The following is a 115,343-nucleotide window of genomic DNA, read 5'->3' on the forward strand; positions in this document are numbered from 1 at the left end:
CCAGATAATCCCGGATCAGCACATAGTAATGTTCGATTTGTGCTATTTCTTGCTCTATCATACTGTGCTCCTGCATTGCTGAAACGAGGCGGGCATTTCAGCTTATTTTTTGATGATTGTTATCATTTGTCTCAGTTTAGCTGATTATGCCTTGTAACAGTGTAAAAAGCATTGGTACCCAGCTTGCGGTGATGACCGCACTGATTATCATCGCGGCAGAAGCAAAGGCACCTGCTGCCGGGTGATGTTCCATGGCTGCAGCGGTACCAATTGCATGGCAGGCCACGCCCAAAGCTATGCCTTTAGCCTGCGGTTTGGTTACGCCTGCAAGGGTGAACAACGACAAGCCGAAAACGCCTCCCAGCACACCAATCAGGATCACCATGATGGCGGCTATCCCGGGAAAACCACTGAGTGAATCAGTCACAATAAGCGTGATAGGTGTGGTGACTGACAGGGCCATTAAAGACGCTGTGAGTGTACCGGGGGCGCTAAATAACTGACAAAGGCAAAAGGCAATCAGTGTTGCACAGGTGATCCCGATAAAGCTACTGAGACTAATGAGCAACAGGTATGGACGAATGGTGTGGAGTTGTTGGTAAAGGGGCAGAGCAAGTGCAACCACCGCGACTTCAAGAAAGAAGCTGACAGGCTTAGTGGCATTACGATAGTCAATGTAATCGATATCGCCAGATAGCAGCGTAGTGCTGATAATCAAAATGCATAACAACACGGGATTAAACAGGGGAGAGTGCCAGCTTTGATTTACCCGTCGCATAAGGGCAAATAACACCAGAGTAAAAGTGCAACCCAAAAGTAGATTAATCATGGTATCTGCCCAGACTTGCCAGTTTACCTGTCAGTAAGAGGCCCAGTACGGGTACCAGGATCAGGACACTCACCAGCAGCCAGGCATTTTGGCTAAACACCTCCAGATAACTGATAAGGCCGACCCCTGCGGGTATAAAAAATAGTGCCATGTATTTTAATATTGGGCCGCAAGATGGAAGTAAGTATTTACTTTTAAGTATGCCTGATTGCAATAAACCAAATAACAGCAACATGCCCAACAGAGGAGCAGGTAAACTTAAAGCCAGTGCAGCTGTGAGCAGCCTGGCAGCCCAGAGGCACCCGATAAGAATGCTAAGGGATGCGATAAATCGCAGAGTAATCATCATAAGGGACACTCAAGAGATTAAATCTAATGTCATTCTCGGTGGCAATTGTATCGCTCACAATGCGACTTTCTTACCATTTTTTGCGCTGGTCAAATGGCCTGGGCTGCTCCGTATGACGACCGTTGTGCATGGCAATTCGTGTGTTTTTTGACAGTAGCAACTTAATCTGAAACCAGGTCTCCTGCCACAGCAGTTTTCGGCGCCGGGGATGATAGGCGGTGTTATATAAGTGTTTGATGGCGGCCAGAGCATCCGGAGAAATAGCCCTCACCTGGGTGAGACGTTGTTGGATGGCGAGCAATGGATCGTCGCTGACTTGTGTGATTAACCCCAACTCGCGGGCTTGTTCGGCATCAATGCGTTGTGGGTTAGAAGCCAGCCAAAGCGCCTGATCATGATTTAATATACCCGGCAGCAGTATGCTAGTACTCATATCCGGACACAGGCCCCAGCGTGATTCCATAATGGCAAATCGAGCATCTGGCGCTGCAATGCGGTAATCGGCGCCGAGTGCAATATGCAATCCGCCGCCCAGACAATTCCCACGCACCAGGGCAAACACGGGCACCGGCAGTGCACGCCACCCCAGTGCGACTCGTTGCACAAGATTGGCATTGCCTGGTAACCATTTAAACAATAGCGATAAAATGTTAGCTGGCTTGTTCATGACAGCGCCCACATCCAGGCCAGAACAAAAGTGCTGCCCCTGACCTTGGAGTACAACAGCACGCAATTGACGATTGCGTTTTAGTTTGCGGATGATGTTATCCAACTGTTTGAACATGTCATAAGACAAAGCATTCTGTTTTTCGGGTCTGTCGAGGGTAACCCAGGCGATACCATCAATTGTCTCTAACTGGACCATGTGTTTTTCCTTCTTTCGCACATCATTATTATTCTGACAGCTTGCAGGGCAAGCATAGAGTAATTACTTTAGCGGTGCCAGTGGTAATTAGTGTGCAGACTGGATAGCAAATTGGCTATTTTCATGTAACTGAGCGGTATTTTTGTTAAAACTAACTAAAAGCCGTAGCTTTGCAAATTTGCAATTTGCTACTATACCCCTCAATTTTGACAGGCGAGGTGATGTAATGTCTGCACGTTTAAGTTCCATCGAAGAAGTGAGCCAGCAAGCCTATGATATTTTCTTAGAGCTTGCCCCTGATAATCTTACAGTCGAGGACATTGAGCTATTCAATGCCCACAGTGAAGAGCTGGGATATATTGAAGACAGTGTTCCTGATGAGAGTTGGGCGTCGCTGGTGGCGTATGAACAGGAGACGGAAGCCGAACATTTTGTTCAGGTTGCCGTAGGTCTGGAAACGGAGCAAGGTGATGTGATGTTTGCCAAAATACTGATCAGCCGTGATTTAGATGCCCCGTTTTGCCACATAGTTTGGAAGCAGTAAGAGAAACCAGCTCAGTGAAGTACACCCTTTTTTTCCTATACTGCGCTGGATTCTTGTTCAGCGTGAACGCACTTGCTGTCGATCCATTCGAAGATTTTCATAAATATGGTGAGCTGTCAGATGAAGAGATCCACGCTCTGCACGAAGGTGAGTTTTTATATGGTGATGTAGAGTTTGGTGTGTTGCTCAATCGCGGTAATACCAGTAATACCGCGTTTAAACTTAAGAGCAATCTGTATCAGGATTTTAAGTACTGGCGCAACCAGTTTAAGGTCGATGGCATGTATCGCCGTGAAGTTGATCCGGACACCAACCTTGAAGATGAAACAGCTTCTCGTTACTTCCTGTCAGCGCAGGGCAATTATAAAATAGGGCAGAAGAATACTTCGCTATTTGTTTATGGGGATTACGAGGTCGACAAGTTTAACGGTCGAGAATATACCACAACATTTGCAGTTGGTTATGGTAATCGCATCTTTGAAGGACGAAAGAATACGGTCGACTTAGACATCGGACCGGGTCTGTCTATGTATCGACGCGAAGATGAGACGGAGCTAGAACCAGATCAAGAACGCGTTGAAAGAGGTCATTTGCTGCGAGCCGCATTGCAGTGGGAGCGAACTGTATCTAAGCGCACTCGTTTTAATCAGGATGTTAGCTATGAAAGATCACTGTCGGGTCTCGGGGCGCGTATTTTATCTGAAACAGCACTGATCAGTCAGGTAATGGGCGGTGTGTCCATGAAGGTGGCCTATACCTTTCGATATCACTCTCAGCCAGAAGAAGACAAAGAGAAAGTGGATAGCGAAGTTGGTGTCACACTTGTTTATAGTTTTAATTAAGGTGGTTTAGCTGATGTACAAAAAGACCCAATGGTCCTGGATAATTTGGATGTTTCTTACGTGGTTTGCCACTTTTGTCGCACTTGCGATATTTTTGTTGGGCCATAACACACTGCTGTATGGTTTCATCGGCATACTCGCCCTGATCGGCTATTTGTTTTATGGATTAACGCTTGAAGTCAACAAAGAACAGCGGACGGTCAGCTGGTGGTTTGGCCCGGGGATCCTGAAAAAGACAGTCAAAGTGAATGAGCTGCAATCATTTTCCGCGGTAACAAATTCATTCCGCCATGGGATTGGCGTAAAGATCACTCATGATGGCTGGGTGTACGCTGCACATGGTTTTAAAGCCATTGAGTTTGTACTGGCCGATGGGTCTAAATATCGCATTGGTACGAATGATCAGAGTGGTATACTTGCAGCCCTTGAGGAAGTTGAAAAAAGCGCCAAGTAGGCGCTTTTTTGTAGTCAAATTCCAATCGTCTAAATTAAGTGTTCCTTCAAATTGAACAAGTATTCTGGTCTTAATGCCGATTGGTACAAGTAAAATTGGTATTAGTGCTGGTGGCCGCAGTCGCCCTCGCTGTGAACATGCCCATGGGCCAGTTCTTCTGATGTCGCCTCACGCACTTCCAGAATTTCAACATCAAAGTTCAGTGTGATACCTGCAAGGGGATGGTTACCATCAACGATGACGTCTTCACCTTCAACACCAATTACAATGACAGTTTGCTCGCCTTCGTCTGTGGTAGCACGAAATTGCATACCTACTTCAACTTCCATATCCTCAAACATGCTTTTTGGTACCGCCTGCATCAGGTTATCGTGGCGTTCGCCGTAGCCATTTTGTGGTTCAACGGTAACGCTGAATTTGTCACCCGTTTGTTTGTTGATCAGGGCTTCTTCCAGACCCGAGATTAAGTAACCCGTGCCGATGATAAACTCGAGTGGTTCATCATCGAAGGTGTTGTCTATGCTATTGTCGTCGTTGTCCAGCACCGCATAATGCATTTTCACAACGGTATTTGGGGCAATTTTCATAATCTATCCGCTTAATTGTCTTCTAAAGAGTACGGAAGTGGCTGCAATGTCAGCTGGACTTCCGGGTGCGTTTTAGCACGCAAAACTGATGATTCAGTTAAATCATTGGCCATCACTGCCAGCGCATAATAGTCCTGGCTTGCACTGTCGTAGGCCTGATGAAGTACTTTGCCTGCACGACGCCAGTTATCTCCATCTAATTGTATTTCCAACTCAGATTCTTGTGGGTGAGCTGCAGCCTGGCCTTTTACAATATACAAAGCTCGCTTGTTTTTGCCCAAATAACGCATCCGGGCTACTGTCTCCTGCCCAGTATAGCAGCCTTTTTTGAAGCTGATTGCGCCCAGTGCCTGAAGGTTAACCATTTGCGGCACATATTCATCAATACTGCTCTCACTTAGTTGTGGCTCACCGGCCAAAATTGACGCGGCTTCAAATGGCGTTGGGTCTGTGTGCAGGGCAATACCCTGTGGCAGCGCATAGCCATGTTCAACAATCAGGATTAAACGCTGATTGTCTAGCTTTAGCGCCTTATTTTTGCCATCAAACGTACAAGCATTAGCCTGCTGCGCAAACGTCAGCCCCAACAGCTCACAGGTTTCTGTCATCTCATCGGTTAACACGCCAATGACTTGGTGGTGTGTAATATCAATATCGACCTTCGCGAATACGCCGTATTTTTTCAGCTCCCGGCAGGATGCTTCTGTCTCCGCTTTTGAACCCAACAGCAGATATTGGTCATCTAACTTACTTAGCCTGAGTGTCGCCCACAATTTGCCTTTAGGACTGCAGTGTCCGGCCCACAGGAAAGTATCATCCGTCAGCAGATTGAGATCCTGGGTGACCTGACCGTGCAGGTAACTCAACTTTTCGGAGCCGCTCACAGAGATCAATTGTAAAGAAAGAGGATATGCATTTGCTTGTGCCATCTTATTGATCCTTGTTGAAGAAATTACCTAATGTTACCGTAAATATCGCATTCGAGATAGGCGCGAAAGACACGATTATTGTTTATTCGAACAGTTAACGGGCACCTCAGGATACGTTATAATTGCTGTGACATAATAAAATTTAGGGGTATGTGGAAATTATGGCTGAGTTGTATTCAAAGGCCCGCACAAAATGGGCATGTCGCCGTGGCATGCTGGAGCTGGATATTTTGCTGGAGCCTTTTGTTGATGAGGCGTATGATCAGCTATCAGAGCAGGATAAGCTGGTGTTCCAAAGATTATTGGAAGTCGAAGATCCCGATTTGTTTGCCTGGTTTATGGGTCATGAAGCATGTCCGTATCCCGAGCTGGATGCTATGGTGAAATTCGTTCTTGACCGAGTCCGCGCTTAGCTTTTATTTCGAACACAATACACCTGACCACAAAGTCTTTGTGGTCTTCTTTTGCTGTCTGGCGCTGGCTTTGAGTGTGGTCGCGCCAGCACTGTGGTGGTGGCATATCGGGACTTGCTTGTTAGGATATGCCTGTGCCAGGCATCGTGCACATCAATACTTCATTTCAACAGGCCATCTGGGACTGTTGCCTGAGCATATGACAGTGATAGTGTCCGGAGGCCAGCAACAATGGCAGGGGCAGGTAAAAGCTGCACAGGTCTATTTTCATTGCGCGCTATTATTAACCGTTAAAACTGAGCAGCGAACCCGGCATATCGGCATTATGCGCCATGCAATGAAAGAAGAGCATTGGCGACACTTGTGCCGGCATGTATTTGAGATGGCCTGAGTCATTGGTGCAAGGCGATATCCTCAGGCATCAATATCAACGTTTGATTTTACTGGGAGTCAATATCGTTGGTTTGGTTGTGTCTGCGCTTTGCGGAAAATCCAGTGTGTAATGCAGCCCTCTGCTTTCCTTTCTGTTCAGTGCACTACGAATAATTAACTCTGCTACCTGCACCAGATTTCGAAGCTCTAGCAGGTTATTACTGACTCTGAAGTGGGAGTAGTACTCCTGGATTTCCTGTTGTAATAATTCCACTCTGCGAAGTGCACGTTCCAGTCGCTTGGTTGAGCGTACAATGCCGACATAATCCCACATAAACAGTCTAAGTTCGTGCCAGTTATGGGTGATCACCACTTCTTCGTCTGAATCACTGACCTGACTTTCATCCCAGTCTGGCTGTGCAGGTGGCAACGGTTGTGTATCCAGCTTAGCAAGGATGTCTTTCGCTGCAGCATGGGCAAATACAATGCACTCCAACAATGAATTACTCGCCATTCGATTGGCCCCATGTAATCCAGTGTAGGCCACTTCCCCGATAGCGTAGAGGTTGCTAATGTCCGTCAGACCGTTGAAGTCGGTCATGACGCCACCGCAGGTGTAATGTGCGGCAGGAACGACTGGGATAGGCTCTTTGGTGATATCCAGCCCTACACTGAGGCACTTGGCGTATATGGTCGGAAAGTGTTCAATGATAAAGTCTTTGTCTTTATGAGAGATATCCAGATAGACGCAGTTGGCCCCCAGACGCTTCATTTCATAGTCGATCGCTCGGGCAACAACGTCACGAGGGGCCAGCTCTTCCCTGTCATCGAAATCCGGCATAAAGCGTGTGCCATCCGGGCGCCTCAGTAATGCTCCTTCGCCACGCATAGCTTCGGTGATAAGGAAGTTCTGTAATTCAGGGTGATAAAGACTGGTTGGATGAAATTGATTGAATTCCATATTCGCAACCCGGCAACCCGCTCGCCAAGCCATCGCAATGCCATCGCCACTGGAAACGTCCGGGTTCGATGTATAGAGGTACACTTTACTGGCACCGCCCGTCGCAAGGGCGACAAACTTAGCGGTGACGGTTTCGACCTGGTTAGCGCGGCGATTGTAGACATAGAGCCCATGCGCGACTTTTTGCTCTTGTGCGCCATGCGTGATCAGGTCAATTGCATTGTATTGTTCCAGCAGGAGTATGTTGGGGTGCTCCTGAACACGTTCGATCAGTGTCGACTGCACGGCTTTACCCGTTGCATCAGCTGCATGAAGTATACGTCGATGGCTATGGCCTCCTTCGCGTGTCAGGTGGAAACGTTCCCGCCCTTTACTATCGAACTCCATGTCAAACGGAACGCCCTGTTCAATCAACCACTTCAGGCATTGCTTCGCATTTGAGGCGGTGTAATGAACGGCTTCTCTGTCACACAGGCCCGCGCCTGCAGCCAGGGTGTCATCAACGTGAGACTCTATACTGTCGTTTTTCTTGTCAAACACCGCAGCAATGCCGCCCTGAGCATACAAGGTGGAGCCTTCACGAAGGTCGCCTTTACTGAGTACCGTGACGCGGCAGGTGTTTGCCAAAGACAGAGCCAGGCTCAGCCCGGCTGCGCCGCTACCGACAATAATGACATCGGTTTGATGTTGAACTTGTTCTTTCATGTTAGTGGGTCTTAGCTAATTAAACCTTTTATTCTGCGTGTTCTGATAAGTCTGCTATGCTTAGCGCAGGGTTGCAGGTACTTGGAATATTCCACACTGAATACGTTTATGACGTGTCAATACGGGGTATTTTAAAAAAAATATCAAAAAAACAGAACTTTTTATTCAGCACTTAGTCAGAGTAGCTGTAAAAGATGGCAACAATGCGCGACAATGTGTGTGAAAAACAAGTAATAACAAAGAGGAGTACCGGCTCGAATGAGCGAGCAGGATTTAGATTTAGAAATAGTTCGGCGTGTTCAGCAAGGAGATAAAAATGCGTTCAATTTGTTGGTTGCCAAATATCAGAACAAAGTAGCCGCATTAATCTCGCGATATGTGTCTAATTCAGGTGATGTAGCTGACGTAGCGCAAGAAGCGTTTATTAAGGCATATCGAGCTTTACCCAATTTTCGGGGAGACAGCGCATTTTATACCTGGCTGTATCGGATTGCGGTTAACTGCTCAAAGAACTATTTAGTAGCCCAGGGGCGTAAGCCACCGGCAAATGATGTTGATGCTGAAGAGGCCGAATTTTACGACGGAGCTGACCAGCTCAGGTCCAACGCTTCTCCGGAGAGCTTATTGCTAAGCGATGAGATTAAGGCGGTGATTTTCAGAACCATCGAGTCTTTACCCGATGATCTTAAAACCGCGATCACATTGCGAGAGATCGAGGGCATGAGCTATGAAGAAATTGCTGTTGTGATGGATTGTCCGGTAGGAACAGTCAGATCTCGGATTTTCAGGGCACGAGAAGCCATTGACAATAATATTAACCCACTCATAGGTAATAAGTAGATGACGCAATCAAACTTTAATGTCAAAGACGGGCAAGTGACATCCAGTATACTTGATGCCGAACAGGCACTGGATAATGCCAGTCAGGCGCAGTTCGATGCAGAAAAGTTTGCCCGTTATGCTCTGATTGGCGACGCGATGCGTAGCCAGCAAAATCAGGCGCCTTGTATTGATATCACTGCCAGCCTGGCTGATGCACTTGCTGATGAGCCGACCTATGGCGAAAAGACCTCAGGACAGGAATTCCGGCAGGAGAATGCTGAGAATAAGGTAGTTGCGCTGTCCAGTTGGCGTAAACCTCTGGCTCAGGTGGCAATTGCCGCCAGTGTATCTCTGGTTGCTGTACTGGGCGTAAGTAATTATAGCCCTCAGGAACAAGCAAATAGTGATTTTCCTGTGTTACAATCAACGCCATTAACAGGTTCAGTTTCGCCAGTTAGCTTGTCGTCAGAGCCAGCTTTGGAAAGTGCAGAAAAAGGCCTGAGAGAACTGCAACAGCAACGTATTGGTGCGTTGGTACTTGAGCATCAGCGACAGTCCAGAATGGCGCATGCTCTGGCCCAACAAGCACAGGAAGAAAAAGAGGAACAAAAGAAGTAGATGAAGTGGCTTGCGTTACTACTTGGAGTGGGCTTGAGTGCCCAAGTTGTTGCCAGCGATATTATTAATGCAAAGCAGCTGCTAACGGATATGTCGTCTGCCATACAGGAGCGTAACTTTGACGCATCATTTGTGGTAGTGAAAGGCAAGGGTATGGAACCTTACCGCTGGCTCCATGGTAAAGTCGACAACAGCGAACTCGAAATACTGAGCCGCCAGAATGGCGCTGGCCTTGAGGTGGTGCGTGTTGATAACAAGGTCACCTACTTTGAACCTCAAACGCAACCCTATTCTATCGAGACAGATGCGATTGCCGGGCCGATTCCGGAAATTCTGTTCGGCGAAGTGGGTACGCTCGCCAGTAGCTATGATTTTGTCCTGGGTGGCAAAGAGCGTATTGCTGACAGGGCGGCACAGTTGGTGCGCCTGGTCTCTAAGGATGAGCACAAATACAACTATTGGTTGTGGATTGATATTCAATCTGCATTGCTGTTAAAAGCTGCCTACGTAACTCAACAGGGCGAAGTGCTTGAACAGCTTCAGCTGACACACATTAGCGTTACTGAGCAACCTGCTCAGCCGCTTGTCGAGCTTAGCAGTAAAGATTTTCCGATGCCGCTGGCTTCTCTGGCTCAAAATGACACCGCACAAAAACTGCAAAACAATTGGCGAATTGGCTGGTTGCCTGACGGCTTCAAGCTACTGAAGTCAGACCGGCATAAGCTTGATTTGAATAATGAACTGGCAGACTACTTTTTGTTTTCTGATGGCCTGGTAGAGTTTTCGGTATTTGTCCAAAGGCCTCTGTCTGGTCAAAGAGCCAGCGGTGCTCTAAGTTCGGGTGCTACGACAGTGTATGTACATAATTCAGGTGCATTTGATGTGTCGGTGGTTGGCAAGATCCCAACGATGACAGCAAAGGCCATCGCAGAGTCGGTAACCCGACCGTTATGATAGAACAAACACTCACCGTTTCCCGTGTTGAGCACGGCACAGTCTGGCTGGTTGCCGAGGAAAAACCAGCCTGTGCTGGCTGCAATGGCAAATGCGGCTCGCAAATTTTTAGTAAACTATTTGGCAGTAACAAAAAGGCGTTACCGATAGAGTGCAAAGAATCAGTTCAGGTAGGCCAGAAAATGACCCTGGCACTGGATGACAGCAAAGTGGTCGAGAACGCACTTTGGGTTTACCTGTTACCTCTGGTAATGGCGTTTATCGCCACGTTTACCTCACACCTTATATTGGGCGCGTCAGAGCCCTGGCAGATCCTGTCCGCAGTGATTGGTGGTTTGGTTGGCTTTAAATTTGCCAAACAACGCACGAAAGCACTGCGTCATGACATTAAAGTGATAAAAATTTATCCAATTAGCCTTCCCCTAACGCAAATAGATGGTGATTGCGCCAAATAAATTGTAAAATCGGCGTTTAATCTCTATTTGTGAAAAACAGAAGTTTAGAATCCAGTATATGAAGCACATCCGTAACTTTTCAATTATTGCCCACATCGACCACGGGAAATCGACCCTTTCGGACCGCTTAATCCAGGTATGCGGCGGCTTAACAGATCGCGAGATGCAGCAGCAGGTGCTGGATTCGATGGACCTTGAGCGAGAGCGTGGGATCACCATCAAAGCGCAGAGCGTGACACTGAACTATAAGGCTAATGATGGCGAAACGTATCAATTGAACTTTATCGATACGCCGGGACACGTAGACTTCAGCTACGAAGTATCTCGCTCACTGGCTGCCTGTGAAGGTGCCTTGTTGGTCGTTGACGCAGGCCAGGGGGTAGAAGCTCAGACGTTGGCAAACTGTTATACCGCCATCGAAATGGACCTGGAAGTTCTCCCGGTGTTGAACAAAATCGATTTGCCACAAGCGGATCCTCTGCGCGTTGCTGAAGAGATTGAAGAAATCGTCGGCATTGAAGCGCTTGAAGCGGTGCAATGTAGTGCTAAAACCGGTATCGGTATCGATGAGGTACTGGAAATGATCGTGCGTGACGTGCCGCCGCCTGAGGGTGAGCCAGAGCAACCACTGCAGGCGCTGATCATTGATTCCTGGTTTGATTCTTATCAGGGCGTTGTCTCATTGGTACGTATCAAGCATGGTGAGTTACGCCGTGGCGACAAGATTAAGATTATGTCGACTGATCAGACACACATTGCTGATAAAGTCGGTATTTTCACGCCAAAACAAACAGAAACCGGTGTACTGAAAACCGGTGAAGTAGGCTTCGTTATTGCGGGTATCAAGGATATTCATGGTGCCCCGGTGGGTGACACTATCACCCTGACCAAAGAGCCAGCGAAAGAGCGTCTGCCTGGCTTTAAGCGTGTTAAACCACAGGTTTATGCGGGTATGTTCCCAATCTCCTCTGACGATTATGAGAACTTCCGTGATGCACTGAACAAGCTGAGCCTCAATGATGCGTCCTTGTTCTTCGAGCCGGAGAACTCAACCGCACTGGGCTTTGGTTTCCGTTGTGGCTTCCTGGGCATGCTCCACATGGAGATTATTCAGGAACGTCTGGAACGTGAATATGATATGGATCTGATCACAACGGCCCCGACGGTTGTCTACGAAGTAGAAACCAAGGACGGCGTGATCCAAATTGATAATCCGTCAGATCTGCCACCGGTGAACGACATCATTGAGATCCGCGAGCCGATTGTAGAGGCGAATATTCTTGTGCCACAAGAATATCTGGGCAATGTCATTACTCTGTGTGTTGAAAAGCGCGGCGTACAGACCAAGATGAGCTACCACGGTAAGCAAGTTGCGGTGACGTATGAATTGCCAATGGCAGAAGTGGTAATGGACTTCTTTGATAAGCTTAAGTCGACCAGCCGGGGATTTGCTTCTCTGGACTACAACTTTAAGCGTTTCCAGACCTCCGACATGGTACGTGTGGACATTCTGATCAATGGCGATCGGGTTGATGCTCTGGCGATTATTGCACACCGTGAGAACTCGCAAGGGCGCGGACGTCAGTTGGCAGACGCATTGCGTGAGCTTATTCCACGCCAAATGTTTGATATTGCGATTCAGGCGGCGATAGGTAACCACGTGATTGCGCGTACAACCGTGAAACAGTTACGTAAAAACGTCATCGCGAAGTGTTATGGTGGTGACGTCAGTCGTAAGAAAAAACTACTGCAAAAGCAAAAAGAAGGTAAGAAACGTATGAAGCAGCTGGGTAACGTTGAAGTGCCACAAGATGCTTTCCTTGCGATTCTTAAAGTAGGTAAGTAACAGGAATTATTATGGCAGGTTATTTTTCAGTATTTTTGGTGTTGTTGACGCTTGGTTCAGGCCTGATCTGGCTAATCGATCACTTGCTGTATGCGCCTAAGCGCAAAGAGCGTATCGCTCTGGCACAAGGCGCATCTGAGCAGCCGCTTGATCAGGAAGTCATTGAGCAGATAGCACCCGTGCCTGCCATCACTGAAAGCGCAAAATCTATCTTTCCGATGATTGCTGCAATTACAGTGTTCCGTTCATTTATTTTTGAACCCTTCCAGATCCCGTCTGGTTCAATGATGCCAACCCTGCTGGACGGTGACTTTATATTAGTACAGAAATACGCGTACGGTATTAAAGACCCGGTTTGGCGCAGTCAGCTGGTAGAAGTGAATGATCCTCAGCGCGGTGATATCGCGGTCTTTAAGTTTCCGCTGGATGAGCGCATCGACTTCATCAAGCGCATTGTCGGCTTACCAGGAGACCGTATCGTTTACCGTGACCGCCAGCTTTATATCAAGCCGCACTGTGATGATGGCGAACAGCAACGTGATGGTCTGGCATGCGGGGAATTCAACAAAATTAATTTAGATATCGTGAATCGCGATGAGTTCAAACATGGCGCAATGCAAATGGTGCGTCTGACAGAGAGCCTGCCGGGTGTGACTCACGATGTACTTGTGACGCCTCAATTACCCGAATTGACCGAGCGCTATTATCAACAGCCAGGCACTCGACGTGACGAATGGGTTGTACCAGAGGGCAGCTACTTCGCCATGGGTGACAACCGTAACAACAGTCAGGACAGCCGTATGTGGGGCTTTGTACCAAAAGAAAACCTGGTTGGTAAAGCCGTATTTATTTGGATGAGTTTCGATTTTGAAAATGGCCCGAACAGCATTTTGCCTGGTTGGGTTCCAACAGGAGTTCGTTTTGAACGCCTAGGTAATATTCAGTAGCATGAAAAAAAACGTCACAGAATTATATAAAAAGATTGGTTACGAGTTTTCGGATCAAAGCCTGCTTGAGCAGGCAATGACTCATCGTAGCCACAAAGGGCAGCACAACGAACGTCTGGAGTTTTTAGGCGACTCGATACTAAGCTTTGTCATTGCCAATGCCTTGTATAAGCAGTTCCCTAAAGCGCGCGAAGGTGATCTTAGCCGCATGCGTTCTACGCTGGTACGAGGTCAGACTCTGGCAGAGTTCGGTGTTGAGTTTGGCTTAGGCGATTATCTCAGACTAGGTCCGGGTGAATTGAAAAGCGGCGGTTATCGTCGTGAGTCAACTCTGGCAGACGCGGTCGAAGCGATTATTGGCGCGGTGTTTTTAGATTCAGACATCGAGACCTGTAAGACGCTGGTATTAAAATGGTACGACATGCGTTTGGCTGCGATTTCTCCTGGTCACAACCAAAAAGACCCAAAAACCCTGTTGCAAGAGTACTTGCAGGCACGCAAGTTGCCCTTACCCGGTTATACTGTAATAGATACCAAGGGACAGGCACACAATCAGACCTTTACGGTTGAGTGTATTGTGGAAGGGATGGAAAGTATTATCTCAGTAGGCAGCTCTCGTCGTAAGGCCGAGCAAAAAGCCGCTGAAAAAGCACTAAAGATTTTAAAGAATGACTCCTAATACCCATTGTGGCATGGTCGCGATTGTCGGGCGACCAAACGTTGGTAAATCCACGTTACTGAATAAGCTGGTTGAACAAAAGGTCAGCATCACTTCACGTAAACCACAAACTACCCGGCACCGTATCATGGGTATCCACACTGAGGATAACTATCAGGCGGTCTACGTCGATACACCAGGACTCCACAGTGAGGAAAAGCGTGCCATTAACCGATTGATGAACCGTGCAGCGTCCAGCTCCATTGGTGACGTTGAATTGGTGATTTTCGTTGTTGAGGGCACTTTGTGGACCAAAGATGATGAAATGGTGCTGAACAAGGTTAAGGACAGTGGCCGTCCGGTTTTGGTTGTGATCAATAAAAGTGATCAGGTCAAAGACAAAAGTGAAGCACTGATGCCACACCTTCAATGGTTGTCCGAGCAGGGCCAGTTTGTCGGGATCATTCCAATTTCGGCGAAGCAAAACCGCAATGTCGATATGGTCAAAGCAGAAGTACATAAACATCTGCCAGCATGCGAGTTTTTCTTTCCTGATGATTATGTTACAGACCGCTCAATGCGCTTTTTGGCCGCTGAGATTGTCCGCGAGAAACTGATGCGTTTTATGGGCGACGAGTTGCCATATTCCGTGACCGTTGAAATTGAGCAATTTAAGTGGCTCGACAACGGGGTGTGGCAGATCAATGCATTGATCCTGGTTGAGCGTGAATCGCAAAAGCGTATGGTGATCGGTAATAAGGGTGAGAAGCTTAAGGTGATCGGTCGCGAAGCACGTCGTGATTTGGAAGAGATGCTGGACAACAAAGTATTTCTGGAATGCTGGGTAAAAGTGAAGTCTGGCTGGGCAGATGATGAGAGGGCGCTGCGTAGTCTTGGCTACGGGGAAGACTAATTGAACAACGACTTTCGACAAGCCTATTTGTTGCATCGCCGACCACATAGTGATTCTCAGGTGATGCTTAATATGCTTGTCGAGGGAGTGGGCCAGCTGATGATGCTGGCCCGTATAAAAGGGCGTCAGGCACTCAGGCACAACGCAAACCTTCAACCTTTCAGCCTGCTCTTAGTCCGTTATAGCGGTCGTCATGATCTAAAGTACCTCAACGATATTGAACTGCACACTCAGCCTTTAGCAATGAAAGGGCAAGTCTTGTATTGTGGCTTTTACCTTAACGAGCTAAGTACTCGGGTAATCCCGGTTAATGAGCCGCTTGAAGAGATATTTTCACTGTATCATCACCATCTGCAGCAGTTACACAAGCAGACTGAAAATGCACGCAGGAGCGCGTTTGAGCTCACGTTACGCAGTTTTGAGTTCCAATTGCTGGAGCAGTTGGGGTTTGGTGTTGAGTTTGACTGTGATGCCGATGGTGAGGCGATTGTCGAGGGGGCTTACTACCAATATACTCGGGAATTGGGGTTTGTCAGAACAGATGATCCGCATATTGGCTTTTCAGGCCGAGTGCTTCACCACATTGCCCAGCGCGATTTTACTGACGATCAGGTACGGCGTCAGGCGAAGGGTCTTAGCAGATATTTATTCAGGCCATTACTTGGCCATAAACCGCTGAAAAGCAGAGAGCTATTTCAATCAAGGTAATAACAATGAAAGAGATATTATTGGGCGTAAACGTCGATCATATTGCCACATTGCGCCAAGCGAGAGGCACCAGTTATCCGGATCCTGCACATGCTGCGGCTGTTGCTGAACATGCCGGGGCAGATGGTATTACCATCCACTTGCGTGAGGATCGTCGTCATATTCAGGACCGCGATGTGTATGTGATGGCAAAAACCGTTCAGACCCGTATGAACCTGGAAATTGCCGTGACAGACGAGATGCTGGATATAGCCTGTGAAGTAAAGCCTGCATACGTTTGCCTGGTCCCTGAAAAACGCGAAGAGCTGACCACAGAAGGTGGCCTTGACGTCGTTGCGAATAAAGAAAAGGTCACTCAAGCTGTGACTCGGCTGGCAAATGCAGGTATTAAAGTATCTCTGTTTATCGATGCAGATCCCCAGCAAATCGATGCTGCTAAAGACACTGGCGCACCGTATATCGAGATCCACACTGGTGCCTACGCTGATGCAGAGTCAGACGCTGCGATGCATGCTGAACTGGAGCGGATCCGCACTGGTGTTAAATACGCGCATGGTCTGGGTATTGTGGTCAACGCAGGGCATGGTCTGCATTATCATAACGTAAAACCCATTGCCGAGATCCCGGAAATTTATGAGCTCAACATTGGCCATGCGATTATTGCCAGAGCAGCCATTGACGGGCTGGAAAAAGCGGTAAGAGACATGAAACGCTTAATGCTGGATGCGCGCAGCTAAGGTTTAGGCGCGAAGAATGTAAAAAAGGGGCTCAATACAGCCCCTTTTTTTGTTATTGTGTAGCCAGATAGTCAATCACGACCTGGTGATGTTCTTTGGTTTTAAACTTGTTGAAAACGTGTTTGACGGTGCCATCCTGACCTATCAGGAAGCTGATACGGTGGATCCCGTCATATTCTTTACCCATGAACTTTTTTAATCCCCACACACCAAATGCGTCAGCAATAGCGTGATCTTCATCGGATAGCAGATCAAAGTTCAGCTCTTTTTTGGTTTCGAAGTTTTTTAGCTTTTTGACCGGATCAGGACTGATACCCACAGCCACAGTATTGTACTGTGCCAATTGTTCTTTGTGATCTCTGAGTTGTTCTGCCTGTACCGTGCAACCTGGTGTCAGTGCCTTTGGATAGAAATAGACCAGCACTTGCTTGGATTCCAGCAATGCACTGAGTGAAATGCTTTCACCGTTTTGGTTTTCCAGGGTAAATTGCGGGGCTTGAGCGCCTGCTTGTAGCGTATTCATAGGATGCTCCTTAACGAATGCGTCGAAAAATATAATCCAGATTTAGTGAGTTTGAGAGATGCTCAAATTGTATTTTAAACGCGTCGGCATCTACTTCAATGGGAATATTGACTTCGATTTCACAGCGCATATGTAATGCTTCATTCTCTTCATAAGTATCTGACTTCAATGAACAAATACTGATGTTTTGGTCTGCAAAAAAGCGTGTAACTTTACTCAGGGTACCGGGCGCATCGAGGCCATTGTATTCGAGGGTGTATCCGGCGCTGAATTCATTCTGTTGATGGCTGGCTGTACGTTTCATCATGGTAAGCAAGCCCAATTCCATCCCTTTTGTAGGTAGGGTGTGCTCGACCCGGCTAATGGCTGCCATATCGCCGGATAGTAACATAATGAAGGTAAATTCATTCCCAAGAATCGCAATGCGGCTATCAATAATGTTGCAATTACACTCACTGACCAGCTTAGTTAGTTCGCTGACGATCCCAGATCGGTCTTCTCCGATTGCGGTCAAAACCAATTGTTGGTTGGTAAATGTGGTCATTCAAGAGCACCCTATACGCTGAGAATAATGGTAATGCCTGACGGCAAGTTTTGGATGTATAGCCGTAAATACTAACATAAGTTAGTTGGTTGGGATACTGGCAGAGGGTCGCTTTGCTACTTTGTGGTGAGCTGATATCGGAGTCAGGTGGCTCACGGCTTGTGTTTACTGGGCGAGGCAAGTAACATAGGGCAAATTTTGCAAGTTGTTTAGGCTCGCCGGGTGAATATAAAAAGTTGCTCCGGCAGTGAACCAAATCGGCAATCCTCACTCATATAAAGACGATATTCGTTTACCGTAAATAAATATAACAGGGCTTGCTAAGGAGTTTTATTCGTGCAGTATTGGGTTCCAAAAGCACTAACTTTAGGTGTTTTACTTGGTTTAACGGGATGTAGTGTATTTCCAAATGATGCACATCACAGCAAAAACTACCGCGTTAATGAGGCCATTAGCGCGCCTTCTGGGCTTGAGCAGCCATACCAGGATCCGGAATATAAGATGGTGGTTGCTGTTTATGACAACGATCCGGATGGGAAAAATAAATTATATCGGCCACCTCAGCAGGTCCTGACACTGGCTCAGGGCAGTTGGGCCGAAAATAAAGATAAAGTCGCTCGCGTCTATTTTGATAAAAATGACGGAATTGAAGACCTGTCAGCATTTATCTGGCAGTCGCTCGATGGAGTGATGGCAAACCACAATACTCAGGTTGCGAGGGATGCGCGTCAGGAAGGCACAGTGGAAACTGGCTGGTATTCGTTGATCAAGAAGGACGAAGGCTGGTTTTGGGAAGACATTGTTGAAGTATCGCGTCAGCGCTTTGAATTTAAAGTTGAACAAAAAGAGCACCAGCGTACGGCTTCTCTGAGCGCTAAATTACTTGATTACCAAAGTGATCAGACGCCTCTAAATGACTTGCTCAGGCAGCAGCTAGAAGTGCGTGCATTGAACGAAGTGATTGCGGAGTTTGATTATCGCTACAGATTATTGGCGGTCGAATTGCGCAAACAGCAGGGCCTGCTGTCTCTGGAAAGCGGGTTTGACAGTGACGGCAACGCAGCAATGCTGACACTGGTTGAAAAGAGTGCCGTAATGGATCGCTTGTCTAATTTCCTTGAACGTGTGAACTTTACCGTGATTCGGTTAGACAGAGATAATGATCAGGTGAAAATTCGCTATGAAGCGCCCGAACAAAGTGTCTGGGACTCTATTTGGGGTGAAGAAGCAACAATATTACCGATTGCCGACGGTGATTATGTCGTGAAAGTGTCGACAACCGATGATGGTCAGACGGCGCTAACTTGGCTGGATGGTGAGGAACAAGTGCTGGATGCACAGACTATGGAGCTGTTGTTGCAATCTCTGTTAGAGGTGTTACGCAGTCGAGGTCTGCAAATATAATATTTTAAATAAATCAAAATATTAAAATAAAAACAATGAGTTGAAGTAACATGAAAAAGAGCCTTACGCTCTTTTTCTTTTTAGTGGGTAATCATATGATGTCAGAATCTACGGGCTCAGCGTCGCCAAACTGGCGCACGCTATTTGCGTTTATCGTGCCTTCCCTGATCGGGGTGTTTTTATTTATGACACCTGTTGCAATCGGGGAAGCAATGACTATTCCGATCGCTGTTATGGCAAAGTCACTGCAAGGCTGGATAGCACCCTTTGCACAGGCTATGATAGTGGCCATAGTGTGTATCACCGGGCTGATGAGTGCATTTGTGGCGCTGGTTAAGCCCAGACAGCTGCTAAAAAACCATTTATTCAGACATTTGTTTGCAGTGAGTCCAATCTGGTTGGTTACCCGCCTTGCTGGTATGGCGTTTATTCTCATGACCTACTTTAAAGTAGGACCAGAAGCTATTCACTCTGCACATACGGGATCATTGGTGCTTAATGACCTATTACCTGTGCTGTTTTCAGTTTTTGTCTTAGCCGGTCTGCTGCTACCATTGCTACTGAACTTTGGCCTGCTGGAACTAGTGGGTACTTTACTGACTAAAGTGATGCGTCCCTTGTTTGGTGTGCCCGGTCGCAGTGCCGTAAACTGCGTGGCATCCTGGCTAGGGGATGGTAGCGTGGGTATTCTGATGACGTCTCGTCAATACGAAGACAAGCATTATACGCAAAGAGAAGCGGCTATTATAGGCACGACTTTCTCGGCGGTCTCTATTACCTTCTGTCTGGTCGTGATTGGTCAGGTTAAATTAGAGCACTTGTTTGCACCATTTTACTTAACCGTGTGTGCCGCGGGGATTGCGGCTGCGATTATTGTCCCGCGTTTACCACCTCTGCGATGGAAAAAAGACTGTTACGTTGATGGCAGTGATGCGAACCCTGGTGCCGAACTGGTGCCTGAAGGTAAAACGTTATTTGGCCATGCGTTGGATGTTGCCCTTGCAAAAGCGGAAAAGGCGCCGGGAGTAAAAGGTACGTTGAAAGAAGGCGTGCACAATGCGCTGGACATGGTGTTTGCAGTGTTACCTGTGGTCATGGCCGTCGGTACGTTCGCGCTCATCATTGCAGAGCATACGCCAGTATTCCAGATCCTGGGTAAGCCATTTGTGCCTTATCTCGAATTACTTCAGGTGCCTGAGGCGGCCAAAGCGGCTGAAACGATAGTGGTTGGGTTTGCGGATATGTTTATTCCTTCAATTTTGGCTGCAGGAAACATAGAAAGTGACGTGACACGCTTTATTGTTGCTGCATTGAGTGTGACTCAATTGATTTATATGTCTGAGGTGGGCGCGCTGTTGCTGGGCAGTAAAATACCGGTCAACCTGTTTGAGCTATTCTGTATCTTTATTTTGCGCACTTTGGTCACACTGCCTGTGATTGCATTGATGGCGCATTGGTTGGTAGGCTAATCTCTGAGGTAGGGCAGGTAAGTGCCGGCCCTACTTTTCTTTCTCTTCTTCACTCTCGGTCTTTGAGTCTGGCTTAGTTTGTTTATCGAGTTTGCCTTTCACATCAAAGCGGGTCATATATTTTAGCAGCATAATATTGCTAATGATGAACCCAAGTACCATCACAATAATCAGTATTACGTGCCAGGTGGGTAAGGTATTTTCCATCTTGACTTGCTCCCTATCACAGGGCCTTCATTGGACGTTCACTTCTATTGTATATCTTAATCATTCCTGACCTCAAGCCCAGAGCTGAGTATCTTAATCGACGCAGAAGAGTGAGGTGAGAGCAGCAACATCTACTCAATCGATAACGATAGATCAACGTAAGTAGCCGACAGGCTTGAATAGAGGACATCAGGGGGGCTATGGTGATTCGGATTGGTGCGCAGTGAGCATATTGACTTTGTCTTATTGCGATTTTGTTTTCATATTAGGTAAAGTGGTGTGATTCTTGAGATCAGCAGCAGCTTTTTCATGATGCAATTGGTATCATTCCGCTAACAGCACTGCGACAATATTAATGGCATTAAGTGCGCGATATGACAAATAAGGTGGTTAATTCTTTAATGGAGCATGTTTTAATTTGGCCGGCTCAATATCCTTTGCTACTCAAAGGGCTGGTTGAAAATAATGGGGCTTTTATTCTGGATGCGCTTGAGGCCTGGCCAGAGTGTGAAACCGTGACGGATCAGCAAGGCGTACGTTCGTCGGTCTTACCACCGCTGATGTATATTCTATGGCTTAAACCCCTGGAGCCGTTCGAATCTTGTCGCTACCAGCATATTGATGATTATGATCAAGCGCATCAGACATACTGCGATGAGTTATTACTTCATATCGCAGACGCCGGCGTCAGTCAGGATGAATTGATTGCCAAGTTACTAGGCGTTTTTGCTCAGTACGCTGATATTAAGGCACAGCTCACCTACCAAATGGAAACCTCCCCAGCCTCACTTTTGTTGGGCAAATCTTATACCCGTGCTCTGAGTGTCTTATTGCAGCACGGTTTACGATTAACGGCTGAGGAAGCGTGTGACTTATGGAAAATTGCAGATGAAAACATGCAGTTAGACCTGAGCCGCATGCTTGAAGACGTGTTACAGGATACCGTTGCAACTTTACAATTGGCGGTTGAGCGATTGCAGGCGGATGACAGCTATGTGGGACTGCTGAAGCACTTGTGTAGTGGTGAAGAGGTCGAGCGATTGTTAGACCAGGCTTTGCTGGCCCATCTAATGTCTAAAAATGCCAAGCAATCTATCGCCTTAAAGTTGATTGAGCAGGGCGCAACAGGTCAAAGCAAAGATCCAACAGGGAAATCTGCCATGATGTGGCTGGTCGAGCAGGGGTTTGTCAGTGCCGCTCAGGCGCTAACTGACTATCATTGTCATCAGTCTCTGGATGACCTGGGCCGGAATTTGATGCATTATGCGGTCATGTCAAACTCTGTGGCGATGCTTGAATTGGTCGAGTCTATGGATGTGGATCCCAGGCTGGCAGATGCCACTGGCATGACCCCATATCGCCTGGCTAATCAGGCACAGGCAGTCGCTGCAAAGAAGTTTTTGGAACAACGCGGGATCATTGAGCTGTCATTTGCAGCAAAATATGAAAAAGTAGCACGTGTTTACAGCCTGTATGCACTGGTCGCAATTCTGATGCCCGTGCAGTTAAACTTCTTTTTTAATGAGACGCACAGTAACAAACTGTCTGCAACGATTATGATCTCGAGTCTGACTTTATTGTTTTTTGCATTGGCACGCTGGCAAAAACGCAGTCCACTCTATCCTCAGGACTCTTCCCCATGGAGTTTAGTCGGGGTCAACGTACTCGCCTGGTTGAGCATGTCGCTCCAGATATTGTTTAGTGTCGTGGTATTAATTGCGGTGATGGGAAGTTAAAAGCAGAGCCAAGGCTCTGCTTTTTCAGGAGAGTGAAGCTAAGAGTTACGCTCACTCCGAGAGCGGTGTACTGAAATCTGCAGGTTTATCAAAGTCTCCAGAGATATCGCTCAGGTTATCATTTTTGAAATAAACGATTAACTCACGGCGTTGCTCTGAGTCTCGACCCAGGTTGAACACATAAGAGTAATGCCAGATTTCACTGTTAAACGCGTCTTTAGCCACCGGAGTGCCCAATACATATAAAACTTGCTCTTTTGTCATAGCGATTCTGAGCTTATCGACATCGGACTGCTCCAGGAAGTTACCCTGAGGGATGTTTATCCGGTATACCCAGCTGGAGCAAGCGGATAGCATGGTCGTCGCAAGAATAATACTAAGCCAAACAAAAAGGCGCTTTTTTAACTGCATGTATGTGTATCCTTATTTTTGGTTGTATGAATGATACAGAATGGATAAAGAAGGTAAAGTAGAATTATTGGTAAGTTTCGACCATTCGCAGTTAAAATAGTTCCATTCGATCTAAAGAGTAGTCACGGGCATGAGTAACGCACGGTCACCTTGGCACCTGTATGTAATTGAAAATAAATTTGGTCATTGGTATACCGGGATCACCAACGATGTCACAAAGCGCTTTTCAGCGCATGTTGCCGGTAAAGGCGCTAAAAGCTTACGAGGAAAGGGCCCGCTTAAACTAGTTTATACATTGGCTGTTGAAGACAAGCGTACAGCTGCCAGACTGGAATGGCAATTTAAGCGGTTATCTAAAGCTCGCAAAAGGGCTCTGGTTCAGGGGGCTGCCGACACTGATAATGCGGAAATAAAAGCGTTAATATGTGCCGAGACCTGAGCTAATTTAGGTATGTCCACTTTATCGAATTGATCCTTGTGCGTGTGATGAAAGGGATCTGTGCCAACCCCAAAGTAAGCAAAGGGGATACCGACCTTATGAAAAGCGTAATGGTCACTGGCTCTCAACCAGTCAACTCTTGGGGTATCGAGGCGATGTGACATACGTGCTGTTGAGGTAAATACCAGAGCGCGGATCTCTTGATTAAATGCTTGCGTAATGGTTTGGGTATAAGCCTTTGCTTGTTTTGAGGTCAGAACATACAGACGGTTTTTTCTATTCACTGCGAGCATGTCCAGGTTAACATTTAAAGCAACACGCTCGGGGCTAAGGGTTGCAGCAAAGAAGTGTGCCCCATACAAGCCTTTTTCTTCGGCATCGGTTGCGACAAAAAGAATATCTCTGTGTCGTGTTTGTGTTATTAACTGGCGTGCTATATCCAGCATGACGACAACCCCTGACGCATTATCATTGGCACCTGGATAATAACGCGTCCCCTTACTACCCAAATGGTCGTAATGAGCACTGATAACGATTGCAGGCTCACAGGACGGGGTATTGCATGGTAAGGTTGCGACAACATTGTGCCCGTATCCCAGTTTTCCGAAGCCTTGGCGAAAGCGGAATGACTGGTAATAGACGTCTACGCCGGTTTCAGCAAAACGTGAATGTATGTAACGTGCACTTTTGTTAATATCAGCATAGCCAGATTCCCGACCAGCGTGCGATTTACTGGTAAGCGTCTTAAGATCGATTTCAAGCTCGCTGGCAGCCTGCGCAACTGAAGTAACACAACTCAACCAGAGTAGGCTAATTCTTAGCAGTTGCACTCAACCACTCCAGTTTGTTCCGGTAGCGCTTCTTGTCATGAGTAAAACTTGCGTGATTCAGAGCGCGATTCAGATATGTTCTGCTCAGCTCCAGCTCCCCCTGAATATAATAAACCTTAGCTAATCCAAAGTAGCCTTCATGCAGGGAGTTAGACAGTTTATTTGCTGTGCGATAGTGTTTCAGCGCTTTGTCGTAGTCTTCATTTGCAAACGCCTCATCGCCAAGTGCTATCTGATAGTAAGGGTTGTCTTTACGCAGGGAATGGAGTTGAGCTCTGATATCCTTTGCCTGTTGTTGTCTGTCTGTAATCTCGTACAACAGCGCAAGATTACCCATAGCTGTCTTATTTTCGTCATTGATCAGCAATGCCTGCTTATAAAGCGCTTCAGCCTGAGTCATGTGATCATTGATCCGAAATAGCACTGCTAAATTTCCCCATGCTGCGGAATAGAGGGGATCGATGTCGATGGCCGCCCTGAAATAGCTAAATGCTAAGTCCATCTCCTTGTTGATCATATGCATCGCGCCTTTGTTGCTGTAAAACATTGCGGTGATACGATCTTTGCTGATTTTTGAAGTCGAAAACTTTTGAGCACGGCTGTTGGGGTCAAAATCTATAATTACGCTTGCAGGTCGTGTATACACGACTTCGCGGTTGTCACTGTTCTTCCTGGCACCAGAGTTATCCTGTGTAACCACCAAATTAACGTGGCCAGTCAGCAGACTATAACCTCTGGTTTGTGCCCAGTACTCAGGGATATGAACACGCTGGAACTGACCTTTGAAGCCCAGGTGCTCTGACAAGCTGTAGGCGAGAATAGAAAGCGACAGACAGTTTGCGTTCAGGTCGTAAAATGTTTCTGTTGCGCTGAGGTTCGCCCCGCGCATGTAAGACAAACTTGAGTCGCCATTTTCTACTAAAAACTGAAGTAACTGTTCAGCAACCTTAATATTGGAGCCATTGTGGCGAGCCAGGTAGCGGTCCAAAGTCGCCCGAATGTTTGCATCCAATGCAAAAATAGCGTGTTGTGATTCAACCTCTCGCTGAGTGAAAGGAGCGTTGTCGAGTAGTAGCATTTCGACTTCAGGCTGAACCCGGGTTGATTGACACCCACCGAGCAGCAAAGCAGAGACGGTCAGAATAGGGCAAAGATAACGTCGTGCGAAGTGAGTGTAACAGGTCATAGGGGCCATTCCTAAATTCTACAGCTTTCTTTTAGTGTAGCTATTTTGACCGGTTAATGAAGCGAAAATTGTTACAATCCATTGCAAATAAACACAGGTGAGAGCGCCTCTACGGGTTAACATGGTCGCGCAGTGGAAGGTATCTAATTGGGGGGGGGCAGGGCGGCTACACGCGGTTAGCCACCCTGGTTAAGTTAGAAGCTGGCGACTAGTTTGTCGAGTGCTTTGGCTGAATTGGCTAATTGCTGAATAGCTTGTTCTGTATCGAGTTGTTCACCCATCACGCCGTCACTGATCACGCTGATCTGCTCGATGCTGCGTCCAACATCTGCAACAACATTACTTTGCTGCTCCGTTGCGGTGGCTATCAGGGTCGTCATATCATTGATCTGATCCGCTGTTTCTGTGATGGTGTTCATTAATTCGACCGATGTCTGCATGTTATCAACACTTTGCTGCGCTTGCTCAGAAGATTGAGCAATTTGTGTCACGATTGAATCTGATGCAGCAGTCAGCTCCTGAATGGTTGCCTGAATTTCATCAGTTGACTGAGAAGTTCTGCTGGCGAGCGCCCGCACTTCATCGGCTACAACAGCAAAACCCCGGCCATGTTCACCTGCACGTGCTGACTCGATAGCAGCATTGAGCGCCAGTAAGTTGGTTTGCTCCGATATACCCCGAATAACGTCTAAAATACTGGCAATTGACTGAGTTTTGCTGGCCAATGTCGCCACCTGATCTGCCATTTGCTGAATATCCAGAGCGAGCTGATGCAGGGTCGTCTGACTTTGCTGTACACAGCTGTGACTGTGTTTCGTATGCTCGCGGCTTTCGTCGGTAAGTTTTGCGGTATTGTTAGCACTTCCGGCTATTTCCTGCACGGTGGCAGCCATCTGATTTATAGCTGCGGCCACAGATAAAGTCTGGGATTTTTGTTCATCCAGTGATGATGAGTTTTTCTTCGCCTGAGCAAATACATGCTCACTGGCAACACGTATATCATGACTTTCTTTTGCGACATTACAAATTGCCGCTTCAATTTTTTCGATAAACTGATTAAAGCCCTGACCCAGCGCTTGCAATTCTGGCTGCTCTGCATTAGGAACGCGATAATTCAGTTTTGCGTCGCCGCTGCCCAGTTGGCGGAACACGTCGGCCATTTTGAGTAACGGTGCACTGAGGTTACGTGCCATAAGCATGCTGGCAATACATACCACTATCACCACGATCAGTGCCCAGAAGATAATTTGCCATTGTAACGAAGACACCTGAGCAAATACCTCAGCTTTGGGTACCTGTGCAATGACCAATAGCTCAGTACCCTCGATAGGGCTGGCTGCGACCAGGGAAGAGACGCCATCAGCGTCTAGATCAAGTACCACAAAGTCCCGGCTATTACGCAACTGCCCGGCAGCTTGTGTGCCGTAAAGATCTGCAAGTTTTGTTTTGGCAACCTTGCTGGCATCGGGGTGAAGCTGGACAACACCCTGAGATTTTTCAACGACGAATACAAATCCGCTCTGCTCAATTTTCATATTGGCCAACATGGTTTGCATCGCGTCGATACTTTTTGCCAGCCCGGCCAAGCCAATACCATTGGTTTGCTGATGATTGACGAACATTTTCACATCACCAGGTGCTTCCTGATAGATGCTGATGGAGTATTCTTCGCTACTTTGGGTAAACTGGAAAAACCAACCATCTTGTTGTTGATTGAGTACCCGCAAGAATCCGTTCTGATTCCAGTATTGTCGCGTCTCCCTGTTGGCCCAGGAAGCGGTGACCAGTGCGTATTGATTTTGTACGCGGGCCAACTCCCTGAGCAGCACCTGCTCATTTAGCTGGCCTTTGTTGACCGAATCAAGCAAAAACTGATTGCTTGAAAGTTGCTTTGCTGCACTCTTAAGCTGGCCAATTTGTTGGCTAATCGACTTGTTGATGCTCTCAACCTTGCTGGGTAGCTCAGATCCCAGCATGCGGGTTTCGATCATAGACTTGGCCTGATAGGTAGAAATAAAGCCGATCAGACAAGCGACAACAACCGCGATTAAACTGCCCAGCAGAGTAATTCGTTGTGTAATTGTTAAACCAGTGTTATGCATTAAACTTACTACTTTTTGATCCCGTGACTCATAATTTTAGCATGGTCAATAATTAACACCTATAGGTATAAAGTCACTGTCATAATACTGTCATACTTCAGGGGGCAAAAAAGCCCACTGCATAGCAGGTGGGCCTTGGTTTCTAACAAGCGAACTAAAATGGCAAATTTGCTTGGTTAACAACTTTTGAATTAATAAAAGATTGTTAATATTTAATGGGTTAGATTATTTTCTTCATGGCAGACATATAACCACGCAAAGTATTGCCAACTATTTCAACCGGGTGATTTCGGATGGCATCGTTTACGCTTATCAGTGCCTGATTGTCTACCTCATTTGAGCTTTGTGACAACCCTTTACCAATAACATCTGTACCGATTTTCTCCATAAACGGCTTGAGTAATGGCAAACAGGCGTGGTTGTACAGGTAGCAACCGTATTCCGCTGTATCTGAAATGGTGCGGTTCATTTCGAAAAGCTTTTTACGGGCAATAGTGTTGGCAATCAATGGCGTTTCATGCAAAGACTCATAGTATGCAGACTCTTCGATAATGCCAGCGGCAGTCATGGTTTCAAACGCCAGTTCTACACCAGCTTTGACCATAGCAACCATTAAAATGCCATTGTCAAAAAATTCCTGCTCTGCAATTTCTTGTTCACAATTGGCCTGTTTTTCAAACGCCGTTTCTGCAGTTTCAGCACGCCAGCTCAGCAGCTTGGCATCGTCTTCATGCCAGTCTGCCATCATCCCCTGAGAAAACTCACCACTGATAATGTCATCCATATGCTTGTTGTACAGCGGACGCATAATGGTTTTGAGCTCTTCGCTCAGTGTAAATGCTTTGATTTTGGCCGGGTTCGACAGGCGATCCATCATGTTGGTAATGCCACCATGCTTGAGTGCTTCGGTGATCACTTCCCAGCCGTACTGGATGAGTTTTGAGGCATAACCGGGCTCAATACCCTGCTCGACCATTTTGTCGTAGCACAGCAAAGAACCAGTTTGCAGCATGCCACACAAAATGGTCTGTTCGCCCATCAAATCAGACTTCACTTCAGCAATGAAGGATGAATGTAGTACTCCTGCGCGGTGTCCGCCTGTGCCTGCTGCATAGGCTTTTGCCTGAGCGAGACCATGTCCCTGAGGATCATTTTCAGGGTGAACAGCGATAAGCGTTGGCACACCAAAGCCCCGCTTATATTCTTCACGTACTTCGGTACCCGGGCACTTAGGTGCGACCATGATGACGGTGATATCATCACGGATCTGCATCCCTTCTTCGACAATATTGAAGCCGTGTGAATATGCTAGTGTGGCACCTTGCTTCATTAGCGGCATGACCGCTTCAACAACCGCTGAATGTTGCTTGTCGGGTGTCAGATTCAGTACCAGATCAGCCTGTGGGATCAGTGTTTCATAGGTACCGACCTCAAAGCCATTGTCACTGGCGTTGAGGAATGACTGACGCTTTTCATCTATAGCTGACTGACGTAGCGCATAGCTTACATTCAGACCTGAATCACGTAAGTTGAGGCCCTGATTGAGACCTTGAGCACCACACCCAACAATTACCAGCTTTTTACCAAGCAGAACGTTCACGCCGTCCTCAAACTCTTTAGGGTCCATAAAGTGGCATTGAGCCAGTTGGGCAAGTTGCTCGCGTAGTGGCAGTGAATTGAAATAGTTCGCCATGATTTGTCCTGTTTGATTCTTCTGGAATAAAGTATAGGGTCTAGCCTAGTAGTAAGTTTAAGTTGCGTAAAATGATATATTTAAACTATTGTATTTCACATAATGAAACACTCTGAGCGTAACCAACATGGACCATAAACAGTTAAAGTATTTCCTCGCACTGGCGGATACCTTACATTTTTCCCGGGCGAGCGAACGTTGCTACATTAGCCCACCTACGCTAAGCCGCCAGATTAAGCAATTAGAGGAGGAGGTTGGGGCGCCTTTGTTTATTCGTGACAATCGCAGTGTCGCACTGACCCCGCAAGGGCAGGCATTCATTCAATATGCACAAGCCACGTTAACAAGTTGGCGTCAGTTTAAGAGTGAATGTCTGGATGAGGACAAGCCACTGAGTGGGGAGCTGAGCCTGTTTTGCTCGGTAACCGCGTCGTACAGCTTTATTTATGATTTGTTTGCGCGTTATCGTCAGGATTTTCCCCAGGTTGAACTGAACTTACTGACTGGTGACCCGGCAAACTCCATTGCACAGGTGCAAGGAGAAATTGTTGATGTCGCGGTCGCAGTAAGGCCACGCGCTCTTCCCCAGGGGCTTGAATACCTGAGTATAGGTCGTTCCAGGTTGTTGTTTATAGCCCCAACGATGAAGTGCCCGCTGAGTGAATTGATCGAGCATCATCGGGGTGAATTGCCCTGGGAACAGGTGCCTTTCATTGTGCCAGAGCACGGTGTATTGAAAGAACGCTTGGATGTATTTTTCAAGAAAAAAGTACTGCAGCCAAAAATCTATGCGCATGTTTCTGGACATGAGGCTATGGTGGCGTTGACTAGTCTGGGTTTTGGCGTTGCCTATGTACCTGAGGTTGTACTTGAGCAAAGCCCGTTCAGAAATCAGGTTCAGACATTGGGCTTACAAAGTGAAGAAATTGAAATCGGCCTGGTGTGCAAAAAGAAACGCCTGCAGGACCCGGTCGTGAGTGCCTTGTTTCGTGTTGCTGAGCGTTTGTTTGCTGCGTAAAGCGTTTGTTCAGCTAACGTCACTAGACTAACCCTCACACATAGTTCGAACGAGGCTTTTTCGTGTCAACGGTATTAATCGCACAAGATGAAAAAGGACACAGCATCGCGCCTTTCGAGGCACTACAACAGCATGGCTACACCATGAGGTTCATCAACATTCATGACGCAACCAGACAGGGTTATGCTATTCAGCAGGTAGACAGTATTGTGATTGGCCAGGCTCTGGCAACCAGTGCGCAATACGACACGATTAACGTGCTCAAAACGTATTTCGACGCCCCCCTGATCGTGTCTCTTGATGAAGACAATGAGGATTTGCAAAGCCTCATGCTGGAGTTGGGCGCGGATGACGTAATCCCCTGTATGGCTAAACCCCGGCTCTGGCGCGCCCGTCTGGACGCGCTGGCTCGCAAGCATCCGGCCATCTCGGTGCCTTATGCAGACACACCGCATGAACTCCACTTTGGAGAACTTTACTTAAACTTTAATGAGCGGAGTGTGTCACTGGCGCAACAGCCGGTTAATTTAACCAGCCATGAATTCGAGTTATTGTGGTTGTTGGCTTCGCGAGCACCGGAAGTGGTCAGTCGAGAGGATATCTACAAAAAGGTTGTCGGACAGCACTATCAGGCGAATAGCCGGACAGTGGATGTGCGTGTGTCATGTCTGCGCAGAAAGTTAGGTGATACAGCCGTCGGTGCAGAAAAAATTAAGACTGTTTGGCGTAAAGGTTACCTTTTTGTAAAGGAAGCGTGGTCCACCCTAAATTAAAGTCATACTTTGGCGAAACTTCCATGTCGGATAGTTCCAATTATTCGAACTATCCATTCGTTCTCGATTGTACTTACGCCATAAATCGCCCCACAATTCTTTATCACACCACCAATAAAATGCTTTATTTATCAGTTTCTTAAGTTTTATCTTGTTTGCGCATCCAATACCCTTGTGCATTTTTAAGTAAAAAAGATCGCATGTTTCTTGATCTAAATCGTGCATTTAGCAACGTAAATAGAATTGATTGCTATTTAAAGCGGTGTATACTTAACGCGACTAAGAATAATTTTTAACATTGCTTTATTAAGGAATGCTCAATGATTTTTAAAAAATCTCTGCTTGCTACTTCTATACTCGTTGCTACTTTGGGTCTGACTGCCTGTGGTGGTTCAAGCTCCAATGACAACAATACTCAGACGCCTGATCCAACGACAAACGAAGCGCCTACAGCACTGACGTTAAAAAGCCAGAATTCAGACGCAACTGAAGTGACTGTAACTGAAAACATGGTGGCGATTGAGATTGGTACTTTGGTTGTTACAGACGGTGACGATGACAGCCATACTTTCACCGTGTCTGACGAGCGTTTTGAAGTTGCAAATGGCGTTTTGAAATTAAAAGCCGGTGAGCACCTGAACTATGAACTGGAGCAGGAAGTTAAATTAACTGTCATCGTAAAAGACAGTGCTGATAATGAGCAAAGCTTTGAGATCGTATTCAAAGTACTGGATGAGATGGACTATGACTTCATTAGTCGTTTCGAAGAAGGGCAATCCAGTGTTGCTTACTCAGGACAGATTGCGCGCCATGTGTTGATTAAAGAGTTGTTTAACTATATCGGTAGTGCTCAATTTGTTACCGATGCGAAAGATACGAACGCAACAAAAGAAACTTTGTTAACCGCAATAAACAAATTTTATGCTATTTCTGAAGATGAATACAGCAATGTTTGGGGAGCGCGTGACCTGACAATCGTCACTGATCCTGCTGCGCAAACTAAACTGACTGAGATATCTTCATCGCACAAAGACCTCACTGGTAAAATTGCTGGTAACGATGCAAAAGGCCAGTATAAAGACTGGACCGAAGATGGTAACTTCGCAGGCTGGACTGCAATTGCAGCCGACGGTGAAACACCTATTCCTGAGCTGTTCGTAAAGCAGCTGTTTGACCAGCTGGCTGAGCGTGCACTGGCTGAGGCTCCGTTAGACCCTAGCGGTAACGAGATCGACACTATCTACGTTGCTGAAAATGGCGTTGATCTTAACCAGTTAATTCAAAAGTTCCTATACGGTGCAGTGGCGTTTTCACAAGCGGCTGATGATTACCTGGATTACGACACAGATGGTAAAGGTTTGATGACCGACAACACTGTAGCAGTTGAAGGTAAAGCTTATACTAACCTTGAGCATCAGTGGGATGAAGGTTTCGGTTATTTTGGTGCAGCACGTAACTACATGAGCTACACGGATGACGAAATTGCAGGTAAAGATGGCCGAGATGCTTTCAAAGCAGGTTACAACGATGCAAATGCCGACGGTTCAATTGACTTCAATTCAGAGTACAACTTTGGCAATTCTACCAATGCAGCCAAACGTGACCGTGGCACTGTAAGCAATACAAACCCAACTGACCTGAGCAAAGAGGCTTTTGAGGCTTTCTACAATGGCCGTAAGCTGATTAACTCGACAGAAGGTGCGCTAAGCGAAACGCAAATGGAGACCCTGAAAGGTCACGCCAAAGACGCATTGCTGGCATGGGAAAAAGCCATTGCTGCGACGGTTGTTCACTACATCAATGACACCCAAAAAGATTTAGATTTGCTGGCAGCAGAATTGGCCGGTACAGCTGAGGAAGAGTACACTGCTTCTGACTTTGCGACACTGGCTAAGCACTGGTCAGAAATGAAAGGTTTTGCACTAAACTTCCAGTTTAATCGTTTCTCACCTTTCTATGCAGAAGGTAACGTGGGTAAGTTTGAACAGATGCACGCTCTGATGGGGACTCAGCCTGCGATTACCGCAGATGCCATCGCAGCTTATAAAGCAGACCTGCAAGCCGCTCGTGACATCCTTGAGGAAGTCTACGGCTTTGATGCAGAGAACGTTGCCAACTGGTAAGTTATTAACGATTCTTTGAACTGTCAAAAGGTTAGCAAGTTTTGCTAGCCTTTTGCGTATCTAGACTATTCATTTGAGGCACATAATGAGAATACACTCCAGACCTATTTTATTGGCAGTGGCCATTGGTTTGGCATTAAGCGGGTGTGGCGAAAGTACGTCCAGCTCTGCCGGTCCTGGCTATAAACAAGCGAATCCGAACGATAACCAAGATACCGGTAACGATAACCAGGATTCATCCAATGGCGGCCCTGAAACACCAGATTCAGGTCAGGATGGCAACCAGAGCACTTTCAGCCAGAAAAAGCTAATTGCAAATCTGACTGACAATGTGTTTACCCCGACTTTCCAGCAATTTGCCAACAAAGCGAGCACACAGCCTGACATAGTTAAAGCGTACTGTGATTTAGAAACTGCGTTTGATCCGACACTGGGTGACCAGGCAGCAAAAGCGGCGCGGGATGAAGCACTGCTTACGGCACAGAATAGCTGGAAAGAGACGATGGTGAGCTGGCAACATGCCGAGCTGATGATTGTGGGCCCTTTGCTGGCCGATGATAAGGCTCTTCGTAAAGACATTTATTCGTGGCCAGATACCAACTACTGTAATGTTGATCAGGATGTGGCTTACTTTGCGCAGGGCAATATTAATGGTGTGCCCTACGATATCAGCAAGCGCAGTGATAAACGTCGTGGTTTAGATGCAATGGAGTATTTACTCTTTAACAGTAATCTAGACCACAGTTGTTCAGCTGCAGCAGCAGGAGATATTTTGGCGCAGTGGAATACTCAGGATGAACAGCTACGTCGTTCGATGCGTTGTCAGTATGCCGTTGAAGTATCAAAAGATCTCAAAGAAACCGCAGAGCGTTTGATGTTTGAGTGGGTGGGTGATCAAGGTTATGCGGCTAAATTGAAAAATGCCGGTGAATCGGGCAGTGAGTTTGATACTGTTACTCAGGCTGTGAATCGTATTTCTGACGCACTGTTCTACATGACTGAAGAACTAAAGGATTACAAATTGGCCACTCCGCTGGGCCTGTTTGCCAACCAGTGTGGTACTGAGGTGTGTCCTGAGGCAGTTGAGTCACGTTATGCTAAGCACTCTATCGAAAACATTCAGGCTAATATTGCTGCATTTGAGCAGATCTTTCTTGGACAAGGCACGGACAGTGCAGATACAACGGGTTTTGATGACTTTCTGGACAATCAATCTGCCAGTCAAACCAAAGACGTTATGATCCAGGGTATCGCAAATGCGAAAGCCGCGACAGCAGCACTGAGTGATAACTTGCAGCAAGCGCTGAACGAAGACGCTGCGGGTGTGACAAATACACATGCAAAGGTTAAAGACGTCACTGATCAGCTTAAAAATGATTTCATCCAAAAGCTGGCTCTGGAACTTCCAAAAACATCGGCAGGTGACAATGACTAAAGGACCCATGATGAAAAGAACTGTGTTGGCCGTGGCTGTGGCGCTGGCTGCATCTCAGGCACTGGCAAATGATGACGCAAAAAATGACGACATGGAACACATTCAGATCCTGAGCCATTACGATAAGCTTCGCACTGAAGCAGGCTCTGCGACTTTGCTAAGTGAAGAGCAGTTAGCAGAATTTGAATACGATGACATTCACCGTATCTTGTCATCGGTGCCGGGTGTGAATATCCGTGAGGAAGATGGCTATGGCCTGCGCCCAAACATCGGCTTTCGCGGAGTAACACCTGAACGAAGCAAAAAAATCACTATCATGGAAGACGGAGTGTTGATTGGTCCGGCACCATATTCAGCCCCCGCAGCTTATTATTTTCCAGTCACAACCCGCATGACAGCCGTTGAAGTATTCAAAGGTCCGGCCGCTATTAAACATGGCCCTCAGTCGGTTGCGGGTGCACTGAACCTGGTGACCCGTGCAGTGCCTGAGTTTTCAGAAGGGGCCATTGATCTGGCAACGGGCAGTGATGGTTATACCAAAGCACACGCGTATTTTGGCTCAGTAGTCAATAATGTTGGCTTCTTACTCGAAGGCGTTAATCTGCAAGCGGACGGGTTTAAAGACCTGGATGGTGGGGCAGACACTGGATTTGAGAAAAATGATTTACTGGCCAAGTTTAACTATAAGATGCAGCAAGGTGAGTTGGAGCACACGTTTGGGCTGAAACTCAGTTACGCGGATGAGTTGTCGAACGAAACCTATCTGGGTCTGACTGATGCGGATTTTGACGCCACCCCTTATCGTCGTTACGCTGCGTCTCAGCCTGACAATATGGACACCAAACACAGTCAGGTGATGTTTTCACACCACCTTAAATATCAGGACGTTAGTCTGACTTCGCGTGTGTATCGTAACGACTATGAACGTGCCTGGCTTAAGCTAAATGGCCTGACGAACACTGACGCGACTTTGCCAGAGATACTGGCAAATCCGGAAGATGAAAAGTATCAGCGCCTGTATCAGGTGCTCAGTGGTACAGAAGATTCTATCCCGTTCAGTGGGCGGCCGAACTTTCTGACTATGGGTACCAATGACCGTGAGTATTTCTCTCAGGGCATTCAGGTTGATGGCTCTGCCAAGTTTAATCTCGCTGGCTATGAGAATACCTTGTCGTTTGGCGTGCGCTTTCATGAAGACGAGATTGAGCGTAAACACTTCACTGAAACCTACGGCATGAAAGATGGCAGTGCGTTTAATCTGGGGCTGGACAAAGTCTATACCGATCAAAACACCGAAAATACCAAGGCCTGGTCTGTTTATGTCGAGGACAAAGTGACGATTGATGCGCTGACGCTTGGCTTGGGTATTCGTGGTGAACTCATGGACATGGCTTACCAGAATACGGTGGATGCGGATGACTGGCAGAACAAAACGACACGCATCTGGCTGCCAGGTATGAGTGGTTTTTATCAGCTATCTGAAGACTCAGGCATTCTGTTCGGTGTACACCAAGGGTTTTCGCCTGCTTCGCCGCAGCAATCGGTTGATATTGAAATTGAGAAAAGTACGAACTATGAATTTGGTGGTCGCTTTAACGATGGCGTGACCCAGCTGGAAGTGGTTAGCTTTTTCAATGACTACAGCAACCTGAAAGAAAGTTGTGGTCAGTCTAACTGTGGGGCACTGGAAGTTGGCAAAGAGTTTAATGGTGGCGAGGCGCACGTATATGGACTGGAAGCTCAGTTTAGCCAGCGTTATCCGTTGAACCTGCAAATTGACATCCCTTATGGCTTTGTTTACACCTATACCAAAGGGGAATTTAAAAACGACAGGTACACTAACTTCGCACAATGGGGCCATGTAAAAAGCGGCGATGAACTCCCGTATTTACCTGAGCATCAGGCCAGCTTTAATATAGGTGTTTCTGCCCCTGACTGGCGTGTATCTTTGGCGGTGAAGTACGTTGGCTCTATGTCAGAAGCTGCGGGTCGCAGTTGGGACAGCAGCACAGATCCCAATGCACCCACTGGCAGCTATGATCTGGTACTAGAGGGCAAAGAAGTGTCTGCGATTACAACCATTGACTTGTCAGCTGTCTATGAATTGGGCAAATACGGTCAGGTGTATGCTAAGGTTGATAACCTGCTGGATGAGACTAAGATCGTGAGTCGCCGCCCTTATGGCGCGCGCCCGGGCAAGCCTCGTCAATTTACACTGGGTTATAAATATTCGTTCTGAACCGTGTAATCCAATCACAAGTGCGTAGCTAGCTGCGCATTTGTTGAAATTTAGTATACTTACAGGGCCGCTAATCAGTGGCCTTTTTTAAAGGAGTCTGTCCATTTTATGATCGAAACGCTCTGGCAAAGCCTGTTCTCTTTGCCCGGTTATTTACTGGATGCGAATAAACGAATCTATTGGCTGTATCTTCTCAGTGCCATCGCGATGGCGGGTCTGGTATACAGTAAACTACATGGCCCGCGTTCGCTCAAAGGGTTCCTAGGGTTTTTGTTCCCGCGTGACGTCTGGCTATCTGACAGTGCAAAACTGGATTACGGATTGTTTATTGCCAACAAATTAATCAAAGCACTCACCTTTGCTCCCATCGTATTGACTATGGTGCCTGTTGCCATTGCAATTTCTGATGGTCTCGAGTGGTTGTTTGGCGCACCGCTGCATCTAGCCTGGGATGATTCGGTGGTGATTTTTTTGTTCACACTGATGCTGTTTCTGGTGGATGACTTTACCCGGTATCTGTTACACCTTGCGCTACACAAGATTCCGTTCCTGTGGGAGTTCCACAAAGTACACCACTCAGCAAAAGTGCTGACTCCATTTACTATCTATCGCTCACATCCGGTAGAGAGCTACTTGTACGCTTGTCGTATGGCTTTAACGCAAGGTTTTGTCGTGGGGTTAGGGTATTTCTTGTTTGGTACGGCGTTGAGCATGTTCGATATTCTTGGGGCTAATGCCTTTGTTTTCTTATTTAATATTTTTGGCTCAAATTTACGTCATTCACATATCTGGTTTAGCTGGGGAGACAGGGTTGAAAACTGGTTTATCAGTCCGGCACAGCATCAAATTCATCACAGTGCTGATCCCGCCCATTTTGATACCAATCTGGGCTCTGCATTAGCAATATGGGACAGGCTGGGCCGCTCTTTGATCCGTGCGTCGCAAGTCGAGAAAATTGAAATCGGAGTGGGTCGTTATGATGCCGGACATGACAGTTTAGTTGCCATTTACCTTAAGCCACTCAGAGAAGCTGCGCGGTGTTTGTTACCTAAGCGGATAAGTGCTGTTTTAAGGAGAGAGAAATAGGCTGGCGACGGGCATTGCCAGCCTATGAGGGAGAGTAGGCTCCCATAAAACTGTATCTTAATGCACCTGACCTTGTGCGGTGCGATAGAAACCCAGTGCATTCAGCTGCTCAACGATTGCCGGGTCATCAAGTCTGTCAGGCGTATCCTGCTCACGTAAAAAATGCTCCTTAGGAACAGAATGCATATCCAACATCTTGTGGAAAAGGATGTCCCTAATTGTCAACGCTGTCATTCCTGAATCTTGAATAGCATCGAGCTGCGCTTGCAATTTTGCGAGCGGGCCTGCATTTTTATCATCCACCGCTGCAGGAAAGTAAGAAGCTGATTTATTTTTTAACATGCTTGCCCTCTCGAATATTAGAGTCCCCACTCAATGTTCCTGATTGAGGGGTATAAGTATCAGATTTAAATTGAGAAAATAGATTAGTGCAACTAACCTACTGAAGCCAGTTTACTTCGAATTGAGGGGCAATTACCAACGATGATGTAAAGCTTTGTAAATCGTATAGTTACAAAGATGCCATGATTGTGTGCCTGATATTTAGACGTCTAGATGTAAGTGTATGATGCGGAATTAGAAATAATTCTCAGTACCCCTATTGATACTGAGAATTATTTTGCAGGCTATGAAAATAATTTTTCTTTAACGTGTTCGGCAAAGCCGCTACCGGCTTCTAAATAGAAGTTATAGGTAGAGTGTACGCCCAAATCTTCCAGCTCTTTTTGTTGATCTGGATAGTTTGCGATGGCGGTGACCTGGCCTGAGAAGCCAGATGCTTTGAGTTGCTCCAGGGCATAGATATTTTGCATATGCTTAGGCATAGCCAGCATAACCATATCGACATTGGAGTGGTTTACCCGTTGCCAGAAGTCAGGGTCAGTCGCATCCGCGAGCAGTACCCGGCGCTCAAGGCTAATGTGCTTTTCCACCACCTCTGGTTTGATATCGACGCCCGCAACGGCACCTGGGTGAGAGGCATGAATGGTCTCATAGGCACCGGTACCAATTCTGCCCATACCGAATATCACGATCCGTGTGTCTGTCAGATTAACAGGCAGCTCTTCTTCAAGTCGTTTATCACTTTCAAACTTGACGAGCAACGGCTCAAGCTTAACGTATATTTCGTTGGCTTTTTTATTCAAGGGGGTAGCCAGTACAAAAGTGACTGACACAGCCAGTGCAACCACGGCAAGCCAGTCAGCGGTGATCATGCCGCTGCTGGCAGCAACCGCACAGACGATCAGGCCAAACTCACTGTAATTGGACAAGGTAAATGCACTAAGCAGTGATGTCCGTGCACGTAGTCTGAACATGTTGGTGTAGAGGTAGTAAATGAAGACTTTCACAGGCAGTACAATTGCAAGTAACACGGCAATAAGCACGGCTTCGAGAGAGATATTGGCGTTGAGGCCAATGTTAAGGAAAAAGCCAACTAATAAGATATCTTTGATGTTGAGCAGTGCTTTAGACAATTCACCCGCTTTTTTATGTGGCGCAAATATCATTCCGATGATCAGGGCGCCCAAATCACCTTTCAGACCCGCCAACTCGAATCCGTGGTAGCCAAGTACCAGGGCAAAGAAAAAACCGAACAATGGCAGAAGTTCGCCATGTTTAGAACGGTTAAGTATCCAGAACAGCAACGGTCGCAAGAGTGGTAAACCAACCAGCAAGGCAAGTGCCCATAAGTTAGGCGATTTGCCAGTGCTGATGGCGAGGAAGATCACAGCAAATATATCCTGCATAACCAGGATCCCGATGGAAATTTTACCATGCAGGCTGGCCATCTCTCCTCGTTCTTCCAGCACTTTAACCGCAAATACGGTGCTGGAAAAACTAAAAGCAAAACCAACCAGGCAGGCACTTTGCCAGGACAAATCGACAAATAACGGCAAGCCAAATGCGCCCAACATCAGTAATAAAGAGGCAAAGAAAGCAATGCTGGTGATCAGGTGCAAGCTGGCAGGTGCCCACACCTGGGGCTTAACCAGGTTGGATACTTTTAGTTTTAAACCAATACTGAATAACAGTAGAGTGACACCCAAATCAGCCAGTTGGGTGAGTAAGTCGGTACTGCTGTGCCCCAACAGGTTGAGCACAAAGCCCGCCAACAAAAAGCCAATTAATGGTGGGAGTTTAAGTTGATAGACGGAAAAGCCACAGGCAAAGGCAACGGCGAAGTACAGTAATTCCATAGTGATTCAGTCAAGTCGAAGGTGCTAGCAGTGTAACAAAACAAACTGATTTATAAATGAAAAATTAGCGCATTGAGTAACTAATAAAAGCCTCAAAGGGAGCGTTTGAGGATTTGATGTCAACTATTTATATGATAGCTATAAATTTTCGCTGACAAACCTGAAAAAATGTGGTTAAGATGCGGATAAGGGGACATCCTCGAGAGGAGATAAGATGTTTAAAAAGCTCTTGGCATCCGTAGGTATTGGTGCCGCAAAAGTAGATACAATTTTAGAAACAGAACATTTGCATCCAGGTCAAAAATTCCAGGCGCAGATAGTTGTGTTGGGTGGTGATGTAGAGCAAGAAGTGAGTGGCCTGGAACTGGCGTTGATGACAAAAGTGAAGGTTGAAGGTGACAGTGGCGAGTATTATGCCAATCAGGTAATCGAGAAATGGCGTGTTGGTAGTAAGTTCACAATTGCGCCGGGCGAGAAGAAGGTGCTCCCATTTGAGGCCCGTTTGCACTCTGAAACCCCGATTACCGAAATTAATGCACCATATAATCACAGCTATGTATGGCTGGAAACGGGGCTGGACATTGATTTGGCCATGGACCCAAGCGACAAAGATCTGCTACATGTCTATCCTAATGAGGCCGTCAAGAATTGTCTGATGGCGATGGATAAACTTGGTTTTAGAATGGTGAAGGCGGATGTTGAACGAGGCTACCTCAAGGCGTCTAACTTTCAGTCTGTTTCTGGGTGTTATCAGGAAATAGAATATCGTCCGGCTAACACCTCTTTGTTTGGTCTTCAGGAGGTCGAACTATCTTTTGTCCCTGAAGCACATCGAACGCATGTACTGATTGAGCTGGACAGGGCGTTTCGCGGCGATGGCTATGTTGATTTGACTATTGAGCATGACCAAGTGAACTTATCGCAGTTATGTGACCAACTGGAAAGGCTATTCGCCTAAACCATTATTACGCCTCGTCAGGGGCGTTCCTTTTCAAGTGATAAATCCATGCAAGTTAAAACCTTTTACGAACTTTCTCACGACGAGCTGTTTAGTATCTTTCAGACTCGTATTGCTGTGTTTGTTGTAGAGCAAGCCTGCGCTTATCAGGAAATTGACGAAACAGATAAAAAGTCAGACACCTTACATGTTTTTTTAATTGAGGAAGGTGAGTTACAGGCTTATGCCAGGTGCTACAAATCAGCGTCGGATTGCAGTGCAATTGGCCGTGTTCTGGTTTCACAAAACTGTCGTGGTAAGGGTATAGCGCAGGCTCTGATGGACCGGGCAACAGAAGTCTGTCGTACACATTACGGCTTGCAACCCATACATATCTCGGCGCAAACCTATTTGACTCAATTTTACCAGTCTTTAGGGTTTGAAATATGTAGTCAGGCTTATCTGGAGGACGGTATTGAACACATAGATATGGTACTTTCTTAAGATATGAAACGGCGCATAGATCTGAAGGTAGCCCTGCACTTGTATCTGTGCACCGTCAAAGTTGATTAAGTCTTTGGGAACTAAAGTTGCTTCAACGCCTCAATCGCGCCCTGATAATCAGGTTCACTGGCCAGATTACTAACAAGCTGCTTGTATACTACCTTATGATTTTTGTCCAGTACCAGCACAGCTCGACTCAACAGGCCCATATCCTTAATGTAGAGGCCATATTTGGCACCGAAATCGCGCCAGACAGAATCCGATAGTGTGTCAATCTGATCAATTTTCTCTGCTTTACAAAAGCGCTTTTGAGCGAAGGGCAGGTCCGCGCTGATAGTAAGCATCGCGACATCAGAGAACTCCTTGGCCACTTTTTCATTAAAGTACTTAGTCTGCAAAGAGCAGATCCCAGTATCCAGACTCGGCACAACGCTAATCAAAACGGGTTTACCCAAGTAATTGGCTAATGAAACTGGCACAAAGCTGCCATCAACAACTTTGAAATCTGGGGCTGAGTCGCCTACCTTGACGCCTTGGCCTAATAGAGTGACAGGCTTACCCTGTGCACTGACTTTTCCTGCATCAACCTGGTTTTCTTGCAGTTCGCTGGCATAGACTGGGTTGGTCAACGTCAACAGTGATGCTGTAAGCAAGGATATGATTCGCATAACGTATTCCCTTTTTAATTTTTCGCAATTCCCGTCAGTGTATTATACTGGAATTATATAACCAACCTTTGCAGTAAATTGGATTGTAAATCGGTTAAGCTTTGATTACCATGTAAGTCCTAAAATGCTGCTATGTCATAACTATAAATAGAAAATTTTCGGCTTCTTACAACTATTTAGCTGGAAATGCGAAGAGAGCTTTTATGTCAACACCTGTCCTGATATGCGATGATTCTAAATTGGCACGCCGGCAACTGGCGCGATCATTGCCAGACGACTGGGATATTAAAGTGGAATTTGCAGAGCATGGCCTGGATTGCATTGAGAAAATAAAAGCGCTCTCACCCGAGATTCTCTTTTTAGATTTAAACATGCCTCACATGGATGGATATGAGGTATTGCAAGCAATAAACGAACAAGGATTGAATGTTTTGACAGTTGTCGTTTCTGGAGATATCCAGCCAAATGCGCACCAAAGAGTAATGGAATTAGGTGCGATCGATTTTATACGTAAACCCTGTGATGCTGCAAAGCTAGAAGAAATCATTACGCATCATGGGATCAAAGACAGGGCCATTCGTGCCAATCTGGTGCATAAGCTCGGTGAGCAACTTGAGCCTGAGATCCGGGATATTTATCAAGAAATTACGAACGTAGCGATGGGGCAGGCAGGTGACTTGCTCGCCCGGTTACTTAATGTATTCGTTGAATTACCTATTCCGAATGTAAACGTGCTAGAGGTCAATGAGCTGCACATGGCGTTGCAAGCGATTGATGCAAGTGCCACGACGTCGGGTGTATGTCAGGGGTTTATTGGAGGTGGAGTATCGGGAGAAGCCTTGCTTCTACTTAACGACTCCAGCTTCAAGGAAATTGCATCATTGATGAGCTATACGGGTGAACTCAATCAAAAAGTAGAACTTGAGCTGCTTATGGACATTAGCAATATCCTGATTGGCGCCATCCTCACGGGTTTATCAAAGCAGTTAGATATGCCATTTAGCCAGGGGCACCCAGTCGTGCTAGGACAACATTGTGAAGTCTCCGAGCTCGTAAAGGCGAACAAAGACCGCTGGCAACGTACACTAGCGATAGAAATAAGTTATGGAATTGAAGACCACGACATCAACTGCGATTTAATGTTGTTGTTTACTGAAGACTCACTTAAAACACTCAAATATAAAGTTGAGTACCTGTTAGAAGATTAGAATTATGCCAGCATCTGATTTTGACATGAATGAGATCCATTGGTTAATGGATATGTTTAACACAGTTGATGTCGGCCTGGTCGTTATGGACAGGAACTATCGAGTGTGTGTCTGGAACGGGTTTATGGAAAACCACTCTGGCCTGTTGCCAAGTGCGGTAAAAGACAAAGATGTTTTTGACTTGTTTCCGAGCATTGATGAGGCCTGGTTTAAAAGCAAATCAGAACCTGTATTTGTACTCAAAAACCGGTCTTTCACCATTTGGGAACAGCAGCCCTATATTTTCCGCTTTAAAAATTATCGGCCTATCACAGGAAAGGCTGATTATATGTACCAGAATGCAACCTTTATCCCATTGACGACTGTAACAGGTGAAGTAGCCCACATTTGTGTGATTATTTACGATGTGACAGACGAGGCAATGAACAAGCTTGAGCTTGAAAAGGTGAATAAAACGCTGGAAAAAATGAGCCGCACAGATAGCCTCACTAAGCTTGCGAATCGTGGTTATTGGGAGCAAAGCCTAAGAACAGAGTTCAAGCGTTTACAGCGAAGCCACGGTAGCAGCTGTTTGTTAATGTTCGACATCGACTTTTTTAAACGTATCAATGACGCCTATGGTCATAGTGGTGGTGATGAGGCCATTCGCCACATCTCCGATCTATTGCAAAAGACATTACGTGAAACCGACGTAGCGGGGCGTTACGGTGGTGAAGAGTTTGCTGTAACTTTGGTTGATACCGACGCTGAAGGTGCCAAGGTATTTGCCGAAAGGTTACGTAGCCTGATTGAAAACTCAGTAATTTATTATGACGACAAAGAGATTAAGTTGACTGTGAGCTTGGGTATTGCTTGTTGCGATGATAATTTTGAAAAATATGAGCAATGGATAGAGGCAGCTGATACCGCGCTTTACCACTCTAAGGAAAATGGACGGAACATAGTCACTGTGTATGATCCGTCTATGACACATTAAGCTGCATAGGTTTGTGCAATATCAGTGCGTGTAATCAGGCGCCGAGTTTATGTGACTAGATATGAAATGACAGCCTACTCCGGCGAATGACACAGTATGGTGCCTAGATTGACCGGTACCATCGCTTCCTAAATCAGGTAGGTGTTCCTTTAAATGACAAAAAGCCCTTTTATAAGGGCTTCTTGTTAAATGGAGTCTTCTTTATTTTCCTGAGGGCACTGACCCAAAATGCTCACTGTACCGTCGTCCTGTTGCTCTTCCAGTTTAACTGGAAACCCCCACAGTCGGTAAAGGTGTTTCAGTACTTCTTTCTTCGAATCAGCAAGGGGTACCTTGTTATGGGGAACGTACCTTAATGTAAGCGAGCGATCGCCTCGTATATCCACATTGTACACCTGAATATTGGGTTCGTGATTACTCAGGTTATAATGTGCAGACAAACTATTTCTGACCTTCTGATAACCAGATTCATCGTGAATGGCTCCTACTTCCAGATGGGGTGATTTTTCTTGGTCTATGATAGTAAATAACTTGAAATCTCTCATGATTTTCGGAGACAGAAACTGGCTAACAAAGCTTTCATCTTTGAAGTTCTCCATGGCAAAATGGAGTGTATCTAGCCAATCCTTACCGGCAAATTCTGGGAACCAGTACTTGTCTTCGTCAGTTGGGTCTTCGCAGATCCTGCGGATATCCACCATCATATTAAACCCCAGCGCATACGGGTTTATGCCAGAGTAAAACTTACTGTTGTATGGCGGTTGGTATACGACATTGGTATGACTTTGTAGAAACTCTAGCATAAATGCGTCGCTTAACTTACCTTCGTCATATAGGTGGTTCAATATCGTATAGTGCCAAAACGTGGCCCAGCCTTCATTCATCACCTGAGTCTGTCTCTGCGGATAAAAGTACTGAGATACTTTACGTACTATTCGAATGATCTCTCGTTGCCAAGACTCAAGTAGTGGGGCGTTTTTCTCAATAAAGTACAGGATATTTTCCTGAGGCTCAGATGGAAACTTTACATCTTCGCGTTCATCCTGTTGTTTCCCTTTGGGGATGGTTCGCCAAAGTTCATTGACCTGAGACTGTAGATAATCTTCCCGTTCTTTTTGGCGTTTTTGTTCCTCGTACATGGAAATCTGTTGTGGGCGTTTATAGCGATCTACCCCATAATTCATCAATGCATGGCAGGAGTCGAGCAGGTTTTCGACCTCATCTATGCCGTATTTTTGCTCACACTTGGCGACATAGTTTTTTGCAAAGACCAGGTAGTCGATAATCGATGATGCATCCGTCCACGCTTTGAAAAGATAATTTCCTTTAAAAAATGAATTATGGCCGTAGCAGGCATGTGCCATTACCAATGCCTGCATTGGCATGGTATTTTCTTCCATCAGATAGGCGATACACGGGTCTGAATTAATCACAATTTCATAAGCGAGGCCCATCTGTCCTCGTTTATAGGTTTGCTCCGTCTGGATAAACTTTTTACCGTAAGACCAGTGTGCATAGCCAATAGGCATACCTACGCTGGAGTAGGCGTCCATCATCTGTTCCGCGGTGATTACTTCAATCTGATTCGGATAAGTATCCAGTCTGTAGTGGGCCGCAACTCGAGCAATATCAGCCTGATATTCTTCAAGCAAGTCGAACGTCCAGTCCGGGCCATCATTTAGCGGGTTATATGTCATAGGCACTCCCCCAGTTAGGCTGCGTTTTGTTGTCGGTTTTTCTTAAACAACTCTCTGAATATCGGATAGATGTCTTCGACAGAACGAATGTGTTGCATTGCAAAGTTGTCAAATGTATCCGCAATGCCCTGATACTCGCGCCAAAGACTCTGATGTGCGCGTGTCGTGATTTCGATATAGGCATAGTAACGCACCACTTTTAACAGCTTGTTCGTTAGTATGTCTGTACAGTGTGGTGAATCATCTGCCCAGTTGTCACCATCAGATGCCTGTGCGGCATAGATGTTCCAGTCTCCCTGTGCGTATCTGTCTGCAATGATTTCATCCATCAGCTTAAGTGCACTGGACACTATGGTACCGCCAGTTTCCTGAGAGTAGAAAAACTCTTGCTCATCGACTTCTTTCGCTTGTGTATGGTGCCTGATGTAGACAACTTCGATATCTTTGTAGGTTCGTGTTAAGAACTGATAAAGCAAAATATAAAACCGCTTCGCCATATCTTTGGTTGCCTGATCCATTGAGCCAGATACATCCATCAGGCAAAACATAACAGCTTTACTTGTAGGGTGTGGGCGCTTTTCATAATTTCTGAACCGCAGGTCATAGTTATCAATGAAAGGAACCGCGTCTATTTTGCGTTTAAGCTCTGCTATTTCTTGCTCAAGTTGCTGGATTTGCGTTTGCTTTGGTACAGGCTCTTCAAGCAAAGCTGCTAATTGCTCTTCTAGCTCTTTAAGCTGTTTTCTTTTGCTTGCGGTCATTGCAATGCGCCTGGCCACTGAGCCTTTCAACGATCTCACGATATCCAAGTTACTGGGCATACCATCGTTACAAAAGCCAGCTCTGTGCGTTTTCATTTGCACTAACTTGTCGAGCTGACTTTTTTGCAGGTTTGGCAACTCCAGGTCTTCGAACAAGAGATCCAGGTATTCATCTTTTGAAATTGAGAACACAAAATCGTCCTGACCCTCACCTTGGTCACTCGCGTTGCCTTCTCCGGCGCCGCCACCCTGACCTGAGGGGGGACGCTGAATTTTGTCTCCGGTCGTGAATTGGTCATTGCCGGGGTGAATATGCTCTCGATTACCCCCTTTCCCTTGATGAAAAATGGGTTCACTGATGTCTCTTTGCGGAATAGAAATACTCTCTCCACTGGAGACATCAGTAACACTTCTTTTGTTGATGGCATCTGAAACCGCTTCTTTTATCTGCTTTTTATAGCGTCTGATAAAGCGTTGACGGTTCAACGTACTTTTATTCTTGCCATTCAGTCGACGATCGATGAAATGTGCCATAGAACACCCTCCAACCGCTAATGTTATTGAGATTTTCTAACTCGTAAATACCACTCAGATAGCAACCGGACTTGTTTCTGGGTATAGCCTTTTTCCATCATTCGATTGACAAAGTCTTCGTGTTTTTTCTGATCTTCGGCTGAGGTTTTTGCGTTGAAAGAAATTACCGGCAGCAACTCTTCCGTGTTCGAGAACATTTTCTTCTCTATTACGGTTCTGAGCTTTTCATAACTGGTCCAGACTGGGTTTGCACCATTATGATGAGCACGAGCTCTCAATACAAAGTTGACGATTTCATTCCGGAAATCTTTGGGGTTTGAGATGCCTGCGGGCTTTTCTATTTTCTCAAGTTCGGCATTGAGTGCAGCTCTGTCGAATAGCTGGCCAGTATCCGGATCCCGGTATTCTTGATCCTGAATCCAAAAATCGGCATAAGTGACATAGCGGTCAAAAATGTTTTGTCCGTATTCTGAATAAGATTCGAGATACGCAGTTTGTAGTTCCTTGCCAATAAATTCAACATACTGTGGAATCAAATAGCCTTTAAGGTGGCTTAAGTAGCGTTCCTGAATTTCTGCGCTGAACTGTTCACGTTCAATTTGTTGTTCCAGCACATAGAACAAATGAACTGGGTTTGCCGCGACTTCAGCGTGGTCAAAGTTGAAGACCCGAGATAATATCTTGAAGGCAAAACGGGTAGAGAGGCCAGTCATGCCTTCATCCACACCGGCATAATCTCTATATTCCTGATAAGACTTAGCTTTGGGGTCTGTGTCTTTGAGGCTTTCGCCATCATAGACGCGCATTTTTGAGTAAATGCTGGAGTTTTCGGGCTCATTGATACGTGACAACGTAGAAAATTTCGCAAGTGTTTCAAGCGTGCCCGGTGCGCATGGTGCAGTTCTGAGCTCACTGTTTTCAATCAGCTTCTTGTAGATTTTAACTTCTTCAGAAACACGCAAGCAATAGGGCACTTTAACAATGAAAACCCGATCCAAAAATGCTTCGTTGTTTTTGTTGTTTTTGAACGACTGCCATTCTGATTCATTGGAGTGAGCAAGGATGATGCCGTTAAAGGGCAGGGCGGAAATCCCTTCTGTGCCGTTATAATTTCCTTCCTGTGTTGCAGTGAGCAAAGGGTGCAGAACTTTAATGGGCGCCTTAAACATTTCCACGAATTCCATCAACCCTTGGTTGGCCAGACACAAAGCCCCTGAATAAGAGTAGGCGTCTGGATCATTTTGGGCATAATGCTCTAGTTTTCGTATATCGACTTTACCAACCAGTGCTGAAATATCCTGGTTGTTCTCATCACCCGGTTCTGTTTTTGCGATGGCAGTCTGGTCTAAGATAGACGGGTACCGTTTCACAACTCTAAATTTAGAAATATCGCCGTTGAATTCATGCAATCGTTTGGTCGCCCAGGGAGACATCACTGTACGCAAGTAACGGCTGTTTATCCCGTACTCTTTATCCAGTAATTCGCCGTCTTCCAGTGGGTTAAACAGGCTAAGAGGATGGTCATTTACGGGTGAACCTTTGATCGCATAAATAGGTACCTGCTGCATTAGGTATTTGAGTTTTTCCGCAATGGATGACTTACCCCCCCCGACAGGACCGAGCAAATAAAGTACTTGTTTATATTCTTCAAGGCCCTGCGCGGCATGTTTGAGATAAGACACTATTTGTTCAATGGCGTCTTCCATACCGTAAAATTCATGAAATGCAGGGTAGCGAGCAATGACTCGGTTTGAAAACAGGCGACTAAGCCGAGCATCCGTAGAAGTATCGACCATTTCTGGTTCACCAATTGCCATCAGCAAACGCTCCGGTGCACTGGCGTAAGCTGCTTTGTCTTCTTTACATATTTCCAAATATTCCGCTATGGTGAACTCTTCTTCTTGGGACGCTTCGTATCTGGACTGGTAATGCTCAAATATACTCATAATGAACTCCAATAACCTGTTGATGATGCGGTCTCTTAATGCAAGGCTACTTAAAGTTTAGTAGGGATATATAAAATTTGCCCAAAAATTCCACTAATTCAATGTAAAATAAATACTCTTTGATTTTGTGGCATAATCGTTGAGTCTACGATCTGCCCGTGTTAGTGCTGAGCAAATTTGAGTATAATTGGCATGATATTGTCTAAATGATCAAACTCAGATGCCAGCATCAAGTAGAGGCAAAAAAAACACATTCTTTGTAATTTTCCTAGTAATTTCAGTGCATCACGGTATATATCTTTTGACCTTGTAGTTTTGCTGCTCCATAAAATGTACAACATGGCAACCCACAGTAGTACGAATAGAGTCAAAATCAGCCAAATATAGTGATTTAGAGTTCCTACCGACATAACAGCCTCCGGTGCAATCCAGACAGCCTACACAGAAGTTGGGACTGCCGATTATAAACTTACTTAAAGCTTAGTCTTGATATTCATGAATTGCCTAAAAATTCCAGTAATTTAATGCCCGTTGAGCTCATTGCACTGGTGCGGAAAATCGATACCGAATGAGCATTACGGTGCTTTCTCTTCAAGTTTGTGTGTAAATAGCTAAATTTGACTAATTAAGCGGTTAACTTTCTGCCAATTGGCTTGTTAATAAGTGAAATTTCAGAGCTTGTTTGCAGTTATAAACAATGAACAGTAGTAGTGGATTTACACTGCGTTAGGTGGCAGTTGATGGGGGACCTCTACATTAGTATCTGGTACATTGACTCGGGCGACGGCATGGAACTAGTCATGTTGCATACTTTAATGGGAGCCTGTCAGGGGAAAAAAGCCAACAAAAAAGGCGCTCTGAAAAGCGCCTTTTTACACAGTCTGAAATTAAGCAAGGTTCTCGTTTGCGAAATCCCAGTTAACCAGTGCCCAGAAGCCTTTCAGGTAGTCTGGACGCACGTTGCGGTAATCGATGTAGTAAGCGTGTTCCCACAGATCTACAGTAATGATTGGCGTAACGCCTTCTTCTGTCAGTGGCGTTGCTGCATTTGAGGTGTTAACGATATCCAAAGAACCGTCAGCAAGCTGCACTAACCAAGTCCAGCTTGAGCCGAAATTGTTAACTGCTTTATCGTTGAATGCTTCCTGAAATGCAGCGAATGAGCCCCATTTCGTATTGATCAGGTCAGCAACTTTACCAGTTGGCTCGCCGCCACCATTTGGTGCCAGGCTGTGCCAGTAGAAAGTATGGTTCCAGATCTGCGCTGCGTTGTTGAATACGCCGCCTTCAGAGTTACATACGATTTCTTCTAAAGATTTGTTCTCAAGGTCTGTGCCCTGGATAAGGCCGTTCAGTTTTACAACGTACGTGTTGTGGTGTTTACCGTGGTGGAACTCAAGCGTTTCCTGAGAAATATGCGGTTCAAGCGCGTTGATTGCATACGGAAGTGACGGTAGTTCAAAAGCCATGTTAATCTCCATTTCGTTGTTAAATTGCCAAAGCAAATAGAAGCAATCTCTATCTTAGCTTACATTTCTATACGATTTGACGGCATATAGTGATACTATAATTCCTGAGTATTTTACTCAAGTTTTGGCAAACAGCAATGGCAATAGCCAAGACTTGTAGAATGAATGGCTTAGATTGCATTCATTTTGTACGGGCTAACTGACAAAAGACAGAGGTCGACTGGCAAAGTGGATGATATGCTGAGCTATGCTATCGTCATTTTGAGGTAAATAATGGAAACCATTGAAAAGATTAAACAGCAAATCGCAGAGAATCCGATCATCCTATATATGAAGGGATCGCCCAAGTTACCTAACTGCGGTTTTTCTTCGCAGGCATCTCAAGCGCTGATGGCGTGTGGCGAGCAATTTGCTTACGTCGATATTCTGCTTAACCCAGACATTCGTGCCGAGCTGCCTCATTATGCCAACTGGCCAACATTTCCGCAGCTTTGGGTCGAAGGTGAGTTGATTGGTGGATGTGATATCATCATTGAAATGTTCCAAAAAGGTGAGTTGCAACCTCTGATTGCGGAAACGGCTGCAAAATACAAAGAAGACGACGCTGAAAAAGCAGAGTAATTCTGCTTGAAGTCGTTTTGGGGCATGTCAGCGTTAGTTGCATGCCTTTTTTTATGTGCCATTGCTTTTCATTCATGTCTGCCTATATCTGCGAACACAGCTTCTAATCATTGAGATCTTTTCGTTAATTTCACGGCCTATTCTAGCTTTTGCAACACCAAGTTTACGCATGCGTCAAGCATTAACCCTGCATAGATTAAGGGGTTGCCAAATTCACACTCGAAATAGTGAATATTTATTCAGTGTTATGTTGGGTGTTACGTTAACGTAAACTTCCCCTTTTACAGGTGCTATTTATCACTTTTTTGGTTTGATACCGGTGTCATTTTGTGTTTTTCTACGTGTGTTGAAATATTTGTAAATTACCAGGGCGTTGTTTAAGTACCTTTTTTATGAGAAATATTCATGTATGTGAATAACTATTCTTTATTGTATTGACTCGAATACTAATCAGGGCTAGCTTTGATTATCTGCCAGTAATTCGTCTGAAATTACCGGCTGGCAGTTGTAGCAAGGGGAGGAGTCCATGTTATATGACTCGGCATTAGAAAAAGAAAACTGTGGTTTTGGTTTGATCGCACACACACAAGGTCAGGCCAGCCACAAGCTGATCCGCACGGCAATTACCGGTCTGGACAGAATGCAGCACCGCGGGGGCATCGCAGCGGATGGGAAGACTGGGGATGGGTGTGGTTTATTATTACAAAAGCCAGACAGCTTCTTCAGAGCTGTAGCGGCTGAAAACGAGTGGCATCTTGGCAAAAATTATGCGGTTGGTATGGTGTTCCTTAGCCAAGATCCATCGCTTGCCAAACAAGCCCGTGACATCATCAACAACGAGCTAGAAAAAGAAACCCTGACATTGGTGGGCTGGCGAACTGTCCCTACCGACCCAGGCATGCTTGGTCCTATTGCAACGGAGCAATTGCCCCTGTTTGAACAGGTCTTCGTGTCTGCGCCGGAAGGATGGCGTCCAAAAGACCTGGAACGCCGACTTTATATCGCACGTCGTCGTATTGAGAAGCAGCTGGAGTCAGATCCAGACTTTTATATTGCGAGTTTGTCGGGTCTGGTAACCATCTATAAAGGTCTGATGATGCCAGCGGATCTGCCTAACTTTTATCTTGATCTGGCTGACATCCGGATGACCAGTGCTATTTGTGTGTTTCACCAGCGCTTTTCGACGAACACGCAACCGCGTTGGCCACTGGCTCAACCTTTTCGCTACCTGGCACACAATGGTGAGATAAACACCATTACCGGAAACCGGCAGTGGGCCAAAGCGCGTGCATATAAGTTTGCCTCGCCTCTGTTGCCTGACTTACAAAATGCGGCACCATTTGTAAACGAAAGCGGTTCAGATTCATCCAGTCTGGATAACATGCTGGAGCTGTTTCTTGCTGGTGGTATGGATATCTTTCGCGCTATGCGTATGCTGGTGCCACCTGCCTGGCAGAAAAACCGTGCAATGGATGATGAGCTCAGAGCATTTTACGATTTTAACTCGATGCACATGGAACCCTGGGATGGACCAGCGGGCATCGTTATGTCTGATGGTCGCTTTGCGGCTTGCAACCTGGACAGAAATGGTTTGCGTCCGGCGCGCTATGTCATTACACAGGACGGGTTCATTACTTTGGCTTCTGAAGTGGGCATATGGGATTACGAGCCCGATGAAGTGGTTGAGAAAGGGCGTGTTGGACCGGGTGAGTTGCTGGTCGTGGATACGCTTCATGGCAAGATTTGGCAGTCTGACGAAATTGATGAAGATCTGAAAGCAAGGCATCCATACAAGACCTGGCTAGAACAAAACGTTAAACGGCTAACGCCATTTGAAGCGCTTAATGAAGCGGATGCGGGGCAGCGTGATTTTGATGATGAGACATTGCTCGTTTATCAAAAGTTGTTTGCCTATAGTAACGAAGAAGTCGATCAGGTGATCCGTGTGATGGGCCAAAATGGTCAGGAAGCCACCGGCTCTATGGGAGACGACACGCCTTTCGCAGTGCTCTCTGAAGGAATACGTTCGCTGTACGACTACTTCAGGCAAAAATTTGCTCAGGTAACCAATCCGCCTATCGATCCCTTGCGCGAGAATCACGTGATGTCGCTTGCAACCTGCATCGGTCGTGAGCAGAACGTGTTTAACGAGACAACTGGCCACGCCAAGCGTCTGCAATTTGATTCGCCTGTCCTGACCTTCTCTGATATTCAACAGCTGTTGGCGGCAGATGATGATCATTACAGTGTGTGTCGCATATCACTGAATTACAACCCACAGGTGGAAAGCCTGAAAAGCGCCATTGAGCGGGTCTGTGACGAAGCTCAGCAAAAAGCCGCATCAGGATGCGTAATGTTGTTGTTAAGTGATCGTGATATCACTCAAGACACTATGCCCATACCTGCGGCAATGGCAGTAGGGGCTGTACAATATAGACTGGTGAATACGAATCTACGCTGCGATTCCAACATCATAATTGAAACCGGCAGTGCACGCGATCCGCATCAATTTGCGGTACTACTCGGATTCGGCGCAACAGCGATATACCCTTATCTGGCTTACGAGACTTTGGTTGCGCTGTGTGACAGCAAAGTGATTGAAAAAACTTATCGCGAAGTAACGTTGGCGTATCGTAATGCGATTAATAAAGGCTTGTACAAGATCATGTCCAAGATGGGGATCAGTACCGTTGCCTCTTATCGCTGCTCGATGTTGTTTGAAGCTGTGGGCTTATCTGATGAAATTGTTGAACTGTGCTTTAACGGGGTCAGTAGTCGTATCCAGGGAGCGGGTTTTGCTGAGTTCGAAGCGGATGGTTCACAGTTGCACAAGCTGGCATATAGTAAGCGCAAGTTGCTCTCTCACGGTGGTCTGCTTAAATTTGTTCATGGTGGTGAGTATCACGCCTATAACCCGGACGTAGTGCAGTCGTTGCAAGTTGCCGTACGATCAGGAAACTACGAGGACTATCAAAAGTACGCCAATCTTGTGAACAATCGGCCCGTGACAAATTTACGAGATCTGCTGGCGCTAAAAACGGATTGTACAGCCATAAATATTGATGAGGTAGAACCTGCAACTGAGTTGTACAAGCGCTTCGACTCTGCAGCGATGAGCATTGGTGCTTTATCACCGGAAGCGCATGAAGCACTGGCGATTGCTATGAACCGGTTGGGAGGCTGCTCTAATTCCGGTGAAGGGGGCGAAGATAAGTTACGTTTTGGTACTGAGAAAAATTCACGTATCAAGCAGGTCGCTTCTGGCCGATTTGGTGTAACTCCCCACTATTTGCAAAGTGCGGATGTGATCCAGATAAAGGTTGCGCAAGGGGCTAAGCCAGGTGAAGGCGGACAGTTGCCGGGTGAAAAGGTGACACCTTACATCGCCAAACTGAGATATTCTGTGCCTGGTGTTACTTTGATTTCACCACCGCCGCACCACGATATCTATTCAATTGAGGACCTGGCGCAATTGATCTTTGATCTTAAGCAGGTCAATCCCAAGGCAATGATTTCCGTCAAGCTGGTGTCTGAACCCGGTGTGGGCACGATTGCAACAGGGGTTGCGAAAGCCTATGCAGACTTGATTACGATCGCCGGTTACGATGGTGGAACGGGGGCAAGTCCGCTCACTTCGGTAAAGTATGCTGGTAGTCCGTGGGAGCTTGGCCTGGCTGAGACGCAGCAGGCATTGGTAGAAAATGGCCTGCGCCACCGTATCCGGTTGCAAACTGACGGTGGTCTCAAGACCGGTCTGGACATTATTAAGGCTGCGATTCTGGGCGCAGAAAGCTTTGGATTCGGAACAGGGCCTATGGTTGCACTGGGATGTAAATATCTGCGTATTTGTCACCTGAATAACTGTGCGACAGGTGTCGCTACTCAGGATGAGACGCTGCGGCAGAAGCACTATCATGGCTTGCCAGAAATGGCGATGAACTACTTTCGCTTTATTGCTCAGGAAGCTCGGGAGATCATGGCGTCGCTGGGCATAAACAAGTTGACCGATTTAATCGGGCGTACGGACTTACTCGAGGTGCTGGGTGGAACAACCGCAAGACAGCAAAAGCTTGATCTACAACCTCTGCTGGCAAAACCGGCGAATCCGTCGGGCGAAACACTCTATTGCAGTGCGCCGAACACGTCGCACTATCAGGGTCAACTCAATGAGAGCTTGCTTGAGAAAGCGAAGCAAGCGATAGACGACAAAACGGGTACCTCTTTGGTGAGTCGCATTAAAAATACTGACCGCTCTGTGGGTGGAATGTTGTCTGGATATATAGCTTCTCGTCACGGCAACCAGGGTATGGCTGCTGATCCTGTGGTGATCGAATTGCACGGAACCGCAGGGCAGGCATTTGGTGTGTGGAATGCCGGTGGTCTTGAAATGACACTGGTTGGAGATGCCAACGACTACGTGGGTAAGGGCATGGCTGGTGGCAAGTTAGTGATACGGCCACCTGTAGGCTCTAGTTTCCTGACTCACCAGGCTACCATTGCTGGTAACACCTGTTTGTATGGAGCAACCGGTGGCAAGTTGTTTGCTGCCGGGCGCGCCGGAGAGCGATTCGCCGTACGTAACTCAGGAGTTCAAGCGATTGTTGAAGGATTAGGTGATAACGGCTGCGAATATATGACGGGTGGCGTTGTCTGTGTGTTAGGTCAGGTTGGCGTTAACTTTGGCGCCGGGATGACTGGCGGTTTTGCCTATGTACTGGACGAAGCCGGAGATTTCGACAAGCGCTATAACCCTGAGCTGGTTGAAGTGCTCTCTTTGGAAGGGTTAGCAACCATGCAGGAGCATTTACGAGGCTTGATTGCTGAGCATCTGGAGTACACAGCCTCTTGCAGAGCAGAGCAGATCCTGGCTAATTTTGAGTTGTATGTGCCTATGTTCAGGCTGATCAAACCAAAATCAAGTGATGTAAAGAGCTTGTTGGGGCATCGTGCACGCAGCAGTGCTGAATTGCGTGTCCAGGCACAATAGGGGGAAGTATGAGCGAAAATGTCTATCAATTTATCGATGTACAGCGCATCGACCCGAGAAAGAAGCCTATCACGACACGCAAGAGCTCTTTCGTTGAAATTTACGAACCGTTTTCAAAGCAGCAGGTCAGCTCTCAGGCCGATCGCTGCTTGGATTGTGGTAACCCTTATTGCGAGTGGAAGTGTCCGGTGCACAACTATATTCCGCAGTGGCTAAAGTTGATCCGTACGGGCAGGATCCTTGAGGCTGCAGAATTGTCGCACCGGACCAATAGTCTGCCAGAAGTGTGTGGTCGGGTTTGCCCACAGGACAGGCTGTGTGAAGGCTCTTGCACACTTAATGACGAGTTTGGTGCCGTCACGATTGGTAATATTGAAAAGTACATCACGGATACCGCATTTGCACAGGGCTGGAAGCCCGATATGTCTTATGTCACCTGGACTGACAAAAAGGTGGCCATTATTGGCGCGGGTCCTGCCGGGCTTGGTTGTGCGGATATTTTGGTGCGTAACGGGGTGAAACCTGTGGTGTTTGATCGTAATCCGGAGATTGGGGGATTACTGACGTTTGGCATCCCGTCATTCAAGCTGGAAAAATCGGTGATGGAGAAGCGTCGCGAGATCTTTTCGGAAATGGGTGTCGAGTTTTGCCTTAATACGGAGATTGGCAAAGATATCAGTATGGACGAGCTACTCGCACAATATGACGCCGTATTTATCGGGGTCGGTACGTACCAATACATGCGCGCCGGATTGGACAATGAAGATGCAGAGCATGTATATGATGCGCTTCCGTTTTTGATTGGTAACACTAATCGGGTCATGGGTTATGACGAAAGTAAACAGGCGTACATAGATATGGCTGGTAAACGGGTGGTGGTGCTGGGCGGTGGTGATACTGCAATGGACTGCGTGCGTACCTCTGTGCGTCAGGGCGCACAGTCTGTGACCTGTGCGTACCGCCGGGACGAAGCCAACATGCCGGGGTCGCGTCGTGAGGTTAAGAATGCCAAAGAGGAGGGCGTTAAGTTTAGCTTCAATGTTCAGCCTAAAGGCATTGAACTCGATCAACATGGCCAGGTTGCGGGTGTTCGCATGGTGCGGACTGAGCTGGGCGACCCGGATGAAAATGGTCGCAGACGTGCACAAGAGGTGCCAGGATCCGAACACCTGATTGAAGCCGATGCCGTTATTATGGCGTTTGGTTTTAAACCCCATAACCTTGATTGGCTTGCAGCCTATGACGTTGCCATCAATGAGTGGGGCGGTATTGTAGCGCCAGAAAAGGGCGCATTTACACACCAAACCAGCAATGAGAAAATCTTTGCTGGTGGCGATGCCGTTCGCGGCTCCGATCTGGTGGTTACCGCCATCTTTGAAGGCCGTAACGCAGCAGAAGGGATCATGGATTATCTAGGAGTGTAAAGTCGCTTACTCTGGCTGAGTATGGTTTCATCATAAAAATTGGCCCGCGGTTAACCATTTTGGTTAACAGCGGGCTTTTTGCTTTTTGGGTGTACCTATTCATTCAGCACTTGGATTAAATCACTAACTAGGGTGGGCTCGGGCTTCGGGCTAAGCATGGAGTTTGGTTACATTTGAAGGAATTATGAACTATATTGCCGTCCTAATTGCTTTGGCAACTTTGCCAGCTTTTGCAGATGTTAATCAGGTATTTAAAAATATAGCGTTAAGGTCTGATCTCCTTATTGTTGATGAGCACTCTGAGTTTCAGTTTCTCGGTTCGCTGAATAATGGAGACAAGATATTTAATTATCGTCGTTATTTTAACGCCGGACTGAGGGCGGCTACGCGCTTAGTCGTAATAGATACACAACATAATTTAGTTGGCATGTATGCCGTGAACGATTGGGCAACGTATGTCGATGAAGAATGTATATATTTTGCGCACCAGGCCTCAGAAGGAAATTCGATTTGTCTTGAGAGTGGTCAGCTGCCGACACAGGCATGGGTAGACGGTTCACTGCCCTCACTTTATAGATAGGCTGAATGGACAGACAGGTGTTATGGAATTACTTGGAAACAACTAATGGAATGAATATCCAATTAGAAATTGTGTCAAGGACAGGACTTGTTCTTATCTGCCTGTGTTCTACCATCACAGTTCACGCGGCATGTGCGGTAATTGAAACGTCCTGCTCTATTATTCAGCCGAGTCAAAAACACCAACACCACTTTACTTGTGAAGCATTTATGTGTGGGAATATCCATGATCAGTCTGCTGGTTGGGAATATGAGAATGGTGTACGAGTATCTAAGGTTATGTACGGACATAATACCAAGATCACAGTTAATCGAGTGTCAGGATTTGAAGTGCCGCCTGTCGATAACTATAACGGGTTGTGTGTTGCAAATGGCACAGGAAAAATGGTTTATTGTGTGAAAGGGTTATCGGGGTGGGATCAATCGAGCAAATGAACAAATAGTCTACTGGCTGATGGAAAACGAATCGCTAATGATGGAGTAACCCCTTATAGGGAGGTAGAGTGAAAATCGCGGGTATTATGTTATGAGTTAAAGGCTGTACCTGTGCTGTCTGATAAATTCGTTTCTCAGAGCACACGAAAGCTCACAAGGTAAGATAGCATTAAGGCGCAGAATCTGCCCTAGTAAGAGCGGCTAACTTTGGGTTATGAAGTCAAACACCGGGCATAATTTAAAGTATTGTGCATGCTTTTGACACCTGGCCCGCTCGTACCTTTCCATAGGTACTGAGCGGACAACCAATCCCTAAACAGCTATTATCGAAGTATCAACAACATTAAATAAGGGCAGAAGCTTCGGCACTCAGGTATGCTTTATTGAGCCGCTCCCGCCCGATGTTACGCCCCCTGCACCTCAAGCAGCTCTTTAGCACTGGCAAGTGTGGTGCTGCTGATTTTGTCGCCACCAAGCAAGCGGGCGATTTCATCAATGCGTTGCTCCTGAACTAGTGGGAGCATAGACGTAAAGGTTTCACCGCCTTCAACACGCTTGGAAACAAAGAACTGATGATGACCACTACAGGCAACCTGGGGCAAGTGAGTCACACAGATCACTTGGGTTGAGTTACCAAGCTGGCGTAATTGTTTCCCCACCTGTGAGGCTGTGGGACCCGAAATACCAACGTCTACTTCATCAAATATCAGAGTAGGGGTGGTAACTCGGTTCGCGATAATTACCTGAATAGCCAGGCTGATCCGTGACAGCTCGCCACCCGATGCTACTTTGGCCAGCGCTTGCAGAGGCTGTCCCGGGTTGGTCGAAACCAGAAACTCGATCTTATCCATGCCAAGCTCATTGGGGCGTCTGTCTTCATGCTGGTTAAGCTGAATAGCAAACTGGCCGTTTTCCATCGACAGTTCATGCATGCTTTCACTGATTAAATCATTCAAAGTCAGTGCAGCCTGCGCACGGCTTTCACTCAGTTGTGCCGCTGAGATTTGATAGGCGTGTAGTGCCTCCGCTATTTCGTGTTGCAGATCTTCTATGCGCTCATTGTTAGAGCAGATAGATGCCAGCTCTTCGTGCAACTGTTGATGATGTTGATGCAGTAACTCAGGGCCGATCTGGTGTTTACGTGATAAGGTCATTGCTTGCGCCAGCCTGTCTTCGACAGCCTGCAGACGCTCTGGGTCTTGTTCGATGTTTTCACCATAGGCACGCAGTTCTCGGCAGCCTTCTTCGAGTTGCACTGCAGCCTCCCCCAGCAGTTGGCTGATCTCCTGCAGTTTAGGGTCATAATTGCTTAGTTCAATGAAGGTTTGTACGCTGTGTTGAAGTTGCCCTAATACGGTCTGGTCATCCTGCTCAGACAGGCACATCAGTTCACGCTGACAGCTTTCTGCCAGCGTCTGGCTATGACTCAATCGTGTATGCTCAGTTTCAATCTGCTCATACTCGCCTTCTTCCAGCGCAAACTCATCCAGTTCCTGAACTTGGTATTCAAGCAGTTGTTTTTTGGCCGCCTGCGCCTGCTGTTGTTTTATGAGTTCGGCGTGCTCTTTTTGTAGCGTATGATAATGTTGATACTGAGCACGCACGGCGTGTAACAGGTTATCGTGACCCGCATAGGCGTCCAGTAAGCCCAGCTGATGCTCGGGTTTAAGAAGTAGCTGGTGGGCGTGCTGACCATGAATGGCAATGAGTCGCTGGCCGAGCTCTTTTAATTGCGCAGCCGTTACAGAGTTGCCGTTGATAAAGCTTTTACTGCGGCCATTTTGCATAACAACACGACGTAAAATGCAGTTTTGCTCTTCATCGTCCAGCATTAAATCGTTCAAAAACTGCTGAGCATTGGGAAGTTGCCTGATATCAAACTGAGCAGTTATCTCTGCTTTGGTCGCACCAGGTCGAATGCTGGCAACGTCTGCCCGCTCACCCAGACACAAAGAGAGTGCATCGATTGCAATGGATTTACCTGCACCGGTTTCGCCGGTGATGGCAGTCATACCTGAGCGCCAGTCAATGGTTAATTCGTTAACAATGGCAAAGTTTTTGATTTGCAGACAAAGAAGCATGCTGTATATCCAAACAGTACAATTACTGTTAATTTATACAGCATTTTTGAGAAATGCAACTTGAAATTGCGTTTTGTTACCCAGGTTTTTACAGGGCAGCGGCTTTCTGTTGCTGTCCCGAGGGGGCGTTATTCTCGGTTTGAGCTGACGCTTCTTCCTCACTCTGCCCAGCTTCCTGCGTGTCGGTTTGTACAGGGGTATCTGGTGTCTGGATCCGTGAAATCAACGCGGGTAAAATTTCGCTGTAAAATGCCTTGTTATAAGCTATCCCGGCAGAAGGTAGCTCGCTAACAAACATAAATAGCTGGTCGGCCAGGAGCTCCAAATTGCCATTTTCACGACACTTATTCAGTTCAGTGCCAATTGTGGCGAGCAAATGATCAGTAACACGTTCCAATGCTTCCAGGTTCTCGTCATTGTGGGCTTGTACAACAAAGAAATTGCCGACAATGGCGTTAAATTGAGGCGCGTGCTTTGGGCGGATCAGCTTGTAACTTACGAATTCGCTAATTTTACTTTTGAAGTGACTGCTGATCTCTTTCAGACGTTCATTGAACACCCGCTTTTCGGCTTCGCGTGCTTTTTTACGGTTATTCTCAATCACCACATAAACCCCCAAAATGGTGATCAATAAGGTAATAGATACGAAAACAACGTAGCTCATGTTGGTTTACTTTTCCCTAAAATAGAAAATAAATTTCACTTATTTTGCTGAACTTCGATCGCTTAGTAAAGCCTGCTGCCCCAATTTAATTTCTGTCTCAGAACATTGTAGTAGGAATAGCTGACAGGGTGGATCAAACGTAGTTTTTTTTCTGCTTTTTTTATGACCACTTCATCACCCGGAAGCAACGCGAGCACGACGTGACTGTCACAACTTACCTGCAAGCTTGCCGTGTTTTCGGGGCTGAGCTTCAGTTTGACCTGCTTATTTGCATCAACGACCAAAGGTCTGCTGGACAGTGTATGCGGAAACATGGGGACCAGAGCCATCGCGTTTAGCTCAGGCGTTAAAATGGGACCTCCGCCGGACAAAGAGTAAGCCGTTGAACCGGTTGGTGTGGTGACAATGAGGCCGTCAGAGCGCTGAGAAAAAACAAACTGATCGTCAATGAAAGCTTCGAACTCGATCATGTGGGCGACTTTATCAGCGTGTAATACCGCTTCATTTACCGCCAGGTTGGCACTTTTAAGTTCTGCATGTCGGAACACTTCGACTTCAAGCAAAAAGCGTTGTTCTGCTACAAACTTGCCACTCAGAACCTGCTCTAGTTCTGCTTCAAAACCGTCGGGATCTAAATCGGTCAGAAATCCTAAATTACCCCGGTTAACACCTATCACGGCAACGTCAAATCGGGCCAGTACACGAGCAGCCCCCAACATATTTCCATCACCGCCGACCACCACAGCCAGATCACAACGCTCTCCCAGAGCCACAACATCAAGTATGTTTGTTTCAGGCAGCTCAGTGATTTGTTTGCCAACGCGTTGCTCAACAAAAACTTCATAGCCAAGTGCTTGCAAAAATGTATACAGGCGTTGTAATGTCAGGGCGGCGCCATCATGGTTTGGTTTACCAATCAGGCCGATGGTTTTAAATGGTGCGCTCATTCAGTGAGTTTCCTTGGCAAAATTCTATTGCCAAGATTATCTTAAAATGAATTCGCTTGAAACTCGCAAATTTAACCTTATTTATGATGTTATGAAACTTAGTGCACGTGATAAACAAGTCTTCTCTGCTGTGATGAGTCTTTACTGTAACGGTGAAGGACACCCTGTGGCATCGAGTAAGATAGCAAAATTAAAAGGCATGGCGGTGTGCTCTGCAACGGTACGCAATGCCATGGCGCGCCTGGAAAACCAGGGGTTGCTTTTTTCACCTCATACTTCTGCAGGGCGTGTGCCCTCAGATCTGGGTATTAAGTATTGGTTACAGGAGTATTTTGGCTTAGAAGACATTGCTCCGTACTGGGAGCCAGAGCGCGAAGAACTGACTGGTTTTGCACATACTCTCAGCCAGACATATCAGGTGTGTTGTATCGTTGGTTTGCCGCAGGTGAGTGAACAAACCATATTTCGGGTTGAGGTACTCGATTTTGATCGCAAACACTGGTTGGTACTTCTGATAGACAGAACCGGTCAATCCAATAATATTCTTATCAACAAGCCCGAATCCAATTCTGACCAGGTCAGGTACCAGTTTGCGGCCTGGATGAACACCGTATTCAGTGCGCAAACGCTCAAAGAAGGGTTGCACCGAATGCGCGCTATGGCGAAAAGTGCGATGGCGGATTGCCGTGGTTCTTTAATGCAATGGAGCCGCGAGTTAAGTTTACAGCTGGGGACCGACAATAGCATAGTAGTCGGAGAGCGTTATCTTTATAACCGCCTGGAAGGAAATAACGAACTCAACCTGGGGGTGAGCTTTTTACACCAGGTGGAAGATCAGTTAGCGCTAAAGAATGGCCTGTCGGTGTTACTGGGCAGTGAGCTGAGTTATCTGAATCTGGAGCGATTTGTGGTCTTGAGTGTACCTTACTTTACTTTGAGCGAGTACCAGAGTCGTTTTTGTGTGATTTGCCCCGCTGATGCGCCGATTGAGGCAATAATCGGTGAATTTACACAAATCCCAAAAAAAGATGCTTGAATAACAAATTTGAATCCCCATAATTACGGCAGTTGTAAAGAATCGGAGAGAATTTTTCATGTCTGAGCAGACAAAAGCCCAAGAGCAGGAACAAGAGTTAGTGCAAGAAGACGTACAGGAAAGTGCTGCAGAGCAAGCTGAACAAGCGCAGGAGAGTGCACAAACTGAGCAAGCTGAGTTGAGCCCAGAAGAAGAGATTGCAGGCCTGTATGCAGAACTGGAAGCAGCTAAGCAAACAATTGAAGGTCAGAAAGACAGCGTGATCCGTGCAGCCGCAGATGCCGAGAATGTCCGCCGTCGTGCAGCGCAAGATGTTGAGAAAGCGCAGAAGTTTGCATTAGAAAAGTTTTCTAATGAGTTGCTCCCTGTGGTCGACAACCTGGAGCGTGCAATTGAATTTGCTGACAAAGACAATGAAGCGACCAAGTCAATCCTTGAAGGTATTGAGATGACGCTGAAGTCATTTAACGATGCGCTGGCGAAGTTTGGTGTTGAGGCTGTGAGCCCGCAAGGCGAAGCGTTCAACCCAGAGCTACACCAGGCAATGTCAATGCAACCTAGCAACGACGTCTCGCCTAATACCGTTTTAGCGGTAATGCAAAAAGGGTACACATTGAACGGCCGTTTGCTGCGCCCGGCAATGGTTATGGTGTCAAAAGCAGCTGAATAAGCTGTAACTACCTGATTTATAAGCCCGCGACAGCGGGCTTTTTTGATCTGATTTGCACCAGTCCGAGTCACCTTTTAAAATAAAAACAGTGAAATCACTTAGGCATAAGTCCATGAATAAAAAACTTCTTGCTATTGCTGCTATCGCCATTACTCTGGCTGGCTGCAAAACCTCTCCTACCGGACGTACCCAAATAGCCCTGTATTCAGAACAACAAATGGATAAGATGGGCGTTGCCAGCTTCGAGCAAATGAAGCAGGAGCAAACGATAGAAAATGATGCCAAGATCAACGGCTACGTAAACTGTATAGCAGATGCCCTGATTGCGCAGCTTCCAGCGCAGTATGCACAACAGCAATGGGAAGTGGTGGTATTTCAGGACCCCAGCGCAAATGCCTTTGCTTTGCCCGGTGGCAAGATAGGGGTGCACACCGGGCTGCTGAAGGTAGCACAAAACCAACACCAGCTCGCTGCCGTCATGGGGCATGAAGTGGGACACGTTATCGCTGAGCATGCCAACGAACGGGTGTCTCAAAATAGCCTGTTGCAGCTGGGTCTGCAAGCCGGCAATGCGGCACTTGAAATGGGCAATGTGCAGTATCGTAATGCCATCATGCAGGGCTTAGGGCTAGGGGCACAGTACGGAATTGCACTGCCATTTAGCCGCAGTCATGAAAGTGAAGCGGATGTCATTGGTCTCGACCTAATGGCCAAAGCGGGCTTCAAACCAGAGGGAGCCGTCGAGTTGTGGCAAAACATGGAAAAAGCGGGGGGAGAGCGGCCTATGGAGTTTTTGTCGACTCACCCGTCTCCGCAAAACCGCATTGCGCTGCTGCAAAGCAAAATGGCGCAGGCCAATACACTTGCGCAGGACGCTAACCGCCAGGGTCGTAGTCCTGCCTGCCAATAAATTTAACCTGGTTGGGCGGGATGCTCATAAAAGCTTGCGCCCAGCTTATTGAGCACAATAAACAGCCTGAGGTCCAGTTCCAGCTGATGATACTCAGGCTCCATATGGCAACAGAGCTGATAAAAGGCTTTGTTGTGATCCAGCTCTTTGAAGTGCGCGAGTTCATGAACAACCAAAGCACGTAAAACGGCTTCAGGCGCATATTTTAACTGCTGAGACAGGGCAATTTCATAGCGCGTTTTTACTTTTCCGCCGTGCTGTTTACGTGTTTGGCTATGATGCCCTAATGTTCCCGTCATCAGATCCCGGCCCTTTGCATAGTTTACCTTATGCAGACGAGGCACATTCTTAAGATATTTGTTTTTGTAGCCGTGGCAGTAATCATAAAGTGCTTGCGTACTCTGGAGCTGATGACCCTGTGGATATTTACTTTTGAAATAAGCTGCAAGTTTATCAGGTTCCAGCAAGGTTTTAATCTGGGATTGCAACGCAGGAGGGTAGTGCTGAAAATACGGCAAATAATTCATGATGACGGTAGTAATCCTGATGCGGAAATTCTAAGCTGGTGTACTTAAGATCATAACAGGAATAACAATAAATGTATCACGCAAGTTGTTTATGCGGTGCGGTCAAGTTGACATTGCACGGAGCCATTTCCAGTATCATCCACTGCCACTGTTCATTGTGCCGTAAGTCATCTGGTACTGCATATGCGACGAATGGATTTGTCAATCGTGACGATCTGCAGATCGTTGCCGGAGAGGAGCTTATCCGTCACTACGCGTTTAAACCTGGCAGGTTACGTCACTTCTGTGGAGTGTGTGCCTCCCCTTTATATAGCTCTAATAAGGATGACCCTGAAAAACTCAGGCTACGACTCGGTATACTCGACTCTGATATAACGGAGCGGCCAATGTCACACAATTACGTAACCTCAAAAGCAAATTGGGAAGAATTAGATGCCAAGCTACCTCACTATGAGGGGAAAGAGCCGGGCAGGGAATAGTAAACAGGGCCATATTTTGGCCCCAATTCACTTAACTTATTCCATTGTACTTAATTAAGTGTGCCACTTTGAAACAAATATGACACAGCTTCTGTCATATTGGTGCCTTCAAATTGAACACGTATTAAGTGCACTTGGTTTTAATTGTCTGTCATTGCGCAACAATCAGAGGCGCGAGAATTACCACCGCTTTTCTGAATCTCTGCTCTGCCTGCGCCAACGGCACGGGTCGCTTTGGCAGGTAATGCAGACTGGTCATCAGAGAGTTGTTTTACAGGTTTTTTAGTGAGTTTTAATAACATAGTATTTTCCTTATTGTTGTTTTATTCGCCTTCTAACATCCTGTAAAACTTTAACGCTGTCAAGTGGCTAAATTAATGTGTGTTGCTGTGGCTGGCACTCAGCCGGAAACGGAGCAAGCACCTGATGAGCAACCCCTAAGTCCTGAATGAACTGCCTGGCGAGCAGAGGCGCATCATAGTTGTCGGCGGTGTGAAAGAAGACATAAGGGGTACGCCCCTCGTTCAGCCAGCCACGAATTTTGTTAAGCCAGGGGGCATAAAAGGTGCGGTTTGCAGCCAGATCTGAGCACCCAACAAAGCGCAACATCGGAGCCTGAGCGGTGGCAATGACATTGACCGGCACGCGCGGTTTCTTTTGCTGTGCATCAGTAATGGCTGGGGTACTGGCCGGCTCACTAAACAGGGGGCGAGTATCCATGATGATGCGATTCACTCCGGTCTGCATCAGCAGTTGGTTAAAACGCTTTTCAGGATCACCTTTGGCAAAAAACTGCCTGTGTCGGACTTCAATCCCCAGCGTCAGCTCCTCGGGTATTTGTGCAATAAAGTCGGCTATCCGGTCGAGATATTGAGGGCTACAGCTGGCTGGCAGTTGCAGCAGCACCATCCCAAGTCGTGAAAATAATGGCGAAAACAGCTCGAGCCATTGCTTGAGTTCTTGCTGACAATGAGTCAACGCCAGCTCGTGAGAGATCTGTTTGGGTATTTTAAAGGTAAAGCGAAAGTCTTCTGGCACGGCATTTGACCAGGCAGTGATGGTTTCTGGTTTTGGGCTGGCATAGAAGCTGGTATTGCCCTCAACACTGTTAAAGATCTGTGCATATTCGCTCAACATATCCGCGGCTTTGCAGTCGCTGCTGAAAAACCGACCTTTCCAGTGAGCAGAGCTCCACTGAGGACACCCCAAATACAGCATGAAATTTGCTCCCTAATTGACTTGGAGAAGAGTCTAACAAAGTCCAGATGGAGAAAAAATCGTAACTGCGAAAGAATCCCCGCTTTGTGGGATGACAAAGCGTGGCAATTTTATATAATTGGCGATTAAATTTATCATTCATTATGCCCTTAAGAGTTAGTAGGCAAATAGGATTATTATGCGCTCAATATACTGCGGAAAATTAAACAAGGACCATGTAGGTCAGGAAGTGGAGCTATGTGGTTGGATCAACAAACGTCGTGATCTGGGTGGCCTGATCTTCATTGATCTGCGAGATCGCGAAGGTTTGGTCCAGGTCGTGTTTGATCCTGAAGTAGAAGGCCTGATGGATGTTGCAAACACTTTACGCCAGGAGTTCTGTGTTCAGGTTACCGGTACTGTCCGTGCACGCCCTGAGAGCCAAATCAATCAGGATATGGCAACGGGTGAAGTTGAGATCCTGGGCACTGGCCTGACAATCATCAACCGTGCGGAACCTTTGCCTCTGGACTTTAACCAGGAAAACTCGGAAGAGCGTCGCCTGACTTATCGCTACCTTGACTTACGTCGTCTGGAAATGAGCGACCGCATTAAACTGCGTGCAAAAGCATCCAGCTTTGTCCGTCGCTTCTTAGATAGCAATGACTTCCTGGACATCGAAACGCCGGTACTGACGAAAGCAACCCCAGAAGGTGCGCGTGACTATCTGGTACCAAGCCGTGTGCACAAAGGCAGCTTCTACGCGTTGCCACAGTCGCCTCAGCTGTTTAAACAGCTGCTGATGATGTCTGGTTTTGACCGTTACTACCAGATTGTTAAGTGTTTCCGCGATGAAGATTTACGTGCTGACCGTCAGCCTGAATTCACTCAAATCGATTTAGAAACCTCATTCATGACATCCGATGAGGTGCGTAATATCACTGAGCGTTTGATTTCTGAAATGTGGCAAGAGCTGCTTGACGTTGATCTAGGCCAGTTCCCGGTCATGAGCTACGAAGAAGCCATGCGTCGTTACGGTTCAGACAAGCCGGACTTACGCAACCCGCTTGAGCTGATTGATGTTGCTGATCTGGTTAAGGACGTTGAGTTCAAGGTACTGGCAGGCCCTGCAAACGATGAAAAAGGTCGTGTGGCGGTATTGACTGTACCGGGTGGTGCATCATTATCTCGTAAGCAAATTGATGAGTACACCAAGTTTGTTGGCATCTATGGTGCAAAAGGTTTGGCCTGGATGAAGGTCAACGACTTGGACGCTGGCCTTGAAGGTATTCAGTCGCCAATTGCTAAGTTCCTGAACGAAGAAGTGATCAAAGGTATTCTTGAACGCACTAACGCACAGACCGGCGACATCATTTTGTTCGGTGCTGACAAGCGCAACGTGGTTAACGAAGCAATGGGTGCACTGCGTCTGAAAGTAGGTCTGGACCTTGAACTGACCAACCTTGGTCAGTGGGCACCACTGTGGGTTGTTGACTTCCCAATGTTTGAGGAAGACGACGAAGGTAACCTGCATGCAGTTCACCACCCATTCACGGCGCCTAAAGACATTTCAGCGGCAGAGCTGGAAGCTAACCCGGCAGGCGCTATTTCAGATGCGTACGACATGGTATTGAACGGCTACGAAGTCGGTGGTGGCTCGGTGCGGATCCACAACAACGATATGCAGCAGGCCGCTTTCCGTATTCTGGGCATTGATGAGCAAGAGCAACAAGATAAGTTCGGCTTCCTGCTGGACGCACTAAAGTACGGTACGCCACCACACGCGGGTCTGGCGTTTGGCCTTGACCGCTTGGTTATGCTGTTGTGTGGCACAGACAACATCCGTGATGTGATTGCCTTCCCGAAAACCACACAGGCATCGTGTCTGATGACCAACGCACCGAGCGTTGCTAACCCGGATGCGTTAAAGGAGCTTGCGGTAACAGTGACTGCACAGCAAAAAGGCGCTGAGTAACGACAGCGAAAAGAATGAAAAAGCGGCGATTGCGCCGCTTTTTTTTATTCTGCAAATCCTAGATAACTGGAAATTCATACAGTATTTTGGCATGATAGCGAAAAAACAACGAGAGAATGCGCCTTGGCAGTAATTTTAGGCATAGATCCAGGCTCCAGGCTGACAGGGTATGGCGTCGTTAAACGTCAGGGTAGCCAGTTTCAGTATCTGGGCAGTGGTTGTATTCGGCTTGGTGATAAGCCATTTCCACAACGATTGCAGATGATTTATCAGGGCGTCAGTCAAATCATCGAGCAGTTTAACCCGCAGGGGTTTGCCATTGAGCAAGTCTTTATGGCACACAATCCAGATTCTGCGTTAAAGCTTGGTCAGGCGCGAGGGGCAGCCATCGTCGCTGCCACAATGAAAGAGATTGAGGTGTTTGAATATTCAGCCCGACAGGTTAAACAAGCGGTTGTTGGCACCGGTGGCGCGAATAAGTCGCAGGTTCAGGAAATGGTTAAGCGACTATTAAAGCTCCCGGGCACCCCCCAGGCCGATGCCGCAGATGCGCTGGCCATCGCCATCTGTCATGCACATTCAGAGCAAAACCTGATCAAGCTGGCTGGCAATGCGAAAAAAACCGTACGAGGAAGATTGAGGTAATTATGATAGGCAGACTCAAAGGTCTTTTAGTAGAAAAACAGCCACCTGAGATCCTGTTAGAGGTGAGTGGCGTCGGCTATGAAGTGCAAATGCCGATGACGTGTTTTTATGAATTGCCGCAGACGGGTAATGAGGCAACCATCTATACTCACTTTGTGGTGCGAGAAGATGCACAATTATTGTTTGGCTTTAACCATAAAACCGAGCGAGCACTATTTCGTGAGCTAATTAAGGCGAATGGTGTTGGTCCCAAGCTGGCACTGGCTATTTTGTCGGGTATGTCCGCAGAGCAGTTTGTTCATTGTGTCAATCAGGGCGATGCTTCTACTTTGGTGAAAATTCCCGGGGTAGGCAAGAAAACCGCTGAGCGTTTGGTGCTTGAGATGAAAGACAAACTGAAAAACTTTGGCCATGATCTGCTGACCCCATTCAGCGATGATGCCATTCTGGCACCTCAGGAAGATCCCACCGTGGCGAATACGCCAGAAGACGACGCATTGGCCGCGCTGCTGGCATTGGGTTATAAACCTGCACAAGCGCAAAAAGCTTTGAAAGCCGTAAGTAAACCAGGTATGGATACCGAAGGGCTGATCAAAGAAGCCCTGAGATCTATGATGTAAGAAAGGCTGATTAAGTAATTATGATTGAAGCAGACAGACTCATTGAGCCGGAAGTGCAGGGCAGTGAAGAGGCCGTAGACAGAGCAATACGGCCTAAATTACTGTCGGACTATACCGGCCAGCAGCATGTAAAGCAGCAGATGGAAATCTTCATCGAAGCGGCGCGCAGCCGTGAAGAAGCACTGGACCACCTGCTGATATTCGGCCCGCCGGGGTTAGGTAAAACGACACTGGCCAATATTGTTGCCAATGAGCTGGGTGTGAATATTAAAACCACCTCAGGCCCTGTGCTTGAAAAAGCCGGCGACCTGGCCGCTATGCTGACCAATCTGGAGCAGGGCGATGTGTTGTTTATTGATGAAATACATCGTCTGAGTCCCCAGGTTGAAGAGATTCTCTACCCCGCGATGGAAGATTACCAGCTCGATATTATGATAGGTGAAGGACCGGCAGCGCGCTCAATAAAGCTGGACTTGCCACCTTTTACGCTGGTGGGCGCAACGACCCGTGCTGGTTCACTGACCTCACCTTTGAGAGACCGTTTCGGTATTGTACAGCGTCTGGAGTTTTATTCTGTGTCTGAGCTGGCATCAATTGTGTCACGCTCTGCACATTTTTTGAATCTCGAGATCAGTGATGCGGGTGCGATAGAAGTGGCGAAACGTGCGCGAGGTACTCCTCGTATTGCCAATCGTTTGCTCAGACGGGTCCGAGACTTCGCTCAGGTAAAAGGAGATGGTAGCGTAGATGAGAAGATCGCCAGCCAGGCACTAGACATGGTCGACGTCGATAAGTGCGGTTTTGACTATATGGATCGTAAGTACTTACTTTCTATTATAGAGAAGTTCACTGGGGGGCCTGTCGGTTTGGATAATCTGGCGGCTGCAATTGGTGAAGAGCGAGAGACCATAGAAGATGTTATCGAGCCTTACCTGATCCAGCAAGGGTTTATCCAGCGAACTCCGAGGGGACGGATTGTTTCTGACAGAGCCTATTTGCATTTCGATTTAATCAAGCCATCAGAATGAAGGTGGCCGTCAGGCATATATACTGATCAGACAGAGGCGCTGCCAAAGCGCTTCTTTGCTTTTTACACTTCTTCTATTTCCCTACCCATTCATTCAACGCTCATTTTATTTCATTTACGTTAGCGCCAGAGCCAGAGCTTGTGTCTTCATTTAGAGGAGAGTGAGCCATAAATGAGCAGATTACAGGCAAAAAAAAGCCCGCACAGTGTGCGGGCGAAAACAACAAGTTGAAGGAAGTAATCCAGGGAACTGATGAGTCCGTTAAGGTGTTATCCAAAAGTTTCTCATCATGACTGCAGAATAAATCAGACTTCTGCGGCCTAAGTAACTGTGCATTTGCATTGAGAGATGCTGCTCGCTCAGTACGGGGAGTATAATAAGGCCAGTCGGGCATTTAATCAAACTAGAAAAATTACAGTTTTGCTATAAAAAAAACTAATCCGAATGGGTTGTGTTGAATTATATTGCACAAATCGTAAGCATAGTTATATTTTTAAGTGTTTGTAAAATATAGGGTTGTCTTTATTGTGCGCAATTTGTGAATATTAGATTATTTGTTGTTAATTGGTATTACCAATCGAGTTTTGAGGGTTTATTCTATCAGAGTGAATAAAACATTGCTTTTATGCAGGTTGCATAAATAAATAAACACCGTGAAGGTCAGACAGCTCCGACCACAGTAAATTTCTGTCACAAATACGCACCAGGCTGTATGTTTCATTGCAATCTACACGTGGGCACAGATCGTTTTTGCGGTATAAAAGGGCTATTTAGGCAGGATATTACGTGAAATCAACTCACTTTTAATATACAGCCGGGGCGTGTTAATCGAGTCAAAACTAGAGGTCAAGTAGCTTAATGTGCGAATTATCGGCATTTAAGTGAATTTTACGGCATTGAGATTGTAAGCCCTTATTAGTGTGGTTAAACTACCTGAACCTTTTTGCTGGCTTACAGTCAATACGGTGAAGGCTGCCTTGGCCGAGAACACAATTATTTTCTAGGAGTATAACAACGTGGAATCGGGACTTAATTTCATAGATCTCATTTTAGAAGCCAGTATCCTTGTACAACTTGTTATGTTGACACTGGTCGGCATGTCGGTTGCCTCATGGGCGATTATCTTTCAGCGTCGCAGTATATTGGCGCAATCTCTGGCAGATGCGAAAAAATTTGAACAGAAATTCTGGTCGGGGATGGACTTAGGCAAGCTATACAACGAAATTACTGCAAGAGCAGGTAGCTCAAGTGGCTTAGAAGCCTTATTTGTATCCGGCTTTAAGGAATTTGCACGGCATAAGAAGCAAAACACAGGCTCAGCGAGCATGATAATAGAAGGCACACACCGCTCTATGCGTGTTGCCCTGTCCCGTGAAGTGGAGAAAGTGGAATCTGGGTTGTCTTTTTTGGCAACCGTTGGCTCCATCAGCCCTTACATCGGACTATTTGGTACGGTCTGGGGGATCATGAACGCATTTATCGCCCTGGGTGAGGTTAAGCAGGCAACACTGCAAATGGTCGCACCAGGTATCGCCGAAGCCCTGATAGCAACGGCAATGGGTTTGTTTGCGGCGATTCCGGCGGTCATGGCGTACAACCGTTTTGCTAAAAATGTAGAAAAACTGGAATCAAACTACATCAACTTTATGGAAGAGTTCGCCAATATTCTGCATCGCCAGGCTGCCAGCTTAACTGAGGCCAAGCAAAATGTACCAGCATAAGAGACGCCGCCCTGTCGCAGAGATCAATGTAGTGCCATACATTGATGTTATGCTGGTGTTGTTAATCATCTTTATGGCAACGGCGCCACTGATCACACATGGTGTTAAAGTGGACCTACCGCAGATGGAAGAGTCGGATTTGGTAGAGACCAAAGATGCACCACCTATTATCGCTACTATCGATGCTGAAGGCCGCTACTATGTTTCGGTAGGAACTGACCCAGAAGCGCCAATGGATGCGGTAGAAGTGGCTGCGGTCATCAAGCTTAAGTTACAGCAAAACCCCGATACCCCCGTAATGATTAAAGGGTCTGGTCGTGTGTCATATCAGGAAGTACTTTTATTGATGGACTTTTTGAAAAATGCGGGCGTACCGTCGGTCGGGCTAATGACAAAATCGTTTGAGGACAGTTAATGGATGCTTTAACCAGCGGAATATTAAAGTCGTTTTTACTCCATTTCGCTATAGCCGGACTACTGTTCGCGACTGCCAACTTTCAGTTTTCCAGTCCCACTGTAATGGAAGTTCAGCTTAATCCTGCCATTAACGAAATTGAAGAAGCAAAAGCGGTATCAGCTATCTCAGTTAACGAGCAGGCGGTCGAGCGCAAAATTGCCCAGCTACGCGAAAAAGAAGCGCAGCAGAAGCGTGCGGAAGAGCAAAGGATACGCGATTTAGAGCGCCGTGCAGTGCAGGCCCGAAAGGATCGTGAAGCTGAAGCCAGACGGATCAAGAAACTGGAACAACAGCGTCTTGCTAAGCTGGAAGAGAAACGTAAAGCTGAAGCGCAAGCCAAACGCGCACAAGAAATTCAAAACAAAGAGCGCCAGCAAGCCGAAAAGGCGCGCCAGGAAGCGCTTGCTGCTGAAAAGGCTGCCAAAGCTGCTGCGCAGAAGCGTAAAGCAGAAGAGGACAGGCTGAGGCAGGCTGAGGCGAAACGTAAACAGCAAGAGGAAGAAGCTAAGCGCAAAGCACAAGCTGCCGAAGAGGCGCGTCAGAAAGCTTTGCAAGAGCAACTTCTCCAGGAGCAACTGGCTCAGGAACAAGCGGCGAGAGCGAAAATTCGCCAGCAGCAGGTCCTGACCGAAGTTGACAAGTATAAGGCGCTGATTATGCAGCGGATCCAATCTAACTTGTTAATTGATGAGAAAATGAAAGGGAAGCAATGTCGCCTGAACATTCGCCTGGGCTTTAATGGCCTGGTGACACAAGCGGAGTCACTGGGTGGTGATAAGCTGGTGTGTGAAGCCGCTTTGCGTGCTGTGCGAATGGCAGATACCTTGCCTGTTTCTGAGAATAAAGATGTTTTCGAACAGCTTAAAAACATTAACCTGACGATAAAACCAACTCTATAAAGGAAGACCATGTACAACCATTTAAGAAATTTACTCTTGGTTCTGGCTTTCGCTGCGCAAGGGGTCGCCTACGCAGCATTGGAGATCGTGATAACAGAAGGGGTCGACAGTGCCCGGCCTATCGCGATAGCTCCGTTTAAATACATTGGCAACGGCGAAGCGCCTGCTGAAATAAGCTCAGTGATTGCGGCGGACTTGATCCGCAGTGGTAAGTTCAAGCCAGTAGCAGAAGAGCAAATGCCTCAGTTACCTACAACCGATGAAGAAGTGGATTACGATGCCTGGGTTGAGTTAGGTGTAGAAGCTGTTGTTGTCGGGACCATTACCCAGCAGCCAGCGAATCGCTATCTTATCAAGTATGAGCTGATTGATGTCATCCGTGCGCAGATCACAGGTGGTGAGACCCGCATGATGACTAACGGCCAGCTGATGAAGAGTCAGGATCACGTTTTGGAAGCACGTCAAAGTGTGATTGATGCTCAAAGCTTCCGTTATTACGCACATCAGATCAGCGATGTGGTTTATGAAGCCCTGACAGGTGAAAAAGGGGCGTTCCGCACCAAAATTGCGTATGTGATTGTACGTGAAGAGCAGGACAAACCTTATCAGTTGGTTGTTGCTGACTATGACGGCTATAACGAGCAGGTACTATTGCGTTCTAAAGAGCCGTTAATGTCTCCGGCCTGGTCACCTGATGGTAATAAACTGGCGTATGTGACGTTCGAAAATCGTCAGTCACAAATTTATATTCAGGATATTTATACGGGTAAGCGTGAGATCTTAACCAGTTACCCGGGGATCAATGGCGCACCACAGTTTTCGCCGGATGGTACACAAATGTTGATCGTGTTGTCTAAAGACAAAGGCGGTGCAACTGAAGTGTATGTAATTGACCTGGAAACGCGCAAAGAGAGGCGTCTGACTAAGCACCGTAGTATAGATACTGAGCCAACCTGGCATCCAAATGGCAAAGAAATAGTCTATACATCTGAAAGGGGTGGTAATGCCCAGATTTATAAGTTAAATTTAGATACAGGAAGATCACGGCGTGTAACTTTCGACGGCGACATGAACTTAGCCGGGTCGATAACGCCAGATGGTAAACAATTGGTAATGGTAAATCGTACCTTGGGTCGTTACCATATTGCCAAGAAAGAATTGGATTCTGGGCTGTTTCAGGTATTAACGCGCACCAGACTCGATGAATCACCGAGTATTGCGCCGAACGGCTCTATGATTATTTATAGTACCTTGCATAATAATAAGCAGGTACTGGCGTTGGTGTCGATGGATGGCCGCTTTAAGGCCCGCCTGCCGGTGTTAGACGGACAGGTTAAGGCACCAGCTTGGTCGCCATTTTTACAGTAATTTTGCTGGTAAGACTTATAAAAGATATAGGAATATACTCGATGCAACTTAACAAAACTCTCAAGGCCCTTTTGGTCGCGTTGCCTGTGATGACGCTGGCTGCATGTAGCTCTTCATCGGGCACTGATGCAGGCGCTGGCAGCGAAACAAACGCAGCAACTGCGGACAATGGCAGCAACGTTGATGTGAACACAGCTACACGTCAGAAAACAGCTGAAGAGCTACTGAAAGAAAAGTATGAAGCGTTGCGTCAAGAGCAAATCGTATACTTCGACTTCGACAAGTCTACTGTTCGCAGCGAGTTCGTAGAGCTTCTGCAAGCACACGCTGACTTTCTGGTTAAAAACCCAAGCGTTAAAGTACTGATCGAAGGTCACGCTGATGAGCGCGGTACGCCAGAGTACAACATCGCACTGGGTGAAAGCCGTGGTAAAGCGGTTGCTAAGTATCTGCAGAGCCTGGGTGTGTCTGACAGCCAAATGTCTGTTGTAAGTTATGGTGAAGAAAAGCCAATGGACAAAGCGCGCACTGAACAAGCCTTTGCTAAGAACCGCCGCGCGGTACTGGTATACTAATCGTTAAAGAGATGCTATGAAGCCGAATACTTTTTTGGCAGCGATCATCTTAGTCAGCGGGAGCTCCCAATTGTGGGCAGCTCCCGCTGCTGTATCTGATGCTGCTGGTTCTAACCAAACTATTGAACAACGTTTGTCTGCGCTTGAGGGCCTGATGCGAAACCGCAACTTGATCCAGGCGGAGCTACAAACGCAACTTGACCAACTACAGGACGAAGTGAGCCAGATCCGTGGTGTAACGGAAGAGCAAAGTTACAAGCTCGAAAAAGTGTTACAGCGCCAGCGTGAGCTTTATCAGGAAATAGAAACGCGAGTCACGCAGGTTTATGAGCAGAGCAAGCAGCTAGCGCCCGCAGTGACATCTGACAGTGCAACTGCGCAGGCCGTGAGCACTGACTTGTCGGAAAATGAAGCGTACGACAGAGCCGTTGCGTTGATTATGAAAGATAAGCGTTACGATGCGGCTATCCCGGAATTCGAAGGCTTCCTTAAGCAGTTTCCCAATTCCGTCTATATACCTAACGCGCACTATTGGTTAGGTCAGCTACAGTCTATCAAGAATCAAGACACTCAGGCCATGGTGCACTTCCGTACCGTGGTAGATCAGTTTGCTGATTCAAATAAGCGACCAGATGCGATGTTAAAGCTGGGAACCTTGCTCCAGAAGACAGGACAATCTGCACAAGCAAAAACCTTGTTCGAGAATTTAATCAAAGAATATCCCAGCACAACGGCTGCAAAATTGGCAACGGAGCGACTGAGCAAAATATAAATGGCTGATATTTTCTCAGAATGATTTAAAATTAGGCGCTTAGACGCGAAATTTGAAAAAAACAGGCAATTTCGGTTGCACAAGATTTTTAAATAAGTATTATAAGCGCCCGCAGCAGCCGATAGTGTTACACACATCTTGCAGCGAAACAATTTAGTGGGTCATTAGCTCAGTTGGTAGAGCAGTGGACTTTTAATCCATTGGTCGATGGTTCGAGTCCATCATGACCCACCATTCAAATTTGTTATTTTTACTTTAAGTAAAGCCAGAGCGGGTCATTAGCTCAGTTGGTAGAGCAGTGGACTTTTAATCCATTGGTCGATGGTTCGAGTCCATCATGACCCACCATTCAAATTTGGTGTATTATTTAAATAATCTCGAGCGGGTCATTAGCTCAGTTGGTAGAGCAGTGGACTTTTAATCCATTGGTCGATGGTTCGAGTCCATCATGACCCACCATTCACATTTGGTGTATTATTTAAGTAACTTTCGAGCGGGTCATTAGCTCAGTTGGTAGAGCAGTGGACTTTTAATCCATTGGTCGATGGTTCGAGTCCATCATGACCCACCATTCAAATTTGGTGTATCACTTAAGTAACTTTCGAGCGGGTCATTAGCTCAGTTGGTAGAGCAGTGGACTTTTAATCCATTGGTCGATGGTTCGAGTCCATCATGACCCACCATTCAAATTTGGTGTATCACTTAAGTAACTCTCGAGCGGGTCATTAGCTCAGTTGGGTGAGAAAAACGAAGCATCGCTTCGCAGTTTTCGAACGCGAGTCAGGACGACGACGCTAACCGGTAGCCGGGCCTAAACGTCAGGACGACTTAATGGCACTTTAACTTCGAGCGGGTCATTAGCTCAGTTGGTAGAGCAGTGGACTTTTAATCCATTGGTCGATGGTTCGAGTCCATCATGACCCACCATTCAAATTTGGTGTATCACTTAAGTAACTCTCGAGCGGGTCATTAGCTCAGTTGGGTGAGAAAAACGAAGCACCGCTTCGCAGTTTTCGAACGCGAGTCAGGACGACGACGCCGGAACCAACCGTCAGGACGACTTAATGGCACTTTAACACCGAGCGGGTCATTAGCTCAGTTGGTAGAGCAGTGGACTTTTAATCCATTGGTCGATGGTTCGAGTCCATCATGACCCACCATTCTTGCATACTCTTTTCCCTTTCATAATCTCTTAAATATTCCTTCAAAACTCCGACTTAAACTAGGATTATCGCCCCGTTTTTCGTATAATTCGCGGATATCCCGTAATGTGGACTAGTGGTCGAGAGAATGAGTCTAGCAGAACAAATTATGCCCGAGGATTATATTTTTCCTCCAAAACCTGCGCCTTTAACTAAGCAGGAACAAGCCGAATATAAAACCAGAATTAAAGCGTTGCTAAAAGAAAAGAACGCTGTCTTGGTTGCCCATTATTACACTGATCCTGAGATCCAAGCTTTGGCCGAGGAAACCGGTGGATGCGTAGCAGATTCGCTGGAAATGGCTCGCTTTGGTGCCAAGCAACAAGATGCTGATATGATCATAGTTGCCGGGGTACGTTTTATGGGTGAAACCGCCAAGATCTTAACACCAGAAAAAACCGTTGTTATGCCAACTTTGGCTGCAACCTGTTCATTGGATGTAGGATGTCCTATTGATGCGTTTTCTGCGTTTTGTGATCAACACCCAGACCGAAAGGTTGTTGTATACGCAAATACATCCACCGCAGTGAAAGCGCGCGCTGACTGGATTGTGACTTCGTCATGTGCACTTGAGATTGTCGAGCATTTGGACTCGGAAGGTGAAAAGATCATCTGGGGTCCAGATAAGCATTTAGGTTCTTACATTCAAAAGAAAACCGGTGCCGATATGATCATGTGGAATGGGGCATGTATCGTTCACGATGAGTTTAAAACCAAAGCGCTGAAAGACATGAAAGCGCTGCATCCGGACGCTGCCGTATTAGTTCATCCGGAATCTCCTGCGGAGATTGTGGATTTGGCTGATGCTGTGGGTTCAACAAGTCAGTTGATTAGAGCGGCACAAGAGATGCCTAATCAGAAGTTCATCGTAGCGACTGACCGCGGTATCTTTTACAAAATGCAGCAGTTATGCCCTGAAAAAGAATTTTTTGAAGCGCCAACGGCGGGTGAAGGCGCAACCTGTAAAAGCTGTGCTCATTGCCCATGGATGGCCATGAATGGTCTTAAAGCCATTGAAGAAGCTTTGATTGACCCTAGCGGAAAAGAAGTCTTCGTTGACATGGAGTTACGCGAAGGTGCACTACGCTCGCTTAACCGTATGTTGGATTTTTCTGCAAGCTTACAAAAATAGGCTAAGTTGCTTAGTTACTAAGCATCTAGCTGTGTTTTTACAAAAAATACTTGCTAAATTGCGACGCTTTTCATAGTATTAGCGCCGCACCCAAGCGGTGCTACAGCGCGGAGAGATGGCTGAGTGGCTTAAGGCGCACGACTGGAACTCGTGTATACGTTTATAGCGTATCGAGGGTTCGACTCCCTCTCTCTCCGCCATTCCTTATTTTTGAAAAGGCGTCCAGTTGGACGCCTTTTTGCTTTGTACCACGTCTTAATTAGACTTCGTGATCTCTGGTTGTTGCTAAACTTGGTAGTACACACTTTGGTGAAAAGTCGTTACTATATCCGGCATAAATCGAGTCTGTGAGTTTCGAATGCAAGAAGAGCTACTCAATTCAGTAATTAAAATAACTAAAACAAGAGACATTGATTCACTTGAATACAGCCTGCTATCTACAATTCAGGAGCTGGTAGGGTGCAAGCACTTATGTGTCTATAAAAACTTCAATACCCAAGAAGATCTTGCTGTTGAGCGCAGTATTGGCCTGACCATGCACGGCGAGCGAGAGTTTGAATGGCTTGACAGACAAGTCATTGAACAGCCTCAGTCTGAATTGATTTCTTGTCTACAGTCTTCCTGTATTATTACGGTACAAAGTGCAGATGGTATAGAAAAGCGCTGGTTGCCTATCAATATCCATGAAACACCGGTTGGTGCGATTGAAGTGCACTCCGGCGGCCTCGACAGTAACGAACAGGTACTGCTCAACGCCTTTGTCCGTATCTACGAAAACTATCTGACCATATTGCATGAAAATGAGCGGGATAAACTCACTGGCTTATTGAATCGTCAAACATTTGAGAAAAAGCTTAAGCAGCTGCTCGAAAAGCAAGTTATTAAACAAAATCGCCATATTCGCGATGACCAGGATCCCCGTACTTTCCATCAGGGGGCCACATCCTGGCTTGCGATGATAGACATTGACCATTTCAAACAGGTTAACGATAACTACGGTCATGTTTGTGGGGACGAAGTGTTATTGCTGGTTGCACAAAAAATGCAGCAGTTTTTCCGTTCCACGGATCTGTTATTTCGATTTGGTGGCGAAGAGTTTGTATTGGTGTTTGAGCCGACAGACCAAGCGTCTATAGAGGCAAAACTGGAAAAGTTCTTAGCACTTATTCGTGGCACGCACTTTCCGTTTGTCAAAAAGCTCACAGTGAGCGCCGGACTTGCTCGGATCAGCCCCTATGACTTCCCAATCAATGTGTTGGAAAATGCAGACAGAGCATTATATTACGCAAAAGAAAACGGCCGTGATCAGGTCGCATTTTTCGAAACCCTGCTCAATACCAATAAGCTTGAGCGCCACGACGAAGGTTCAGGGATCGACTTGTTCTGAGCAAAAGAAGCAATTGACGGTAACTGTACTCAGTTACCGGACTCTATTTCCACATATCCGTCAGATAGCTGTCTTGTCCTGGCTCGTTGCTATTCACCTGTGAAATCTCTTACACTGTCCTAAGTCCGAAATCTGCTTAAAAAGCCCGAGACATCATTATGTTGCACATAATCCAATCAAATCGAATGGAAGCCCTTCAAGCACAGTTTACAACGTTGTTGAAACAGGCACCGCTTGATGACCCTTTTGCTAACGAAATTGTCTTGGTACAGTCACCGGGCATGTCTCAGTGGCTTAAAAATGGCTTGAGCCGGGATATCGGCTATGCGGCACAGGTTGAGTTTCCACTGCCACTCAGTTTTATCTGGCAGCTGTATCAACAGTTTTTGCCGGATGTGCCCAAAGAGTCACCTTTTAATAAGAACAACATGAGCTGGAAGCTGTTTACCTTGCTACCCCAGAAGCTCAGCAACCCGCTTTACGAGCCGCTGAGAGTATATCTGGAAGAGGGCGGTGATCTGCCACAGAGTGACCTTAAGCGCTTTGCTTTATGTGAGAAAATTGCCGATGTATACGACCAATATCTGATGTACCGGCCAAACTGGCTGGAGCTGTGGGAGCTGGGCACAGATATGCTGGAAGATGTCGATGTGGATATTGCGCCCTGGCAGCCGGACCTGTGGCGGGCACTGGTCGAACATACTCATAATTTAGGACAAAGCCCTTATAACCGGGCCAATATGCATCAGCAATTACTGGCAAAGCTGGCGGATGCTGACATCACCAGCTTGCCCCAGCGGATCAGCATATTTGGTCTTTCAGCGATGGCGACTAACCAGCTAGAGATATTCAATGCCCTTGCCCAGAAAATCGATGTATTGCTGTTTTTCTTTAATCCCAGTGAACACTACTGGGGCGACCTGGTTGATGAGAAAACCCAGGCCAAGATCCTGGCTAACTATCAGGTAAAGCCGGCCCTGGATGCTCAGTTGCAAAAACAGGCTGGCGAAGGCAGTTACTACAATACCGGTAACCCCTTGTTGTCCTCCTGGGGGAAGCTAGGTCGCGATTATCTTGAGCAGCTGCTGCAAACCGATGCGCGCTGGCTGGATGGTTTTATCGACCAGTTTGATGACAGCCTGTTGGCCCAATTGCAGCAGGAAATATATCAACTGGCGTTTAAAGGTGAGTCTCTGGTCGATGACCCAAGCTGGTATGTCAGTCCTGAAGGGCAGCTGACCATCAATGAGGATGACAGCTCTGTACTGCTATGCGACTGCCACACCCCTTTGCGCGAAGTTGAGCTACTGCACGATCATCTGCTGACGCTCTTTCATGAAGACCCAGCGCTGACGCCAAAAGACATCATAGTGATGATGCCGGATGTGGGCAGCTACAGTCCTTATATTGAAGCGGTGTTTGGCAGTGCATCAGGGGCGAGGAAAATTCCTTTTGCGCTGGCCGATATGAGCATAGAGCAAGAAAAGCCGGTGCTAAATTCCTTCGTTACACTGACGGGGCTGCCTTTTAGCCGTTTCAGTGTGTCCGATATACTCGATCTGTTGGGCGTTGAGCCCATTGGCAAGCGTTTTGGGGTAGAGCAGAGTGAGTTTGTACAGATCCAGACCTGGCTTCAGCAGGTGGCGGTCAAATGGGGCTTAGATGGTCTGCACAAGCGCGATTACGGGTTGCCGGAGATCTCACTCAATACCTGGCGGCACGGGCTTCAACGTCTGCTGCTTGGCATTGCCAGTGCAGATGAACTGACAGCATACAATGAGATATACCCGGCCGATGCGGTAGAAGGGATGGCTGTGAACACTTTGAGCAAGCTAATTGCCTTCATCGAAGCGCTGGAGCAGGCGCGAGAGCAGCTCTTAGCTGCAACGCCATTGGACGAGAAGTGTAACGTGCTCAGACACATGCTGGCAGATTTTTACGATCAGGACACCGAACAGAGCTGGGATCTGATGCAGTTGCATAAAGTTATCGACGAGCTGGAAAAACACCATATAAATGGCGACTTTGCCGGTCCGGTTGATGCCAGGATCGTATTACATCAGGTTCGCCAGGGGATCAAAGACAAAGGGGTTGGTCAGCGCTTTTTGGCCGGGGCAGTAAACTTTTGTACTTTGATGCCAATGCGGGCCGTGCCGTTTAAAGTTGTCTGCTTACTCGGTATGAATGATGCCGATTATCCGCGCCAGGTACAACCGATTGGCTTTGACTTGGTACCGTATTCGCGGCGTCGTAAAGGAGACCGCTCACGTAAGCTGGACGACCGTTATTTGTTTCTGGAGGCGTTGCTCAGTGCGCGTCAGCAACTTTATATCAGTTATCTGGGTCGCTCTTGTTATAACAATGAGCCGCAGGTGCCATCCATTTTAGTGAGCGAGTTATGTGAATACCTGGACCGGGCTTTTTGCTACCAGGATGACACCCTCAAGCCCAGTGAGCGGCTATACCGCCAGGCACCTTTGCAACCATTTAGCAGCGAGCATTATCAAAGCGGCCCATTACACAGCTTTAACCCCAACTGGTGCCCATCTCAAAGCGAGCCACCGTCTGAATTGGCACAGCAATCCACTGAGCAAGCGATTGCACTTGATCTGCCAGACGAGCTCGAGTTACCGGACTTTTTGCGTGCCTGTCTGGCACCACAACGCTGGTTTTATCAGTATACGCTGGGCGTCAGGTTAGTGACGTTAGAGGAAGATACGCCCGACAGTGAGCCATTTGCCTTGGACCCTCTGACGCGTTATCAGTATCTGGACGAAATATTACACAGCGAGCTGAGCGACACACCGCTGCCCGAGGCGCAGCTGCTGCAACGCGCCCAGTTACCACAGGCCAATGTGGGAGTGGTTGAACTGCAAAAGTTAAAGGGACGCGTCGCGGCTATGTCAGGACGTCTGAAAGACGTGATGGGTGAGCCAATGGAGCCGGTGGAGGTGTGTGTGCAACTTGGCTCAACGCGTCTGCTTGGCTGGCTGGGAGACTTATATCAGGGCAAGCAAATATTTTATCGTACCGCCAGTATTAAAGGCAAAGACAGGATCCGAGGCTACCTGATGCACCTGATAGCCAATTGCGTAACATCCAACACTGAAACACACATCTATGGCCTGGATGAACAAGTCGTTTTTCCGTCAGTTAGTCGTGATGACGCACAGGTTCAGTTAGCTAAGTGGCAGGATTTTTATGCCCAGCTTATCACCCGCGCAGTGCCCTTCTTTGCGGCCACCAGTTATGAGTTTTGTAAAACCCAGGATATGAGCAAAGCACTGAACAAATTCCAGGGAGGCCAGTACATCGGCTTTGGTGACTCTGAAGATCCGTATGTGGCACTGAGTTTCCCGTCATTGCAGGCCTGCGAAGCGGAGTTTACACAGTGGAGCAATGAATTACTGACCCCGCTTATCGACCTTGCACAGGAGTCCCGCTATGAAACGGCTTGATCCCCAAACCATGCCTTTGTTGGGTCACAACCTGATTGAGGCCAGTGCCGGAACGGGTAAAACCTATACCATCACGGGGCTGTATTTACGCTACCTGCTGGGGCTTGTTGATGCACAGAGTCAGACTACCCCGTTGAGTGTTGAGCAGATCCTGGTCGTTACCTTTACAGACGCCGCGACTCAGGAGATCAAAGACAGGGTCCGAAAACGGATAGTACAGGCTCGGGATGCTTTACTCGGCGGCGGCTGTGACGATGCGCTGATCAGTGCGCTACTGGCGCAAGTGGCGGATCAGGAAGCGGCTTATCACTTGCTCGATGCCGCAGCTAAATCCATGGATGAGGCCGCTATTTTTACCATTCATGGCTTTTGCCAACGTATGCTTAAACAACATGCGTTTGAATCTAACCTGAGCTTTAATCTGGAGTTTATCCTCGATGACAGCGAGTTGTTTAATGCCGCTGTTGAGGATCACTGGCGACGCTTTGTTTATCCCCTGGATGCGGATAAAACTGAGCTGGTGTTGTCGCACTTCTCTCATCCACAGTCACTGGCAAAGCGCCTTTATCCTTTGCTTAAACGCGGTGATGCCCGTTTGGCACCCGAGTTGGACCTGGCTGTCGTGTTGGAGCAAAGAGCTGAGTATCAGCGCCGGGCGGCAGCATTTAAACAGCAGCTGCTAAACTCCGATTTTTTCCAGTTATTGCGCGACAGTGGAATTTCAAAGAGCAAAGCGCCGGGACGCCCGGCTAATATCCAGGCGTTGATCGACTATTGTATGGGTGACGACTGGTACTTTGAATTTGGTAGCAGCAAGCATTCGTTTGCGTTATGGGGAGAGGCTCAGCTGAGCGACCCGAAGAACTATACCAAAACGGGTAAGCCGATTGACCACCCGGCACTGGGCTGGTTTGATGAGATGGCGCAGTTGCACCAAAATGTCTCTAAAGGGTTACCTATTGCTTTGTTGCAGCATGCACTGAAAGAAGTGCGCGCGCTGATGGGTCAGGCAAAGCTTGAACACAGCCTGATCTCGCCAGACGATCTGCTACAAAACTTGCATCAGGCATTACATGGTGCGCAGGGTGAGACGCTTGCCAAGAAAATAGCGCAGCTCTATCCGGTTGCGATGATAGACGAATTCCAGGACACAGATCCCATTCAGTTTGGTATTTTTTCTCGCATCTATGGCACTGAAGGCGCTCAAGGCCTGACCATGATAGGCGACCCCAAGCAGGCCATATACGGTTTTCGTGGTGCGGATATTTTCACTTACATCGGTGCAAAACATCAGGTGGATGAAACCCGCCAGTTTACTTTGGATAAGAATTATCGCTCGGCCCGGCACGTGGTCAGTGCAGTGAATGCCATTTTTACCGCGCAAGCCGACAGTTTTATTTTTAACCGTGACATTCCGTTTATTGAGGTCGACGCTGCGGGTAAAGACGCCGACAATACCTTTACTCTGGATGGCAACGAACCTGCAGCTTTGCAATTCAATGTGCTTGAGGATAGTGACGCGCCGGTTACCAGCAAAGCCAGCGCCTATCCACAGCTTGCCGAGGGCTTTGCGGCGCAAATTGCACAGTTGCTTACCCAGGCGCAGGAGGGGCGCGCTCGCATTGGCAAGCGCCCGGTGCTGGCTGCGGATATTTGTGTGCTGGTTCGGGATCGTGTTGAAGCCAGTGTGATAAAACAGGCGTTACAAAGGGCTGGCGTCAGCAGTGTTTACCTGGCCCGGGACAGTGTGTTCTCGCAGCCAGTAGCGCAAGCAGTCTGGCAATTACTTCATGTTGTTCATGGCAGCTATGATGAAGCGGCATTACGTGGGGTTCTGGCGGGGCCTTTGTTTGCTCTGAATGAGCAGCAAATTTATGCTCTGCGCACTCAGGAAGGGCAATGGCAGCGTTACCTGATGCAGTTTGCCCAGCTTAAACAGCTGTGGTATAAGCAAGGCGCAATGGCCACACTGGAGTCTTTACTGGTCGATAATCAACTGGTTACGCTATGGCAAAAGGCAGGCTATGAAGTTGAGCGCTGGCTGACGGATTACCGGCATCTGGCCGAATTGCTACAACATAAACAGATAGAGCTGGAAGGCACACACAGGGTAATGCGCTGGTTGCAGGCTCAGTGTGCCAATCCTAGCTATGAAGGCACCCAGCTGCGCCTCGAAAGCGATGCCGATCTGGTCAAGATCGTCACTATGCATGCCTCCAAAGGGCTGGAATATCCCCTGGTATACATGCCATTTGCCACTGCATACCGTGAGGCCAGTGAAGTGATCTATCACGAAAATGGCGAGCTGGTACTCAATCTGGATGCGGACGATGGCGCACAGCACAATGCTGAGCGTGAGCGCCTTGCGGAGGATATTCGCCTGCTGTATGTAGCACTGACCCGGGCGATCCATTTTTGCAGCCTGGGCCTGTATAACCTGCCTCTGGGGCGCAGTAAAAAGCCTGGGATCCAGCAGTGTGCTCTGGGGCATGTGTTGTTTGACAAGGATAAAATCACAGAGGCAGCTCAATGGCATGACCAGCTTCGCGACCTGTGTTCACGCCATGAGGGGATGGCGTATGAAGTGTTGCGCATAGCGCCTTGTGTGTATCAGGCGCAGCACACCCAGGAAACACGGTTGTTGCACCGTCGGCCTGTCGAAGTAGCGATTGAACAAAACTGGCGAATGACCAGTTTTAGCCAGCTGAGTTATCATGAAACCAGCGCAGAGCGCCCGGTGGGGGCTCTGGATGAGAACCATAAAATTGACCTGCCCGAGCCGAGCGTGATCAAACGCTTTACCCCTTACACCTTTGTTAAAGGTGCGCGCGCCGGTAGTTGTTTACATGAGATCTTTGAGCAAATTGACTTCACCGCGCCCCATGCACCTACCCGGCCAGACAAACTGACCTTAGTCGAAGCAACCCAGGCTTGTCTGGAGAAATATCATCTTGATACGGTATGGCAGGAAACCGTGGAGCAGTGGATCCTGGGGTGTCTGAGTACGCCTCTCAACCCGCTTCCGGAGCTGACGCTGAGCCAGCTGAGCGTCTCGGATTGTCTGGTAGAAATGGAGTTTCAGTTACCGCTTAAGCGGTTGTCCTATACCAGACTCAACAAGTTGGTTGCGCAAATTACCGGCGCGCCCAGCCACTTGCGCTTCGATGAAGTACAGGGCATGCTCAAAGGGTTTATTGACTTGATTTTTATCTGGCAGGGGCGATATTTCATTCTCGATTATAAATCAAATTATCTGGGGGATACCGCGGCCGATTATCAGGCTGATAATCTAGCACTGGCAATGAATTCTCATCAGTACCACCTTCAGTATTTAATTTACTCCGTTGCTTTACACCGGCTGTTGAAGCACCGCCTTGCCGACTACAGCCCACAGCGTCATCTGGGTGGCGTCTATTATCTGTTCCTGCGGGCGCTACCCGATGGCGCCGGATGTTTCTTTACACAACTTGATGAAGACACTTTGTTGCAACTGGATGCCTTATTCGAGGCGGGAGAAGAATAATGTCACAGAGTATGTTTGAATTCCCGGCCGACAATCTGGACCATCAGGCTTATATCGCTCTGTTAATCCATGCCCGGCGCGTGCGTGCTGCGGATGTCGCATTGGCAAAGCTGCTATGTCAGGAGCGATTCGACACGGTATTTTATCTTATTTTATTACTGCAACGGGCTGAGCAAAGTCAGCATACGTGCTTATTACTTGCAGAAATAGACTGGCAGAATCCTTTTGCGCTAAGTGCCGACGAAGTAAGCGCGTTTTCCGGTGCGTCTGGGTTGGGGAATACACTACCGTATACTCCGTTTGATGACCCTGAGGCTGCACTGATGATGCTGAGTGAACACCCAGCCGTAGGAGAGGGGAGACCGCTGAGGTTGTTCGCAGGCCGGCTGTATTTGGGGCGACTGGCCGAGTATGAAGCATATCTTAGTACTCGTTTTCAATCGATGGCACAGCAATCCATCAGTCTGAATGAATCGCAGTTAAGCGATTTACTGGACCATTATTTTCCTGACAATCAAGCTCAGGGAGTTGACTGGCAAAAGGTTGCTTGTGCTATGGCTGCATCCAGCGGTTTTTGCGTGATTACAGGTGGCCCGGGGACTGGAAAAACCACCACAGTGACCAAGCTGCTGGCGATTTTACAGTCGCTGTATGCCGATGTGCCGCTGGGTATCAAACTGGTGGCGCCTACGGGCAAAGCTGCTGCAAGGCTCAGCGAATCAATAATCGGTGCAAAAGGGCGACTGGCACTGGGTCCTGAGCTGGCTGCGCTGATCCCCGAGCAGGCCCAAACTATTCATCGTTTGCTTGGCGTTATCCCTAATACCAATCGATTTATTCATCACGAGCAGAATTTGCTACACCTCGATTTGCTGATAGTAGATGAAGCTTCTATGGTTGACCTGGCTTTGATGAGCAAGTTGGTGAAGGCATTGCCACCTCATGCCAGGTTGATCTTACTGGGAGATAAGGACCAACTTGCTTCGGTTGATACAGGTAGCATATTGAGCGACTTGTGCGGTCATCTGATATTGGGAGCTCAACCTCCATACACGGCCAACCGGGCGGCGTTTTTAAATCGGGTATGCTTCGCAGACAGTAAGGTATTAAAAGGTAAAGCGAGCCGTTATGCGCTGGCCAATGCCACGGCATTTTTACAGCAAAGCCACCGCTTTAAAAGTGACAGTGGGATTGGCCAGCTGGCGAGTGCCGTCAATCATAATCAGCCAGAGCATTTGCAGCAGGTCATAAGTCACGGGTATAGCGACCTGAGCTTTTATGGTCTTGGTGTTGAGCAATACAATGCCTTGCTTGAGCGCGCAGCGGATCAATACAGTGTCTATCTAAAGGCTATTGAGGATAATCGCGGTGCAGCGGACATCCATACACTGTTTGGCCAGTATCAGCTTCTGGCCGCGGTCAGAGAAGGTCCTTACGGTGTTTCTGAGCTCAACAAGCGGATTGAGCAAAGGCTCGCGCAGCGCAGATTAATTGTACCGTACAGCCGATTTTATGCGGGTATGCCAATTATGATTACGCAAAATGATTATCAGCTTAAGCTCTTTAATGGTGATATTGGGATCTTGCTGCCTGACGAGGATGGCCAGCTTTACGCAACCTTTATCGATGAACAAAGCGCTGTAAGGCACTTTTACCCGGCAAGGCTCCCCAGTTTTGAGCTGGTGTATGCTATGACCATCCATAAGTCGCAGGGGTCTGAGTTTGACTATACTGCATTGATCCTGCCGCCAATTCAACGAGCAGGAAAAGGGGTGAATCGTCAGCTGGTTTACACGGGTATCACCCGTGCTAAACGGCATCTGGAATTAAATTGTCAGCCTCAGGTGTTGCAATTATCGATGCAGACACAAGCAGGGCGGCACTCTGGAATGAGTGAAAGGTTACGTTTGGGTTAAATTTATGTTTTTATCTTGTTTGTTTATCTGATTGGTCTACAGTAGTTAATAACGGAGATGACAAACCGTGTTCATCACCGTTGATAACCCAGTGATTTATGCCGCCAGCAGCCTGGCGGCATTTTTATTTCTGGTATCTGTAAGGCATGGGCAGTCTAATATTGGGACAGTGTTGACTTTTTCAGCGGATTACGGCTTTATAAAATAAAGTAATTACTCAAAAGAATAAGAAAGATGAAATCACTTGAACAACACCTGATCAACTACGCGCTTTATCACAGAGATAAGCGTAATATTGCAACGCACTTTATCGGTGTCCCTCTGATTGTGTTTGCGGTCGTCTGGATGACATTTTTACCGTCCGGACTGTTCGAACAGACCCAGGTAACCTTGTCCGCCTGTTTGATTCTACTTGTTAGCATTTACTACTTATATCTGTCACCCACACTCGGTAGCTGGATGATAGGGTTTTTGTTAGTTTGTCAGATTGCAGCCAATTATGCATTTGAGGTTGTGGCTCAGGCGGGCATTGACGTTGTCTGGTTCTATGTGATGGGACTTGCTCTGTTTGTCATTGGTTGGGTTATCCAGTTTATCGGGCATTATTTTGAAGGAAAAAAACCTGCTTTTGCGGATGACCTGATGGGATTGTTGATAGGTCCTTTGTTTGTGATGATGGAGTTATTAAATAAGGTGGGTTGCTTTAGGGCACTTGAGCAGCGTATAAACAGCGAGGCCGGTCCATACCGGCCTTAAGATACTATGGCTAGAAACTAGATAGAAATCCGAGTTTCTAACTGGCAGCCCTTAACAATGGTAATATTCTGACAATTCAGGCGAATTTTACCATTGTTGGTTTCCAGAACATAAGCTAGTTCAGGTGCTCTGTCACCGCCGGCTTCGGTAAGCTGCTTACGAGCGCGATGTACCATAATATTCATATGATTGGTTTGTACTCCCAGAGCTTTGGCGAGATCTTCTCGGTAAAGCCACCCTTGGGACTCTGTGTCCATGCCATTTTGCTTATCATCGATACGTGTTCTGGCTAACAACAGCATCAGATAATGATGTGTACGACAACCGAGGTCAATTTCCTGACCCTCCAGCTCTAGTGTCAAATCGGTCTTTTCTTCATCCTGACTGACGCTGAAATTAAGGGCGATTGGTTTTACTACAGGCTGATTGTCGAGGTGCTTGGTCATTGTTGATGTGTTGGCGCAGTAGAAAAGCCACTGCTGGCCAAACAGCGAAACAACACCGCCATCGATCAGGGCTTGTCTATCTGAAGTATTGAGATCTTCAAGGAACCAGTAGTTGAGTAACGCATCAAAATAGACAATGTGACTGGCCTCTTCATCATTTGGGAGTAAGATCTGATTTTCCAGCTCGATAACCTGATTTGGGTTGCTCTGTGAAACAAGGTACTGACAATTGGCATTTAAGTTAGCTACAACATAAGAGTTTTGGCCCGGGGCTGCAAAGTCTATTTTATCGTGCTCCGAGAGCTGATAAGGAAGGTTCTTATCGATCTTTTTATCGTTTATCCAGATGCCATTCGTACTAACATCACGAATTAACCAAGTGTCATTGGCGTGCTCAATAATTGCATGGTGCCTTGAAATACCGGGCTTATCGACGAACGTATCTACATTAAACTTGTAACGCCCAAAAGTGTGGTAACTTTTCAGGTAAATTTTTTCTAGTTTCTGTTCATCGATTAAATAAGCCATAAATTTTTCCTAACTTTCCGTATAAGTGACGCACACGAGTTTGATTTTCGGTGGAGATTCTACCTTGTTGAAGGGACTATTTCCTTAGTTACCTTCAGTTTATAAAAAGGACCCGCCGAAGCGGGTACTGTTATTTCAGGAAATATTCACAATAATAAGGCCTGACTAATCAGGTCATTATTTGTGTCCGGGCAAAGACAATTGCGAACCCTAACATTGTAAACAGTTCGCTGTGATCTTGCCATTACAGAGGATTACACCGAGTGAGCTGTTGCCTTGCGTAAAATGCAACTATGTTCCATATTTTCCTTATAGTGCGGCCACAGTTCGGCAGCGGAGGACATATGAGTGAGTACAAATCGCTACAAACCCTAAAGTTAGAAGGGGTCTATCAGTTTTGTGATTACTATGATGCAGAAGCGCTGAGTTTGTCGAGCCCTGCAACTAAGGTAATAACTGACTTTGCAAGACGCCAACCACAGATGATCCAGAAGGATGTTGATATAGACCATGCGGTATATATGATGCTGAACGGCCACGTAAGGTCCAAGCTGGTCGTGGATCACGATGATACGTTTCTGGGGGTGGTCAATTCAAAGGATTTGTCGGGTCGTCGGGTGTTATCAATTGCACAAAAACGACAAGTGGCGCGCAGTGATCTAACCGTCGAAGATGTCATGACGAAAAAGCAGGACTTACATGCAATGCGCTTTTCGACCGTTGCAAACGCTAAGATAGGTGATGTGTTACAGACGCTCAGGGAGCTTGGCCAGCAACATGTTTTGTTAATGGACGAAAAAGGCGGTTTAAGAGGCATGATTTCTTCGTCTGATATCGCACGGGCTTTGCATGTGCCCGTAAATATTTTTCAAAAAGCCCATTCATTTAGAGACATTTTCGAGATTATTCACGAGCACGGAGAGTTAATGGCGTGATTTACATAATGCTGTTCAGGTAACTGATTGCGCCCTCAATCGATGCGACCTGCCCGTCAACACAGTTTTTCGGTGTTGTATTCGGGCTGTCTGGGTAAACTTCTGTGGTTGTAACGTAGGGGGCGCTTGTCATTCCCATACACAGTCCTAACTTGGTGGCGTCGTAATTAATGACACCAAACTGTTCTACAGGGACGCCAATCAGGGCATTATTTTCATCCGCTTCAGCAATGTGTGTAACTTTTTTCACTGTGTTGATGATGTGTCGCTGAAACTCTGCCTCAGGCTTTTGGCTGTGCCCAACCAGATAAAACCCATCCGGAATATTCCAGTTATGGTTGACTTTGCCGTCGCGAGCGGCCAGTGCCGGGCGGAATTCACTGTTGTCGGTATCGGTAGTCTCATGTAAGTCGATATGAAGGATAATTTTTTCCTGGAAACCATTTACATAATCCATCGCGAGCCCGGACTCTTCAGCCGGACTCTGTGAATGGAAAGAGCGGTTGGGGTCGACAGCCAGCGGATTCCAGCGGTTAATCGTTTCATAGCCCCATGGACTAATGCACGGTAGCACAACAAGATTAAATTTCCCCTGATAGGTGTGGGCATGCTTTTTAGCAAATGCCAGCGCGCCTAATACACCGCTGGTTTCGTAGCCGTGCACACCACCAGTTACGAGCACAATTGGCAATTCTGCACACCATGGTGCAGATTTCAGAGCATACACAGGATAGTGGTTTTCATACTTTAGTACACCATACTGCTCAACCTGAAAGCGTGTATTAAGTGCAGTGACGTTGGGCACAATATCTTCAAAATAATCACGTTTTTTGGTTTGCTGTAGTAACCATTGTTGCTTCTCTTCCTGGTCCCACGGCTTACCGGCTTGTCCGATTGAATACTGTTCTGTCATAACATGTCTCTTTTTCACTGATATTTGCATGCTAATCAGAATAGGTACCCGGAGCAAGTTATCTACGCCAGGTAACCCATATTTTTAAGACGCTGTTGCTGTTCTTTACGTACTCTAAAAGCCAATAGCTTAATGACACCAGTGTGAGTTTTGACCTGAGTAATGGTCAGACCCGCGTAATTAACGAACTCGATAGACTGAATGTTTTCAGCGGGCACGTAATGTCGACGACCTGTCAGGCTAAAAAATGACAGTCCCTGATTGCACAATGTCACACGTTTATGACCTGCCAGGCTCATCAAAAAGTGGATTGCAAATGCAATGGTTACCACACAGGCTAGGGTGATTTGCAGGCTAGCCAGAAAAGACAGGTTGAGTTCGGTGAAAAGTCCAGCCAGTGCCAGCAGCGCAATAACGAAAGCGCCGACGACGCTGTAAAAAGTAGTGTTCACTTCCAGTTTTAGTTCATTCATTATTTGTTCCTAATATGACAAATTCCCGAGAGGCTGGAAATTTAGGAGAAGAAAATGGAAGAATTATGAATACCTAAAATTAAAACTGATAATTGCGATTTTAGGGTTAAAGAGTGTACCACTCATCAACCAAAGGGTTGATGAAACCACACTGACGGTAAGCTCGGTGGATAAATTGACTTGCTTTTAATTTTGCCAAGCCTAACTTTAGCGCATCATATGCTTCTTTACCGAGAGGGTGATGTCGGGAAACGACAAAATGGCGGCTATCCTGAAGGGCTATCTTTACCCCCTCAATCGCTTCTATCCTGTAACCCGCCCCTTCGTAGAAAAACGGGCGAGTATTGTTGAAGGAGACTAGCATGACATCAACCCAGCCATTACTGACCAACTTTGCCATTGTGATCCAGTCGTCTTCATGATGAAGCTGCTTAGGGGAGAGTGCCTTGAGTGTGAGCCAGTCAACTAACCAGGCCTTGCTACTTACCACACTTACATTACTGAGATCTTGGGTGATTTTATTACGCAAACGTGCTTTGTTGGTGTGTGATGTGTAGATCCCTGCAAAGTAGTTTCCTTTTTCGATGATAGGCTCTGAGATATAAACATCACCGGCAATCAACTTGGCCTGAGTGAGCCAGATTGTATCAAAGCTCATCAACAGCAAACCTGACTCAAGTAATTTCAGGTTTCTTGCATCGTAATTGCCCAGCGTAAAGCTAAAGGTGTGTTTAAACCCTCCTTCATATAGCGCACGTTGTGCGATGAGAAATTCAACAACATCACGTTGGCATCTCGGATGGTTAAATATTTCAGCAGAGAAATCGGAAATGGATTGCTCCGCCAGAACTTCCTTCGCGTACTGATAAATATCTTCTTCTATAGAAATCGAGATACGAGCGTGAGCAGACAGTGATAAGCCTAAAATAAGTAATACTTTCAAAAGTAAGAGTTTCAACAAAGGCATAGCGACTCCCGTGTTTTCTAAGAAAGTCTAGCTCAGAGGGGGTGAGTTGACGATTTTTAAAGTGACAACCTGGCATTTGTAGAATATGTTTGAATGCTAGGTGTGATTATACGTCGACATTGGCAAGCAAGTGTCAGGCAGAGCAAAGTAAGGTTCCAGCTATCCTGACAATACAATCACTGCTGTCACTGGTAAGGGTCAACTCAATTACAAGGAACTAATTAATATGAAATTTGAACAACTATTGAACCACTTCGATATGGGGATATGTGTGGAGCAATTGCAAAAAGAGTCCTTGTTGGATATTGCTCTGTTGTTTGTCAGTATTGATGGAAAAATTGAAACTGAGGAAATGAATATTGTCCGGGATTGGGCTAAAACTTTGCACTGGAATTCAGCTATCTCGTTACAGGATTATATGGATGATGCATTGGGTAAGTGTCTGATAGCCATTAAGCAGGAACAGACTGAAAGCTATATTCAGCACAGATTAAGCCACATTGTAGACAAACCCATGCGCGAATTAGCTGTATCAATCGCTCATAAAATCAGTGAAGCAAATGGCGAAGTGTGTGACAGTGAGAAACGTGCGCTGGCTATGCTAGAGAGTGAGATATAGGGGATACCCCTATATCAGTTGTTGAGCTGAGGGCTATTTGAGTGCCTCTGCGACTTCTGCTATTTTTTGTCTTAACCAGATGTGGCTGGCGTCTCGGTGCAAGAGGGGGCTCCAGATCATGTCTAATTCAAATGGCGGAATAGGGAAAGGGGGCTCAAGGATCGCCAGGTTAGGATCGTCCCGGTAGATATTGGCAGCTTTTGATGGCAAGGTGGCGATTAAGTTTTGCTCTTTTGCCAGGTGGATTGCAACGTGGTAATTGCGTGTAAACGTTGCGATGTTACGATGCTTCCCAAAGTGAGCCAGAGCCTCATCTACCCAGCCCAGTTTCTGAACGTCAGCCGGATCCATACCCACGCCAACGCCAAAGCCGGTCTTACTAACCCATATGTGTCGTGCCTTTAAGTAGGCATCTAAGTTAAAGCCTGTCCTTATTGGGTTGTCTGACTTGATCAAGCAACAAAAACTATCTTTCCAAATTCGTTTGTGATGGAAAGACTGAGGCAAGTTTTCAAACCTGTTTATGGCCATATCTACCTTACCATTCTCGACGTCATGGAATGTAACATCACTGGGTGTGAGAATGTCGAGTGTGGTATCTGGTGCTTCCATATGGAGTTTATTCAGTAACTTAGGAGCGAGTGTACTGGCAGCGTAATCACTGGCCATAATCCGAAAGACCCGCTTACTTTGCCCTGGTTCAAACTCTCGATTTGGTGCCAGCGTTTCTTCTAATGTCATTAAAATACCACGGATAACGGGCTGGAGCTCCAGCGCGCGTTCTGTGGGTACCATGCCTTCACTCGTCCGAACCAGAATGGGATCGTTAAACAAATTTCTTAGCCGCTTCAGACCATTGCTCATTGCAGGTTGAGTTATGCTTAACTGGTTTGCTGCCCGAGTTACATTACATTCTCGTAGTAGCGTATCCAGATAAACCAATAGGTTCAGGTCAATTTTACTTATATTCACGGTGTTCCTTTATTATTCTATATGCTGGTAGAAACGTTGTTTGGCCGGGTAGGGGTATATCTGTTTCACAACATGTGTTTTTACGTCCCGCTGAGCTTGCTGCCAATACTCCACCTTAAGTAATGATTCATGGGCATGCTCAAACACCGCTCTGAGTTTAGAGTCTGTCAGTACAAATGTACACAATTGTTCAGGAAATACATCATTTGGCGCAGCAGAGGGCTCTGCTATGCCACTATATATGTCTTCCAGGGACGGCTTAGGCATGGGCCTGAAGTTCATATCCGTCAGATACTGTACTTCATCGTAATCATAAAATATCACTCTGTGATGTTTGGTCACGCCAAAGTTTTTCAGTAACATATCTCCTGGGAATATATTCACGCTGAGCATTTCCTTGATAGCATGACCATAGTCTTCGATCACTTGTTTGGCTGTTTGTTCATCGGCAGTCTGCAAAAAAAGGTTCAGCGGTGTCATACGTCGCTCAATGTACAAGTGCTTAATGACGACATAATCTCCCTCATCTCGCAAGTTATTGGCGATTGTTGCCTTGAGTTGAGCCAGTAACTCCAAAGAAAACTTGCTTTTGGGGAGCACCACCTCTGAGTATTCAATGGTATCGGCCATACGACCCACGCGGTCATGACTTTTTACCAGTTGGTAGCGTGCCAGTACAGTATCCCTGCCGAAGGGTTTACTCTCAGCAAAAACATCTTTAATCACTTTAAAGACAAAAGGAAAGTTGGGAAGGGTAAATACCATCATTACCATACCTGGCGTACCCGGTGCCACGGTAAAGATATCCTCGCTGTGCTGCAGATGAAATAGAAAGTCGCGATAGAATTCGGTTTTGCCCTGTTTGTGAAACCCGATGGCATTATAAAGCTCGGCGGTTGTTTTATTTGGCATTAGCTGCTGTAAAAATCCCACCATTGCAGACGGCGCTTGGGTTTCAACCAGGAAATAAGCACGTGCGAAGCCAAAAATGACGCGCATTTGTGCACTTTTGGTTAGTAGCGCATCGATATAGATGCCACCCTGTGGATGATGTAATAGTGCAATGATGAATGGCTGAACACCTGACTTCGAGACAACCCGGCCAACAATATAAGCGCCTTTGTTACGATAAAAAGGTGCTGTGAGAATATCAAAGCGCAGTCCATGATGACTGTGGTGGGTACTCGGTGCTTGTTTGATGAAGGCTTTAACCAGCAGTCTGATATCTTGTTCCAAATCGCGAAAACCACATTGTAAATCCATATGTGAAATCATGTTGCGGATTGTGGGTTTGAGCCCTGAAACCACAGGAAAATAGCTTCGGAATTCGGCTTCAATGGGTAAGGTTGTGGGTTTTTCAAGCGTGGTTGCGACAAAAATAAAGTCGTTTTTATAGTATCGTCGATGAAACAATCTACAAAAGACAGAGTTATAGAATGTTTCGGCTAGTTCTGCCTGAGGGTGGAAGGAAAGTAGCGCTGCGTAGTATTGTTTAATCTGATGCCAGAGTGACTCGTCAGGGGGAGCGAGTGTGACTTGTTTTTTCAGTGCTTCAACGGTGTCGTTGACTCGGGTATCATACAAACTGATCCGCTGTTTACTGATTTGTTCAATTTCCCCCCACCTTTGTTGTGCAAATGCAATGGGAGCTCGCGCCGTGATTTTTTGAAATAGCGCAAAATGGGCATGGAACCCTGACAGTATGTACTCTGCGATTGTTTGAACTTGGCAACTCATCGGACCTCCTGATCTGCGAGTTACTTTAGCGCACAAATGCCTGCCTCTCAAGTCCGAATGCCGGTGGGAGTAGTTTACCCGAGCTTACAATAGAAAGGGTTATTCTAAATGCTTAAGGCGCTTTTCAAGTCGTGTAATCTCTTTATTTAGAATTTTAACTTCTTTGAGATACGCCGTATTTATAGACTTTATATTACGCTTTACATCTTTGAGTGTTTTGGCGCGTTCACTTTTTTCCATCATGCGCGAAATGCGTCGCTGCTCGTCCCGGGTTGCTTCATCTCTTTTTCTTCCTAACACTGCGGCTTGTTGCTTTTTGGCCCTCAGTGTTTTCTTCAATCTGAGAACAAGCTGTTGGCGCTCAATATTGTTGAGTGTCTTTGTGTATTGGCCATCAGGGGCGGGAGCATCAGGATTGGAGTGGCTTACAGTATGTTGTGTCGCGTTGGCTGCACACGGATGCTGACTGTACACAGTCGTTTCCCCTGTGACACATTTATAGTAGCTGAACGTTGTTTTTGCAGAGCTTATCATTGGCAATAATAGCCAAGGCAAGATCATCAGTATCCTCATAGCGAAAGCTTCCCTGAAACCTGTGTTTATTTCAAGATAGTAAAATTGCTCAATATCGCAAGTGTTCGAATTGACGCCGCGTTAGTTTCCTGCCGGCGTCTGGTTGAACTGTTTAAGCCGCTTAATACTCTGAATTAAAAAGGGGACGTCTAGCTTTTGATCTAAGGTGAACCCTTCTTTGGCAGATATCTGCTTGTAGCTGCCATCCTGAGCGATGAGGGTGATGCGGTCCTTCTTGTAGGCAATGAGCACGCCGCGAGAGTAGTTTACACCTTCATTCAGGGTATCTGTAGCAACATTATTGCCTAACATACTGGTTGCTGCGAGTGCGCCACATCGAAAGTGTTCTGCGATTATTGTGGTCATCACGTCACTCACTTGAATCAACTCTGAGTGTCCGAAAAAAGCGGGTATATTGGTAATAAACCGTGTTGTTGTAACGATATCAGAGCTATCAGGCTCGACAATGACTATTGTGGCAGGTGCATCTTCTGGCAACGTAAAACCTTCACCTGCGTAAGACACGGCAATGTTTGCATCAGCAACCTTATCAATATAATCGAATTGGGATATTTCCGTCACAGATAAGGTGAGGCGCGAAGACCAGACCGGAGACTGCTGGTTAGTCACAAGCGGTTTTTTATAGTATGCGGGTAGACCATAGATTAAGTTGAATCTGAAATCGTCAATGTTTGTAGGTGCCAGTAATTGATCTGAATGGTACCAGGCTGGGTGGGCCAATAACTTTTCAGTGTGCACATTCAGTGCTTTCGCAATCACAAGGTTGACAGGCGTGCTTTGCGTAGGGCAAACATCCAATGTAGCTGGTGGATGATAAGTCACTTCATTGGGCCCGACATTGAGCGATCTGGCCTGCTTGTATTCTTGCATATCGAGTAACTCATGCCTTGCAAGCAGCGTCTTAGCCGTTGTTGGGTAGGATAATGGCAGTACATTGTCTTGCATTGTAATGTCAAAGTAACTATTCGCGTCCGCCCAGATGTGCATAATGTGGCTGGTTGCAAAGCAGGTTACCAAAATTGAGCTGGCTAACTTGGGGAAGGAGTAGCCTTTCAGACGTTCCAGATGACGCCAGGCATGATTGCCGACGATAAGCTCAAAACTCAGAATCGAGGCTATAATGGCCAGCACAATCAGGCTGTTGACTGCCGGTGAGCCACTGATAGTTTTCCAGATAAGTGAGAGTATCTCAGGTAATGCTTGAAGGTTTAAATGATAACCAAGCTGGAAATAGACAAACGCATCGATACATAGCACCGAGATCCCCAGTGTTGCAATACAAGCGGCCATGCCCCGAATATGCCTTGGGTAGGGAAATATCAGGCTGAGTGGAAAGATGCTTAGCACAAAAACACAAAAAGTAATAAAGCTGGTGTGGCTGAGCCAGGTGACTAGCATGTAGAGCCAGCCAAGCGTGGTCGTGGGGGCTTTGTCAGCGGCCAGATAGCTTAAGGTAATGAGTAATACCAAGCCGATATTGGCAAAGGTAAACCAATGTCCCCAGCTTAATAGCTGGCTGGCCTTTGAAGAAAAAGGGCTGTGCGAAGATAGGTTCATTCAGTTACTTTACCGACTGAGTCAACGCCTTGGCAAAATTTTCAGCAACCGCTTGTCTTTTCTGTTCTGGCACATGCTCTTTGATGATGTGCGTGATAGAATTTCCTAAACACATTAAGCTTAAATCGACGGTTGCCTGATTCTCTGTCAGTACGTTTAACAGTTGGTCGACAATTTGTTCTACTTGTTGGTTGGAATATTTTGACTGGATAGGCATCGGTTGGTTCAAATAAAAAGAGTTATAATTCTTTCTATTCTAACACCAGAGGCGTTAAAAACAAAGATGAGCATTGAGGTGAACAAGCTTGTTGTACACTATGTCGACAAGCAAGACGAAGAAACACAAATTCATTTACGTGAAGATGAGATGCAGATTAATGATCGGGTCGCGGTTTTTATCGAGCAGCTCCATCACGCTTACAATGGCAAGCCAGGAAAAGGCTTTTGTGCTTTTGATCCCGATAAAGACAGCCGCGTTGCGTCTGCAATGCAGAGCTATCGTAACAACGAGCTGGCGTTTTGGCATCTTACGCAGCAGGCAACCGAAGTGTTGAAGGAAGAGTTGAACAAATATGCGTTTAACGAGACCGGCTATCTGGTGTTTTGTCATTATCAGTATGTTGCCAGCGACTATTTGTTGATAGCCATGATCAACATTAAAGAGCACTACTCGATTACCTCTGAACTGGACCTGGCGGCATCAAGACATTTAGATATTTCGCGTATGCAGCTGGCTGCACGTATAGACCTAACCGCCTGGGATACGCAAGCGGATGAAAATCGTTATATCTCGTTCATTAAAGGTCGTGCGGGCAGAAAAGTAGCAGATTTCTTTCTTGATTTTCTGGGCTGCGCTGAAGGTATTGACCCTAAACAGCAGTCTCAGACAATGCTACATGCGGTAGAAGATTACCTTGCTGAGCAACAATTTGGCAAAGAAGAGAAGGACGCGATCCGCAAAGAGGTGTTTGATTATTGTAATGACTGTATCAATAGTGGCGAAGATGCAGATGTCGAATCTTTATCAGATACAGTGTCTAAGTCTTCGGATGTTCAGTTTGAAGACTTTTATAAGCAGCAGGGCTATGAACTGGAAGAGTCTTTTCCGCTAGATAAAAAAACCGTCACCACTATGGTTAAATTCTCCGGCCTGGGTGGTGGTGTGAGCGTTGGGTTTGAGCGCAAACATCTTGGCGATCGAGTATTGTATGATCCGCAAAGTGATACTTTGACGATTAAAGGCGTGCCGCCGAACCTCAAAGATCAGCTGGAAAAGTTCTATCAGCAAGAAAGTGAGTAAACAGAGAAGGGCTAACTCGTGTTAGCCCTTTTTAACATGCAGTAAATAGAGATTGATATAATTATACCAATTCCACTGAATACTTCTTCAATTTGAAGGAGCAAATATGCCGCTAACGGTGTTATCGACGATATTTTCTTGCCTCAAAATAGAATACTTAATTAAGCAAATTGGTATTAAGGTGTCGCAGCTCATATCTTATCTTACTGCTTAGATGGACAGGTTTAAACTTCACCTGACAGGCAATAAAAAGTGAAAAATAGCCGTCCACCAAAGGTTTATCATCAATAAACTGGTCCCATACGAACGATAAACAAAACTGGCTTCACATTTCAAATCATCTGAAAGCTATAAGTTGGCTCCGCTCTGAGCGGCATAGATTGAAGACAAATCAAATGATATTATTTTTTGGAAACAATCATTAACCAATGAATTAGGAAAATATTCAGATGAAATGGAGTTGGCTTGTAATCTTTTTGATGCTGAATGTGACAGTGAGCATTCATACTGCGTATGCAGAAGAATGTAATTCTGTAGATGAATGTATTGCACTTATACCAGAAACTCAAGAGAAGGCATGGGGATCCGGTACAGTCAATGATAGTGTAAGAGACAAGCTTAAATCTTTTGGCCGAGAAGCGTTATTACCGCTAGCTAAACTCACTGCTGAAGATGATCCTAATCGCCGTAAGGTTGCTGATAGTTTGATAGGGGATATCAAAGATTTAAATGCAAATGACTTTGCAGTTATTCGGCGTGTAATCCAGAACAATATTGAGCTTGATGGGAGTGGAGGTTGGTCATATGGGGCGCTTGGATATGTTAGAGGGGATGAAGCTGGCAGATATCTAGTTTCTGAATTAAAAAGAGTTCAAACTGCATCTAACCAAATCGGTACTGCCTTCAACAGGTTTGGGTTAGGCGGCATTCCATATTTAATTGAAGGCCTTCGTTGTTTTGGCTCCTGCTCTGAAGAGGAGTTTAAAGGATTCAGAGAAGTCTTCTACAATTACCAATATTGGACAAAAATTTCAGACGATAAATCCGCCATGCAGTTATTTAGCCTGGCAACGAATGAAAAGGTAGACTTACATGCCAGGCGCACCGCACTATCAATCATTGGCTACATTACAGGAAACCCGCAAATAGCTAATCAGATACACCAATATGCTGAAAAGAATATTGAATTTTCTGACTCTGCTTTAATGTCTCTCCAGAACATGAAAAGCCCACTAGGGGCTAGATTATTGGTTAGAAAACTAAACCGAGAAAAAACAGGACCTTCTGGTTTTGATCCGAACCTCATGGTTTTTAGAGATTTGTCTGAGATGGGGCAAGCAGCTAATAGCGTTGGTGGTGATGTAATGGCATATCTTAACTCTGAATCATGGGAAGATAGGATTCATTCATCAGTTACGTTGGGATATATCGGCTATCACCAGGCTATTCCAGAATTATTGCAACGTATATCCAATGAGGTGGACTGGCAGCAGGCTTATGCAGCGATTAAAGCGCTTCATTTATTGGCAGATCACGCCACAATTCCTCACATTAAGAGAGTAGCCAAAACACACTGGTACAAACCGCTAAGAGAGTACGCCCAAAAAACAGTTGCTTCAATGCAAGCCCACAAAGTGCTCGAATCTAAATATCATCCTGATAAATTTGCTTCTGAGTTTCTAGACTATCAGCATTTGAGTGAAGAAAACCATACTTGCGATAAGACTGATTATGCAATGGTTTCTGAGCCTGTTGAATTAAAGCAATACGGAGGACGAGAGAAAAAGTTAGAGTCCTTCCAATATAAAAATCCAATGTGTACCAGCAAAGCATATAGCGATTACTGCGCCTCTCCCATGAGTTTTGTAGTGCCTTCACTTGCCGTTAGATTTGGTGGAAAGTGGCTGACTGGTGACAACCGAGGTGAATGGGGCGGTGAGCTTGTGGTTTTTGCTGACAATGAAACAACGGAGACTTTATTAAACGAGAACATTGAAGATATATATGTTCTGGGTGAATACGCTTATGTCATTACCGGACTAGCGCACATGCTCTTAAATGACGGCTTGATTTATAGACTTGAACATACTGATGCGGGCTACAACATAAAGCCTTTTTACCGATTGCCAGGGGCACCAAGTACATCGTGGAAGATTAATAAAGAGTCAGTGTTAATTAACACCGTTTCTGGTTCGGTTGTTTTTCATCCCAAAAAAGGCCTGAAAATGGCTAACTGTGATAGTAGCAATTGAAAGGCAAGGCATTTCCAGCAGGAAAGACCAGGAGAATTGGGTGGCAGGTAATGGCACATACGAGACTGTCAGATTTGATTAAACTTTATTAGTCAAATCTGACAGATCAAGTTAAGACTTATCCAACTTAGGATTTGCCGGTAACAACAAACTGTGCCAGTTGAGTACCTAACTTGCCAGCTAGTTTGGTCATTGCATTGCTTTTGGCTGTCTCTTTATAGCTTGAAGCCGCTTTTACTTTAGTATTAAAGTGTGCCTGCTCTTCACCGTCTTCCAGCACTACCAGATAGCTCTCTGCTACGCTGTAGAAGGTGCCGGTTTTTTCCATATCTTGCCAGTCTACAGTAAATTTGAGAGCAAAGTCGGCATCACCTGTGGTCACTTTTATTCCCTGTGAACTCAGTGCTTTTGCCAAAATATCGCGAACCTTGCGATGTGCCTTGCTATCGCCCTCAATGCTAAAGCTGATGTCGTTAATGATTGCATCCGCCTCAGCTTGTTTGGCTCGAACCGCTTCAGGCAAAGCAAGAGGTGCGGCTTGGAGCTGCGTCAGGTAACGGTTTTGTTTGTTGCGCTTGACCAACAGCTCTTTAAGCGCGGCAGCCTGTTTCAGCTGTTGAGACTTACTTCCTGTGGCTGCCAACCTGAACTGTGCAATGTCTTCATCAAACGCACGAATCGTTAACTCTGTTTGCATAGCAGCTTCGGTGCGGTTAAAGGCGGCTAACGCAAAAACGGTTTGTCTATCTGCACTGACATATTCATCCTCAATTTTAACACCTTGCAAATGAATATCCGGCACCTTCGAATTGATCAGTTCATCCACATGAAACTGCATTGACTTCTCAGTTGCTGATTGCTCGATGCGTGTAGTGGCAGAAATTGTAACATTAAGCTGTTTTGCCAAAGCCAGTCGGGCTGCCTCCTGCGCCGCCAGTTTTGCCTGCTGCAAATCGCCCGTGTTTTGCGCGTTCCCGACACCGTAGAGCATATAGCTTGAGCTTGGCATGGCGGTGATCCATGCTGGCTTTGTGTCAACAGGGGGCAGGGTAGCATTATTTGCTCCACAGCCACTGATAATTGCTGTTGCTAGCAGGGTTGCGAGCAGGGGTTTAGAAGCCAAAGCGTGAGCGCTCCTGAAGCTTCTGAATTTTCTTCTGTCCATTCCATACCTCACGGTTTGTGGTCATATCGATCAATCTCAGGTCGACCTGATAGAAAGTCACGCGATCGCCGCCTTGCTGGTCGACGAAAGAGTTGATAGTGCCTGACAGAGCGTAATCTGCGCCTTGCTCCTGACCCATTTCATTTTGCGTCTCAAGGCTGGCATTGAGCTCCTGGTCTTTCCTTTCGTCTCGGATCTCCTGGCGAACATCTTTGTTTGCTACAAAGTCCGCCTGGCCGCTCCGTAAAATTGAACGTTTTAAATCATTTAAAAAGGTATCAACTGCAATATGCTGGTGCGATTTATTGCGTACTGACTGAATTATAATAGCAGGACGAGCCCCTTCCTTTTGTAAGTGATCGTTAACCCATGGAAAGCTCAACATATCGTTGATCATAGCCTCTGCAACCAATTGCGAGTCCTTGCCGTTCCACTTGTCAGAAAGGGCAACCTCTTGATTTGCATCTACTCTTTGTACTTTAGTTGAAGAGCAGCCAGTGATGGCTAAGCTACATGCAACAACCAAAGGAGCTAGCTTTAAAAGTGTGGTTTTACAGTTCATAACAATTATTCCATTGTAAACAGAGTTGATGGTGCCGCAGATTTAGCACTTTCAATGAAAGTGCGCGTATGCCACAGCGTCATATTTTCGTTGATTTCTATTGTGTCAGATTGCTCTATGATTTTGCCTGAACGCAGTTTAGTTTTGAGCGTAATATTGACCGTACCTTGTGTGACAGGAACTTGTGCCAGTTTGATGTGTGATGGAAGCGACTGCCATTGACGTAAATCAGCCCCTGCTGTAACAGCATTGACAACACTGGTTGCTAACTTGGCAAAGCCATCAAATGCCTGCAGGCCGGTACTCTGAATTGCCTTATGCGCCGTCATGGCTTTAACAACCTCTCGAGTCAGCGCTATTTGCATCTCAGTGTTGGCATTTTTAAGTGCGCTTTGTAAGGTCAGCAGGCTTACAGAGTGATAGTTATCCAGCTCTGTTACTTTTTTGCCGTCAAGCCAAAGCTCGGTCTTCTCGATTTTTTGTTCAAATGGCTCCAAATATGTCACCGCAATGCGGCTGCCGTGTTCCAGCGCATCAATCAGTCCTGCAGTCTTGGCACTTTTCCAAAGAGAGTCACCCAAAGGCAAACGCTTAGTCAGTGCACCCATCGCAACATCACCCAGGTCACCGGTAGCATAATTTTGCATCATGTCGAACAAGCTGGTATCTGCATATAGCATCTGGAACCACCACATTTGAGCTCGTCGCTCTGCAGGCGTCCCCCAGAGTATTGGCGTTACGACCAGTGCCTTGGCATTATGATCTGCTTTTAATAACAAATTAAACTCTTTGCGCTGTGGACCAATCCCAGCATTTTGCACCACAGTAAGACGAGGGCCTGCGTGCTTTGTATTGCTAATGCTATGTCCCCACTTCTCTTCAAGTGCGCTAAGTTCATTGCCATAACCACCTGCCTTACGCATGACTCGAGCCAAGTCAGAATAAGCTTGCTGTGTGACGGTACTGTTTAAGTCATACTGCTTAGCAAAACCTTGCTCAAAGGCTGTGGCAGCTCTTTGATACTGGATGCGTGCAGCATCTAACTCGTTACTGCTTTCATACAGAATACCACTGATGTAATGAGCAAATGCATCATCTTTGTAGTCAATATTTTTTAGTAAGTCGTTCGGTGCCAGGAGCGGCTGCAAAATACGCATAACACTGTCGGTGAGCCCGTCACCGCTTGGCTTGCCATCATAGCCACCCGTTTCGTCGGTTAATGTCGATAAATAGGTATCAAGCTGGCGCATTTCAACCAAAGCAGCATCCAAATAATATTGTCTCTGAGTTGGATGCTGGTTTGCCAGGGCGTTGTAGTTTAGCGCTTTAAATACATTGATCATCGGGCGATGGAATGCTTTGCCTGAGAACGTGGTGTAAGTTGGTCCGCTAAGTAGCGCCAACGCTTGCTCTGAGACGCTAACAGTATATTGTTCTTCGATGATTGCTTTGGCAGTGTCGAGGTTATCATTACTCAACTCATACTGTTGCTCCAGGTGATACAATGTGCCTAATTCAAGATAGCGTAACAGCTTGTTTTTACCTGTTGCAGAGTAGGTCGTTTCAATTGTTGTTTTGGCTTGCTCATAGTGACCGTTCTGAGCAAGTAGTATTGCATTTTTGTTGGCGGGTGTTGAATTACATCCTGTCAGAACCACTATCAGGGTCACGGTTAACCAAGCTCGATAATGCAGAGTACGAAGAAGAGATAGCATTACGCTTCCTTTGCTTGTGATAAAGTTTACGGTGACTATACCAAATAAGTTGGATATATTTGCACTAACTTAAAGATTATTTTGCTTTTTTTGAAGCTGAATATTGTAAGAAATCGTTCTTACAATTTATTACTGTAAAGCAGTCAGGCTTTTGTTAAATTTAAATCATCGCTTAGGCAATCAATAGCTCGAAGGACAATATCATGAAGATCAAACCGCTTATTACTACTATGCTCGTTGCAGGGATGTTAACAGCCTGTAGCTCTACTGGAGAAAAAACAGCTTCTGAGTCGAAGATAAATATACCAGACTGGGTACTGAATCCAGCTGTTGAAAACGGTATCGCTGCTGCGGATTGCGTGAAGTTTTCTGGTAATATCTCTATTGACCAGAAAATGGCTGTTGCTAACGCAAGGCTTGCTTTAGCCCAGCAAATTGAGACACGCATCGAAGGATTAGATAAAACTTTCTCTAATCGTACTGATGCCAATGAAGAGACGACTGTTGGAGCAACCTTTAGCTCTGTTTCCAAGCAACTGACTAAGCAGACTTTAAACGGTTCACGCGTTATTAAAGCTGATGTTGTAGAGATTGGCGGCAAAGATTATTTTTGTGCACTTACGACGTTATCGCCAGCGCTAACTAAAAGCCTGTTTAAAGACCTGATAAAAGAAAGCAAACAACAGATTAATCCACAGGATGAACAATTCTTGTATCAAGAGTTCAAAGCATTTAAAGCCGAAAAAGACCTGGAAAAAGAAATCGCCAGATTAACAAACTAATAGCGAGCGCACCAACAGGTGCGCTGTTCATTGAAGGAGTGGGCTGTGAAAAACATACTTGCATTGACGATTGCATCTCAGTTTGCTGCCGCTGCTGCTCTCGCCAGTACATCTAGTTTATTTAATGAACTGGAAGCGGCAATGCAAACCTATGATAACAACGCCCAGGAGCAAACGGAATTTGAACGCTATAAAGCGCAGCATTTGCAAGAGTTTAATGACTACGTAGAAGAACATTTTGCAGAGTTTGATGCGTTTCGTGACAAACTGATCCAGCAGTGGGGAGAGGCGAAAGTTTCAAGTCAGAGCCAGTTTGTCAGCTACTCTGACGACAACCGGGAAAGGTTAGAAGTTGACTTTGAGAATGATGAAATTGTTCTCAGTGTGCGCCATCATGCCGGCACCCATGTATCAGAGCAAGAAATTTCTCAAGCCATAGAAAGATTTCGCCAATCTGAAGGGGGGCTCTTCCAATCATTTCTTAGTGGTGAATCGTTAACCGATGGCGAGACTTACAGAGAGCAAGTTGCGATAGATAATGGACTACGTGTAAAGTCTATCATCGCCGCCAAAGCACAGATCAAGCAACAAACACAGGAACAGAAAAAGTTAGCAGAGCAACAGGCCGATGCAGCACTGGCATTGCAGTCTGAGCCGCAGTTGCTGGAAGCCGCAAATAATGAGTTGGCAACAAAGAAAGCTGAACTTGATGAACTTGCCACTAAGCGTATCAAAAATCTGACAAAATCTGTTAGACAGATCTCTAAGACTGAGCCACAGCAAGTGACTCAGGTACGGATCAAAATGCCGAAAAATGGCCTGGCACAAAAACGGGCTTCAGAGTATCAAGGTCAAATTGCAAAGCAAAGCGAACGCTTTGAAATCGATACCAGCCTGGTGCTGGCTGTCATGCACACAGAAAGCCACTTTAATCCTCTGGCGAAATCGCATATTCCGGCATTTGGTTTAATGCAGATAGTACCAACCAGCGCCGGCGTAGACGTCAATCGCTACTTGTACAAACTGGATGAACCAATGAGCCCGCCTTATCTCTATGTGGTGGATAATAACATCGAAGCTGGAACGGCTTACTTGCACCTTCTCAATGACCGTTATCTTAGCGCGATCAAGGACCCATTAAGCCGTAAGTATTGCATGATTGCAGCTTACAACACGGGGGCAGGCAATGTCGCCAGTGTATTTAATGCGGATGGCTCGCGCAATATTAACCGGGCAGCAAGAGTTATTAACTCGCTGTCTCCCGAGCGTGTACTGGAAGTGTTGCAACAAGGGTTACCTTACAATGAAACTCGTCGCTATCTGAAAAAAGTGTTGGCGACTGAAAAACTGTATATTTAACTCAAAAAACGAAGTACCAGAATTAATGACTCTGGTATTTTCTTTTCATCAAAGTGTAAATATCACTTATTTATCTATAGACCCCCTTTGAATCTAGCTGTGTCAAGCTATTCCAATTGGTAAAATACTGCCACTTCTGATGTCAACTACGCCTCCTATCCGATGCAGTGACTATGATGTTCAGATGTTGGTTTCTGAGAGAGTTACAGATACAGTCTAAGCTCTTGGTTTTTTGTCGTTTAGTGCGGTTTGTCTTTATGTGTGCCGGATCTTCACGAGATATCTTGATTGAGGTGCCATAATTCGATTGTTCGGGCTAATAGTCTCGGCTGCGTGGCTTCATCGCGATTTAGAAATTACATATCTACTTGGCTATTCAGATCTCAAGGCATTAAAAAGGGCCGCACAGGCGACCCTTTTTATCGTGCAGCTTAGCGCTTATTCATAGCTGGCTGGTGATGCCATTGCTGAGCTTGCGCGTGCTGTAGGAGACTTAGAGCCAGAGCCCTGGCCGCTATCACTTACCTTTTCGCGCATGGAATCAGGCATGGCAGTTACAGAAATGGTGATATCGGCACTATCATCAGCTGTCGCTTTTGTCATAGGTGCTTCGGCGACGTATTGATAACGAGAGCGGACTGATACTGTCTGCGCTGTAGCTTGTTTAGCAATCGGTGCTTCTTCAGCTCCAGCAGGGGCTTCAGTAGCAGGCGCTTCTTCAGCTTGCACCTCAACCGGGGTATCAGTAGCAGGCGCTTCTTCAACTTGCACTTCATGCGGGGCTTCAGTCGCAGGGGCTTCTTCAGCTTGCACCTCAACCGGGGTTTCAGTCGCAGTGGCTTCTTCAACTTGCACCTCAACCGGTGCTTCAGTCGCAGGGGCTTCTTCAGCTTGCACCTCAACCGGGGCTTCAGCAGCAGGGGCTTCTTCAGCTTGCACCTCAACCGGGGCTTCAGTCGCAGGGGCTTCTTCAGCTTGCACCTCAACCGGGGCTTCAGTCGCAGGGGCTTCTTCAGCTTGCACCTCAACCGGGGCTTCAGCAGCAGGGGCTTCTTCAGCTTGCACCTCAACCGGGGCTTCAGCAGCAGGGGCTTCTTCAGCTTGCACCTCAACCGGGGCTTCAGCAGCAGGTGCTTCTTTAGCGTGCACCTCAACCGGGGCTTCAGTAGCAGGTGCAGCTTGAGTCTGCTCCTCTGCCGGTGCTACAGCTGTTTGTGTTTCAACAGGCTGCATTTCAACTGCTGGCGTTTCCTCAGCAGCGGCGACTTGTGCTTTTGCAGTTGCGCTCATTTCAGCTTCAAACTCAGCGGCGGCTTGATCTGCGACAGGAACAAACGCAGGTGCTGCATCTTTGCTTTCGTTGCGTTTACGCTTTTGCCCCGCAGCTCTGAGGTGACGCGGAGAGCGACGAGAGCGAGTGCGCGGTTGTTCGCGTTGCTCTTTATCTTCTTCGCTTGATTCCTCAACTTTTTGGTTATGTTGAGTTTGCTCAGCCACTTCTTCTGCAGGTGTCTCCGGAGCCTGTTGTACCTTAGCTTCCACTTTTTGAGGTGCAGTCTCTTTAGCGACGCTGGTTGCAACAGCTTGCTCTTGCTCAGGCTTTTGTGCAGGGGTATCCGTAACCTCAGGCTGGACATCAGCAATTACCTCAGTAGTCTGTGTGTTGTTTGATTCACCTTCAACACGTACTTTCTTTTTCAGGTTACGACGTTGGCGACGTGGCTTAACTGGCTTGTCCTGGTTTGCCTGCTCTGCGTTGTCCTGTTTTTGATCTGCACTTTGCTCAGAGCTTTGTTTCGCTTTATCAGAGTCATTACGACGACGCTGGTTCTGTCGGCGACGCTTATTACGGCCTTCGCTGCGCTCCTGGTTGTCGCTCTGCTCATCTTTGCGAGCTTTAGTATCACTGCTGTCTTGCTCAGCTTTACGATTGTCGTTACGTTCGTCGTTACGGCGATCATTACGGTTGCGATTTTTACGACGCTGCTGGTTGCGACGGCGGTTATCCTGACGCTGACGAGGTTGTTGCTTAGGTTGCTCTTCCTCTTTTTGCTCTTCTTCAGAACCAAACAAGCCCTTGAGCCATTTACCGATACGACTCAATAAACCTGCTTCTTCCTCAACTTTCTTTTGTGCTTGAGGCTGCTTAGTCGCTTCTGCAGGTTGTGGAGCTGGTGCCGGTGCTGTAGGCATAGCAACGCCTTTCAGAACAGGCTCTTCTTTGACAATAGGAGCTGCGATTGGTGCGGCAGCCACTTCTACTTCAGGCGTAACGACTTGCTCATAGCTCACACTTTCCGGCACATCATCTTTACGCAGGCGTACAACGTCATAATGCGGCGTTTCCATATGCTGATTAGGAATGATCACAACGTCACAGTTGTGGCGTTTTTCGATGCGCTGAACGGCCCGACGCTTCTCGTTAAGCAAATAAGAGCCTACTTTAACAGGTACTTGCGCGTTAACCTGAGCGGTGTTCTCTTTAATCGCTTCTTCTTCAATCAGACGCAAAATAGACAGTGCAATCGATTCGTTTGAACGAATGGTACCCTGTCCATCACAACGCGGACATGTGTGCTGGCTTGCTTCACCTAATGAAGGGCGTAAGCGCTGGCGTGACATTTCGAGCAAGCCGAATCGTGAAATCTTGCCAATCTGAACACGAGCGCGGTCTGCGCGCACGGCATCTTTCAGGCGGTTCTCAACTTCACGCTGGTGACGTGGAGGCGTCATATCAATGAAGTCGATCACTATCAGGCCACCCAGGTCTCGCAAACGTAATTGACGAGCAATTTCGTCAGCGGCTTCCAGGTTGGTATTTAATGCCGTTTCCTCAATATCGCCGCCTTTAGTTGCCTTTGAGGAGTTGATATCGATAGAAGTAAGTGCTTCGGTTGGATCAATAACAATTGAACCGCCAGAAGGCAAACGTACTTCACGCTGAAAAGCAGATTCAATCTGGCTTTCGATCTGGTAGTGCGTGAACAGCGGAACATCATTCTGATAGAGCTTAACACGGTTGATGAAGTCCGGACGGAAACGCTCAATATGGGCTTTCGCTTCTTCAAAAACACGTGCCTTATCAATTAGTATCTCACCGATATCGCGGCGTAAATAATCGCGGATAGCGCGGAAGATAACATTGCTTTCTTGGTGAATTAAGAATGGAGCCTTACCACTGTCTGCCGCATTCTGGATTGCTTCCCAGTGTACCAGCAGGGCTTTCAGGTCATATTCTAATTCTTCAAAAGATTTACCGACACCCGCTGTACGCACAATCAGGCCCATGCCTTTTGGCAGGTTCAGGCGGCTCAACGCTTCTTTCAGTTCGATGCGTTCATCACCTTCGATCCGACGAGAAATACCGCCAGCACGAGGGTTATTAGGCATTAGTACCAGGTAGCTGCCGGCAACGCTGATAAAAGTGGTCAGTGCTGCACCTTTTTGGCCTCGTTCCTCTTTATCAACCTGAACAATGACTTCCTGGCCTTCTTTGATCACATCTTTGATGTTTGGGCGACCGTTGAATGTATAGCCTGAAGGGAAGTAAGTTTTGGCAATTTCTTTGAGGGGGAGGAAACCGTGGCGCTCGGCACCATAGTCAACAAAAGCGGCTTCTAGGGAAGGTTCTATACGAGTGATTTTACCTTTGTAAATATTGGCTTTTTTCTGTTCATGACCAGGGCTTTCGATGTCTAGATCGTACAGACGCTGGCCGTCAACCAGTGCAACGCGCATTTCTTCTTGCTGCGTCGCATTGATCAGCATACGTTTCATATTTTTACTCTACTTAATTTTTACACTTTGCCTGTGCTTGTTAGTTCAGGGGTTCAGTGTTCCTATTTTTATAATGCAGTCTCACGACTGGGAGACGGGAACAATCATTTACTTCCGCTTATAACGCTTATGCCACACTGCTTCATAAGTGGCGGGTTACTGAGTTTTTCACTCAAATTACGGAGGTCGCACGGGCCCAAACCTATCCTGACTAAACTACACAAGACATTAATAATTATTGCTTTTAATTTCGGTTATTTAGCTGTGTTTAATCAGTACCATGAACTATTACACGCTTCATTTCAGATTAAACGCACGTATTTGTCACTGGGCTAGGTCGATAAAGCTGTGGAAATCTCAGCTTTAATCTGTATGATCCTCCACCCAAGATGTGCATCACAGCGGCATCAATGCGATAAAAAGCACGCTCGCAAAGATAGGCGCGCCGATTATCCCACTATTACCCGCGTGATAGCAACTAAATTATTACTCAATTCAGTGATTAGGCAATGTCAGAAAAAACCGGCTTAAAGGTAAGTTTTGTAACCATAACAGAAGACCAACTCGGTCAGCGCATAGATAACTTTTTACTTACCCATCTAAAGGGAGTGCCAAAAAGTGCAATCTACAAAATTCTTCGTAAAGGGGAGGTCAGGGTTAACAAAAAGCGGGTGAAGCCGGTTTACAAGCTACAACTGAATGATGAAGTGCGCATTCCGCCGATAAAAGTCGCTGAGAAATCTGAGTTTGTGCCAAAAAATCTGGATAAAGTCGCAGGGTTGGAAGATGCGATTCTGTATGAGGATAAGTACCTGATTGTCATGAATAAGCCATCAGGTATGGCGGTTCATGGTGGCAGTGGTTTGAGCTATGGGTTAATAGAGGCTATCCGGGCCTTACGCCCTGAAGAAAGAAGTCTGGAGTTAGTACACCGACTCGATCGCGATACGTCTGGCTGTTTGTTAATCTCAAAGCGTCGCGCAATTTTAAAAGGGCTACACGAACAGCTCAGAGAAAAAACCATGGAGAAGAACTATTGGGCGCTGGTGTGCGGTGAATGGTCGGCTAAACACAAGAATGTAACTGAACCACTACGCAAGAATACGCTACAGTCGGGTGAGCGGGTCGTGCGGGTAGATCAAGAAGAGGGCAAAGCCTCTCACACTCGCTTTCGGGTGCTGGAACGGTTTGAGGGGGCGACGTTAGTACAGGCATCACCTGTCACAGGGCGTACTCACCAGATCCGGGTTCACACCCAATGCAAAGGTCATCCAATCGCTTGTGATGATAAATATGGCGATCAGGTGTTCGACAGCAGAATGCGTCAGCTGGGCCTGGGGCGATTATTCTTGCATGCCCGGGAGCTGAGGTTTATTCATCCAAAGCATGAAACCACACTACATGTTGAAGCACCATTAGATAAAGCGCTGGAGCATTGTTTGGCTAAGCTAAGGAGCACTAATGACGCGTAAGCTGATTATATTTGACTGGGACGGTACTGTGATGGACACAGTACCAAAAATTGTTAATACCATACGCAAAGTGACGACTACCCATGACCTTGACCCTGTCTCTGATGAAGCGTCCAAGTCAATCATCGGCTTGTCGTTAGAAAAGGCCATGGCGACTTTGTTTCCAGAACATCAAGAAAACGCGGCTGATTTAGCACTGACTTATAAGCGTCTATATAAAGAAGACACAACCCCGGCAGTGGTCTTTACAGGAGTCGAAGTGTTGCTGTCTGCACTCAAAGCTGAAGGATACTTGTTGGCTGTCGCGACAGGAAAAAGTCGGGTTGGTTTGGATAACCTGCTGGCACAAAGTGGCTTGAGTGATTATTTTAGCATTACTAAAACGGCGGATGACGCAAAATCAAAACCAGACCCGGATATGCTGCAACAAATCTTATGCGAGCTGGATGTCAATCCTGCTGATGCCGTCATGGTTGGCGATACTGCTATTGACATGCAATTGGCCAATAATGCGAATGTGCCTGCTGTGGCGGTAACACTTGGGGCGGCCAGCGCCGCGCAACTTGAGAAATACGCGCCGCTGGCAGTGTGCGAAAGCTATGC

Annotated in this window: 102 protein-coding genes and 8 tRNA genes (2 of these 110 running past the window's edge); 69 read left to right on the forward strand and 41 right to left on the reverse strand. The window is 46.6% G+C overall.

Going from position 1 to position 115,343, the window contains the following annotated elements; translation table 11 throughout:
* The 4 genes from NH568_RS01265 to NH568_RS01280 form a co-directional block, all read right to left on the reverse strand.
* Positions 1 to 61 carry the 5' end (the start) of a mechanosensitive ion channel family protein gene (locus tag NH568_RS01265; RefSeq protein WP_253044057.1) on the reverse strand. Its footprint begins 779 nt before the window's first position, so only the first 61 of its 840 coding nucleotides appear in the window; the start codon lies at positions 59 to 61; the stop codon falls past the left edge of the window.
* A 75-nt stretch (positions 62 to 136) separates the two neighbouring features.
* A complete protein-coding gene (locus NH568_RS01270) occupies positions 137 to 829 on the reverse strand; it encodes an LrgB family protein (RefSeq protein ID WP_253044059.1) in 693 nt (230 codons plus the stop codon).
* Positions 822 to 1,178, reverse strand: coding sequence for a CidA/LrgA family protein (locus tag NH568_RS01275; protein WP_366040545.1), 357 nt, complete (start codon positions 1,176 to 1,178; stop codon positions 822 to 824). Before NH568_RS01275 ends, NH568_RS01270 begins: the two co-directional genes overlap by 8 nt.
* 70 nt (positions 1,179 to 1,248) lie before the next feature.
* The gene (locus NH568_RS01280) at positions 1,249 to 2,043 is read right to left on the reverse strand and encodes a crotonase/enoyl-CoA hydratase family protein (RefSeq protein ID WP_253044063.1); all 795 of its coding nucleotides are present in this window, start codon (positions 2,041 to 2,043) and stop codon (positions 1,249 to 1,251) included.
* Positions 2,044 to 2,269: 226 nt separating this feature from the next.
* On the opposite strand from NH568_RS01280, the gene NH568_RS01285 reads away from it, so the two are divergent.
* The 3 genes from NH568_RS01285 to NH568_RS01295 are packed head-to-tail and all read left to right on the forward strand — an operon-like array spanning position 2,270 to position 3,883.
* The gene (locus NH568_RS01285) at positions 2,270 to 2,587 is read left to right on the forward strand and encodes a DUF440 family protein (protein ID WP_253044066.1); all 318 of its coding nucleotides are present in this window, start codon (positions 2,270 to 2,272) and stop codon (positions 2,585 to 2,587) included.
* A 14-nt stretch (positions 2,588 to 2,601) separates the two neighbouring features.
* The gene (locus NH568_RS01290) at positions 2,602 to 3,429 is read left to right on the forward strand and encodes a DUF481 domain-containing protein (protein WP_253044069.1); all 828 of its coding nucleotides are present in this window, start codon (positions 2,602 to 2,604) and stop codon (positions 3,427 to 3,429) included.
* A 49-nt stretch (positions 3,430 to 3,478) separates the two neighbouring features.
* Positions 3,479 to 3,883 (forward strand): hypothetical protein, encoded by a 405-nt coding sequence (locus tag NH568_RS01295; RefSeq protein ID WP_253044071.1) that lies wholly within the window; start codon positions 3,479 to 3,481, stop codon positions 3,881 to 3,883.
* A 101-nt stretch (positions 3,884 to 3,984) separates the two neighbouring features.
* Here NH568_RS01295 and NH568_RS01300 read toward each other — a convergent pair whose 3' ends face one another.
* Together NH568_RS01300 and NH568_RS01305 are read right to left on the reverse strand one after the other, a co-directional pair.
* Entirely contained in the window at positions 3,985 to 4,470 is a 486-nt protein-coding gene (locus tag NH568_RS01300; protein ID WP_253044074.1) for a peptidylprolyl isomerase, read from the reverse strand.
* Between the two features lie 11 nt (positions 4,471 to 4,481).
* Positions 4,482 to 5,399, reverse strand: a complete 918-nt coding sequence (locus NH568_RS01305; RefSeq protein WP_253044075.1) for a transcriptional regulator — start codon at positions 5,397 to 5,399, stop codon at positions 4,482 to 4,484.
* Positions 5,400 to 5,560: 161 nt separating this feature from the next.
* Here NH568_RS01305 and NH568_RS01310 point away from each other — a divergent pair, with 161 nt between their 5' ends.
* Together NH568_RS01310 and NH568_RS01315 are read left to right on the forward strand one after the other, a co-directional pair.
* Positions 5,561 to 5,812, forward strand: a complete 252-nt coding sequence (locus tag NH568_RS01310; protein WP_046006778.1) for a succinate dehydrogenase assembly factor 2 — start codon at positions 5,561 to 5,563, stop codon at positions 5,810 to 5,812.
* A complete protein-coding gene (locus NH568_RS01315) occupies positions 5,793 to 6,203 on the forward strand; it encodes a protein YgfX (RefSeq protein ID WP_253044076.1) in 411 nt (136 codons plus the stop codon). The genes NH568_RS01310 and NH568_RS01315 overlap by 20 nt, the downstream gene beginning before the upstream one ends.
* 36 nt (positions 6,204 to 6,239) lie before the next feature.
* On the opposite strand, the gene nadB is transcribed toward NH568_RS01315, so the two are convergent.
* Positions 6,240 to 7,850, reverse strand: coding sequence for an L-aspartate oxidase (gene nadB / locus NH568_RS01320; protein WP_253044077.1), 1,611 nt, complete (start codon positions 7,848 to 7,850; stop codon positions 6,240 to 6,242).
* A gap of 258 nt (positions 7,851 to 8,108) precedes the next feature.
* On the opposite strand from nadB, the gene rpoE reads away from it, so the two are divergent.
* The 10 genes from rpoE to pdxJ are packed head-to-tail and all read left to right on the forward strand — an operon-like array spanning position 8,109 to position 16,508.
* A complete protein-coding gene (rpoE, locus tag NH568_RS01325) occupies positions 8,109 to 8,690 on the forward strand; it encodes an RNA polymerase sigma factor RpoE (protein ID WP_054014054.1) in 582 nt (193 codons plus the stop codon).
* On the forward strand, positions 8,691 to 9,290 hold the full coding sequence (locus NH568_RS01330) for an anti sigma-E factor RseA C-terminal domain-containing protein (protein ID WP_253044078.1): 600 nt from the start codon (positions 8,691 to 8,693) through the stop codon (positions 9,288 to 9,290).
* Positions 9,291 to 10,244 carry a MucB/RseB C-terminal domain-containing protein gene (locus NH568_RS01335; protein WP_253044081.1) on the forward strand — a complete coding sequence of 318 codons (954 nt, stop codon included), beginning with the start codon at positions 9,291 to 9,293 and terminating at the stop codon, positions 10,242 to 10,244.
* Positions 10,241 to 10,699, forward strand: coding sequence for a SoxR reducing system RseC family protein (locus tag NH568_RS01340; protein ID WP_253044085.1), 459 nt, complete (start codon positions 10,241 to 10,243; stop codon positions 10,697 to 10,699). The genes NH568_RS01335 and NH568_RS01340 overlap by 4 nt, the downstream gene beginning before the upstream one ends.
* Before the next feature lie 58 nt (positions 10,700 to 10,757).
* Positions 10,758 to 12,545, forward strand: coding sequence for a translation elongation factor 4 (gene lepA / locus NH568_RS01345; protein ID WP_138544393.1), 1,788 nt, complete (start codon positions 10,758 to 10,760; stop codon positions 12,543 to 12,545).
* Between the two features lie 11 nt (positions 12,546 to 12,556).
* Positions 12,557 to 13,492 (forward strand): signal peptidase I, encoded by a 936-nt coding sequence (lepB, locus tag NH568_RS01350; protein ID WP_253044087.1) that lies wholly within the window; start codon positions 12,557 to 12,559, stop codon positions 13,490 to 13,492.
* 1 nt (position 13,493) lies between these two features.
* The gene (gene rnc / locus NH568_RS01355) at positions 13,494 to 14,171 is read left to right on the forward strand and encodes a ribonuclease III (RefSeq protein WP_253044090.1); all 678 of its coding nucleotides are present in this window, start codon (positions 13,494 to 13,496) and stop codon (positions 14,169 to 14,171) included.
* Positions 14,161 to 15,063, forward strand: coding sequence for a GTPase Era (gene era, locus NH568_RS01360; protein ID WP_054014049.1), 903 nt, complete (start codon positions 14,161 to 14,163; stop codon positions 15,061 to 15,063). The genes rnc and era overlap by 11 nt, the downstream gene beginning before the upstream one ends.
* Positions 15,064 to 15,771, forward strand: coding sequence for a DNA repair protein RecO (gene recO, locus NH568_RS01365; protein ID WP_253044093.1), 708 nt, complete (start codon positions 15,064 to 15,066; stop codon positions 15,769 to 15,771).
* 5 nt (positions 15,772 to 15,776) lie between these two features.
* A complete protein-coding gene (pdxJ, locus tag NH568_RS01370) occupies positions 15,777 to 16,508 on the forward strand; it encodes a pyridoxine 5'-phosphate synthase (RefSeq protein ID WP_253044095.1) in 732 nt (243 codons plus the stop codon).
* A gap of 52 nt (positions 16,509 to 16,560) precedes the next feature.
* On the opposite strand, the gene bcp is transcribed toward pdxJ, so the two are convergent.
* Both bcp and NH568_RS01380 read right to left on the reverse strand, forming a co-directional pair.
* Positions 16,561 to 17,031 (reverse strand): thioredoxin-dependent thiol peroxidase, encoded by a 471-nt coding sequence (gene bcp / locus NH568_RS01375; protein ID WP_253044097.1) that lies wholly within the window; start codon positions 17,029 to 17,031, stop codon positions 16,561 to 16,563.
* Positions 17,032 to 17,041: 10 nt separating this feature from the next.
* Positions 17,042 to 17,575 carry an ACT domain-containing protein gene (locus tag NH568_RS01380; RefSeq protein ID WP_253044098.1) on the reverse strand — a complete coding sequence of 178 codons (534 nt, stop codon included), beginning with the start codon at positions 17,573 to 17,575 and terminating at the stop codon, positions 17,042 to 17,044.
* Between the two features lie 336 nt (positions 17,576 to 17,911).
* On the opposite strand from NH568_RS01380, the gene bamC reads away from it, so the two are divergent.
* Both bamC and NH568_RS01390 read left to right on the forward strand, forming a co-directional pair.
* Positions 17,912 to 18,979 (forward strand): outer membrane protein assembly factor BamC, encoded by a 1,068-nt coding sequence (bamC, locus tag NH568_RS01385; protein WP_253044099.1) that lies wholly within the window; start codon positions 17,912 to 17,914, stop codon positions 18,977 to 18,979.
* A gap of 98 nt (positions 18,980 to 19,077) precedes the next feature.
* Entirely contained in the window at positions 19,078 to 20,448 is a 1,371-nt protein-coding gene (locus NH568_RS01390; protein WP_253044505.1) for a YjiH family protein, read from the forward strand.
* 30 nt (positions 20,449 to 20,478) lie between these two features.
* Here NH568_RS01390 and NH568_RS01395 read toward each other — a convergent pair whose 3' ends face one another.
* A complete protein-coding gene (locus NH568_RS01395) occupies positions 20,479 to 20,655 on the reverse strand; it encodes a DUF2897 family protein (RefSeq protein WP_253044100.1) in 177 nt (58 codons plus the stop codon).
* A gap of 374 nt (positions 20,656 to 21,029) precedes the next feature.
* Here NH568_RS01395 and NH568_RS01400 point away from each other — a divergent pair, with 374 nt between their 5' ends.
* Positions 21,030 to 22,391 carry an ankyrin repeat domain-containing protein gene (locus tag NH568_RS01400; protein WP_253044102.1) on the forward strand — a complete coding sequence of 454 codons (1,362 nt, stop codon included), beginning with the start codon at positions 21,030 to 21,032 and terminating at the stop codon, positions 22,389 to 22,391.
* 51 nt (positions 22,392 to 22,442) lie between these two features.
* Here the strand turns inward: NH568_RS01400 and bamE are convergent, their stop codons facing one another.
* Positions 22,443 to 22,748 carry an outer membrane protein assembly factor BamE gene (bamE, locus tag NH568_RS01405; protein WP_253044506.1) on the reverse strand — a complete coding sequence of 102 codons (306 nt, stop codon included), beginning with the start codon at positions 22,746 to 22,748 and terminating at the stop codon, positions 22,443 to 22,445.
* Positions 22,749 to 22,932: 184 nt separating this feature from the next.
* Between bamE and NH568_RS01410 the strand changes: the two genes are divergently transcribed.
* A complete protein-coding gene (locus tag NH568_RS01410) occupies positions 22,933 to 23,241 on the forward strand; it encodes a GIY-YIG nuclease family protein (RefSeq protein ID WP_253044105.1) in 309 nt (102 codons plus the stop codon).
* Here the strand turns inward: NH568_RS01410 and NH568_RS01415 are convergent.
* From NH568_RS01415 to ilvC, 4 genes are all read right to left on the reverse strand, one after another.
* Positions 23,181 to 24,071 (reverse strand): M20/M25/M40 family metallo-hydrolase, encoded by an 891-nt coding sequence (locus tag NH568_RS01415; protein ID WP_253044108.1) that lies wholly within the window; start codon positions 24,069 to 24,071, stop codon positions 23,181 to 23,183. The genes NH568_RS01410 and NH568_RS01415 overlap by 61 nt on opposite strands.
* Entirely contained in the window at positions 24,052 to 25,257 is a 1,206-nt protein-coding gene (locus tag NH568_RS01420; protein ID WP_253044112.1) for a tetratricopeptide repeat protein, read from the reverse strand. Before NH568_RS01420 ends, NH568_RS01415 begins: the two co-directional genes overlap by 20 nt.
* A gap of 194 nt (positions 25,258 to 25,451) precedes the next feature.
* Positions 25,452 to 27,359: a methyl-accepting chemotaxis protein gene (locus NH568_RS01425; RefSeq protein WP_253044114.1), complete on the reverse strand. Its 1,908-nt coding sequence runs from the start codon at positions 27,357 to 27,359 to the stop codon at positions 25,452 to 25,454.
* A gap of 220 nt (positions 27,360 to 27,579) precedes the next feature.
* Positions 27,580 to 29,052, reverse strand: coding sequence for a ketol-acid reductoisomerase (gene ilvC, locus NH568_RS01430; protein ID WP_253044118.1), 1,473 nt, complete (start codon positions 29,050 to 29,052; stop codon positions 27,580 to 27,582).
* Between the two features lie 127 nt (positions 29,053 to 29,179).
* Between ilvC and ilvY the strand changes: the two genes are divergently transcribed.
* The 6 genes from ilvY (at position 29,180) to NH568_RS01460 (ending at position 37,726) form a co-directional block, all read left to right on the forward strand.
* Positions 29,180 to 30,070 carry an HTH-type transcriptional activator IlvY gene (gene ilvY / locus NH568_RS01435; protein WP_253044119.1) on the forward strand — a complete coding sequence of 297 codons (891 nt, stop codon included), beginning with the start codon at positions 29,180 to 29,182 and terminating at the stop codon, positions 30,068 to 30,070.
* A gap of 62 nt (positions 30,071 to 30,132) precedes the next feature.
* Positions 30,133 to 30,843, forward strand: coding sequence for a winged helix-turn-helix domain-containing protein (locus tag NH568_RS24145; protein ID WP_253044120.1), 711 nt, complete (start codon positions 30,133 to 30,135; stop codon positions 30,841 to 30,843).
* Between the two features lie 320 nt (positions 30,844 to 31,163).
* Positions 31,164 to 32,966: a DUF4856 domain-containing protein gene (locus NH568_RS01445; RefSeq protein WP_253044122.1), complete on the forward strand. Its 1,803-nt coding sequence runs from the start codon at positions 31,164 to 31,166 to the stop codon at positions 32,964 to 32,966.
* Positions 32,967 to 33,051: 85 nt separating this feature from the next.
* Positions 33,052 to 34,401: an imelysin family protein gene (locus NH568_RS01450; protein ID WP_253044125.1), complete on the forward strand. Its 1,350-nt coding sequence runs from the start codon at positions 33,052 to 33,054 to the stop codon at positions 34,399 to 34,401.
* 10 nt (positions 34,402 to 34,411) lie between these two features.
* On the forward strand, positions 34,412 to 36,640 hold the full coding sequence (locus NH568_RS01455) for a TonB-dependent receptor (RefSeq protein WP_253044507.1): 2,229 nt from the start codon (positions 34,412 to 34,414) through the stop codon (positions 36,638 to 36,640).
* Between the two features lie 108 nt (positions 36,641 to 36,748).
* A complete protein-coding gene (locus NH568_RS01460; RefSeq protein WP_253044129.1) occupies positions 36,749 to 37,726 on the forward strand; it encodes a sterol desaturase family protein in 978 nt (325 codons plus the stop codon).
* Positions 37,727 to 37,783: 57 nt separating this feature from the next.
* Here the strand turns inward: NH568_RS01460 and NH568_RS01465 are convergent, their stop codons facing one another.
* Both NH568_RS01465 and NH568_RS01470 read right to left on the reverse strand, forming a co-directional pair.
* The gene (locus NH568_RS01465; RefSeq protein ID WP_253044132.1) at positions 37,784 to 38,068 is read right to left on the reverse strand and encodes a hypothetical protein; all 285 of its coding nucleotides are present in this window, start codon (positions 38,066 to 38,068) and stop codon (positions 37,784 to 37,786) included.
* A gap of 284 nt (positions 38,069 to 38,352) precedes the next feature.
* Positions 38,353 to 39,924: a cation:proton antiporter family protein gene (locus tag NH568_RS01470; RefSeq protein ID WP_253044134.1), complete on the reverse strand. Its 1,572-nt coding sequence runs from the start codon at positions 39,922 to 39,924 to the stop codon at positions 38,353 to 38,355.
* Positions 39,925 to 40,138: 214 nt separating this feature from the next.
* Between NH568_RS01470 and NH568_RS01475 the strand changes: the two genes are divergently transcribed.
* Positions 40,139 to 40,882 carry a sporulation protein gene (locus tag NH568_RS01475; RefSeq protein WP_253044136.1) on the forward strand — a complete coding sequence of 248 codons (744 nt, stop codon included), beginning with the start codon at positions 40,139 to 40,141 and terminating at the stop codon, positions 40,880 to 40,882.
* 48 nt (positions 40,883 to 40,930) lie between these two features.
* Positions 40,931 to 41,365 carry a GNAT family N-acetyltransferase gene (locus NH568_RS01480; protein ID WP_253044138.1) on the forward strand — a complete coding sequence of 145 codons (435 nt, stop codon included), beginning with the start codon at positions 40,931 to 40,933 and terminating at the stop codon, positions 41,363 to 41,365.
* A gap of 80 nt (positions 41,366 to 41,445) precedes the next feature.
* On the opposite strand, the gene tpx is transcribed toward NH568_RS01480, so the two are convergent.
* Positions 41,446 to 42,033, reverse strand: coding sequence for a thiol peroxidase (gene tpx / locus NH568_RS01485; protein WP_253044140.1), 588 nt, complete (start codon positions 42,031 to 42,033; stop codon positions 41,446 to 41,448).
* 203 nt (positions 42,034 to 42,236) lie between these two features.
* On the opposite strand from tpx, the gene NH568_RS01490 reads away from it, so the two are divergent.
* Entirely contained in the window at positions 42,237 to 43,241 is a 1,005-nt protein-coding gene (locus NH568_RS01490) for a response regulator (RefSeq protein ID WP_253044141.1), read from the forward strand.
* Between the two features lie 4 nt (positions 43,242 to 43,245).
* Positions 43,246 to 44,217: a diguanylate cyclase gene (locus NH568_RS01495; RefSeq protein WP_253044142.1), complete on the forward strand. Its 972-nt coding sequence runs from the start codon at positions 43,246 to 43,248 to the stop codon at positions 44,215 to 44,217.
* 185 nt (positions 44,218 to 44,402) lie between these two features.
* Here NH568_RS01495 and NH568_RS01500 read toward each other — a convergent pair whose 3' ends face one another.
* The 4 genes from NH568_RS01500 to NH568_RS01515 form a co-directional block, all read right to left on the reverse strand.
* The gene (locus tag NH568_RS01500; RefSeq protein ID WP_253044144.1) at positions 44,403 to 45,914 is read right to left on the reverse strand and encodes a SpoVR family protein; all 1,512 of its coding nucleotides are present in this window, start codon (positions 45,912 to 45,914) and stop codon (positions 44,403 to 44,405) included.
* Between the two features lie 14 nt (positions 45,915 to 45,928).
* Entirely contained in the window at positions 45,929 to 47,209 is a 1,281-nt protein-coding gene (locus tag NH568_RS01505) for a YeaH/YhbH family protein (RefSeq protein ID WP_253044146.1), read from the reverse strand.
* 23 nt (positions 47,210 to 47,232) lie between these two features.
* Complete coding sequence (locus NH568_RS01510; RefSeq protein WP_054014024.1) at positions 47,233 to 49,155, reverse strand: PrkA family serine protein kinase; 1,923 nt, start codon at positions 49,153 to 49,155, stop codon at positions 47,233 to 47,235.
* A gap of 887 nt (positions 49,156 to 50,042) precedes the next feature.
* Positions 50,043 to 50,624 carry a Fe-Mn family superoxide dismutase gene (locus tag NH568_RS01515; protein WP_253044147.1) on the reverse strand — a complete coding sequence of 194 codons (582 nt, stop codon included), beginning with the start codon at positions 50,622 to 50,624 and terminating at the stop codon, positions 50,043 to 50,045.
* A gap of 273 nt (positions 50,625 to 50,897) precedes the next feature.
* On the opposite strand from NH568_RS01515, the gene NH568_RS01520 reads away from it, so the two are divergent.
* The 4 genes from NH568_RS01520 to NH568_RS01535 all read left to right on the forward strand — a co-directional run bounded on the left by NH568_RS01520 (position 50,898) and on the right by NH568_RS01535 (position 58,236).
* On the forward strand, positions 50,898 to 51,245 hold the full coding sequence (locus NH568_RS01520) for a Grx4 family monothiol glutaredoxin (protein WP_046006741.1): 348 nt from the start codon (positions 50,898 to 50,900) through the stop codon (positions 51,243 to 51,245).
* Between the two features lie 526 nt (positions 51,246 to 51,771).
* Complete coding sequence (gltB, locus tag NH568_RS01525; RefSeq protein WP_253044151.1) at positions 51,772 to 56,232, forward strand: glutamate synthase large subunit; 4,461 nt, start codon at positions 51,772 to 51,774, stop codon at positions 56,230 to 56,232.
* 8 nt (positions 56,233 to 56,240) lie between these two features.
* Positions 56,241 to 57,656 (forward strand): FAD-dependent oxidoreductase, encoded by a 1,416-nt coding sequence (locus NH568_RS01530; protein WP_253044153.1) that lies wholly within the window; start codon positions 56,241 to 56,243, stop codon positions 57,654 to 57,656.
* A 184-nt stretch (positions 57,657 to 57,840) separates the two neighbouring features.
* Positions 57,841 to 58,236 carry a hypothetical protein gene (locus tag NH568_RS01535; RefSeq protein WP_253044155.1) on the forward strand — a complete coding sequence of 132 codons (396 nt, stop codon included), beginning with the start codon at positions 57,841 to 57,843 and terminating at the stop codon, positions 58,234 to 58,236.
* Positions 58,237 to 59,074: 838 nt separating this feature from the next.
* On the opposite strand, the gene recN is transcribed toward NH568_RS01535, so the two are convergent.
* The 3 genes from recN to nadK all read right to left on the reverse strand — a co-directional run bounded on the left by recN (position 59,075) and on the right by nadK (position 62,362).
* Positions 59,075 to 60,751: a DNA repair protein RecN gene (recN, locus tag NH568_RS01540; protein WP_253044157.1), complete on the reverse strand. Its 1,677-nt coding sequence runs from the start codon at positions 60,749 to 60,751 to the stop codon at positions 59,075 to 59,077.
* 88 nt (positions 60,752 to 60,839) lie between these two features.
* A complete protein-coding gene (locus NH568_RS01545; protein WP_253044158.1) occupies positions 60,840 to 61,415 on the reverse strand; it encodes a hypothetical protein in 576 nt (191 codons plus the stop codon).
* Positions 61,416 to 61,477: 62 nt separating this feature from the next.
* Positions 61,478 to 62,362 (reverse strand): NAD(+) kinase, encoded by an 885-nt coding sequence (gene nadK, locus NH568_RS01550; RefSeq protein ID WP_138549803.1) that lies wholly within the window; start codon positions 62,360 to 62,362, stop codon positions 61,478 to 61,480.
* Positions 62,363 to 62,453: 91 nt separating this feature from the next.
* On the opposite strand from nadK, the gene NH568_RS01555 reads away from it, so the two are divergent.
* The 3 genes from NH568_RS01555 to NH568_RS01565 all read left to right on the forward strand — a co-directional run bounded on the left by NH568_RS01555 (position 62,454) and on the right by NH568_RS01565 (position 64,978).
* Positions 62,454 to 63,398, forward strand: coding sequence for an HrcA family transcriptional regulator (locus NH568_RS01555; RefSeq protein WP_253044160.1), 945 nt, complete (start codon positions 62,454 to 62,456; stop codon positions 63,396 to 63,398).
* Between the two features lie 58 nt (positions 63,399 to 63,456).
* Positions 63,457 to 64,068: a nucleotide exchange factor GrpE gene (gene grpE, locus NH568_RS01560; protein WP_138549805.1), complete on the forward strand. Its 612-nt coding sequence runs from the start codon at positions 63,457 to 63,459 to the stop codon at positions 64,066 to 64,068.
* A 112-nt stretch (positions 64,069 to 64,180) separates the two neighbouring features.
* Positions 64,181 to 64,978, forward strand: a complete 798-nt coding sequence (locus NH568_RS01565) for a M48 family metallopeptidase (protein WP_253044161.1) — start codon at positions 64,181 to 64,183, stop codon at positions 64,976 to 64,978.
* 2 nt (positions 64,979 to 64,980) lie between these two features.
* Here NH568_RS01565 and NH568_RS01570 read toward each other — a convergent pair whose 3' ends face one another.
* On the reverse strand, positions 64,981 to 65,505 hold the full coding sequence (locus NH568_RS01570; protein WP_253044162.1) for a YgjP-like metallopeptidase domain-containing protein: 525 nt from the start codon (positions 65,503 to 65,505) through the stop codon (positions 64,981 to 64,983).
* Between the two features lie 71 nt (positions 65,506 to 65,576).
* Between NH568_RS01570 and NH568_RS01575 the strand changes: the two genes are divergently transcribed.
* A complete protein-coding gene (locus NH568_RS01575; protein ID WP_253044165.1) occupies positions 65,577 to 65,984 on the forward strand; it encodes a GFA family protein in 408 nt (135 codons plus the stop codon).
* Positions 65,985 to 66,124: 140 nt separating this feature from the next.
* Here the strand turns inward: NH568_RS01575 and NH568_RS01580 are convergent, their stop codons facing one another.
* A complete protein-coding gene (locus NH568_RS01580) occupies positions 66,125 to 66,286 on the reverse strand; it encodes a hypothetical protein (protein WP_171045361.1) in 162 nt (53 codons plus the stop codon).
* Positions 66,287 to 66,353: 67 nt separating this feature from the next.
* Entirely contained in the window at positions 66,354 to 67,202 is an 849-nt protein-coding gene (locus NH568_RS01585) for a DUF72 domain-containing protein (RefSeq protein WP_253044168.1), read from the reverse strand.
* Positions 67,203 to 67,380: 178 nt separating this feature from the next.
* Here NH568_RS01585 and aspS point away from each other — a divergent pair, with 178 nt between their 5' ends.
* The 24 genes from aspS to NH568_RS01705 all read left to right on the forward strand — a co-directional run bounded on the left by aspS (position 67,381) and on the right by NH568_RS01705 (position 90,615).
* A complete protein-coding gene (gene aspS, locus NH568_RS01590) occupies positions 67,381 to 69,156 on the forward strand; it encodes an aspartate--tRNA ligase (RefSeq protein ID WP_253044170.1) in 1,776 nt (591 codons plus the stop codon).
* 123 nt (positions 69,157 to 69,279) lie between these two features.
* On the forward strand, positions 69,280 to 69,801 hold the full coding sequence (gene ruvC / locus NH568_RS01595) for a crossover junction endodeoxyribonuclease RuvC (protein ID WP_054014007.1): 522 nt from the start codon (positions 69,280 to 69,282) through the stop codon (positions 69,799 to 69,801).
* Positions 69,802 to 69,803: 2 nt separating this feature from the next.
* Positions 69,804 to 70,421, forward strand: a complete 618-nt coding sequence (gene ruvA, locus NH568_RS01600; protein WP_253044172.1) for a Holliday junction branch migration protein RuvA — start codon at positions 69,804 to 69,806, stop codon at positions 70,419 to 70,421.
* 20 nt (positions 70,422 to 70,441) lie between these two features.
* Entirely contained in the window at positions 70,442 to 71,449 is a 1,008-nt protein-coding gene (ruvB, locus tag NH568_RS01605) for a Holliday junction branch migration DNA helicase RuvB (RefSeq protein ID WP_253044174.1), read from the forward strand.
* Between the two features lie 1,016 nt (positions 71,450 to 72,465).
* Positions 72,466 to 73,170 (forward strand): protein TolQ, encoded by a 705-nt coding sequence (gene tolQ, locus NH568_RS01610; RefSeq protein ID WP_138544346.1) that lies wholly within the window; start codon positions 72,466 to 72,468, stop codon positions 73,168 to 73,170.
* Positions 73,157 to 73,585: a protein TolR gene (gene tolR, locus NH568_RS01615; RefSeq protein ID WP_138549814.1), complete on the forward strand. Its 429-nt coding sequence runs from the start codon at positions 73,157 to 73,159 to the stop codon at positions 73,583 to 73,585. Before tolQ ends, tolR begins: the two co-directional genes overlap by 14 nt.
* Complete coding sequence (tolA, locus tag NH568_RS01620; protein ID WP_253044178.1) at positions 73,585 to 74,526, forward strand: cell envelope integrity protein TolA; 942 nt, start codon at positions 73,585 to 73,587, stop codon at positions 74,524 to 74,526. The genes tolR and tolA overlap by 1 nt, the downstream gene beginning before the upstream one ends.
* Positions 74,527 to 74,535: 9 nt before the next feature.
* Positions 74,536 to 75,894, forward strand: coding sequence for a Tol-Pal system beta propeller repeat protein TolB (gene tolB / locus NH568_RS01625; protein WP_253044180.1), 1,359 nt, complete (start codon positions 74,536 to 74,538; stop codon positions 75,892 to 75,894).
* 41 nt (positions 75,895 to 75,935) lie between these two features.
* Positions 75,936 to 76,469: a peptidoglycan-associated lipoprotein Pal gene (gene pal / locus NH568_RS01630; protein WP_253044182.1), complete on the forward strand. Its 534-nt coding sequence runs from the start codon at positions 75,936 to 75,938 to the stop codon at positions 76,467 to 76,469.
* Positions 76,470 to 76,485: 16 nt separating this feature from the next.
* A complete protein-coding gene (ybgF, locus tag NH568_RS01635) occupies positions 76,486 to 77,241 on the forward strand; it encodes a tol-pal system protein YbgF (protein ID WP_253044184.1) in 756 nt (251 codons plus the stop codon).
* Positions 77,242 to 77,399: 158 nt separating this feature from the next.
* A tRNA-Lys gene (locus NH568_RS01640) sits at positions 77,400 to 77,475 on the forward strand.
* 38 nt (positions 77,476 to 77,513) lie between these two features.
* Positions 77,514 to 77,589, forward strand: a tRNA-Lys gene (locus NH568_RS01645).
* Between the two features lie 35 nt (positions 77,590 to 77,624).
* Positions 77,625 to 77,700 (forward strand) — tRNA-Lys (locus NH568_RS01650).
* A gap of 36 nt (positions 77,701 to 77,736) precedes the next feature.
* A tRNA-Lys gene (locus tag NH568_RS01655) sits at positions 77,737 to 77,812 on the forward strand.
* Between the two features lie 36 nt (positions 77,813 to 77,848).
* Positions 77,849 to 77,924 (forward strand) — tRNA-Lys (locus tag NH568_RS01660).
* Positions 77,925 to 78,092: 168 nt separating this feature from the next.
* Positions 78,093 to 78,168: transfer RNA gene (locus NH568_RS01665), tRNA-Lys, on the forward strand.
* Between the two features lie 157 nt (positions 78,169 to 78,325).
* Positions 78,326 to 78,401: transfer RNA gene (locus tag NH568_RS01670), tRNA-Lys, on the forward strand.
* Between the two features lie 130 nt (positions 78,402 to 78,531).
* The gene (gene nadA, locus NH568_RS01675) at positions 78,532 to 79,575 is read left to right on the forward strand and encodes a quinolinate synthase NadA (RefSeq protein WP_253044508.1); all 1,044 of its coding nucleotides are present in this window, start codon (positions 78,532 to 78,534) and stop codon (positions 79,573 to 79,575) included.
* A gap of 109 nt (positions 79,576 to 79,684) precedes the next feature.
* Positions 79,685 to 79,775: transfer RNA gene (locus NH568_RS01680), tRNA-Ser, on the forward strand.
* A gap of 158 nt (positions 79,776 to 79,933) precedes the next feature.
* The gene (locus tag NH568_RS01685; RefSeq protein ID WP_253044186.1) at positions 79,934 to 80,962 is read left to right on the forward strand and encodes a GGDEF domain-containing protein; all 1,029 of its coding nucleotides are present in this window, start codon (positions 79,934 to 79,936) and stop codon (positions 80,960 to 80,962) included.
* Positions 80,963 to 81,120: 158 nt separating this feature from the next.
* Positions 81,121 to 84,420, forward strand: coding sequence for an exodeoxyribonuclease V subunit gamma (recC, locus tag NH568_RS01690; RefSeq protein WP_253044188.1), 3,300 nt, complete (start codon positions 81,121 to 81,123; stop codon positions 84,418 to 84,420).
* A complete protein-coding gene (recB, locus tag NH568_RS01695; RefSeq protein WP_253044190.1) occupies positions 84,407 to 87,943 on the forward strand; it encodes an exodeoxyribonuclease V subunit beta in 3,537 nt (1,178 codons plus the stop codon). The genes recC and recB overlap by 14 nt, the downstream gene beginning before the upstream one ends.
* Positions 87,943 to 89,859, forward strand: coding sequence for an exodeoxyribonuclease V subunit alpha (gene recD, locus NH568_RS01700; protein WP_253044192.1), 1,917 nt, complete (start codon positions 87,943 to 87,945; stop codon positions 89,857 to 89,859). The genes recB and recD overlap by 1 nt, the downstream gene beginning before the upstream one ends.
* Positions 89,860 to 90,093: 234 nt before the next feature.
* On the forward strand, positions 90,094 to 90,615 hold the full coding sequence (locus NH568_RS01705; RefSeq protein WP_253044194.1) for an Mpo1-like protein: 522 nt from the start codon (positions 90,094 to 90,096) through the stop codon (positions 90,613 to 90,615).
* A 17-nt stretch (positions 90,616 to 90,632) separates the two neighbouring features.
* Here the strand turns inward: NH568_RS01705 and NH568_RS01710 are convergent, their stop codons facing one another.
* Positions 90,633 to 91,589, reverse strand: a complete 957-nt coding sequence (locus NH568_RS01710; protein ID WP_054013993.1) for an FHA domain-containing protein — start codon at positions 91,587 to 91,589, stop codon at positions 90,633 to 90,635.
* A 344-nt stretch (positions 91,590 to 91,933) separates the two neighbouring features.
* On the opposite strand from NH568_RS01710, the gene NH568_RS01715 reads away from it, so the two are divergent.
* Entirely contained in the window at positions 91,934 to 92,524 is a 591-nt protein-coding gene (locus NH568_RS01715) for a CBS domain-containing protein (RefSeq protein WP_253044196.1), read from the forward strand.
* A 1-nt stretch (position 92,525) separates the two neighbouring features.
* Here NH568_RS01715 and NH568_RS01720 read toward each other — a convergent pair whose 3' ends face one another.
* From NH568_RS01720 to NH568_RS01730, 3 genes are all read right to left on the reverse strand, one after another.
* Positions 92,526 to 93,437, reverse strand: a complete 912-nt coding sequence (locus NH568_RS01720; RefSeq protein WP_253044198.1) for a M14 family metallocarboxypeptidase — start codon at positions 93,435 to 93,437, stop codon at positions 92,526 to 92,528.
* A 62-nt stretch (positions 93,438 to 93,499) separates the two neighbouring features.
* Positions 93,500 to 93,910, reverse strand: coding sequence for a hypothetical protein (locus tag NH568_RS01725; RefSeq protein WP_138552805.1), 411 nt, complete (start codon positions 93,908 to 93,910; stop codon positions 93,500 to 93,502).
* Positions 93,911 to 94,016: 106 nt separating this feature from the next.
* Positions 94,017 to 94,877, reverse strand: a complete 861-nt coding sequence (locus NH568_RS01730) for a hypothetical protein (RefSeq protein WP_253044200.1) — start codon at positions 94,875 to 94,877, stop codon at positions 94,017 to 94,019.
* A gap of 226 nt (positions 94,878 to 95,103) precedes the next feature.
* Here NH568_RS01730 and NH568_RS01735 point away from each other — a divergent pair, with 226 nt between their 5' ends.
* Positions 95,104 to 95,496 (forward strand): hypothetical protein, encoded by a 393-nt coding sequence (locus NH568_RS01735; RefSeq protein ID WP_253044204.1) that lies wholly within the window; start codon positions 95,104 to 95,106, stop codon positions 95,494 to 95,496.
* A 33-nt stretch (positions 95,497 to 95,529) separates the two neighbouring features.
* Here the strand turns inward: NH568_RS01735 and NH568_RS01740 are convergent, their stop codons facing one another.
* The 5 genes from NH568_RS01740 to NH568_RS01760 form a co-directional block, all read right to left on the reverse strand.
* The gene (locus tag NH568_RS01740; protein ID WP_253044209.1) at positions 95,530 to 96,468 is read right to left on the reverse strand and encodes a LysR family transcriptional regulator; all 939 of its coding nucleotides are present in this window, start codon (positions 96,466 to 96,468) and stop codon (positions 95,530 to 95,532) included.
* A 12-nt stretch (positions 96,469 to 96,480) separates the two neighbouring features.
* On the reverse strand, positions 96,481 to 98,205 hold the full coding sequence (gene aceK, locus NH568_RS01745; protein WP_253044213.1) for a bifunctional isocitrate dehydrogenase kinase/phosphatase: 1,725 nt from the start codon (positions 98,203 to 98,205) through the stop codon (positions 96,481 to 96,483).
* 99 nt (positions 98,206 to 98,304) lie between these two features.
* Positions 98,305 to 98,679 (reverse strand): DUF4124 domain-containing protein, encoded by a 375-nt coding sequence (locus tag NH568_RS01750; protein WP_253044218.1) that lies wholly within the window; start codon positions 98,677 to 98,679, stop codon positions 98,305 to 98,307.
* Positions 98,680 to 98,859: 180 nt separating this feature from the next.
* The gene (locus NH568_RS01755) at positions 98,860 to 100,356 is read right to left on the reverse strand and encodes a DUF3413 domain-containing protein (RefSeq protein WP_253044222.1); all 1,497 of its coding nucleotides are present in this window, start codon (positions 100,354 to 100,356) and stop codon (positions 98,860 to 98,862) included.
* Between the two features lie 4 nt (positions 100,357 to 100,360).
* On the reverse strand, positions 100,361 to 100,573 hold the full coding sequence (locus tag NH568_RS01760; protein ID WP_054013983.1) for a DUF1414 domain-containing protein: 213 nt from the start codon (positions 100,571 to 100,573) through the stop codon (positions 100,361 to 100,363).
* Between the two features lie 66 nt (positions 100,574 to 100,639).
* Here NH568_RS01760 and yejK point away from each other — a divergent pair, with 66 nt between their 5' ends.
* Together yejK and NH568_RS01770 are read left to right on the forward strand one after the other, a co-directional pair.
* On the forward strand, positions 100,640 to 101,656 hold the full coding sequence (gene yejK, locus NH568_RS01765; protein WP_253044226.1) for a nucleoid-associated protein YejK: 1,017 nt from the start codon (positions 100,640 to 100,642) through the stop codon (positions 101,654 to 101,656).
* Positions 101,657 to 102,105: 449 nt separating this feature from the next.
* Complete coding sequence (locus tag NH568_RS01770) at positions 102,106 to 103,908, forward strand: HEAT repeat domain-containing protein (protein WP_253044228.1); 1,803 nt, start codon at positions 102,106 to 102,108, stop codon at positions 103,906 to 103,908.
* 127 nt (positions 103,909 to 104,035) lie between these two features.
* On the opposite strand, the gene NH568_RS01775 is transcribed toward NH568_RS01770, so the two are convergent.
* Genes NH568_RS01775 through NH568_RS01785 form a run of 3 tightly spaced genes read right to left on the reverse strand, consistent with a single transcriptional unit; the run spans position 104,036 to position 107,350 of the window.
* On the reverse strand, positions 104,036 to 105,031 hold the full coding sequence (locus NH568_RS01775; RefSeq protein WP_253044231.1) for an LPP20 family lipoprotein: 996 nt from the start codon (positions 105,029 to 105,031) through the stop codon (positions 104,036 to 104,038).
* Positions 105,021 to 105,635 (reverse strand): penicillin-binding protein activator LpoB, encoded by a 615-nt coding sequence (locus NH568_RS01780; protein WP_253044233.1) that lies wholly within the window; start codon positions 105,633 to 105,635, stop codon positions 105,021 to 105,023. Before NH568_RS01780 ends, NH568_RS01775 begins: the two co-directional genes overlap by 11 nt.
* A 5-nt stretch (positions 105,636 to 105,640) precedes the next feature.
* Positions 105,641 to 107,350 carry a hypothetical protein gene (locus NH568_RS01785; protein WP_253044236.1) on the reverse strand — a complete coding sequence of 570 codons (1,710 nt, stop codon included), beginning with the start codon at positions 107,348 to 107,350 and terminating at the stop codon, positions 105,641 to 105,643.
* A gap of 203 nt (positions 107,351 to 107,553) precedes the next feature.
* Between NH568_RS01785 and NH568_RS01790 the strand changes: the two genes are divergently transcribed.
* Together NH568_RS01790 and NH568_RS01795 are read left to right on the forward strand one after the other, a co-directional pair.
* On the forward strand, positions 107,554 to 108,132 hold the full coding sequence (locus NH568_RS01790; RefSeq protein WP_253044238.1) for an LPP20 family lipoprotein: 579 nt from the start codon (positions 107,554 to 107,556) through the stop codon (positions 108,130 to 108,132).
* A gap of 45 nt (positions 108,133 to 108,177) precedes the next feature.
* Positions 108,178 to 109,491 (forward strand): murein transglycosylase domain-containing protein, encoded by a 1,314-nt coding sequence (locus NH568_RS01795; protein ID WP_253044240.1) that lies wholly within the window; start codon positions 108,178 to 108,180, stop codon positions 109,489 to 109,491.
* Between the two features lie 438 nt (positions 109,492 to 109,929).
* Here the strand turns inward: NH568_RS01795 and rne are convergent, their stop codons facing one another.
* Entirely contained in the window at positions 109,930 to 113,268 is a 3,339-nt protein-coding gene (rne, locus tag NH568_RS01800) for a ribonuclease E (RefSeq protein ID WP_253044242.1), read from the reverse strand.
* A gap of 509 nt (positions 113,269 to 113,777) precedes the next feature.
* On the opposite strand from rne, the gene rluC reads away from it, so the two are divergent.
* Together rluC and NH568_RS01810 are read left to right on the forward strand one after the other, a co-directional pair.
* The gene (rluC, locus tag NH568_RS01805; RefSeq protein WP_253044245.1) at positions 113,778 to 114,740 is read left to right on the forward strand and encodes a 23S rRNA pseudouridine(955/2504/2580) synthase RluC; all 963 of its coding nucleotides are present in this window, start codon (positions 113,778 to 113,780) and stop codon (positions 114,738 to 114,740) included.
* On the forward strand, positions 114,730 to 115,343 hold the 5' portion of the coding sequence (locus NH568_RS01810; RefSeq protein WP_253044248.1) for an HAD-IA family hydrolase. The gene runs 55 nt beyond the window's last position; only the first 614 of its 669 coding nucleotides appear in the window; its start codon is at positions 114,730 to 114,732; its stop codon lies off the right edge, out of view. The genes rluC and NH568_RS01810 overlap by 11 nt, the downstream gene beginning before the upstream one ends.

The sequence above is a fragment of the Pseudoalteromonas sp. XMcav2-N genome, from assembly GCF_024124545.1.
GTDB lineage: Bacteria > Pseudomonadota > Gammaproteobacteria > Enterobacterales > Alteromonadaceae > Pseudoalteromonas.

What these genes read in the sequence shown, in the direction of transcription:
- NH568_RS01300 (WP_253044074.1), bottom strand. Translation starts at nt 4,470, where the DNA reads ATGAAAATTGCCCCAAATACCGTTGTGAAAATGCATTATGCGGTGCTG.
- NH568_RS01475 (WP_253044136.1), top strand. Translation starts at nt 40,139, where the DNA reads ATGTTTAAAAAGCTCTTGGCATCCGTAGGTATTGGTGCCGCAAAAGTA.
- NH568_RS01465 (WP_253044132.1), bottom strand. Translation starts at nt 38,068, where the DNA reads ATGTTAAAAAATAAATCAGCTTCTTACTTTCCTGCAGCGGTGGATGAT.
- NH568_RS01785 (WP_253044236.1), bottom strand. Translation starts at nt 107,350, where the DNA reads ATGCTATCTCTTCTTCGTACTCTGCATTATCGAGCTTGGTTAACCGTG.
- NH568_RS01570 (WP_253044162.1), bottom strand. Translation starts at nt 65,505, where the DNA reads ATGAATTATTTGCCGTATTTTCAGCACTACCCTCCTGCGTTGCAATCC.
- NH568_RS01535 (WP_253044155.1), top strand. Translation starts at nt 57,841, where the DNA reads ATGAACTATATTGCCGTCCTAATTGCTTTGGCAACTTTGCCAGCTTTT.
- NH568_RS01425 (WP_253044114.1), bottom strand. Translation starts at nt 27,359, where the DNA reads ATGCATAACACTGGTTTAACAATTACACAACGAATTACTCTGCTGGGC.
- NH568_RS01735 (WP_253044204.1), top strand. Translation starts at nt 95,104, where the DNA reads ATGAAATTTGAACAACTATTGAACCACTTCGATATGGGGATATGTGTG.
- recC (WP_253044188.1), top strand. Translation starts at nt 81,121, where the DNA reads ATGTTGCACATAATCCAATCAAATCGAATGGAAGCCCTTCAAGCACAG.
- NH568_RS01730 (WP_253044200.1), bottom strand. Translation starts at nt 94,877, where the DNA reads ATGCCTTTGTTGAAACTCTTACTTTTGAAAGTATTACTTATTTTAGGC.
- yejK (WP_253044226.1), top strand. Translation starts at nt 100,640, where the DNA reads ATGAGCATTGAGGTGAACAAGCTTGTTGTACACTATGTCGACAAGCAA.
- tolR (WP_138549814.1), top strand. Translation starts at nt 73,157, where the DNA reads ATGTACCAGCATAAGAGACGCCGCCCTGTCGCAGAGATCAATGTAGTG.
- NH568_RS01575 (WP_253044165.1), top strand. Translation starts at nt 65,577, where the DNA reads ATGTATCACGCAAGTTGTTTATGCGGTGCGGTCAAGTTGACATTGCAC.
- ilvC (WP_253044118.1), bottom strand. Translation starts at nt 29,052, where the DNA reads ATGGCGAACTATTTCAATTCACTGCCACTACGCGAGCAACTTGCCCAA.
- NH568_RS01310 (WP_046006778.1), top strand. Translation starts at nt 5,561, where the DNA reads ATGGCTGAGTTGTATTCAAAGGCCCGCACAAAATGGGCATGTCGCCGT.
- NH568_RS01710 (WP_054013993.1), bottom strand. Translation starts at nt 91,589, where the DNA reads ATGGCTTATTTAATCGATGAACAGAAACTAGAAAAAATTTACCTGAAA.
- NH568_RS01685 (WP_253044186.1), top strand. Translation starts at nt 79,934, where the DNA reads ATGCAAGAAGAGCTACTCAATTCAGTAATTAAAATAACTAAAACAAGA.
- NH568_RS01545 (WP_253044158.1), bottom strand. Translation starts at nt 61,415, where the DNA reads ATGAGCTACGTTGTTTTCGTATCTATTACCTTATTGATCACCATTTTG.
- NH568_RS01450 (WP_253044125.1), top strand. Translation starts at nt 33,052, where the DNA reads ATGAGAATACACTCCAGACCTATTTTATTGGCAGTGGCCATTGGTTTG.
- NH568_RS01725 (WP_138552805.1), bottom strand. Translation starts at nt 93,910, where the DNA reads ATGAATGAACTAAAACTGGAAGTGAACACTACTTTTTACAGCGTCGTC.
- bcp (WP_253044097.1), bottom strand. Translation starts at nt 17,031, where the DNA reads ATGAATACGCTACAAGCAGGCGCTCAAGCCCCGCAATTTACCCTGGAA.
- NH568_RS01400 (WP_253044102.1), top strand. Translation starts at nt 21,030, where the DNA reads ATGACAAATAAGGTGGTTAATTCTTTAATGGAGCATGTTTTAATTTGG.
- NH568_RS01470 (WP_253044134.1), bottom strand. Translation starts at nt 39,924, where the DNA reads ATGGAATTACTGTACTTCGCCGTTGCCTTTGCCTGTGGCTTTTCCGTC.
- bamE (WP_253044506.1), bottom strand. Translation starts at nt 22,748, where the DNA reads ATGCTATCCGCTTGCTCCAGCTGGGTATACCGGATAAACATCCCTCAG.
- NH568_RS01340 (WP_253044085.1), top strand. Translation starts at nt 10,241, where the DNA reads ATGATAGAACAAACACTCACCGTTTCCCGTGTTGAGCACGGCACAGTC.
- nadA (WP_253044508.1), top strand. Translation starts at nt 78,532, where the DNA reads ATGAGTCTAGCAGAACAAATTATGCCCGAGGATTATATTTTTCCTCCA.
- aspS (WP_253044170.1), top strand. Translation starts at nt 67,381, where the DNA reads ATGCGCTCAATATACTGCGGAAAATTAAACAAGGACCATGTAGGTCAG.
- lepA (WP_138544393.1), top strand. Translation starts at nt 10,758, where the DNA reads ATGAAGCACATCCGTAACTTTTCAATTATTGCCCACATCGACCACGGG.
- ruvB (WP_253044174.1), top strand. Translation starts at nt 70,442, where the DNA reads ATGATTGAAGCAGACAGACTCATTGAGCCGGAAGTGCAGGGCAGTGAA.
- ybgF (WP_253044184.1), top strand. Translation starts at nt 76,486, where the DNA reads ATGAAGCCGAATACTTTTTTGGCAGCGATCATCTTAGTCAGCGGGAGC.
- NH568_RS01395 (WP_253044100.1), bottom strand. Translation starts at nt 20,655, where the DNA reads ATGGAAAATACCTTACCCACCTGGCACGTAATACTGATTATTGTGATG.
- NH568_RS01720 (WP_253044198.1), bottom strand. Translation starts at nt 93,437, where the DNA reads ATGACAGAACAGTATTCAATCGGACAAGCCGGTAAGCCGTGGGACCAG.
- NH568_RS01705 (WP_253044194.1), top strand. Translation starts at nt 90,094, where the DNA reads ATGAAATCACTTGAACAACACCTGATCAACTACGCGCTTTATCACAGA.
- NH568_RS01580 (WP_171045361.1), bottom strand. Translation starts at nt 66,286, where the DNA reads ATGTTATTAAAACTCACTAAAAAACCTGTAAAACAACTCTCTGATGAC.
- NH568_RS01520 (WP_046006741.1), top strand. Translation starts at nt 50,898, where the DNA reads ATGGAAACCATTGAAAAGATTAAACAGCAAATCGCAGAGAATCCGATC.
- NH568_RS01770 (WP_253044228.1), top strand. Translation starts at nt 102,106, where the DNA reads ATGAAATGGAGTTGGCTTGTAATCTTTTTGATGCTGAATGTGACAGTG.
- pal (WP_253044182.1), top strand. Translation starts at nt 75,936, where the DNA reads ATGCAACTTAACAAAACTCTCAAGGCCCTTTTGGTCGCGTTGCCTGTG.
- NH568_RS01515 (WP_253044147.1), bottom strand. Translation starts at nt 50,624, where the DNA reads ATGGCTTTTGAACTACCGTCACTTCCGTATGCAATCAACGCGCTTGAA.
- nadK (WP_138549803.1), bottom strand. Translation starts at nt 62,362, where the DNA reads ATGAGCGCACCATTTAAAACCATCGGCCTGATTGGTAAACCAAACCAT.
- ilvY (WP_253044119.1), top strand. Translation starts at nt 29,180, where the DNA reads ATGGACCATAAACAGTTAAAGTATTTCCTCGCACTGGCGGATACCTTA.
- tolA (WP_253044178.1), top strand. Translation starts at nt 73,585, where the DNA reads ATGGATGCTTTAACCAGCGGAATATTAAAGTCGTTTTTACTCCATTTC.
- NH568_RS01380 (WP_253044098.1), bottom strand. Translation starts at nt 17,575, where the DNA reads ATGACCACATTTACCAACCAACAATTGGTTTTGACCGCAATCGGAGAA.
- tpx (WP_253044140.1), bottom strand. Translation starts at nt 42,033, where the DNA reads ATGCGAATCATATCCTTGCTTACAGCATCACTGTTGACGTTGACCAAC.
- ruvA (WP_253044172.1), top strand. Translation starts at nt 69,804, where the DNA reads ATGATAGGCAGACTCAAAGGTCTTTTAGTAGAAAAACAGCCACCTGAG.
- NH568_RS01295 (WP_253044071.1), top strand. Translation starts at nt 3,479, where the DNA reads ATGTTTCTTACGTGGTTTGCCACTTTTGTCGCACTTGCGATATTTTTG.
- NH568_RS01280 (WP_253044063.1), bottom strand. Translation starts at nt 2,043, where the DNA reads ATGGTCCAGTTAGAGACAATTGATGGTATCGCCTGGGTTACCCTCGAC.
- NH568_RS01755 (WP_253044222.1), bottom strand. Translation starts at nt 100,356, where the DNA reads ATGAACCTATCTTCGCACAGCCCTTTTTCTTCAAAGGCCAGCCAGCTA.
- NH568_RS01480 (WP_253044138.1), top strand. Translation starts at nt 40,931, where the DNA reads ATGCAAGTTAAAACCTTTTACGAACTTTCTCACGACGAGCTGTTTAGT.
- gltB (WP_253044151.1), top strand. Translation starts at nt 51,772, where the DNA reads ATGTTATATGACTCGGCATTAGAAAAAGAAAACTGTGGTTTTGGTTTG.
- NH568_RS01460 (WP_253044129.1), top strand. Translation starts at nt 36,749, where the DNA reads ATGATCGAAACGCTCTGGCAAAGCCTGTTCTCTTTGCCCGGTTATTTA.
- NH568_RS01285 (WP_253044066.1), top strand. Translation starts at nt 2,270, where the DNA reads ATGTCTGCACGTTTAAGTTCCATCGAAGAAGTGAGCCAGCAAGCCTAT.
- rnc (WP_253044090.1), top strand. Translation starts at nt 13,494, where the DNA reads ATGAAAAAAAACGTCACAGAATTATATAAAAAGATTGGTTACGAGTTT.
- NH568_RS01780 (WP_253044233.1), bottom strand. Translation starts at nt 105,635, where the DNA reads ATGAACTGTAAAACCACACTTTTAAAGCTAGCTCCTTTGGTTGTTGCA.
- NH568_RS01330 (WP_253044078.1), top strand. Translation starts at nt 8,691, where the DNA reads ATGACGCAATCAAACTTTAATGTCAAAGACGGGCAAGTGACATCCAGT.
- rluC (WP_253044245.1), top strand. Translation starts at nt 113,778, where the DNA reads ATGTCAGAAAAAACCGGCTTAAAGGTAAGTTTTGTAACCATAACAGAA.
- rpoE (WP_054014054.1), top strand. Translation starts at nt 8,109, where the DNA reads ATGAGCGAGCAGGATTTAGATTTAGAAATAGTTCGGCGTGTTCAGCAA.
- NH568_RS01390 (WP_253044505.1), top strand. Translation starts at nt 19,078, where the DNA reads ATGTCAGAATCTACGGGCTCAGCGTCGCCAAACTGGCGCACGCTATTT.
- NH568_RS01455 (WP_253044507.1), top strand. Translation starts at nt 34,412, where the DNA reads ATGAAAAGAACTGTGTTGGCCGTGGCTGTGGCGCTGGCTGCATCTCAG.
- NH568_RS01270 (WP_253044059.1), bottom strand. Translation starts at nt 829, where the DNA reads ATGATTAATCTACTTTTGGGTTGCACTTTTACTCTGGTGTTATTTGCC.
- NH568_RS01445 (WP_253044122.1), top strand. Translation starts at nt 31,164, where the DNA reads ATGATTTTTAAAAAATCTCTGCTTGCTACTTCTATACTCGTTGCTACT.
- NH568_RS01505 (WP_253044146.1), bottom strand. Translation starts at nt 47,209, where the DNA reads ATGGCACATTTCATCGATCGTCGACTGAATGGCAAGAATAAAAGTACG.
- pdxJ (WP_253044095.1), top strand. Translation starts at nt 15,777, where the DNA reads ATGAAAGAGATATTATTGGGCGTAAACGTCGATCATATTGCCACATTG.
- NH568_RS01305 (WP_253044075.1), bottom strand. Translation starts at nt 5,399, where the DNA reads ATGGCACAAGCAAATGCATATCCTCTTTCTTTACAATTGATCTCTGTG.
- lepB (WP_253044087.1), top strand. Translation starts at nt 12,557, where the DNA reads ATGGCAGGTTATTTTTCAGTATTTTTGGTGTTGTTGACGCTTGGTTCA.
- NH568_RS01490 (WP_253044141.1), top strand. Translation starts at nt 42,237, where the DNA reads ATGTCAACACCTGTCCTGATATGCGATGATTCTAAATTGGCACGCCGG.
- NH568_RS01275 (WP_366040545.1), bottom strand. Translation starts at nt 1,178, where the DNA reads ATGATGATTACTCTGCGATTTATCGCATCCCTTAGCATTCTTATCGGG.
- NH568_RS01500 (WP_253044144.1), bottom strand. Translation starts at nt 45,914, where the DNA reads ATGACATATAACCCGCTAAATGATGGCCCGGACTGGACGTTCGACTTG.
- NH568_RS01715 (WP_253044196.1), top strand. Translation starts at nt 91,934, where the DNA reads ATGAGTGAGTACAAATCGCTACAAACCCTAAAGTTAGAAGGGGTCTAT.
- recB (WP_253044190.1), top strand. Translation starts at nt 84,407, where the DNA reads ATGAAACGGCTTGATCCCCAAACCATGCCTTTGTTGGGTCACAACCTG.
- NH568_RS01495 (WP_253044142.1), top strand. Translation starts at nt 43,246, where the DNA reads ATGCCAGCATCTGATTTTGACATGAATGAGATCCATTGGTTAATGGAT.
- NH568_RS01410 (WP_253044105.1), top strand. Translation starts at nt 22,933, where the DNA reads ATGAGTAACGCACGGTCACCTTGGCACCTGTATGTAATTGAAAATAAA.
- NH568_RS01555 (WP_253044160.1), top strand. Translation starts at nt 62,454, where the DNA reads ATGAAACTTAGTGCACGTGATAAACAAGTCTTCTCTGCTGTGATGAGT.
- era (WP_054014049.1), top strand. Translation starts at nt 14,161, where the DNA reads ATGACTCCTAATACCCATTGTGGCATGGTCGCGATTGTCGGGCGACCA.
- NH568_RS01510 (WP_054014024.1), bottom strand. Translation starts at nt 49,155, where the DNA reads ATGAGTATATTTGAGCATTACCAGTCCAGATACGAAGCGTCCCAAGAA.
- aceK (WP_253044213.1), bottom strand. Translation starts at nt 98,205, where the DNA reads ATGAGTTGCCAAGTTCAAACAATCGCAGAGTACATACTGTCAGGGTTC.
- grpE (WP_138549805.1), top strand. Translation starts at nt 63,457, where the DNA reads ATGTCTGAGCAGACAAAAGCCCAAGAGCAGGAACAAGAGTTAGTGCAA.
- NH568_RS01585 (WP_253044168.1), bottom strand. Translation starts at nt 67,202, where the DNA reads ATGCTGTATTTGGGGTGTCCTCAGTGGAGCTCTGCTCACTGGAAAGGT.
- NH568_RS01790 (WP_253044238.1), top strand. Translation starts at nt 107,554, where the DNA reads ATGAAGATCAAACCGCTTATTACTACTATGCTCGTTGCAGGGATGTTA.
- NH568_RS01760 (WP_054013983.1), bottom strand. Translation starts at nt 100,573, where the DNA reads ATGCCTATCCAGTCAAAATATTCCAACCAACAAGTAGAACAAATTGTC.
- rne (WP_253044242.1), bottom strand. Translation starts at nt 113,268, where the DNA reads ATGAAACGTATGCTGATCAATGCGACGCAGCAAGAAGAAATGCGCGTT.
- NH568_RS01530 (WP_253044153.1), top strand. Translation starts at nt 56,241, where the DNA reads ATGAGCGAAAATGTCTATCAATTTATCGATGTACAGCGCATCGACCCG.
- NH568_RS01420 (WP_253044112.1), bottom strand. Translation starts at nt 25,257, where the DNA reads ATGACCTGTTACACTCACTTCGCACGACGTTATCTTTGCCCTATTCTG.
- NH568_RS01565 (WP_253044161.1), top strand. Translation starts at nt 64,181, where the DNA reads ATGAATAAAAAACTTCTTGCTATTGCTGCTATCGCCATTACTCTGGCT.
- nadB (WP_253044077.1), bottom strand. Translation starts at nt 7,850, where the DNA reads ATGAAAGAACAAGTTCAACATCAAACCGATGTCATTATTGTCGGTAGC.
- tolB (WP_253044180.1), top strand. Translation starts at nt 74,536, where the DNA reads ATGTACAACCATTTAAGAAATTTACTCTTGGTTCTGGCTTTCGCTGCG.
- NH568_RS01335 (WP_253044081.1), top strand. Translation starts at nt 9,291, where the DNA reads ATGAAGTGGCTTGCGTTACTACTTGGAGTGGGCTTGAGTGCCCAAGTT.
- recD (WP_253044192.1), top strand. Translation starts at nt 87,943, where the DNA reads ATGTCACAGAGTATGTTTGAATTCCCGGCCGACAATCTGGACCATCAG.
- recN (WP_253044157.1), bottom strand. Translation starts at nt 60,751, where the DNA reads ATGCTTCTTTGTCTGCAAATCAAAAACTTTGCCATTGTTAACGAATTA.